The sequence below is a fragment of the Thermoleptolyngbya sichuanensis A183 genome, from assembly GCF_013177315.1.
In the GTDB taxonomy this organism is placed as follows: domain Bacteria; phylum Cyanobacteriota; class Cyanobacteriia; order Elainellales; family Elainellaceae; genus Thermoleptolyngbya; species Thermoleptolyngbya sichuanensis.
In genome coordinates this window covers 3,855,833-3,970,155 of record NZ_CP053661.1, presented here as the reverse complement: position 1 = coordinate 3,970,155, position 114,323 = coordinate 3,855,833, and the positions used below count along the sequence as shown (strand labels likewise).

The following is a 114,323-nucleotide window of genomic DNA, read 5'->3' as shown; positions in this document are numbered from 1 at the left end:
AGGCGATCGCCCCGTCGGTTAAACACCTCCAGCCAGGTTTCAAGGTGAGTATTGCCTCTCAAAATCTGCGACACCAGCACCAGATGCCGCCCGTCCAGCGCCGCCACATACAGCAATTGCCGACGATGATCGGCGGGGACTGGCAGCGGGATGGGGTTTGGCGCAGTCCACAGGGAGGTTGGGTGCTGCCCCAACGCGGCCCCATCAGGCAGCGATCGCAGCGTTAGGGAACCCGCTGCACCATCCCCCGACGGAGCGGCGATCGCCAGCCATCGCCCCGCCGCCTCGATCGCCACCAGACAATCCTGCTCCGTTTGGGCAATGGTCTGACAGCGCCAGGGCTGATTTGCATCGCTAGGCGGCACATCTAGCAAATAGATAGCCTGAGCGGCGATCGCAAAACAGCCCTGCGGCCGCACCTGCAATGCCCGAATAGGCTGCGGCAATTGCACAGCAGCCGGTGGGTCAACGTCTGCCAGGGGGCTGGGCCAGACCTCGGTGAGGTGGGTCTGGAACGAGACGCGATCGCCACTGGCTCGGTAGGTTTCTACCCTTTCTGGAAAAGGCTGGAACAGTGGCGTTCCCCGGCTGGGAGCGATCGCCAGCGCGGTGGTCGGCTGCTCTAGGGTCATAACGGAGCGCGATCGCCACGGCAGGAGCTTTAGGGGCTGGACAGGAGAAACAGTGGGCAGCGCCGGGGAAATCGTCATCGAGCGCGATTCGCAAAGCGATCCCTGCGGGCAGCGCCCATCCCAGTTGAGATTACCCAACCCATAGTCGGTGGCAGATTGCACGAGCGATCGCCACATCTCGCCCGCATTAGAAAATCGCCTCGCCGCCAGCTTTTGCAGCGCTTTCGACAGCAGCGGATGAAAGACAGCCGGAATCGAGTCCGGCAGCACCAGCGGCCGATTCAGATGAGCCGACATTAGCTCCGTTGGCGTGCCCGAAAACGGACGATAACCCGCCAGCAGTTCAAACAGCAAAATGCCGACGGAATAGAGATCCGCCGCAGGGGAATATTGTCCGTAAAACCGCTCCGGGGCCATATAGGCGGGAGAACCTGTATTTCCACCCCCCGACGGCGACTCCGCCAATTCCTGCCGCAGCCGCGCAATGCCAAAGTCTGAAATGCGGGCCGTCCAGCCCCACCGCTCCACGCTGAGGAGGATATTTTCTGGCTTGATATCGCAATGCACAATGCCCTGGCTGTGGGCATGTTCTAGCCCCGCTAGCATATCCGCTACCAGCTTCAGGCTTTGGGCAGGGTGCAGCCGATGGTCTTCGTTCAACAAGCTGCGAAGCGTCCCCCCTTCGCAATAGTCCATCACCAGATAGCGACCCGTGGCAGTATGCTCTAGCGCCTGACAGGTGACGATGTTTTCGTGCTGGAGCGTCAGCAAAAAGCGCAGTTCGCGCAGAAACTTGTGGGTCGGGAAGCGCTGTCGCTCCAGGTTTTTGAGGGCGACCAGTTGCCCCGTTTGCCGATGCACCGCGCAAAACACCCGACCGAATTGCCCCTGCCCAATCAGCCCCAACTGGCGATATCTAGAGCGCTGCCGCTCTTTTTTGGAAAAGCTGGCCACGGGTCACGCGAAAAAGAAGGGTTGAAACACAACAGGAACCCGAAGATGATTCAGGTTCCCTGAAGACTGGGATCGGTTGCAGCAGCATTGGCTCTCAAATCAGTCACAGATAAAGCGCTGGAGAACATTACAGGACGTTACGCTAGGCTTTGCAAAGCTGCTGCATAATTGCCTCGTGGTCGAGATTGGTGACCATCGTTTCGGCTGGCTCTAGCCGTTTGGGTAGCCCCAATACGAAACGATTGCAGTCTGCGCCCATCGACTCGCAGGTTGTTTGCACGCAATGCAACTCTCGCCCCGTAATCTGGCTAAAGAAAGAGGCCAGAACACCCGCTTCCAGATGACACACAGGCTGGTCTTTGCGGGGAGCCAGTCGCGCAAAGGGCGAGTTCCAGATCTTCACCACCAAAAAGCCGCGATGCTGATAGGTTTGATCCAGATCAATCTTGCCCCAGCCGTGGGTAATCCAGCACTGCTGGAGGCTCTGTAAAAACTCCACCATCGGCATATTCGACAGCGGCGTGCCGTAATAGTCGGTCAGCTCTTCCGAAAAGCGGCTGTAGAAGGTCTTGCCCCACCAGCGCCCGCAGTTGTATAGCACCAGCCGCGAGGCTTGGCCAGTTTCTTTGTCTAGCCCGCTGTAGATTGCCTGGATCAGCGTTTCGGGGAGGGCAATCAGGCGATCGCCCTGACGGTTTTCCAGCAGCCCCATTTCCAGATCGCTGCGGACGTAGGCATCGGTCGCAAAGTAGCTGCCGGGAATGCGGTTATTAACCAGTAAATCAGCGACGGAGATCATAGGTTTGTAGGGGTCAGGGATTGGGGATTAAGGAGCGGGAACTGGGGGTTGGACGGTCAGAAGTCCGCAGGGCAGGACGCAGGATTTTTGAAGTGGGGCAGTCCTTTGGCTAAATACTGAACACTAGATCCTGAACACTAAATCTGAACACTATCTGATTGCTGCCCCCCTTGACCTGTGCTGCCTAAAACAGGGCGGCTGCGGTGAGCGGTGCTTCGCCCGAAAGGTGCAGATCGCTCTGGGCGATCGCCAGCATCGGCAGCAGGAACTTGACCTGCTGGGGCGCGAGGTGATGGCTGAGGGATTGGCTTAGCAGGCGAAACAGCGCCGAGTCGATGCGCTGGCTGTCGTAGGCCTGAATCATTTGGGCCATGGGTTGCAGGCGGTCTTTGAGGAAGGCCTCATCGTTCATCAGCATGGCAGTAGCGCAGTGACGCAGCACCAGCAGCGCGTTTTTGACGCTGCGCTCCAGGGTTTCGGTCGATTCGCCGGGCAGTTCTGCCACCAGCCGATCGGCGGCTTGCTGCATGATAGTGATTTCGCGATCGCGCAGGCTGCAATAGGCATCCAGGCGGGCGGGAAGCGACTCGACATACTGGCTCAGCACGGCCAGTTCTTCGGGCTTGAGGTAGCGGTTTTCGGCTTCGTCGAAGAGTGCGTCGATTTGTGGGTGCATGGTGAGGGAAGAGGGAAGAACGAAGAGAGAAGAACGAAGAGAGAAGAACGAGGAGGGAAGAAGTTTGGATTTTTGTTTTTCGTTCTTCGTTTTTCGTTCTTCGTTTAAAACGTGGGGGAAAAGAGGGTTTAACTAGATATGGCGGGTTTAGAAGAGGTCGGAGAAGTCGTCGAGGGTGAAGGCATTGGCGGCGGGCTGGGGTGGCTCGCTGGAGAGGGGCAGATCGACTTCGGGGGCGATCGCCCTGCTGCTAGATGCACCATCCCAGTTCACTGAGGTAAAGAACTGGCGCACTGTCAGCATCAGGCTTAGCGGGCCGTCGCTGCTGGTCGCATCTAGGCGCACCTGCTCCACTTCGGGCGGGTTGTCGTCCCAGTTGATGCTGCTAAAAAAGCTGTGGGTGGTTTGGTGCAGCCAGGACGGGGGTTTGGGTTCGGCACTGGCGGGCTTGCTAAATCCGTTGCGTTCCATCAGGGCAGTGGGGTTCATTTCAGCCGATCTCCTGAGCGCAGCCGTTTTTCAATGTCTCGCGCCGTCGCGCCCTCGTTCATCCAGAAGGTGGCGGCATCGATGCGATCCTGTCCGCCCAGCAGAAACTTGCAGTAGGTTTCGCCCATCGAGTAGCACTGGATTTCGATGCAGCTCAGTTGCTTTTTCACCAGTTCAGTAAAGAAGCCTGCAAACAGGCCAGCGTAGAGATAGCAAACGGGTTTGCCCACGTCGCCCAGCGTCCGCGCCACGGCCGAGTCGAAGATATTGATGAACATGAAGCCCTGCTTGCGATCGCCCATGTCCACTTCCCAGCGTCCCCAGCCCTGCGAGGTGAAGGGCCACCACCAGGTTTCCAGCAAGAACAGCAAATTGGTCTGGCGAATGTTGCGGTCGAATTCTTTTTCAAACCACTTTTCAAAGAAGAAAGCGTCTTTTTGTCCCCATTCGCACCCAATCGTGTACATTGTGGCGGCGGAAGCATCGCCCACTTCTTCCTCCAGCCCTTCCACCAGACCAATGATGAAATCTTCGGTGGTGAGCAGGTTTTGACTGCCGTTCCAGTCCACAATCGTGCCCTTGTCGGGGTCAAACTGGAAAAAGTCGCGGAAGCCGTAGTGGTTGTGCTTCTTCGGGTTCCGCTGTTTGGTTGGGTTCTGAATGGCGTTCACCATAGTGGATTGCGGGGAGTAAGGGGGAACAGGAATCAGATCCGGCACATTTAGTAAAGGTTATACAGCGTCCGAATTTGATTTTTGAATTGTAATGTTGTGTGTTGTTTGCAACGGGGCTAAATCAGGACATACTGACCCACTGCCGACTGGGTTGCAGCACGACTGACTCCAGCGCTGAGTTGCTTTGAGCTTAATGTTCCCACCAAAGGCTAGAACTAACGAGGGCGATCGCCCTCTGATTGTAGAGATTTGTGAAGGGCGACGTTGCGACTGGCTCTGGGCAAATGGGTTGGGCGATCGCCCTTCTGCCTGATTTGGTGCAGATCAGAAGGAAGGCTCAGCACTGCTGCGAGTACCGTCCTCCCGCGCTCCAGGCTCGTCACCAGGCTTGTCACCAGACTCTTTAACAAGTTCGTCAACAGGCTCATCAAAAAGATGGTTGGGCAACTTCTCATGGGCGTGGAGGCTGCGGAATAGCTGCTGTGGCATTCCAATGTCGATGCCGTGTTTCTCGAAGGCGATTCGCACCCGCAGGCGAAACTCGCGCCCCACCGCGAACTGCTGCATCGGCTGCGTATCTAGCCACACGCGAATTGAAATCCCTTCATGGGACAGCGTTTCTACGCCCAACACTTGCGGCGGGTTATAAAACTTATCGCGCCACTGCGGGTCGTTGTACAGGCCCTGCGCCACGTCGCGAATGACCGACAGCACATGCTCGATATTGCTGTCGTAGGCGACCGTGATGATCAAATCCACCCGCGACCACAGGCGCGTTTGGTTCTCAACCCGATCGACCATGCTGTTGGGAATCGTGATCAGCCGCCCATCGCTGTTGCGGAGTTGCGTCACGCGCAGGTTCATGTTTTCCACTAGTCCGGTGGAGTTGCCAATGGTGACGACATCGCCAATGGCGTACTGATCTTCGGAAATAATCAAAAACCCGTTGACCAAATCGCGAATCAGGTTTTGCGAGGCCAGCGACGCTGCGAAGGCCAGCACTGCACCAAAGGTCAGCACCGACCCCACAGGCAGCCCCAGCACGCTAAGTGCCCAGCCCAACCCCATGAGATACGCCAAAAAGGTCTTCAGCCCCTTCATAGCAGTGACGATGGTGGAAATGCGGAGCGATCGCCGCTGGGCTTCTTCCGGGGTGAACAGGTCATTTTCTTGCCAGGCGTTGGAGAGTCCGTTGATCAGCGCGTCGCCCAGCCGATTGAGCAGACCCACCAAAAACCAGATCAGCAGCAGGCTGAGGGGCTTGAGCCAGATGGATTCCGTCAGAGTGTACGTGCCGGGAAAGCGCGACACGATTAGCACGATGCCACCCAGCCAGATCAGGATTTGTCCCCAAAAGGCAAGCCATTGCAGAAAGGAAACGGCACTGAGTCGCCGATCGAGGGTGAAGATGCGGCGGAGGGCATCGAGCCAGGAGGGAGAGTATGGGGGAGCAGCAGGGGGGGTGGGGGTGTTCAGGGCTTGGGGCGATTCCTGCCGGGATTGTTTTGTGAATCGCGCTGGGGGACTGCTGTCGGTTAGGGCACTGCCAACGGAGCTAGATGAGCTTCCGCTGTCTACCTGGCTGTCTAACGTGGTGTAGCGCGGGGACAGGAGTTCTGCGTCGGCAGTGGGCAGTGTGGAGTTGGGTGCAGCCAGCGGATCATCCTTGAGATTGACCGCCGCTGCGTAGGTGACATCGGCCCGCATGGCGGTTCTGGCGGCTTTGCGGCGGGCTTGCAGGCGATCGCGGCGACGTTTCAGCCAGCGCTGTACCAGCCACAGCAGAAAACTGGTGCCGATCATGACCAGGGCGATTGCTTGGGCAATCAGGGTTTGGCGCTGAATCGCCGCAGGCTGGCGAATTTCAATGGCCTGGGTCAGTTCCCGCTGCAAAATCTGCTGCCATTCTTCCGCCAGTTGCGGCACGCTGCGGCGGTGAAACTGGGCATCGAGCGGCGTGACGGTCAGCAGCGGCTGGGGCAGAGAGTTGGCATCGCGCACCGTCAGCACGGTTCCGTCGCGCAGGGAATCTGCCTCGACTCGCAGCGTATTGGGGTCGAGGGTTGGGGTTTGAAAGAGCCATGCCATGCCTGCGCCGCCCCGTTCGGTCGGATTGCTGGCCAGCACCCATCTCAGGTTGGACTGAATCGTGGCAATGCGGTCTTCGACGGGCACCCGGTCGCCCGGATTGCGGCGATCGCGCACTGTCAGCCCCGTGACTGCAAACAAAGGCTTGCCTTCAAACCGCACCATGCCCCATTCCAAATTTCCCACGCGCTCTATTGCATCCGGCGGGCGAGTGGGGTCAGCAGCCGTAGAAGTGGTGGGAAGGGGAACCTGGGCCATGGCGGGCGCAAAACTGCTGGGGGCGATCGCCAGCATCAGGCTAAGCCAACCCACCACACAGCACAAAGCTGGCCGCCGCAAGCTGCGCCGAGCGAACCAAAATTGGCGATCGCGCTGGGTCAGATATCGCCGCATGGATTGCCACACGAATTGCTGCATGGGCCAGAGTCGCCGACAAATCAGCGCAACCTCAGCCGCCGATCCGCAGCAGTTCTACATCAAAGACCAGCGTGGCATTGGGGGGAATCACGCCGCCCGCGCCCCGTGCGCCATAGCCCAGTTCCGGCGGAATAATCAGTTGGCGACGGCCGCCGACGCGCATCGTGCTTAGCCCTTCGTCCCAACCGCGAATCACCTGACCCATCCCCAGCCGGAACGAAAAGGGCTGGTTGCGATCGCGCGAACTGTCGAACTTGGTGCCGTCTTCCAGCGTGCCTGTATAGTGGACGATGACGGTTTGTCCAGCCTGGGGCTGTGCGCCCATCCCCTCGACCAGATCCACATACTTCAAGCCCGATTCGGTCGTCACCACCGCCGCATCGTCTCCCAAAGGTGCGCTCACAGAACCTTCTCCTGGGTTGATAAGATCAGCCGCCCCCGCTTCAGCCAGCAGCACGGTGTCCGACTTCACAATGCCAGACCTTGCTGCGGCAGGGGCAGACGGCTGGGCAGAGTCGGCGATCGCCGCTTGCCGCGACCCGGTGAACTGCGCCACCAGCAGCACCACACAGCACAGCACCATTACCCCAAAGCTAATCAAAATCTCTCGCATAGAACCCTCCCGCAGCAGGATTACCAAGTCAGCCACTCCCCAGTGTATACCGATTGCGGATCGGGCGACTGCGGATATGGCGATCGCGGCGGGGTGATTGCGCTAGGAGGTTGGAATCGGGCTTCCAAGATTCAGAGCGAGGTCAGAACGCCGATATTGCCAAAACTTCACTATCGCCAGAGCTTGTTTTCCAGGTCGCGCACCTGCCGCTCCAGCCGATCCAGCCGTCCGCGCAGCTCGTCCATTTCGTTTTGTCGGGGCACACCGAGATCCTGCAAGACCTGCCGCATCTGCCGCTGCATCTGTGCTTCAAAATTTCCCTGCTCCGACTTCAGCTGCTGCATCAGGTCGTTCATCAGCCCGTTGACCTGATCAGGGTTAAGACGACCTTCGCGTACCCACTCGTCGCCGACTTCCTTCAGCTTCTCGGCAACCAGAGAGGTAGTGCCAATGCCGAGCATGAGCAATTGTTGGATCAGGTTGTTATTGTCCATAGTTTTTAAGGGTTACAACGCAGAGACTTCGTAGAGATTTCGCAGAGATTTCAAAACCAGCAGCAAACCCAGACGCGCAACAGAACTCTATGCAACGGCAGAAAGCTGGCGACGGCAAAAAAGCTGGCCAATCATCCTGCTCTATTCTGTCAAACTTGCTCTGGCGTTCGGGTGAGGTTAGCCTCCCCAATCTTGCAGGAATACCGTCCGTGGCGCAGGCTTCATAACAGGACTTTATGATAAACACCCTGTAGACACTCTGCGGACATCTTGCAGACCCCCGAAGCTTATCCTGGCACGCCTTTGCCTTAAATCTGCCTTAAACCTGCCTTAAGAGCTAATTTATGAAGCAAATCTTAAGAAGCCTGAAACTCTTGGCATGTGTGGCTTTGAGGTCATGTTTGCCCAGGAAAAGCGGTTTCTCGGAAATCCTTGATTAACAAGGCTTTCAGGCTCCTTTACAAATTAGCTCTAAATTGGTTCACAACAGCCTCAAAGTAACGATTCACCTCAAACAAACGCACCCCTTCAAAATTCATTCATTCAGAATTCATTCATTCAGAAGAGTCTCTAGACCCATAATTTCGCTAGGTTAGTTGCAGGCAAAAGCAGCTTAACTGGGTCTGTCTGGAACTAGGCCATCCAGACAATATCCCCGGTCAATCAAAAATGATGAAATTTGAAGGTGACAGCGTGGTTATTGAATGGTTGCGGTTTGATGTGTCGCCTGAAGCGCGGGAGCGGTTTGTACAGCAGGATGCCGAAATTTGGACAACGGCATTATCGGAATATGGCGGCTTTTTGGGAAAGGAGGTCTGGATCAGCCCTGAGAATCCGCGGGAAGTGATTACGGTGGTTCACTGGGAAAGCTTTGATCAGTGGTATTCCATTCCCGAAGCTCGGCTGGCAGCGGTAGAAGCTCGTTTTAGCGAAGCGATGGGCCAGGGCACCTATCAATTGCTAGAGTCAAAGGCATACCAAGTGCGAAAGTTTGCCCGCGTACCCGCATGTTAAAGCGTCTGCTGACCCTAATACCTGCTTGCTAAGCTGCCATGCCAGAGTGTCCCAAATGCCGCCAGCCTGTCGAGACGACGGCGATCGCCTGTCCCCATTGCCGCACGACGCTGAAGGCGTTTGGGCATCCGGGGGTGCCGCTCTATCGGGCGGAGGGCGAGGCAGCGCTGTGCGACACCTGCGTGTACCACCACGACGATTCCTGCAACTATCCCCAGCGGCCCCATGCGCGGGAGTGTACGCTTTATACAAACCAACTGCGGCCGCTGACCAGCTCTGTCTATCGTCCCAGCGCCAGCAGTTTGGTAAAAAGCTGGCTTCAGCAACATTTGGCGTGGGTCATCCTGGGAGCGATTTTGCTGATCAGCGTGCTGCTGGCGCTGCGCGGCTAATCAAGCGGTTTATGGGGCTAATCGAGCGGTTTATGCGGCTAATCAAGCGATATTACAGCGATTTTATGTGGATCAGGGCGTAATCACAATCTCGCCTACCATGCCCGCTTCGGCGTGTCCTGCAATCACACAGCGCAGGTCATAAGTGCCCGGTCGCTGCGGCACAAACACCCACTCTGCAACGGCTCCGGGCTTTAGCTCTAGCTCGTGAATTGCGCCTTTGATTTCGACATTCCCGGCCTCCACCTTCTGCGTCCACACGCTGTCGGCAAAGTCTTTGGCGGTGAAATAGTGCTTCTGGGAACTGGGATTATCGAGAACGAGCTTGTATTTTCGTCCGGCGGTAAATTCCAGATGATCGGGCACAAACTTTAGCGCCTCTGATGCATCGCCCAGTTGAACCTGCACTTCGCTGACCAGACCCACATTCGCCGGACTGGCGATCGCCCTCGCTTGCGGCGTTAGCACCCCCAGCCACAGCACCCCGCCCAACAGCACACTCAGCAGCCCGCTCAGCAACCCACTCAGCGCGATTCGCAAAGCGCTCTCTGCAGGAATTGCCCCCACCCCCTGCCAGACTGACCTTTTGCCCCAGTTTTGTTCTCCAAACGATTTGCCAGCCATTCCAAAACTCTCCTTCACAGCGCGATACTCCCTACTTTATTCACAGCCGGCCCCATTTCTCAAATCTCATTTCTCAAGCAAATCTGCATTTGCTGCGGAATCGTATCGCAAGCGGGTAAGATATTTGGGCTTCTATTCATTCTCCTGCGGGGCGCTATCTCCTGCGGGGCGCTATCTCCTGCGGGGCGCTATCTCCTGCGGGGCGCTATCTCCTGCGGGGCGCTATACGTGGAAGATCCGCACACCCCGCAAACACCAGACTGGCAATCCAAAATCCAAACTCCAAAATCCAAAACCACCAAGCATGGCCCGTCTGGCGCTGGCTCTAATAATTCAAATTTTCACTATGGCAGCAAAAATCCCCGTCACAATCATCACCGGATTTCTCGGCAGCGGCAAGACCACGCTGATTCGCCACCTGCTGCAAAATAACCAGGGGCGGCGCATTGCCGTGCTGGTAAACGAGTTTGGCGAATTGGGCATCGACGGCGACTTGCTGCGCGACTGCCAAGTGTGCGATGAGGAGCCAGGGCAGGTCGCAGACGAGTCCAGCGCAAATATCGTCGAGCTAACCAACGGCTGCCTCTGCTGCACCGTGCAGGAAGAGTTTTTGCCGACGATGCAGGAGTTGCTAAAGCGGCGCGATCGCCTCGACCACATTTTGATTGAAACCTCAGGACTGGCGCTGCCCAAGCTGCTGGTGCAGGCGTTTCGCTGGCCCGAAATTCGCAATGCGGCGACGGTGGACGGCGTGGTGACGGTGGTGGACTGCGAAGCCGTTTTGACCGGGGCGCTGGCCCATGACCCAGAAGCCGTCGCAGCCCAGCGGCAAGCAGACCCCAGCTTGGATCATGAAACGCCGCTGGAGGAACTGTTTGAAGACCAACTTGCCTGCGCCGATCTGGTGGTGCTGAATAAGACCGATCTGGTAACGGCAGACGCAGTGAACCAGGTGGTTGACCGGGTGCAGACGGAGCTACCCCGCGCCGTGAAGCTGGTGCAGAGCGATCGCGGTCAGTTGCCTGCCGACCTGCTGCTGGGCTTCAACGCAGCGGTGGAAGACAACCTGGAAGCCCGTCCCAGCCACCACGACCACGAAGAAGACCACGACCATGACGACGAAATCGACTCCACCCACGTCATTTTGAACCGCGAGTTTGACCCAGACACATTGCGGCGATCGCTCGAAGCGCTAGTGCAGTCCCAAGAAATCTACCGCATTAAGGGCTTTGTGGCCGTGCCCCAAAAGCCGATGCGGATGGTGGTACAGGGCGTGGGCAGTCGCTTCGAGCAGTTCTACGATCGCTCTTGGCGACCAGACGAAGCGCGGCAAACGCGGCTGGTGTTTATCGGACGGGCAGTGGATGCGGGGGCGATCGCCCAGCAGCTTGCAGCGATTTAGGGGATTTTGGATTAGCGACTTTTGGATTGTGGATTGACGATTTTGGGATTTTGGATTGCTCAGTTCAGCGCTTTGCGAGGCTGCGGCGCTTGGTGTGTGCGCTATGACCCAAGCAGGTTGGTCGTTAGACAAAATCGCTCAGGCTGAGGTTTCGCACATCTACGCCCGTCAGCACTGCCAGCACGTCGGGGCCATAGCGAATCACCGCGTCTGCCCCCCGCTGACGCAGCCTCAGGCTTTCTATTGCCACATCGCCCAGCACGGTTAGCGCATCGCTGCCGCTGCGATAGTCGGTAATTGTGGCAAACCCTCTGCCCACTGCGAGCGCAAACAGGTCTGAGCCTCTGCCGCCCGTCAGCAGTGACCTGCCTAGCCCGCCAAACAGCACGTCGTTGCCTGCGCCGCCCAGCAGGATGTCGTTGCCATTGCCGCCCAGCAAGATGTCTGCGCCGCCCAGCCCCAGCAGGCGATCGCCCCCGCCAAGTCCGCTCAGAATATTGCTGGCGATGCTGCCCCGGAGCAGATCCGCTGCGCGATCGCCCAAGTCTAGCTGAGCAAGCCCGGTCGAAAAGTCGTCGAACACATCGCTGGCGATCGCCCGCACGCGCTTTGCCAGTTCGCCCCAGTCACTCGTGTCAATAGAGTCGTTAAACAAATCTTCTAAGTCTACTGAGCCAAGGAGTTGATCCAAATCTTTGACCAGCCGATTCAGGCTGATGTCTCCTAGCACGTCCTTCAGCAGCGCATCAAAGTTAACGTCGGACAAGTCCACGCCGCCAAACAAATCGTCGATATTCCCAACCAGTTTGGTAAAGTTGAAATCTTTGGAAAAGGTGTCGAGCGCGCTTTCTATGCCACTCCGCAGATCGTCTGTCCAATCTTCGAGCGAGATATTGCCAAACACGTCGCCCAGATTAATGTCAGACAAGTCCAGATCCTGAAGAAAATCAGCAACGCTTTTTGCCAGGTCACTTTCCAGCAATCGGTTGACGAGTTGATTGGCAGCGCGGTTTAGTCGAATAGCCATAGCCTGTCTAAGGGGAAAAAGTAGCTTTGGATTTCAGATGTCAAATATTCAGACCAGAGTGAATTACGTGGATTGCATGAATCGTGGATTGCATGAATCGCAACGCATTCAGCGCCGCCCGATGTCTAACCAAAGTCCTTGAACAGGGAAACCTGACGGATTCAGTCAGAAAAGGTTTCAGTTAGATTCGGTCGGATCTGCCAAACAAGTCTGAGAGGGTGTTTGAAAAGGTATCGCCTGTAATGTTAAGCACTCAGAGATCCCCCCTAGCCCCCCTTAAAAAGGGGGGAAACCGCCTTAAAGTCCCCCTTTTTAAGGGGGATTTAGGGGGATCTTGCACGCTTTGCTACAAACAGTAGGACTTTTCAAACATCCTCTGAGCAATCTCTAGTCAAAGTTCAACCCAAAAGTGCATCCGTTGGCGTGCATAACATAACACAAAAATCGTGCCCGACCCAATTCGTCAGACGCGATTTCACTTAAATCTAACCTTAGACAGATTCTAGACAAATTGAACGCAAACGTGCGATTGCCAGAAATCCATTCGCCGTGATTTATCGGTGAACAAACTCCGATCGGTTTAGTTCTCGATCGCGGAGTAACACCGGGTCTTTCCCTCAATCCAGCGCAGCGCTTCTATTTCTGAGAAGAAACTTTCTGTGCGTCCAATCATGGGATCATAGACGTGCCAAACCTGTTCGCCATTGCGTAGCTGCTGAATGGAAACTTTGATTTCGTCTTGTACCAGTAGAGTGCGGGCGATCGCCCAAAACGTGTTGCTAAATAACGCGGCAAAGCCGTAATTTCTGCGTATCGAGAGAGTGGCTTGGAGGGATTCTGAAGAGAGAGTTTTAGCGTTCATTGACTTGCTCCAAATGCTATGCGAATTACTTGCGGAATCACGATGCATAACCTAAGTACAGATGCAGATCGTTGCGTGTGGCAAAAGCCCAAAAATGGCTAGCTAATTGCTTTATCTCGTTGCTCTGTCTCGTTGTTCTATCTTGTTGCTCTATTTCGCTGGTTGCTTTATGGAACCTAGAATAGGCGATCGCCCAAGGGCTGTCGTTACAGAAAAGTTCAGGAGTTTAGCCCACCCACGTCTGAAAAGTTAAGGAAATCTTCCAAATAGCCGAAGCACAGCCAAAATGCAGGACACAACAAAACGGCAGTCAAGTTTTAATCAAGTGTTAATCACCTTGGCAATGGGCTAAATCCCCGACTCACAAGGCATTTGAAACATAGCCCGTAATAGCCCGTTCGAAAAATTTTTAGAAAAATTTGCTGGCTGCAAAACCCGACAAAACGCAGCCCAGGATTCAGAGCAGAAGCGATGTGGCCTGCAATACTAAGCCCTGTTTGTATACTCTTCTTGACACAAAAACAGTTTGATTTTGATACAGATTTTGTCTATCCAAGCTGCTAGAACTGGCTGGTAAACCCTATGACAAACGTTAAAGAATCTGCCCCTGCCGCGAAGTCTGCCGTTAACCTGAACGACCCGCAATACTACATCAACCGTGAGCTAAGCTGGCTGGAGTTTAATCGGCGGGTGCTGCACGAGGCGCTAGACGAGCGCACGCCGCTGCTGGAGCGCCTGAAGTTTCTGGCAATTTTTAGCTCCAACCTGGACGAGTTTTTTATGGTGCGGGTGGCAATCGTGAAAGACCAGCTTGAGGCAGGGATCACGACGCTAACGCCAGACGGGCGCACCCCCCAACAGCAGCTTGAGGAAATTAGCCAAACCCTGCGGCCTATGGTGGAAGAGCAGCATCGCTATTTCGAGAAGGTTTTGCGCCCCGCACTGAAAGAGCATGGCGTATTTCTCTTGGATCACATTGACTTGAGCCAGGAGCAGCGGAACTACGTGCGAGATCATTTTGAAAAGCGGATTTTTCCGGTCCTGACCCCGCTGGCGGTTGATCCGGGGCATCCGTTTCCACGCATGTCGAACCTCAGCCTCAGCTTGGCAGTGATAGTCAAGGATCAGCAGACGGGCGAAGAGCATTTTGCGCGGGTCAAGGTGCCCAGCAGCCTGCCCCGCTTTCTAAAGCTGCCTGCAGAACCTGGCCAAGAGGGCAGCAAAAAGGCAGTCTGGGTTGGCATTCCAGTAGAGCAGGTCATCGCGCATAACCTGGAAATGCTGTTTCCCGGCATGGCGATTCAGGAGTATTCTCTCTTCCGGCTGACCCGCGATACAGAAGTGGAACTGCGCGAAGAAGTGGCGGAGGATCTGCTGCAAGCGATTCAAGACATGGTGAAAAAGCGGCGAATGGCAGAAGCGCCTGTGCGACTAGAGATTCAGTCTAATGCGTCGCAGTTGGTGAAAGATACGTTGATAGATGAGCTAGAGCTACAACCCCACGAAGTGTACGAGATCGACGGGCTGCTCAACCTGAAGGATTTGTTTGCGCTGACGGGGGTGCCGCTGCCTGCGCTCAAGGATGCGCCTTTTTCGCCGATGCCGCCGCGTCAATTGCGGTTTACGGGGGATCTGCTGCCTGCCAATGCTGAGCGAGAAGACATTTTCTCCATTATTCGCCGTCACGATGTGCTGGTGCATCATCCCTACGAGTCTTTCAGCGGATCGGTGGAGCAATTTATTGCCCAGGCGGCCCGCGACCCCCAGGTTCAGGCGATCAAGATGACGCTGTATCGCACATCGGGCGATTCGCCGATTGTGAAGTCGCTGATCGAGGCGGCGGAAAACGGCAAGCAGGTCGCAGCGCTGGTAGAGCTAAAGGCGCGGTTTGACGAAGAGAATAATATCAACTGGGCGATGCAGCTTGAGCAGTCGGGCATCCATGTGGTCTATGGTCTGGTGGGGCTAAAGACTCATACCAAGGTGGTGCTGGTGGTGCGTCAGGAAGGGGACGAGCTTCGCCGCTATGTCCACATTGGCACGGGCAACTACAATTCCAAGACGGCCAAGCTCTACACCGACCTGGGCCTGCTGAGCTGCCGCGAGGAACTGGGTGCGGATTTGAGCGATTTGTTTAATTACCTGACGGGCTATTCACGGCAGCACTCCTACCGCAAGATTTTGGTGTCGCCTGTGAATATGCGCGATCGCATGACGGCGCTGATCCAGCGCGAAATTGAACACGCCAAGGCCGGCAAGCCCGCAAAGATCATTGCCAAGATGAACTCTCTGGTCGATCCGGGCATGATTGCCAAACTGTACGAAGCGTCGCAAGCTGGGGTGGAAATCGACCTGATTGTGCGGGGGATTTGCTGCCTGAAGCCGGGAATTCCCAACGTCAGCGAAAGCATTCGGGTGATTAGCGTCATTGGGCGCTATCTAGAACACTCGCGCATTTTCAACTTCCACAACGACGGCAACGAAGAATACTACATCGGCAGCGCCGACTGGATGCCGCGTAACCTTGATCGCCGCGTGGAAGCTGTCGCCCCCGTCGAAGACCCTGCGCTGAAAAAACTGCTGCGGGAGATTCTCGACACGACGCTGAGTGATAACCGTCAGGCATGGGAGCTTCAGCCAGACGGCAACTATACACAGCGCCGGCCGAAGGAAGGTGAACCCGTGCGTAGCTCTCAGGAGATCTTTATGCAGCGGGCAATCGAGCAGAGCAAGCCCTAGAAGTGCCTTTTCAGCCCCCTTGAACCCTTAGCTCAATGCTGCAACAGACACGCGGGCTGCCATTTGCTGGGCGATCGCCCTCAGTGCCCCGGCCGAAGCCGAGTCGGGGTATTCCACCACAATCGGAATGCCGCGATCGCCCCCCTGCCGCAGCGAAATCTCCAGCGGCACACGGCCCAACAGCGGCAGTTCCAGTTCTTTTGCTGTTTTTTCGCCGCCGCCAGAACCAAAAATATCGTACTGGCGATCGGGCAGGTCGGGCGGGATGAAGTAGCTCATATTTTCCACGATGCCCAGCACGGGAACTTGAAGCTGCTGAAACATCCGCAGGCCGCGCCGCGCATCTTGCAGCGCCACCGTTTGCGGCGTAGTTACAATCACCGCGCCCGCCATCGGCACGGCTTGGGCCAGCGTCAGTTGCGCGTCGCCCGTGCCGGGGGGCATGTCTACCAGCAGATAGTCCAACTCGCCCCACTGCACCTGATAGAGGAATTGGCGGATGATGCCGTTTAGCATTGGCCCGCGCCAGATCACAGGCTGATCCGGGTCGATCAAAAAGCCCATCGACACCAGCTTTACGCCGTAGTTAAATACAGGTTCCAGGATTTCGCCCTGGGGCCCCGGCTGCACCTTCACCTCTGCCTGTGTCAGTCCCAGCATCGTCGGCGTGTTGGGCCCATAGATATCGGCATCCAGCAGCCCCACCTTTGCGCCCGCCTGGGCCAGCGCCACGGCCGCATTCACGGTGACGGTGCTTTTGCCGACACCGCCTTTGCCGCTGGAAACGGCAATGATATTTTTGACACCGTCGATACCGGTTCGGTCTGGCAGGGCCTTTTGCTGGGGCGTTTCGGCCGTCACGTCCACCATCACCGACTGAACACCGGGCAGCGTTTTCACGGCTCGCTCACAGTCTTCCACAATGAACTGGCGCAGCGGGCAGGCGGGCGTTGTTAGCACCAGCGTAAACCGCACCTCACCCTCTGCCACAGTGACGTTGCGGATCATGTTTAGCTCCACCAGGCTTTTGCGTAGCTCTGGGTCTTGGACAGGGCGCAATACCTCCAGAACGGCATTGGCATCGAGGGTATTTAGCATTCGAGATACAGTTTAGGAATCCTTAATGAGATCTTACCGTTAGCCGCACCCCAGGCTCATGGGCGATCGCCCTCGGTATCCTTGAGAAACCGTAGGGAAATCATCAGATCTATCGCAAGGTCTATCGCATCCAGTCACGCTGACCGGAGGGGCGATCGCCCTTCTCGCGTTTCAGAAATCGCCCCTCTGACATTTCAGAAATTGAGGGAGACAAGCGCCGAAAAATGGGCGAAAAAGTTTTCCGAAATGGCGATCGCCCACCAAACTGGGCACTCTGAAGCTAAAGCGGCAAGCTGACTGTAAACGCTCACTGAGTCGATCTCGCCCCCGATCTCGCCCCTGATCCCTCCCCCGATCCCTCCCCCGATCTCGCCCCCGAATCTCGCTGCCCGATTTTCCGCTGAGTCTCGCTGTGAACCTCCGGTCAACCTCTACCTGCGCTGTTGCTCATGTCTTTGGGAATTGCTAGCACTATTCTGCTCGGCGGGCTTGCCTTTTGGTGGGGCATTCGGTTTGGGCGGCTGCTGTTGCGAAAGGGAGCAACCGCAAACGACCTGTTTAAGGGAAAAACCTCCGTATCGCTGGCTTTCTTAGGAATTTACATTGCTCTACTGCTGCTGGCGCTGTATATTCCTCAGTGGCAATGGCTGCCGCTGGCGTGGCGCGTATCGGGAATGCAGGTGTCTTGGGCGGCGATGCGGATTATCCTGCTGGGTATCTGCGGTGTGGCGTTTGTGGTGAGCTGGCACACGCGCCGTTTGCAGGTGATTGCGGTCGTGCTGATTGGGCTGATTGGGCTGGGAAGCTTTACAGCGGCCGAGGCCTATCTGCTGGCTCCGATCTATTCCACGCTGGATGATAACTTGCGCCCCAATGGCGTGTTTCAGCAAACCTCCACCAGCAGTTGTGCGCCTGCTGCGATGGCCACGGTGCTGCGCCGCTGGGGGCTAGAGGAAACCGAATCGAGCGTGGCAAAGCTGGCAGGCACCAGCCGCCTGGGAACCTCCATGCCGCAGTTGATTACCGCCGCGCACCAGCTCAAGATGGACGGGCTGGAGATCACGGGCGCAACCTGGGAGCAGATGCAGCGCGTCAATCGTCCGGGCGTGCTGGCAAGCTGGCTTTTTAATCGGGGTGGTCGGCGATCGCCCCACGCGATTGCGCTGCTGTCCCTCAGCGATGACACTGCTACCATTGCTGACCCTGCTTGGGGGCGGATCTATCGCCTCAATCGCCAGCAGTTTCAGCGGATCTGGCGACGAGAATACGTCCCGTTCTTTCGCCCAGAGGAGGTGGTGCTGTCTGCGGCGCAAGTGCGGGACTACCTGACGCGCCTAGGCTACCTGAACCCTAGCAGCGCGATCGCTAACGATACCATCGACCATGCCACCAACCATGCCACCATTAACGCGGCGCTTCGCCGATTTCAGCAGTCCGCTGGCCTCAGCGTCACTGGAACCCTAGATGCCAAAACGGCGCTGATGTTAAGCGGGCCGTTTTTGACAGAAGGGCCAAGTTTGAAGGATGAGATTCAAGGGTGAGATTCAAGAGTGAGCAGGGTGCTTGCTTTCAGGCCCCCTTGCTTCCGCTGCCTTACCCTCGATAGATCGCATACATCCCACCAACATAGAGCAGCAAAATCGCCACACCGTCCCAGGTCAGGTGAAGGCGCGATCGCTGACTGGCTCGATAGATCAGCCCCACCAAGGCGATCGCCGTCATCATGATGGCAATGACGGTGGCGAAAGCATGAATCAGATGGTTGATTTCGCTAAACAAACTGCCGCGTAAATAAGCCACGGCGTAAATGCCTAGAATCGCCAAATTGAACAGGTTAGAGCCAAAAATATTGGACACCGCTAGGTCAGCGGCATTCAGGCGAATCGCCGTCAGCGACGACACGACTTCGGGCAAGGAGGTGGCCGCCGCCAGCAGCAGCGCCCCAACAAAGCTTTCCCCTAGCCCCGTAACCACAGCCACGCGATCGCCCAGGGCGGCCAGCCAGATGCCCAGCACCACAATGGCGATCGCCAGCAGCCCAAAAGTGCTATACGCTCGCCGCTGCGAAATATGACCATACTGCAAGGCTCCGGCTTCCTCCTCTAGCAGTTGGGTGCGGCGGCGCAGTTCAAACTGAGCAATCAACCGGGCACTCACGGCATATAGCAGCAGCAGCAACACACTCGGCAGCGCAACCCACCCCAGCGTCAGATCCACGCCCCGCTCCGCCAGCAAAATACCCGCCGCTGCCATGCCCAGCATGACGCAGCCCAGCCCCGCCGATAGCCCATGACTCACCTGCACCTGTCGCAGCAGCGGTTCTGGCCCCGTAAAAATGTCCACAATCACCAAAATCAGCAGGTTAAACAGGCAGCTTCCCAGCACGCCGCCCACCGCCAGATCGGGGACTTGAAACAGCGCCACTGCGCTGATGCCGCTGGCCAGTTCTGGCAGCGAGGTCGCCCCTGCCAACAAGATTGCGCCGACCCAACTGCGCCCTAGCCCGGTCTCTTCTGCCAGCACATCGGCACTCTGCGACAGCCGCGCCCCCACCCACACCACCAAGCTAACGCAGAGAATGACCTGGAGAAAGAGCAGCATAGCAAGTCGGGCAAAACGAACAAAAAAGGCGCTCTTTTCGGCGCTTACGCCCAACTGTAGCAAGGATTCGCCCCTGTGCCTTTAGAAAACTAGAAGCGAAAATTTGCAGCCAGAACTTAGAAGTGGAACTGGAAGCTAGAACTAGAAGCGGGTAATGTCCTGAAAGGCGGATGGGGCTGTGGCTGTGCTAGAGACAAAGAACTCAATATCCAAGGTGCCCAGCCGCACAATGTCGCCATCTTGGAGCGGGATGCGCTGCATTGGGAGGACGCGACGACGGTTAACCCAGGTGCCGTTGCTGCTGTTGAGGTCGGAAATGTAAAGCCCTTCGTCGGGGTGATAGCCAATCACCGCATGGCAGCGAGAGACGGACGGGTTATCGAGGGCGATCGCACAGGTGGAACTGCGACCCAGCGACCAGACCGTACCTGACTCGGTAGACCTCGACGGGGTATGCAGCAGGTTTGTCATCAAAATCGTCTTGCGACCATTTTGAAGCGCCTGTATGAAAAATTGGCTAACCTGGCATCTCGATTGGGTGGATTCCAGCATCGCTTCAACAGAACAGGTGTCCTCGAAACTGGTTCCATAGTCTGCCAACAGCGAATCTTTAAGATGAGGACTAGATTCTCCGACAGGTGGCAGGGGGTCTGCTGTGGTGTCGTGAAGTTTTAGATCTAGCATGACTTCCAGGTTTGTGTCGGGTGGGCAACTGAGCGAACGCAAGCGTAAAAAAGGGCTTGATATACCGAAGAGACTGGTTAAATTTCTTGAGTCAGGCTGTAGCAAGTACCTCTCGCCACAACTAAACACAGACGAATCAAATACAGACAAGCTAAGCGCTGCCGGAAGGTTAATACTGGGCTGCAAAATTCTACCGGGTCAACCTTCCAGATACCTTGACTAAATACCTTGACTAGAGACACTTCGGACTCGTAAAACCTGTTGTTGAGCCTAACGCTCTGGTTAATCCTTTGACTCCTCAACCGACCTCACACTATGAACTTAGTATGAAGCAGCGGCTAATACTGTAGCCAGTTTGCCGAACCTTTGACCGCCCGCCCAAAAAGCTTGCGATCAAGCGCTGCACACTAAGATACTGCATTGGGGGGACAAGTTGAGAAGGGGTTTCATCAAGGTTGACGAACAGGGTTGAATCTTGCCGTTCACCGCTGATGGGGGGGAAACTGTGAACTCAGATGCAAACTCAGAATTTACACGCAAGTATGACTCGGCAGATAGCTAAAAAATCTCTTGCGAAAAATTTCTGAAATTCCCTCAAACGCAACATTCAAAAATATAGTGAAAGGCTCGTAAAAACTGCACGCCTAAGGCCAGCACCCCGGCTGATGACTTCGACTCCAAGTGCGATCGCCCTGAACAAAACCAGAGTTGGTTCTGAAAGGCAGCGAGATGTGTCGATGTCGAGAAGACCAGTGAAGCAATCAAACAGAGTGAGTAGGCTCTATTGCTTAGACATTAAATGGTCATAAGAGAGCATTCGACAACAGGCTGATGAATGAAGTTCATAGAAGATTCATCTAGTTATGTATCAAGAACATCTATTTGAAAATTTGGTGAAGATTCAGCGCCCGATAGAGTGTAAATTGACACGCTACATCCGTAGAAGCCGCTGACCCCTTTGTGAAGCAGATGGTGAAGCGCGGGCTATAAGAAATCTTTCGACTACACGTTCGACCACATAAGTCCCAAAGGAATCGGGAAAGAATAGGGCTAAAATTAGGCACGATACTTACTACGCCCGTTTCTAAACCCTTTGATGCGCCATGTACCTTGATCTCAGGTCAGTGAGATGTGCAAGAGAGACGTTCTCCGCATGTGGCAGCACCAAACTGGGCGATGCCCGCAGGGATCGCTTCGCGAATCGCTATCCCGCTCAGGGCGCGTCGTTTGTCGTTTTAGGGGAGGTTTGGGTCAGGTGTAGGCGGGTCGCAAAGTCCTCTCGCAGCGCGATCGCCCGCCATGATGAGAAGGACGAATATTTTGGGCTGAATGGGAGTATGGTTTTCAATCGCAAGGAATCATGAGGTCTTATCTAGCGGCAGCAGTGCAAATGAATAGCGTGCCAGATCTGGATAAAAATCTGGCTCAGGCAGAAGATTTAATCGATTTGGCGGTGCGTCAGGGTGCGGAACTGATTGGGCTGCCAGAGAATTTTTCATTTTTGGGCGATGAAGACGCGAAGCTAGCCCAGGCAGAGGCGATCGCCCAGGGCAGCGAAAAATTTCTAAAAACCATGGCCCAGCGCTATCAGGTGACGCTGTTGGGGGGTGGCTTCCCGGTTCCCACGGGCACAGGCAAAGTCTACAACACCGCCCTGCTGGTAGACCCCAGCGGCAGCGAACTGGCCCGCTATGAAAAGGTACATCTGTTTGACGTGAACCTGCCAGACGGCAACACCTACCAGGAATCGAGCATTGTCCTAGCCGGAACGCAACTGCCCCCGATCTACCCCTCCAAAGACTTCGGCAATCTGGGGCTATCGGTCTGCTATGACGTGCGCTTTCCTGAACTCTATCGTCACCTGGCGCAGATGGGGGCGGAGGTGCTGTTTGTGCCCGCGGCCTTTACCGCTTATACGGGCAAAGATCACTGGCAGGTTTTGCTCCAGGCGCGGGCGATCGAAAACACCTGCTACGTGATTGCGCCCGCTCAAACGGGCAAACACAATGCGCGGCGACAGTCCCACGGACACGCGGCGATTATCGACCCATGGGGTCTGATTTTGGCAGAAGTAGAAGAGAAACCTGGCGTGGCGATCGCCTCCATTGAACCCTCTCGGCTAGCGCAAGTGCGGCGGCAGATGCCGTCTTTGCAGCACCGGGTGTTTATCTAAGGTAGAAAGCGATTTGCGGCTAATGTGCCAGGCCACTTCTAGCGCCACTGCTATCGAACTTCTTTATGTTTGTTGATGGAAAAATCCAGGGTTTAGTTCTACTAATTGCCCGTTTCTACAACTTTTATCGAAGCCTAGGATGCTTGTGTTTTCAGTAATTGTCTGGAGATCTTGAAGAATATCCAGGGGCGATCGCTGTTTTACGCAGGAATACTCACGGTAAAGTAAACAGGACGAGTCTTGTCAAGTGAATGCTGAGTCCGGCTACTTTGTTTCATCCATTCGGTTTAGACATTTCTGCCCTGTGGTTTAACCCCGCTTCCCAAAATGCCTTCTCGGTGGTCGCCGAGTCTGCTTCTCCGGAGGAAGCAACCTTTGTTCTCGGTAGCGTATTAGTCAGCCTGATTGTGGTCTATCTGGCGGCCAAGGCAGGCGGCGAACTCTGCGTCCGCGTGGGGCTACCCCCCGTGCTAGGAGAGCTAATTGGCGGCGTGGTGGTCGGGGTATCGGCCCTCCATCTGCTAGTGTTTCCCGAAAGCGGGTTCCAGGAATCTGGCTCCCTGATTATGCGGCTGATTGAGGCGACAAGCGGCGTTGGCACTGAGGCGGCAGGCAGCGTTTTTCAGGCAGAGAGCGAAGTCATCTCTGTGCTAGCCGAAATTGGGGTCATCATCCTGCTGTTTGAAATTGGGCTAGAGTCCGATTTGAAGGAACTCATCCGCGTCGGCCCCCAGGCGGCGGTCGTCGCCGTGATTGGGGTCGTGGTTCCCTTTGCCGCAGGTACAGCCGGACTCATGCTGCTGTTTGGGGTGCCGACGGTGCCCGCCATTTTTGCCGGAGCCGCGCTGACAGCGACCAGCATTGGCATCACTGCCAAAGTGCTGGCAGAAATCCAGAAGCTAAGTTCGCCCGAAGGTCAGATTATTATCGGCGCGGCGGTGTTGGACGATGTGCTGGGCATTATCGTGCTGGCAGTGGTCGCTAGTCTGGCCAAGACGGGCGAAGTCCAGATCGGCAACGTAATTTACCTGGTGGTCAGCGCGGCCGTGTTTCTCATCGGCTCCATCTTTTTGGGACGATTGCTCAGCCCCTTCTTTGTGGCGCTGGTGGATCGACTGAAAACGCGGGGGCAATTGCTGATTGCCTCGCTGATTTTTGCTTTCGGACTTGCCTATATCGGTGCAGCCATTCAGCTAGAAGGAATCTTGGGTGCGTTTGCGGCGGGGCTGGTTCTGGCAGAAACCGAAAAGCGGGAAGAGCTAGAAGAGCAAATTATCCCGATCGCCGATATGCTCGTGCCCATTTTCTTTGTGGTGGTGGGAGCGCGTACCGATGTCAGCGTGCTGAACCCATTTAACCCGGAGAACCGTGAAGGGCTGATTATTGCAATTTTCCTGCTGGCAGTTGCGTTTTTGGGCAAGCTGGTAACGGGGTTGGGCGTGTTTGGCAAGCCGGGGATTAACCGATTGGCGATCGGCGTGGGCATGGTGCCCCGGGGCGAGGTCGGTCTGGTGTTTGTGGGTGTGGGTTCCGCGACGGGTGTGCTGTCGAAGTCGCTGGAGGCTGCCATTATCGTGATGGTGATCGGCACGACCTTCATTGCGCCTGCCCTGCTGCGGATCGTCTTTAAGGAGCCAGATTCGCCCTCGGCTGGAACGGCGATCGCCCCCGAAGCCGCCGATGCCAGCGCTGTGTCTGCTGAGTAGCTACAAACCCTACGGTTTCTCGCAGGCCCCGGTTTTTCTCGTTGTAGGGAACCGGGGCTTTGCTTGATGCGTCTATGCGAGTTTAATAACTATTACTGGAGTCTGGAGACTGGGGAACCTGTAATGAAACAACGACTGACCGCAGCGCTAATGTCCTTCCTGCTGGCAGGCTGTGGGCTGGCGGTCGAGGTTGGAACTAATCCTGAAACGCCGCCGATGGCTCCTGCGCCCCGTGTGGGCGAGTTTTCCCTTGCAGAAAACAACCTCTACGGCTGTGGGATGGCGCTCTGGAAGGCAGACCGCACATCCCGCGAGCAATACGTCTTTTTCAACGGCATCGAAGACGGGTCGATGCGGATGCTGATTGACGGCAACTTGGTGGCGTTTAGCCGAGTCGATGGCAGCGGACAAGATTTCTATGGACAAAAAACGACCCAGATGTTTCGCAGCACTGACGGAACCATCACCGCAACCGTCACCGTGACGCTAGGCGCAGAAGGCGAAATCGAAAGCGTGGCGATCGCCGATGGCACAATTCAGGTCGAGCGGAACGGCGCAATGGTGGAGGTTCCAGTCGTGGGCGATGCGGGCTGTTAAGGCTGGTTTTGGATTTTGAGACTTCGGATTTTGGATTTTGGATTGACAGTTTGGATTGTCCAGAGCAACAAGAAAGCGAGTCATAGGCGATCGCCCGTTTCCGCGTCAAACCAGTGCAGATGCTCCGGCGGCAGTGCTAGCGCCATCTCGTCTGAGTTCCACACCGCATCCATCGGCAGCAGCGCCCGCAGCGTGCGATCGTTCGCGCCGGGAATGCGAATGCTGACAAGATTGTTCATGCCCAGATGTTCGGTCAGAAACACGCTGCCGTTGATCAGCGTGCGATCGCCCGTTCGAGCGAGCCGAACCTGTTCTGGGCGAATGCCGAGGGTAACGGCAGAAAGGGACTTGAGGCGATCGGGCAAGGGAATTTTGGCATTGTTAAGCAGGGCAAACCCGTTTTCGCAGGTCAGGTCAAACAGGTTCATTTGGGGACTGCCGACGAAGCCTGCCACAAAGCGATTAGCCGGGTGGCGATAGATCTCCGCAGGCGGCGCGAGCTGCTGGAGTTCGCCGTTGTTCAGCACGGCAACCTTCGTCGAAAGGGTCATGGCTTCGGTCTGATCGTGGGTAACGTAGACGACGGGGGCTTGCTGTTCTGCAAAAAGCTGCTTCAGGTCTGCCCGCACCTGTTCGCGCAGCAGGGCATCCAGGTTGCTGAGCGGCTCATCCAGCAAAAACACCTCTGGCTGCCGAACGAGGGCTCGACCCAGTGCTACCCGCTGACGCTGCCCCCCCGAAAGCTGACCAGGCTTACGATCTAGCAAATTCCCTAGCCCCAGCGCCTCGGACGCAGAGGCGACCCGCTGCCGAATTTCCTCTGGGGGAACCCGCCGCAGCTTTAGTCCCGACGCAATGTTGTCGAATACCGACAGGTGCGGGTAGAGTGCGTAGCTCTGAAAGACCATCGCAATGTTGCGATCGCCCGGTGGGATGTGGGTGACGGGGCGATCGCCAATCACCACCTCGCCCCGCGTCGGCTGCTCCAACCCCGCAATCATCCGCAAAATCGTAGATTTGCCGCACCCCGACGGCCCCAGCAGCGTCAAAAACTCGCCGTCTCCCACCGCCAGGCTCAAGTCTTTCACGGGCACGACGCTGGCGCTGTAGGTTTTATTGAGGTGTTGCAATTCGAGTTTAGACATGGGAGTTAGGGGTGCAGAGAGCCAAAATCAAAGTTCATCGCTGGATTAGCCCTTCACCGCGCCGGAGGTGAGGCCCTGGACGATGCGGCGCTGGAACAGGAGGACGAGCACGACCAGCGGCAGCGTGCCGATGACGGTGGCGGCGGCGAGCGGGCCGTAGGGCACCTCAAAGATGCTGGTGCCGCCGATTTGGGCAGCGGCAACGGGGACGGTTTTCATCGACTCGCGGGTGATGAAGGTGAGCGCAAAGATGAACTCGTTCCAGGCGAAGATGAACGCCAGAATGCCCGTGGTGACGAGGGCAGGGGCGGTGAGCGGCAGCAGGATTTGCGTCAGCATTTGCCCCGTATTGTAGCCATCGACCTTGGCGGAGTCTTCTAGGTCGCGGGGAAGCTGCTGAAAGAAACTCCGCATCACCAAAATCGTCAGGGGCAGGTTGATCGCAGTGTAGGGAATGATCAGCGCCAGGTAGTTGTTGCCTAAGCCCGCAGCCCGCACCAGTTCCAGCAGACCTAGAAACAGCAGGATGTAAGGAAACAGCGTGACGATCAGGATCAGCGAGAGCAGTAGGTTTTCGCCGGGGAGTCTTAATCGCGCTAGGGCGTAGGCGGCGGGCGTGCCGATCGCCAAACAGAGCACCGTGGAAATCACCGCAATCAAGAGGCTGTTCAGCATGTAGGTGAGGAACGGGCGGCGGCTGAACAGTTCCGCATAGTGCTGGAGCGTGAAGCGGGTGGGGAAATAGACATTGGGCACGGCGGAAATGTCGGCGTTTGTTTTCACCGAGGTCAACACCTGCCACAGGATGGGCGCGAGGCTGAGGATGACGACGAGGGCGATCGCCCCCATCATTCCTACCTGTCGCCAAGAAATTCGGCTGCGCGGCGTGTCGGTCGAAATCGGCTGAGTCGTCATCCTGTTTCTCCTGAGGCACTGCGGGCTTTGGCCAGGAGCAGCGTGGCGATCGCCACCACCGCCACCAGCAGCAAAAATGTGACCACCACCAGCGCCGCGCCATAGCCAAAGTCGAGATAGCGCATCACCGTGGCATAGATATAGACGGACACGGTTTCCGTTGCGCCTGCCGGGCCGCCACCCGTCATCACCTGCACCAGATCAAAAATGCCAAACGCCTGAGCAAAGCGAAACAGCGACGCAATCACAATCTGCGGCATTAGCAGCGGCAGCGTAATTTGGCGGAAGCTTTGCCAGCGGGTGGCTCCGTCCATCGCGTGCGCTTCATACAGGTCTTGCGGGATGGACTGCAACCCCGCCAGCAGCAAAATTGCCACAAAGGAGGTCGTCTTCCACACATCCGCCGCGATCAGCGCCAGCATAGCCAGCGTCGGGTCGCCTAGCCAGTTCACGCCCGATTGCAAAATGCCCAGCCGCATCAGGATGTCATTCCACACGCCGTATTGGTCGTTGAAAATCCACACCCAGCCCAGCGCAATCAGCGCGGTCGGCAGCGCCCAGGGCAAAATGGCGATCGTCCGCACCCAGCCGCGCCCGCGAAACGCCTGATTTAGCACCAGCGCCATGCCCATGCCCAAAATCAGCTCCAGCGTCAGCGACGCCAGTGTGAACACCGTCGTATTCCCCAGACTCTGCCAGAAGCGCCCATCCGCCGCCATCCGCCCCAGATTCTCGAAGCCCGAAAACACTGGCTGTAGCTCCGTCCCCAAATTCTGGGTAAACAGCCCCAGCCAAAACGCCCGCAGAATCGGATAGGCATACACCACCGCCAGCAGCAGCAGCGCCGGAGCCACTAGCAGCCAGCCCGTGCGGCGATTCCCATAGGGATCGCTTCGCGAATCGCGTTGTTGGAGAGTCGGTTGGGGCATGGGGATTTTGGATTTTGGGTTTTGGATTTTGGGTGTGCGAACGAAGGATGGTGGCTTACGTCCTAATATCTATGCCTTTCTGGGCTTCTGGGTTTTCTAAGCTACGTTCCTAACAGTCGTCGGGTTTCCGCTGCGGCTGCCTGCATTGCGTCTGCGGGCGAACTGCGGCCGGTGATGGCGGCGCTGAGGTAGCGCTGGAGGATGTCGGAGGCTTGGGCGTATTGACCGATGGGGGGACGCAGGACGGTGGCGTCGAGGACGGGCAGCAGGGCGGGATAGTGGCTGAATTTTTCGACGATGGCGGGGTCGGTGAAGAGCGATCGCCTCGTGGGGACGTAGCTGCTTTCTAGGATGAACTGCCGCTGGGCTGCGGTGCTAGTGAAAAACTCGATGACGCGCCACGCTTCGTCGGGATGGCGGCTGCTCTTGGAAATGCCAAAGCCCCAGCCACCCTGGCATGCGCCGCTGCTGTAGCCGGGGGCGTGAACCATCGGCTTGATACCAAACTTGCCTTTGATGATGGAATCTTCTGTATTGCTGAGCGCCCAGGCGTAGGGCCAGCTTCGCATAAAGACGGTGTTGCCGCTTTGGAACAGGCGCAGGGCTTCGTTTTCCTGATAGGTCGTCACGCCGGGTGGCGAGATGCCCTCATCGATGGTGCGCTTGAGGAATTCCGCAGCGGCGATCGCCCCTGGAGCGTCCAGCCCCACCTCCCGCGTCTCCGGATTCACCCAAAACGCGCCAAAGCCCTCCAGAATTTCTACAAACATCGCCGCCAGCCCCTCATACTGTCGCCCCTGCCACACATAGCCCCAGTCCGCCAATCCGGCCTGCTTGGCAGCGCGGGAAATCTCCAGCAGTTCGTCAAACGTGTCGGGCGGGGTTGCCCCAAGCTGTTCCAGAATGTCGGTGCGGTAGTAGAGCATTCCGGCATCGGAGCGGAGGGGAATGCGGTATAGTCCGTCGCGGTAGCGGCCGCCGTCGATGTCGGTGGTCAGAAAATCTGAGAAGTCGCTCTGGGCCGCGCGATCGCTCAAGTCCATTAACCAGCCCGCCGCCGCAAACTTGGGCACCCAGACGATATCCATGTACACCAAGTCGTAGGGCGAGTCGCCCAGCAAAAACGACGAGGTGTAGAGGTCTTCGACCAGATTGGTGGCATTGGGGCCCTCGATCACGTCTAGCTTGATGTCGGGATTTTGCGCCTCAAATTCCTGAATGAGCGAGGCCCATTGCGTGCCCTCTAAGGCCTGAATCAGCACTGAAACATGGGTCGGCTGCTGCGCTAGCCCCATTCGTCCAACTGCCAGAAGACTGATACAGAGAGCGATCGCCAGCCCGACCCAGCGCCAGTTCAGCCGTCTTCTGCCAGACTCCAGGGGCGATCGCCAAAACCCATCCATCCTGCTGCCTACCCATCACAACATTGCCACCCTGCGAGAAAAATCAGGGCTGTGTTTGTTCCCTTTCAAGAAACCACAGGAAGAGGGCGATCGCCCGCCAAAGGCTCAGATTTGCAACGAAACTTAAAGCGACCGCCAGCAAGGGTTCAAAGCGCGATCGCCACTTTTACTAATTTCGATAAAAATATTAGTCCCAAATATTAGTCCCAAATATTAGCCCCACTCAGAGCTAATTTATGAAGCAAATCTTAAGAAGCCTGAAACTCTTGGCATGTGTGGCTTTGAGGTCATGCTTGCCCAGGAAAAGCGGTTTCTCGGAAATCCTTGATTAACAAGGCTTTCAGGCTCCTTTACAAATTAGCTCTCAGTCTAGATAGGTCGCATTTTTAGAATCATTCAGTTGGACTTTTCTGTCCCCAACTTCAGTTGTACATCGCGCCCTGATCATACTTCTAAGCTTTGGTCAAAAAGGGAGACTCGTATATCCTATCAATCTCGAAATCCATACTGGTAACTCCGTTTTCCCAAACAAGCTTGTGAATTTTAATGTCTGCATGAGCAAACCAACCCTCATCCACTAAAGGAATGGGAACATCTATTGGAACAATTCTATATCCCTCTTTTTGGGCAGAATATCTCTTTCCCTTCTCAAGTTGATAAGGATAGCCTTGAGAAGGCTTTAACTTTAAGATGCTATTGACTTCACAGGGCATTCCCATAATCTTTCTTCTTCAAGCTATTATTTCAGGACTTACGCACCTGCGATAAATCTTCTGGGTTTTGAAGGATTTCTCGCGAACACAGCCAGCGAGAAATCCTCCAGATGCGTAAGTCCTATGATTACAGAAAGACTTTGTATTGACCCAGAAGTGTTGAACGCAATGTTAGCAGGGCAAGTTCATAGCTGAATCCAGTACAAAAGATCTATAATTCTGCCTGTAATGACCTACTTATTGCTTCCATTCTCAATAATCCGCCTCTTGAGAGTGCTTTTTGTAAAGTTTTACCATCAAGATTCAACACTTCTGGTATTGACCAAGATGCCAGCTAACGGTCGCGTGCAGACTGCTTAAAGACCCTTCGATAATTATCAGGACGCTTCTGGTCGGAGACGGCGTTGAACCGAGACGGGATGCTGGAGGCGGGGGCCAGCGTGTTTCTATCCAAGCCCTATGCCCTAAACGACTTGCCGCAATGCGCCTATGACATGCCCGATCCCTGAATAAGCCTTAAGAGGTGGGCGATCGCCTTGAAAATTAGGGATAATTAGGTTAACCATAGGTTAAGAACTTGTTAAGCCCTCAAGGAGGCATTCATGGCTGATTACTCTGATTTCTTCGCGCCGCGCAGCCGCTACTACGGCCCGGTCAAACCCGAAAACCTGGTGTTCAACGCCAACCTGCAAGAGTTTTCCCACCGAGTCAGCCTGCTGTGCGGTCTGGAAACCAACGGCAAACTCTCGCCTGAAGAAACCTACCAAGAGATTAAATCGCTCTGGAAGCAGCTCAAACAGTCTAAGAAAGCGCTGGGCATCGGGCAGGCTCCGAGTGCTGCCGACGACGATCACTGACTGGGCATTCCAGTCTTTCAAGCGTCCCAAACAACAGTTCAAATGGGGAGTTCAGACCGCTGGACTCCCTTTCTGTTTTCTAGTCTGGAGGCGAGGATGCGGAACCAATCAATTTTGGATTTTGGATTGGGATCTTGGGTTGAGATCTTGGCTTGGGATCTTGGGTTAGTGCTTTCGGATGGCGATTTTGGATGGCCTGTCCAAGGCTCTGTAGGGCTTCCAAAACCCCAAGCCCAAAACCCAACCTCTAAACCGCAGCGCCACTCAATCGCCTCCAGCGCAGCAGCCCTGAAATCCAAAATCCAAAATCCAGCCTCTACCCCTCAACCCCCAAATACTCGTTCACATCCTCCAGCAGGCGCGTCAGTTCGGCTTCGGTCGTCAGCCGGATGCGGTCGTCGCGCACTGTCACCAGCACCTTCGCCGCAAAGGGACTGGGCCAGATGTTGGGGTTGCAGAAAATTTCTAAAAACACCTCGCCCGTATGCTGATATTCCATAGATGGCTTGGGGCTGGGGCGACCGCCGGTGCTGCTAGCGGAGACTGCCTTCAGGTGTTCCAGCAGCGTGGCGATCGCCCCCTTTAGCTCCTGCGCGGCTGCTGGCGAAAAGTTAAACGACACCGACCCTTCCACCAAATTTAATCTCAGTTGCGTCATCAAAAGCCCCACTTGCGTTTCACGCCCACGTCAAGATGCAGAATATGCCGTCGGTTGCCCGCATAAATGCCCAAGCCACCCGGCCACCAGCCCACCAGCATCTTCGCCAGATCTGCCCCCATATAGCCCTGCACGACGATATCTACCGCCCCCCCGGCGAGATGCTGGCTGCGCCGCGCTCCGCCAGCTTTGGAGTTGAATGGCTCTGGGCGATACCAAGAGGTAATCCGGAAGGGCTTGCCGATTTGCTGGCGGGCTTTTTCAAGCTGCGTCGCCAGTTTCACCATGTTCTCCACATGCTCAGCCGTTTGGGGCAGGCGCGTGCAGTTGTGGGTCGCCTCGCCCCATGTAAAAGAGCCGTTGGGGATAATCGGCTGGTCAGAATAGACGGTGCCCCGATTTCCAGCAAGCTTGATTTCCTTGCCAGAAAAGGTTTTGGGTGCCGCCGCCGGAGATGCCGCCGCCATTGCCGCTGCCGGAGCCGCCGCTGGAATCGGATACACCACCCTATCGTCAAATTTTACCTGGGCCTGCTGATCCGACACATGCCACAGGCTGATGCCACGAATATATTGCTCTGGATTGTTGATGGCAAAGCGAATATGCCCTTGCAAGCTACCGCTGGCATCGGCGTAGGCGTAGGAATGTAGGTCAAAGGTCATGCCCTTGGAAACTTTGAAGATTTCTTCTTCAGTGAGTTCTTCTACGGGCACGGGGCGGCGCTTGATGACCGTATCTTGGGTGATTTCTAAAATCTGCGCGGCGGTTTGCTCTTCGATGGGATACACCACTTCGCCATCCGACAACACTTCGGCAAAGCGATTGTAGATATACCACGTGTTGAATCCGCCGAGGTTGCCTTCCTTGAGCGCAAACTTGATGTGTTCGTCAAAATCTCCCGCTGAGTCGGCATAGGCGTAGGACTGAATTTCATACTCAGTGCCCGCGTCTACTTTATATTGCTCGTTTTGCGGCAGATGACCGACATAGGCGGGACGACGCTTTAAGACAGCACGACTGTCGGTGATCTTGATGATTTGCTTCGTCATTGGAAGATCCTTGGATAGATGCGAGGGGGCTAGATGCAACGGGCTAGGTACGACTGACCAGGCGCAGATGGTGAGGTGCGAACAGTAAAACCTGTGCTGGCAGGGATTTACCCTGTACGGAGAGGCTAGTAACCCGATTTAGAAGACTGATAGCAACTGATAGCAAGACAAGAATCGTTGCTCCGTTGAGGGTTGGAGGGCAACTCAGCGCAAAGCCTGACAACCAGAGAGCTTGGGTTTGTAGTCAGAGTTTTCATCTGGTTACAAGATTGACCTCATAATAACAATCAGCAGGTGGTCAGCGGGCGATCGCCCCTTGCCAGAGCGTTACGTTTCTCGAAGCGCCTCAACGTCCAAAGTACGCCAAAGCGCGTTAGTATCTCTGCGTAATTTCTGCCTAATTCCTGCCTACTGTACCGCCTATGACTCGCCAAGACCATCGCGCCACCGTGCGCCGCGTCCTGCTGATCACGCTGGGACTGAATCTGCTGGTGATGGTGCTAAAGGCGACCGTGGGATTTTTGACGGGTTCCCTCAGCCTGCTGGCCGATGCGCTCCACAGCGTCACCGACTCCGCCAACAACATCCTGGGGCTGGTCGCCAGTCGATTCTCGTCTCCCTATCCCGACCGCAGTCATCCCTACGGCCATCAAAAGTTTGAAGCGGTGGGGGCCTTGGGGATCAGCGCATTTTTGGGAATTGCCTGTTTTGAAATTTTGCAGGGGGCCATCACTCGCATCTTGGGCGGTGGCGAACCGCTGATCTTGGAAGGCTGGGAGTTGTTGCTCTTGCTGCTGGTGCTAGGCATCAATATTTTTGTCACATTTTATGAACGGCGCGTGGGAAAGCGCATTGGCAGCCCTATCCTGCTGGCTGATGCCCGCCACACCATGAGCGATGTCTGGGTGACGATTACGGTGATGGCTGGACTGTTGGGTGTGTGGGTGTTGGGGGTGCAGTGGCTAGATGTGGCGCTGGCGTTTCCGGTGGCGCTGCTGGTCTTTTGGAGTGGTTGGCAGGTCTTGAAGGAAAACTTGCCCTGGCTGGTGGATGAAATGGCGATCGCCCCCGAAAAGATTCATGCCATTGTCACCCAAGTTCCGGGCGTGGTGAACTGCCACAGCATCGCCTCGCGGGGGGTCGTAGGGCGGCAGGTGTTTATCGAAATGCATCTAGTGGTGAATGCCGAGGATGTAGACACGGCCCACGACATTACCGAAGCCGTCGAAGCAGCACTGGAAGATGCGTTTAGCCCAGTGCGAACGACAATTCACGTCGAACCGCAGCGGTATGTCTCCGACCAACTGACCTACGATACGACCCCTGAAAAATAGGGCGATCGCCCTTTCAAACATGCATCCCCAACTCAACCGTTCATTCACTAACCCGCTTCATGGGTGATCAGCTTCATCGGCTGCATGGATTCAAACCTACAGAAAACCTATAAAAAACTCAACCAGTCCAAGCGGTCTGAAAATTTGAGTGCTAGGGGACAGATTGAACCACAAACAGATTTACCAACGAACCGCAAACAGATTTACCAACAATTTAATGAGCAGTTAATCAGCAGGGGTACGTTCGCCACTAAACTTGCATTCTGGTAGCCCTATCTCTAGGATCAACCCTAGTGAGGTGAGTGCCCTGGTCTCCAGGGAAAATCGATAGCAGCCGATCCACGCTCCAATGCTGGCGATCGCTCGCACTGCCCCAACATAAATCTATGGACAAACGCTATGACTGCAACTGGCGCAACCTTCCCCATCGACCTCGGCGCATATCAAAAACTAACGCTTGATCCCACCGTGCCTACCCTGACGGCGGATCAGAAAGCGGCCCTCCAGGCTAATATCCAGCTTTGTCGAGATGCGATCGTCTTCTTCACGGCCACAGGCGCGGCCCACGGCGTGGGCGGCCACACAGGCGGCCCCTACGACACTGTGCCCGAAGTCATGATTTTGGACGCGCTGTTTCGCGGCAAGCCAGAGTCTTTTGTCCCCATTTTCTTCGACGAAGCAGGGCATCGCGTGGGCACGCAATACCTGATGGCAACGCTGAATGGCGACCTGCCCGCCGAGCAGTTGATGAGCTATCGCCTGGCCCATTCCAAACTGCCCGGCCACCCAGAACTGGGGCTAACGCCTGGGGTCAAGTTTAGCTCCGGTCGCCTGGGGCATATGTGGCCCTATGTGAATGGCGTGGCCTTTGCCAATCCGGGCAAGACGGTCTTTTGCCTTGGTTCCGATGGCTCCCAGCAGGAAGGCAACGATGCGGAAGCGGCCCGTCTCGCAGTTGCCCAACACCTCAACGTCAAGCTAATTATTGATGACAACGACGTGACGATTGCCGGTCATCCGTCTAAATATCTGCCCGGCTACAGCGTCAAGCGCACCCTGGAAGGACACGGACTCAAAGTGCTGGAAGTCAACGGCGAAGACATCGACGCGCTCTATGCCGCCATCTGCGAAGCAGTGAACACCCCCGGCCCGATCGCCGTCATCTGCAAGCGCCCCATGTGCCCCGGCATCGAGGGGCTAGAAGGCTCGAACCACGGACACGACGTGATCTCCGTGAAGCTGGCGCTGCAATATCTGGAAAGCCGCGGCCACAGCGCCGCCGTCGCCCACCTCAACGGCATCCAAAAGCCCAAGCAGGACTACACCTTCCTGGGCATCAGCGATAAATGGGATTCCAACCGCAACGTGTTTGGCGACGCGGTGAATGGAATGCTGGCCAAAATGAGCGAAACCGAGCGCAAAGAAAAGGTGCTGGTGGTCGATAGCGATCTGGAAGGCTCCTGTGGGCTGAAGAAAATCCACGATGCCTACCCAGAAGTGTTCATTCCCTCCGGCATCATGGAGCGGGGCAACCTATCGGCGGCAGCGGGCTTTGGTATGGAACAGGGCAAGCAGGGCATCTTCGCCACCTTCGCCGCTTTTCTGGAAATGTGCATTTCCGAAATCACGATGGCGCGGCTGAACTATTCCAACCTGCTGTGCCACTTCTCGCACTCCGGCATCGACGACATGGCAGACAACACCTGCCACTTTGGTATCAACAACTTCTTTGCCGACAACGGGCTGGACGACGGCTATGATACCAAGCTCTACTTCCCTGCCGATGCCAACCAGATGAAGGCCTGCGTCGAGGCGATTTTCTTCGATCCGGGGCTGCGGTTCATCTTCTCGACCCGCTCCAAGACACCGATTTTGCTCGACAGCAGCGGCAATGAGCTTTACGGCGGCAACTACACGTTTGTCCCTGGCAAAGACGAGGTGGTGCGCGAGGGCACGGCGGGCTATATCGTCGCGGTGGGCGATGCGGTCTATCGCGCCCTGGATGCGGTGGAGCGACTGAAGCAAGAAGGGCTGGATGTGGGGCTGATTAATAAATCTACGCTGAACGTGATAGACGAAGACGCGATGGCGAAGATCGGCAAGTCGCCGTTTGTGATGGTGGTGGAGGCGTTTAACCGCCGGACAGGGCTGGGCAGCCGCTTTGGGTCCTGGCTGCTGGAGCGGGGCTACACGCCGAAGTTTGCCTACTACGGCACGCACGAAGAGGGCTGTGGTGGGCTATGGGAACAGTTCCCCCACCAGGGCATCGACCCCGTGGGCATCATCGACAAAGTGAAAAAGCTGGTGTAGAAGAGATCCCCCCAACCCCCCTTACTAAGGGGGGCTTTGCTAGGCATTCCTCATTTGCTAAGGGGGCTTTGCTGAACATTCCCCCCTTTTTAAGGGGGGTGAAGGGGGGATCGCTTCTGGCTCAGCTTTTTTGAAAAGCCTTTTGTTAGGAATTATTGGCTGATGCCCCATCGCCCGATTTATCTCGACAATCATGCGACTACGCCCGCTGATCCGCGAGTAGTGGAGGCGATGCTGCCCTATTTCACGGAGCATTTTGGCAATGCGTCTAGCACGACGCACCAGTACGGCTGGGAGGCAGAGGCGGCGGTGGGGCGATCGCGCTCCATCCTTTCCGCCGCGATCAACGCGACCCCTGAAGAACTGATCTTCACTAGCGGCGCAACGGAAGCCAACAACCTGGCAATCAAGGGCGTGGCGGAAGCCTATGTTTCTCAGGGACGACATATCATCACCCTGACAACGGAACACAGCGCCGTCCTCGATCCCTGTACGTATCTGGAATCCCTGGGCTTTGAAATTACGCGGCTGGGCGTGCAGCCCGACGGCTTGGTGGATTTAGCCGCCCTAGAAGAGGCAATCCGGCCTGATACGATCCTGGTGTCGGTGATGGCGGCGAATAACGAAATCGGCGTGCTGCAACCGCTGGAAGAGATTGGCGCGATTTGTCATCAACGCAACGTGCTGTTCCACACGGATGCCGCGCAGGCGATCGCCAAAATTCCGCTAGACGTGCAGGCGATGCAGGTTGATTTGATGTCCCTGACGGCCCACAAGGTCTACGGGCCAAAGGGCATTGGGGCGCTGTATGTGCGACGGCGCGACCCACGGGTGCAGCTTGCGGCGCAGCTTCACGGCGGCGGGCATGAGCGGGGGATGCGGTCGGGGACGCTGTATGTGCCACAGATTGTGGGCTTTGCCAAGGCGGTGGAACTGGCGCTGGAGAGTCGGGAAGCGGAGTCGGCCAGAGTGACGGAAATGCGCGATCGCCTCTTTTCCATAATCCAACCCCTGGGCGGCGTGTATCTCAACGGCCACCCCACCCGGCGGCTTCCGGGCAACCTGAATCTAAGCATTGAAGGCGTAGACGGACAGGCGCTGCTGCTGGCGTTGCAGTCGCAAATCGCAGTTTCTTCCGGTGCGGCCTGTAGTTCCACAAAAATCGCGCCCTCCCATGTGCTGACGGCGATTGGGCGATCGCCCGACTTAGCATTCGCCTCGCTGCGGTTTGGCATTGGGCGCTTTAATACCGACGCAGAGATCGAGCAGGCCGGCGCGGCGGTGGTGCAGACAGTGCAGGCGTTGCGATCGCAGCGTTCTACTTTCCCAGCACTTGCCTAAGGCAGCATGACGCATGGCAAGAGTCCTGACCCATTCTCTGAGCAAATTGATCCCCAGGACTCGAAGCTCCAGCCATAGCGCTCTACGCCCCTTAAGACGTTGTTGTTGGGGCAGAAGCGCCACCTTACAACAACATTTGTGTCCTAATGTGTCCCAATGTAAAGTGACTATAGCCATAAAAAGTATTACTTTACACAGTCTTATTGGCTCCTGTGTTTAGGAATACACGGGCCCGCGAAAAGACCGATGTTATTTTCTAGCTAAGTATTTCCTCAGAAATATGACGACTGAATCAGGGTGACGATCTGCTGATCAGACCGTGCATCCGATTTCAGATTGTCCCAGTTGCTCTCATTTATAGGATTGCTTTTGCAGTCCTCGGATTTTGGCGTGCGCTTGAGACAGCTTTGCAGAAACGGCCATCTCTAAGCTCAGTAAATTTGCGTAGATCTTTCAACCGTAGTTCTAATTTTTACGAAGATTATGACAATTACACTCTCAACCCTTGGAACCTATCAAGGTGCAGGTTCAGAAATCTCGGCCTACGACGTAACCACACGGCGCCTCTACGTGGTGGCAGGCACCAGCGCGTTAGAGGTGCTGGATGTCAGCAACCCTGCCGCACCGACGTTGGTAAAAACTATCGACACGTCTGCCTTCGGAATTGCCAACAGCATTGCTGTCAAGAATGGCATCATTGCTGTTGCTATCGAAAACGGAGACAGCAAGCAGGCTCCGGGCTTCGTCGCGTTTTACGACCTAGATGGCAACCTGCTGAACTCCGTCACCGTTGGCGCACTGCCTGATATGCTCACCTTTACCCCCGACGGCAAAAAGATCGTCGTCGCCAACGAAGGCGAGCCAAGTAGCTATAACCAGCCCGACTCTGTAGATCCAGAAGGCTCGATTAGCATTATCGACCTGTCAAAGGGTGTGCTGCGGATCGATCAGAGCAGTGTCAAAACGGCTGACTTTTCTGCCTTTAATGCAGCGAAGGATGCGCTAGTGGCTGCTGGAGTGCGGATCTTTGGGCCCAATGCGACTGTTGCCCAAGACCTGGAGCCAGAATACATCACCGTGTCGCCCGATTCCAAAACGGCTTGGGTGACGCTGCAAGAAAATAACGCCCTGGCAATTGTTGACCTGGAAACGGCAACGGTGAAAGAAATCAAGCCTCTGGGTTTCAAAGACCACAGCTTGCCAGGGAATGGACTGGATGCGAGCGATCGCGATGGGGGCATCAACATCCAAAACTGGCCTGTGTTCGGCATGTATCAACCCGATGCGATCGCCAGCTTTACCATTAACGGGCAGACCTACCTAATCACCGCCAACGAAGGCGATGCCCGCGATTACCCAGGCTTTGCTGAAGAAGTGCGCGTCGGGGCCAACAGCTATCGCCTCGACCCGACCGCTTTCCCCAGTGCCACCATCCTCAAATCTGCTGCCAATCTGGGACGACTGACGGTCACCAATGCTTTGGGCAATCCGGACGGAGACAACGACTTTGACCAGATCTATGTGTTTGGCGCACGCTCCTTCTCGATTTGGAACGCCAGCGGCGATTTGGTCTACGACAGTGGCGACCAGTTGGAACAGATTACCGCTGTCCAAGTCCCAGATTTGTTTAACTCCAACGGCACCGCAAACACCTTCGACACCCGCAGCGACAACAAAGGCCCCGAACCCGAAGGCGTAGTAACGGGCATCATCGACGGACAAACCTACGCTTTCATCGGGCTAGAGCGCACAGGTGGAGTGATGGTTTACAACGTCACCAACCCCAATAGCCCCGCCTTTGTGCAGTACATCAATACCCCCGGCGATGTATCCCCTGAAGGACTGGCGTTTGTTGCCGCCGAAGACAGTCCCACCGGGAAACCGCTGCTGGTTGTGACTAACGAAGTCAGCAATACTACCACCACTTACGAAATTACCACTGCCAGCGGGAGGGGCACTGTGCCTGTGATTCGGGGCACTAGCAGCAGCGATCGCCTGAATGGAACTAGCGCTACTGAAATCTTTTACGGTCTTGACGGCAACGACACCATTTTTGCGGGCGATGGCAATAACCGCGTTTATGCGGGCAATGGCGATGATACGGTCTACGCAGGCAACGGCGACGACGTGCTGAACGGTGGCGCAGGCAACGACAGCCTGTACGCTGGCGAGGGCAACAACCGACTCTACGGCGGCGACGGCAACGATAACCTGTATGCAGGCAGGGGCAACGACACGATCTACGGCAATGCCGGGAATGACAAAATCTATGCCGGAGAAGGCAACAACCTGATTCTGGCGGGCGATGGCAATGATTTGGTCTATGCAGGCGCGGGCAACGACGAAATCCTCGGCGGCGCAGGCAACGACAGCCTTTATGCAGGCGAAGGCGCTAACCTGATCGACGGCGGCGAGGGCAATGACCTGATTTTTGCGGGTGCAGGCAACGACACAATTTACGGGGGCACGGGCAACAACACCATCAACGCGGGCGAAGGCAATAACGTGATCGTCAGCATTGGTAACGACGTGATCAATACGGGCAGCGGCAGCGATCGCTTCGTATTAGGGGCAGGCAGCGGCGTGGCCACCCTCAATCGCTTTGGGCGAAACGACCGCATCCAGTTGACGGGTGGTCTGACCTTTGCCGATCTCACGGTGACGGGGAATAACCGCGAAGCCACGATCAGCGCAGGCAGTGATGTGATTGCCATTCTGAAAAACTTCAGCGTTGCCCAAGTGAACGCAGGGCTGTTTGTCTAGTCCATCTCCGGGTTTGGAGCAGGTGAGCAATACTATGGATTTGCGATTTTGGATTGCCCATTAGGTGCTAGCAGGGCTTCCGGCAGTCCAATTCGCAGCGCTCTTTAGGAGGATTGGTATTACGCTGCTCTCAATACCCCCAAGCCTATGAATGCACCTCAGAACTACAAGACTGGGGTGCATTTTTCTGTCGCAAGATACGACATCCTAGAATCCGCATCGATTACACTGTGATGCAAGCATTCTGGACAAACGGCCAGGCTTGACTCCCACACGACTGAACTTGCTATGAAAGACGAGGCTTTTGGCATTGTGCCTATTTTGCGCCAGGAGGACGGCGACAAGTTTTTGCTGATTCAGCACCACGCTGGGCATTGGGGCTTTCCCAAAGGACACGCCGACCCCGGCGAAACGGCGATCGCCGCTGCCTGCCGCGAGTTTGAAGAAGAGACGGGCATCACCGCCTACGACCTGCTTAGCGAAGACGCTTTTATGGAACACTATCGCTTCATGCGTGACAAAAAGCCCATCGACAAAACCGTGACCTACTTCCCTGCGCTGGTGAAGTCGGAAATCGTCACCTGTCAGCCCCAGGAAATCAAAGACTACGCCTGGCTGCCCTACGATGATGCTGTCAAAAAAATCACGTTTAACCCGGCGCGGCAAGTGCTGTCGCAGGTTTATTCTTATCTGAAAAATTCTGGAGCGTTGCTGTAGGCCGTCCATCTTGCTCAAGTGCCCCGATTGGGTGGCGTATGGCAACGCAAGAACGCGCTAGGATGGCGGCCGTTCTCTTGCAATCCGGGCGATCGCCCCCACTCCCATGGCCCAGCAATACGACTCTCTCACGCCCAAACTTCAGGACTTTATTGCCCAGCAGCAAATCTTCTTCGTTGCCAGCGCCCCGCTTAGCGCCGAAGGGCATATTAACCTGTCCCCCAAAGGACTCGACAGCTTTCGCATTTTGTCGCCCCATCGGGTCGCCTATCTGGATCTCACAGGCAGCGGCAATGAAACCTCTGCCCATGTCCAGGAAAATGGTCGTATTACCCTGATGTTCTGCGCCTTTCAGGGGCCGCCGCTGATTCTGCGGATTTACGGCCAGGGCACGACGATTTTGCCGCGATCTCCCGAATGGGACACGCTTTACCCACTGTTCCCGCCGCTGTCCGGCGCTCGACAAATCCTCCACGTTGAGGTTGCCCAAGTTCAGACCTCCTGCGGTATGGGGGTTCCCCGCTTTGGCTACGAAGGGCAGCGCAATGAACTCATAGACTGGGCCAGCCAGAAAGGCGAAGACGGACTGAACATCTATCGCCAGACGAAAAATCGTGTCAGCCTGGATGGACTGACTACGCCACTCGGCGCAGTAGATAGGTAGTGATAGGTAGTGGATAAGACAAGTAGTAGATAGAACATAGGGGAATCCCCCATTACTCTATGAGGCCGACCCCGACCCACGGAGTTTGGGCCAAATCGGCAAAGGTGGTGTTGCGCTGCTCCTGTTCCAGCACCTTGATGCGCTGATCTTCCAGATAAAGCTGCTGCTGATAGTATTGCCCCAATTCCGGTGACGTGGTGATGTCCGTTTTCTTCCACAGATCGAGAAAGTGCCGCCGCCGCTTTTCGCACATTACCATCTCCATGCAGGCCGTAGCGGTGCGAATCACTAGGGTGGCTCGCGCCAGGTCACGTCGCGTTTTTTCGTCAAGCTGAAAGAGAGAATAAACGGCTTCGTGCTGACCAGGGAGTTCGGCGAGGTGGTCTTGCAGGCGGGTGAGGAGAGAGACGGGGCTGGGCGGCTGAGCGCTGGTAGGCCACTCTGCCCCGCTCTCCGGCTCCGCGCTATCCTGCGCTGCGGCAGAGTCCTCAATCGCCAAAATCTGCTGCCACAGCAGGCGATGGTGGGCGATGCTGAATTCCAGATCTCGGGACTCCAGCGCTGCTCGGATTTCGGCGCGGTGTTCCGGCTGGTGGAGATAGAGGCGCAGCAGTTGGGCTTCGGCTTCTTCTAGCAGCGTGCGATCGCCCGGTGTTTGCCATTTTTGCGATCGCCCGTGCCAGCGCTGCCCCCGCACCTGGGTTCGCAGGTCTTGCTCAAGCTGCACGGCCAGGCGGGCGTTGCCCCGGCTCAGCAGTTCGGCGCAGCGGTGGATATAGTGGGTGCGGAGGGTGGCGTTGGGCAGGCTGCCCAGGAGTTGGGCGATCGCCTGGGTGCTGGCATGAAACTGGTCGGGCTGGCTCAGGTCTTTGTTGGCCAGGAGTTTTTGAATCTGCCAGTCGAGCCACAGCGGCGCGTCTTGCAGCAAGTCCTGATAAGCAGACGGGGAGTGGGCCTTGAGAAACTCATCGGGGTCTTTGCCCTCCGGCAGGTTCAGAATCCGCACCTGCACCTCGCCGCGATAGGCCAGATCTGCCAATTCGCCAATGGCCCGGTCAGCGGCTTTTTGCCCGGCCTTGTCGTCGTCAAAGTTAAAGATAATCCGCTTGGATTCGGTGTAGCGCAGCAGTTGCTTAATCTGCCCTTGGGTCAGCGCAGTGCCCATCGACGCGACGACGTTGGTGATGCCTGCGGCGTGCAGGGCAATGACATCAAAGTATCCCTCCACCACGATCGCCTCGTCTCGCTTGGCGATCGCCCCTTTGGCTAGATCCAGCCCATACAGCGTCTTGCCTTTGTCGAACAGGTCGCCCTCTGGCGAGTTGAGATACTTGGGCTGTTCGTCGCCCAGGGCCCGCCCGCCAAAGCCAATGACGCGCCCCTGCACGTCGCAGATGGGAATCATCAGGCGATCGCGGAATCGGTCGTAATATCCACTGCCGCCCTGCCGGGGCACCAGCAAGCCTGCCTGCTCCACCTGCTCCACGGGATAGCGCTTTTGCTCCACCAGATAGCCGTAGAGCGTCTGCCATCCGCCGGGGGCATAGCCCAGTTGAAACTGCTGGACGATTTCGGGCGACAGCTTGCGCTTGGTTCGCAGATAGTCGAGGGCGATCGCCCCCTGGCTCTGGTGCAGCGCATGTTCAAAAAACTTGGCCGTCACCGCCAGAATTTCGTAAAGCTGGTCTCGCTGCGACAACTGCCGCTGAAATTCCTGCCGTTGCTCCGGTTCCAGCGTCTTCACAGGCACCTGATAGCGCCGCGCCAGATCCAGCACCACCTCCCCAAAAGACTGCTTGCCAATCTCCATCAAAAACTTGATGGCGTTGCCCCCGGCTCCGCAGCTAAAGCAGTAGTAAAACTGCTTGCTGGGGCTGACGGAAAAGCTGGGCGATTTGTCATCGTGGAACGGACACAGGCCGGTGAAATCTTTGCCCTGCTTTTTTAGCACCACATGCTCGGACACGATATCGACGATATCGACCCGCTGCTTCACGTCTTCGATGGTGTCAGGGTGGAGGCGCGGCGTAACCATGCGGCTGGAGGGGGCAAGGGCGTATCCTTTATTCTGACGCTTTTCTACAAACTTGCACGGGTGGGACAGATTACGAATTTCTGATTGATTTCTAATATTTCTAACGCCGAATGGCCGGGGGGCATTGCGGTCAATAAACCTGCGCCAAGGGTGCGGAATTTAGCTAGTCTTACGGGTAGCGCGATCGCCCCGTCTCCCGGTTCTAGAGTGCAAGGGGCGATCGCTGCCAAATTAGAAACGGGCACGCAAACGAGGATCAGCAGTCGATGGGACGGATTTTTATCTCTGCGGGGCATGGCGGCACAGAAGGCGCGGGCATCGACCCCGGCATTGTGGTAGCAGGCACAACGGAGGCGCGGGAGATGATCCTGACCCGCGACCTGATTGTGGCCGAACTGCGGGCGCGGGGGCTGGAGGTGCTGTCCGTGCCGGACGACCTGAGCATGGCCCAGACCCTCGCGTGGATCAACGCGCGGGCGCAAAACCTGGATGTGGCGCTGGAAATCCACGCCGATGCCTCCCCCAACCCCTCCGTGCGCGGCGCAACCGTGTTCTACATCCCCACCAACAGCCAGCGCAAAGCCCACGCGGAACTGCTGCTGCTGGCGCTGCTGCGGCGCGTTCCCCAACTGCCCAATCGCGGCGCAAAGCCCGACACCGATTCAGGGACAGGCAGCCTTGCCTTCTGCCGTCAGTTGATCGTTCCCTCGCTGCTGATGAATGTCGGCTTTCTCACGAGTCCAGAAGACCGCAGCATTTTGCAAAACCAGCGGCGCAACCTGGCACTGGGCATTGCCGACGGACTCTCGTCCTGGAGCCGGGCCGTGGCGGGTCTGCCCCCCGACCCCGGCGGCGAAACCTACCCCAGCATCAGTATCAATATCAACGGCGGACTATATGACGAGCGCGGCATTATCGTCAACGGCAATGCCTTTATTCCCGCCGATCTGGTCGATCGCCTGGGCATTGATATCAGCCAGTCGCCCGACATCCGGCGTGTCACCTATCGCAATATTGTCTACGTGCGGGCGGTGGAACTGCGACCCTTTAATGTGTCTGTCACCTGGGACGCGGCCACGCGCACCGTGATCTTGCAAAACTCTGGCATCTGTCCGGGGCAAATCGACCGGATTATGGGCCTTGGGCAGACCTCAGAACTGCAACTGCGGATGTTTTTGAAGAATAATAACGAGGCCGGGCTGAACCAGTTTCCCGACCTGCCGCGCCTCTACCGCGAAGAGGGCAGCGTGGAGGGCGTGAACTATGACCTCGCCTTTTGCCAGATGTGCGTTGAGACGAGCTTTTTGCAATTTGGCAGCACGATCCAGCCAGGACAAAACAACTTTGGTGGGTTGGGCGACGCGGCGGGCAGCCCCAGCGGTGCGTCTTTTCCCAGCGCTCGTATTGGCGTGCGGGCCCACATTCAGCACCTCAAGGCCTACGGCAGCACGGCTCCGCTGGTGCAGGGGCTAGTCGATCCGCGCTTTCGATTTGTGGCGCGGGGGGTTGCGCCGCTGGTAGGGCAGCTCAGCGGGCGCTGGTCCGCCGACCCGCAGTATGGCGACAAGATTATGGCGCTGGTGCGGCGGCTGTATGAGTCGGCGGGAATTTTGTAGGGATTTTGTTGAAAGACTGTCCCAGGGCGTTTTGCAAAAAGTTGCAAAGAGGCAGAGGGAAGCGCGATCGCCCCCTCCTCATGCACCAACACACCTTGGAACGACAAAAGAGACGCAGCTTCGAACCGCGCCTCTTCTCAGAACTACAAATCAGAATTACAAAGACTCAGAATCGCTGAAACTTAGATCTGTTGAGAGCTACAAGCGCTCAAAACCAAAAGACCCAAACCCTTGAACCTGAAACTTTGGCTGCGAGTTTCCGCTAGACTAGCCCAGCCCAGGCAGATTCAGCCCGCCTGTTAATTCTTCCATCCGCTCACGCATGGTGGCGGTGGACTTGTTGTAGGCATCTTTGGCCGCCGCCAGCACCAGATCGGCCAGCACCTCTGGGCCCTCGCCCATTGCGTCTTTCGTAATCTCGACTCGGCGAGGCTCTTGGTTGCCGCTCAGCACCACCTTCACCAGCCCGCCGCCTGCTTCACCTTCAATTTCCATGACTTCTAGCTCCTCTTGCAGGCGCTTTGCACCCTCCTGCACCTGCTGAGCTTTTTTGAACGCTTCGGTCAGCTCTTTCATTTTGCCGAGTCCAAAGCCGCCGAATCCCTGTCCTTTGGTCATAATAGTTGCGCTTTGTGGAATTACACACACTCGAATGCTAAAACCTTAGCACTTTTAGATCGCGATATCGTCAGGAACTGTGGACTTCGCAATAATCGCGCAATTCGCCCAGACCTGGCAGGAAAGCCTCCGGGTGGCGATCGCCCACGCCAGAATAAATTTCTAGCCCCCTTTGCTCGTGATCTGCCTGTCATTCGCCCATGATCGCCCGTGATCTGAATTCACCTTGCTCTCGCCTCACTCTGCGTCTCAGGCATCGAGCCATGATCAGGCCGCGTCTGACCTAATCTGCCTCGCATCCCCAGCCCCCTCTTGCTTTAACAGGTTGCCTTCACAATTTGCCTTCACAATTTGCCTTCACAATTTGCCTTCACAATTTGCCTTCACAATTTGCCCCTTAGGGTACGCGCTTTGCCTTGCCTGCCCGCCTCTCCAGGCTGCGGGACGAATTTCCCCAAATCCACGCAGGCGTTATCCGGCAAGGCGGGTCAGAATTTTACTAGGGCTTTAAGTAGATGAAGCTTGGGTATAGCCCCTATCCAGAATGAGAGAATGCGGTTTAAAACCAGAATCATCCCAAGGTTGGAAATCTATTGGAAATATGATGGGAGCATTAGGAATGCCAAGCCTATCTGGAGATGGGCAAATCCCTTGAAAATCCACAGAATTTCCTAAATTGGTTTATGCTACTGGGTAGGTTGTGAAGGGCAGCAAACGCTGCTCCAGACAGTTGGAAAGTCCGCTCGTGCGTTTCGTTGGCGCAGGTATCAGAACCGTCTGGCTCGGACTCAGGGATTTTTCGGATCAGCGCTGGCTTCTTTAATTTTGACTTTACATCTCAAACTTAATGATGGCGTCCTCCACCACCCCCCTAAATGCAGCCCGATCCTCCCGGCAACTGCTAACTCAGCCCGGCCAGCTTTGCCAAAATAGCCAACTGTTTCGCGATCGCTATCAGGTGCTGAAGGCCCTCGGACGCGGCGGTTTTGGCATCACCTTCTTGGCACGAGACGTGTCGCTGCCCGGCAGCCCCCTCTGCGTTATCAAGCAGCTTTGCCCCAAGATGGACAACCCCGCCGTGCTAAAGCGGGCCTCTGAACGGTTCGAGCGGGAAGCCAAGACCCTCAGCCAGTTGGGCAGCCACGCGAGTATTCCCCGCCTGCTGGATTACTTTCAGGTAGAAGGTGAGTTTTATCTGGTTCAGGAATACGTGCGGGGATATACCCTAGCGAAGCAGGTCAAGCAAAACGGCCCCTTTTCGGAACTGGCCGTCAAGCACTTTTTGCGAGAATTGCTGCCGATTCTGGGCTACGTCCACCAGCAGCAGGTGATCCATCGCGACATCAAGCCGCCCAACCTGATTCGCTGCGAAGACGACGGGCGGCTGGTGCTGATTGATTTTGGCGCAGTAAAAGAGCGGATTGTGGAAGCTGGCGAAACCACCCACAAAACTGCAACGACGCAGTTTGTGGGCACAGTGGGTTTTGCGCCGCCAGAGCAGCTTGCCCTGCGCCCCACCTACGCCAGCGACCTATACGCGGTCGGTGTGACCTGCCTGTATATGCTGACGGGCAAGCCGCCAATGGAGTTTGAGTATGACGCTTACACAGGCGAAATGCTCTGGGAAGACTACGTTCACGTCAGCGACCACTTTGGCAAAATTCTGGCTAAGCTGCTGCGGGTGTCGCTGCGCGATCGCTATACGTCGGTCGAGCAGGTGCAGCGAGCGCTTGACCTGGAGCCATACCTAGACAACCTGGCCGACTGCATGAACGTCAACCGCCGCCTGTCGGCTTCGGGGGCTGCGGAAGCGGTCGTTGAGCCTGCGCCCCGGTTTTCGCCCTTTGCCCAGACCGCCCAGCAGATTCGCCAGTGGCGATCGCGCCTCCAGCAGCGCCAGCAGGGACAAACCTGGAACAATGGCGAACTGGTTAGCTCCGGTTTTTGGGGCTGAGGGGCAGGTTCGCGCAATGGGCTAGCTCATCACTAGCTCACCGAAAATGACTCCACAATCGTCCGAAACGTCTTCTCGGCCTGGGCCCAGCGCCGCCCTGTGGTGGATAGGTTGAAAGTATACAGTTTGCCTCGCTTTACAGCGACACTCGCTAGGTTGTGACGCTGGAGATCGGGCGCATCCACGGCAAATTCCAGCAAATAATAGGTTTGCCCGTTGACTTCATGGGATTCGGCGCTGATTAGCTCCGCCCGTCGCCCGGCCGGGTTGGGTTGCAGCGCGTTTTTCCACAGCTTATAGCCCACCTCGCTGGGGCTGCCCAGGTCTTCCAGCGTTTTGTCGTCGGGCACGGGGCTGATGATCACGCTGACATTTTCGGTGCTTTCGATCAGGTCATGCAGCACGAGCTGGGGGCCGTCCTTCACCGTGACGGGCACCCAACTGTTGAGATAGAGAAACTCATAGCCCTCGGTGCTGTCTACATAGCGATCGAGCGCCGCCGTGACGGACGTGCAGCCCTGCATCGTCAGACCAATCGCGATCAGCACCGTGACAATCCATCGCTTTAGCATGGAGGCTTCCAAACGCAGCGGTTCTATTGTCCCACGGTGGCTTTCCCACAAGCTTGTCAGGCGCAAAAAAAACCTCCGGCCGCGAAACCGGAGGTTATTGAATCAGGGTGCATCTACCAATGACTTTTACGGAAATGACGACACGCATCAGGACGGATTTGGGGACAAACCTGGAATGAATTTGGAAAATGAATCTGGAATCCATTCGGAATCCGTTCGGAAGCAAACTCGAATCCTCGATCTGGAACCATCAACTGTGGTCGATCAGGAATTCGCGGGAACTGTCTGGAAGCCAATTCGGATTGATGGTGCGGATTGCATTAAGATCCAAGTCTAGGATCCAAGTTTAGGGTGGGCGATCGCCCCCTTCCCCGTTCAGAAATCTTCGGCCCCCCTTGCGGAACTCGCCCTTTCGGAACCCGTCCCTATGCCTCTACCTGACGACACGCCCGCCTGGGAAATTCGTCCCAACGATGCCTTGGTGCCGCTGCACTACGACGACGAACTGGTGGGCTTTCTGAAGCCCGATATCGCGATCCGCGTTGCCAATATCTTGAACGAAGAATATCGTGCTCGCAGGGCGCTGCGGCTGGCGTGCTATGACCTGGTGAGTCGTGCGGGCGGCGGCAATAGCGAGATTGAGGAACTGATGAACAAGTATCTAGCAAGGGCGACGCAGCCCCGATCGGGCGTGGGGGCGATCGCCCGCTGGCTAAAGCAGCGCCAAGACGAGCTAGGCGTAACCGATGCCGAATTTGAACGGTTTTGCGATTCCTATCGACTGCCCAAAGAAAAGCTGGAAGCGCTGTCGATGGGCGACATAGACGGCTCGATGCTGGTGCCCTTGGCGCGGGTGCTGGGCTGCTCCATTCAGGACGTAATGGAAGTTTTGGAAGGGAGTCGAAGATAGCCGTTTGAGGCTTTGCTAGAAATCCCAAGCCAATCTGAGCCAGCGGATTGACAACGGGCAGAGCAGCGGCTCCGCTCTGCCCAAACAACGAGCAGCAGAACAGAAAGCCGACTTGATAGGAGATGACAGAATTCCTGATACGCTCCCGCCGCTTGGATGATGCGATTTGGCGTACAGTTGGCTTATTGTTAATTTTGTTAATTCTCGTAGGACTTACGCATCTAGACAATTTCTCGCAGGCTGTGCCCGCAAGAAATCGTCCAAAACCCAGCAAACTTATCGCAAGTGCGTAGGTTCTGTCTCGATTTCGGGTGTGCGATTTTGGATGACCAGTTCAGCGTCTGCTGAGCGTCTAGCAACTCCATTCGTCCTGCCACCCAGGAGAGTGGATACTACCGCGTGCTGAGCCACTTGGGTTAATTAGGCTGTATCGATTTAGGTGAATTGCGAATTAATGGCAGATTGCATTTATTTAACCGGGCTGCGGGCCTTTGGCTATTCAGGCTATCTGGAAGCAGAGCAGGTCTTGGGGCAATGGTTTCAGGTGGACTTGACCCTGTGGGTTGATCTGTCCAAAGCAGCAGAGAGCGATCGCCTCGAAGACACCTACGACTACCGCAACAATGTGGCCACCGTTCTCCAACTCATTCGCACCGAACGGTTTCGCCTGATCGAGCGACTGGCCGGGGCGATCGCCCAAATCATGCTCTCCAGCGGCCAGGTCGAACAAGTCACCGTGCGCCTGACCAAGGTCAACCCACCGATTCCCGACTTTACAGGACAGGTCGCGGTAGAAATCACGCGGAGTAGAAACTAGCACAATTTTGCGTAAAGCAATTTTACAAAGCCCAAAACCCAAGACCCATGACCCAAAATGCTACCAAGCCTCCTCTGGACTCTCCTCATCGGCTTCTTTGCTGGACAACTGGCACGACGGCTGAAACTGCCCGCCCTCGTCGGTATGGTGCTGGCAGGCATCGTGCTGGGGCCCCAGGCGACGCAGACCCTTGCGCCAGAGCTACTGGAGTCAGCAGGTGTGTTGCGGACGATCGCCGTCATGGTCATCCTGATGAAGGCCGGGCTGGGGCTAGATCGAGAAAAACTGGCACAACAGGGGGCTGTGGCGCTGCGGCTAGGCTTTTTGCCTGCAACCTGCGAGGCGGTGGCGATCGCCCTTGCCTCCATTTGGCTGCTGGGGTTTGACTTTGCCACGGGGCTGCTCCTGGGCTGTATCATCGGCGCAGAGTCGCCCGCCGTCATCGTACCCGGAATGCTGCGGCTAAAAAGTCTCGGCTGGGGCGTACAAAAGGGCATTCCCGATGCAATTTTGACGGGGAGTGCCCTGTCGGATGTGCTGCTGCTGCTGGTGTTTAGCCTGCTGCTGGCATTTCTCTCCCAGGGCGCGGCGGCGGGGTTGACCCTCCCCGGCGGTCTCACGCTCACCCCCCTGCAACTGCTGCCGCTGCAACTGATCTTGCAAATTGCGCTGGGGGTGCTGCTGGGCTGGCTGACGGCGCAGTTACTGGTCTTTCTGCTGGCGAAGCAAAACTGGACGCAAAACGCTGTACAAGATGCGCTGGTGGCGGCAGGGTTTGCGCTGCTGCTGGTGGTGCTGGCAGAGGAATATCCCCTGTTTTCGGGCTATCTGGCGGTGATGTCGCTGGGGTTTTTCCTGATCGAACTGGATGCTCCCCTGGCGCGGCGGCTGCGAGGTGGGTTTGATGCGCTGTGGGGCGTGGCGGAGATTTTTCTGTTTGTGCTGCTGGGGGCTAGCATTCAGCTTAATGTGTTGGGCAACACGCTGGGCGTGGGGCTGGCGATTCTGGCGATCGGCACGCTGATTGGGCGAATGGTGGGCTGGTATCTGTCTACGCTGGGCAGTAATTGGAACTGGAAGGAACGGCTGTTTCTGCTGCCTGCGAACTCGGCCAAGGCGACGGTGCAGGCGGCGATCGGCGCAATTCCGCTGTCTCAGAGCATCGCAGGTGGAGAGGCAATTCTGGCGATCGCCGCGCTTTCTATCCTGGTCACAGCACCCCTGGGAGCCTGGGCCATCCCCACGTTTGCACCCCGACTGCTGGAAAAGGGCGACGTAGACCCGACCAAAGTGGCGATCGCCCGTCCTATTACCCTCCTGGCCGCCGTCGATACCTCGCCCCTCGCCCCCGCCGTCCTCCGCAAAGCCGCCGAACTGGCCCGCCGCGCTGATGCTAGCGTCATTGTGCTGCACGTTGTTCAGGTCAACGACCCCGCCAGCATCCAGCGCCTGCAAGCCCAAACCGAAACGCTCCTCGCCGATATCCGCCACCGCTTTGTCACCACGATCGGCCCCGCCCCAGAGGAAATCGTGCGCGTCGCTCAGGAGTTTCGAGTAGATGAGATTGTTATGGGCAAACGGAGCGATCGCGTTAGCGTTGCGGAGCAAGATCGCGCTTGGCAGGCTGGCTTCGTCGGCTCCGTATCCCAATCCGTCCTGGAAACCGCCGCGATTCCCATCGTGATTGTGGATGGCGAAACTGTGTAACCCTGGCCTGCACCAGCAATCCTACGGAACAGATTTCCAGTCTATTAAGCTAGATTGATATCTAAGTCAAAGACTCGCTACTCCACGCAAAGCGCTATGCAAGCCGCCGACACGTCCGACAATTTTCAAAAAGCAGTGCTAGAGCGCCTAGATAACCTCAAGGTCGAAGTAGACGGACTAAGGCAAGAGCTAGGACAAACCAATGTGCGCGTGGATGCGTATCAAAAAGCTTCTAATCAAGTTGTGAACCTGGCCTTTGGGCTGATCGCGACTGCGACGCTGACGATTATTGCAAGTACGGTTCTGCGATAGAACCCGCCAATAAACCGATAAAAACTTACCTTTTTGGCACTACGCATGAGATTGCTGGAAGCCCCACAGACGCTTGACTGACAATCCAAAATCGCAAATCCAAAATCGAGGATCGATATTAGGGTGTTGCGCTGCCGACTAAATCCGGCTGAAAAGGCTGCATGAGGATTCCCAGAATTTGCCCGATCTGGCTGATGTAATACTCTAGTGAATCAATCCAGACGGTCGTTCCTTCTAGCATTAGGAAGCGCCAGTTGGTGCCGCTGGTGACGGCTCCATAGATGCGAGGAATCGGCTGCTCTCTTTCCGCATTGAAAATCTGGGCGGCGACCATTGTGGCGATGCACTGCCCCAGCCCGCCGATAATATCCTCCCGCTTTGCCTCAACGACGGTCATCACCGGAGCCTCGATGTAGAGCTGCTCCCTGGAAGCAGAAAGAATGAAATCACAAAAGCCTTGCAGGCCTCTGGCGGCATCCACATTAAACTCAACGCCAGAAAAGAGGGCGATGCGGTAGTGCATCTGGCGGCGGACTTCGGCCAGGATGGGCGCGATCAGAAATTCGGAGCGGGCTTTTTCGGTGCCGATGCTGGTGGCGAGGGTGGTGAATTCGGTGAGGGTTTGGGACAGGGCGGGGGACGGCGGGACGGCGGGAATGCTGGCGAACAGGCTGCCGCTTTCCTGGGTGGTCAGCCCAAAGGCGGATTTGACTTTGGCTAGGGTAAAGTCGCTGTAGGCCATTAAGAGTCTCGCCTGAGTTGTTTTACTTCAATCTTATCGCTCCTCCGAACGGGAGACTTGGGCCAGAGATGTTGACGAAATTGTCGGAGAAAGCGGATTTCTAGCTGAAAAGGTGAATTATAACGGTGCGTGGGTGGGTTCAGTGGGAATACTGAGACGACACTTTTATTTTGCTCATCACCCTCTATCCCGGTAGGAGGTCTCGGTATGAGAAAAACGACCTATAGCAAAGATGTCGATGCGCTGCTGATCGAGCTTTCGGACGAAGCGATCGCCCACGCAGAAGACGAGGGACAGGTGATTTTGCATTACTCTGAAGCGTCGGCTCCCTGACGTGCAAGCGCGAAGATTTGCAGCGGGGTGTGGAGCCAGACAGGGCCTACTATCTTCAAAACGAGCCGCTGATTCGGCAAAATGCCCAAGTTCAACTGCCCGACGATCCGCCGCCCGATTTAGTGGTGGAGATTGAGTATTCCAGCGCGGCGCTCAACAAGCTGCCCATTTATGCGGCGCTGGGTGTGCTGGAGGTGTGGCGCTATGATGGGCGATCGCTCTTCGTCTACGCACTGACAGCCAGCGCCTACGAAGAAACCGACCTCAGCCCAGCGTTTGCGCCAATTCCTGTAAAAGATATTCCCAACTTTTTGCAACGGGCATCTACGCTCGGAGAAATCGAAATGGTCAGACAATTTCGCGCATGGGTGCGACAACAGGTCGATATGGCGTGAGGAAATCCCTACCCCAACGCGGCATCCCGTCTAGTGTGTGCGCTCGAAGGACAAGAAACCAGCCGGGCGATCGCCCATTTGGCAACACCATCCTTTCGGCTGCCCTGCGTTTGGAATGTGAATCCTGCCCGGTGGCAAACCGCGCCTTTATCCCGCTTCCAAAACTAGCCCTTTCAAATATTGCCCTTCCGGGTGGTAGAGGCTGGTGGGGTGGTCGGCGGGCTGGCTGAGGTGGCCGAGCAGTCGCACGGGGCGGCCTGCATCGATTGCCCCGGCGGTGACGGCTCCTTTGAAATTGTCGAGTGAGACGACCTGGGAGCAAGAAAAGGTAAAGATCAGACCGCCGGGGCGAATTTTGAGGAGGGCGAGATAGTTGAGGCGGCGGTAGGCCAGGGTGGCCTGGTGGCGGGCGGAGAGGGATTTGGCGAAGGCGGGCGGGTCGAGGATGATCACGTCGTAGTCATCGTCGCAGTCTTTCAAAAAGTTGAACACATCGGCTGTGTAGGACTGGTGAGTGCCTGGGGTTGCCGGATTCAACGAGACATTTTGCTCTGTCCAGGCGATCGCCTTTGCGGAACTATCCACCGAATGCGCCACCGCCGCACCTGCTTGCAGGGCATAGACTGAAAAGCCGCCGGAATAGCAAAACGTATTCAGCACCTTCTTTCCGGCGACGTGCTGCGACAGCAGTTGGCGATTGTCGCGCTGATCCAGAAAAAACCCCGTTTTCTGCCCTTCTTCCCAGTCCACCGCAAAGCGATGCCCATTTTCCAGCACCTCGCCTAGCCGCTTTTCGCCCAGGTTTGCTTCGCCAAACAGGTATTGATTGGTGGGCTGAGACTTGCCCCCGTGCAGCACGGCCGCGCTTTTGTCATACACTGCCCGCAGGTCAGAACCGTAGAGCGTTTTCAGGCACTCCACAATGCGATCGCGCTGCTGGGCCATGCCCAAAGAATAGGTCAGCACCACTGCCACGCCGTGATACCAGTCCACAATCAGCCCCGGCAGCCCATCGCCTTCGGAATTGATCAGACGGTAGCAGTTGGTGGGATTGGGGTTGGCATTGGGGTTGGCATGGGAGGTAGCATCGGGGTTGGCATCGGGGCGATTCACAAAGCGATCCCTACGGGAACCGCCCGCCGCCAGTCCTAACTGTTTTCGCAGCGCATAGGCCTGCTGAAATCGTTGCAGAAACAGCACGTCTAGCGACTCAACGGGCTGAAACGAAACGACTTTGACCGCAATGCTGCCTGCGCCGAAAAAGCCCGCCGCCAAAAACTCGCCGCGATCGCTGTACACCTCGACCCAATCTCCCTCTTGAGCCTCCGGCTCGATGCGCTTAATTGCCCCCGAAAAGATCCAGGGATGGAAGCGCCGCACGGCATCGGCTTTATGATCTCGAAGAATAATGCGAGGAAGCGATACCATGACGTTGAGCAGGGTGTGATAAGGAGCCAGTCGGTCGATGGGGCGATTCGGAGCGACTCGGGGCAATTCGAGGCAATTGACCAAAGCGCATCTTCCACTATACAGCGCCTGATTTTTCTTGGTTTTGGGTACTCCACCCCGCAGTTTTGAAATTTTATTTTTCTGTAGCGTTATAACTGCGACAAATGTGCCCAAACTAAAAGCACAGTTACAGCATTCTCGAAGCGAGTGAGGAACGGGGGCCCAGAAGCCCCTGTCTCTTCGGGGGCAGTGCTTACCTGACCCCGCCAGAAAATGTTGTATCCAACAGCCAAACGTTATCCAGTCACATTGCTGAATCACGAGAACAGCAGGCGAGCGGTTCCTGGCGATTCTTTTTATCAAAGGGGTGTGTTGTAGATCTGTTGTAAACGTGTAAATGCCTATTGAACGCCGACTCAGCCTCGCCACTGCTCAGAAGCAGCATTTTTCAATCCACTACCCAGCAACACAGCCAGTCAAACAGCAGCCAAGGATGGTTATGGACATTGCACTGCCGGAATTAGAACACATTAGTCGCCAGTTGGCCAGCTTGGAGCGGCCCAAGAAGCCCAAAATGCTGGTGGTCGATGATGAGCCAGATAATTTGGATTTGCTCTATCGCACGTTCCGGCGCGACTTTAACGTGCTGCGTGCAGAAAGCGGCGTGATGGCGCTGGAGGTGCTGGCTGCTGAGGGCGAAGTCGCGGTCATCATTTCCGACCAGCGGATGCCCGAAATGAAGGGCACTGAGTTCCTCAGCAAGACCGTCCCCCAGTTTCCCGACACAATGCGGATTATCCTGACCGGGTTTACCGATGTGGAAGACCTGGTGGACGCGATCAACTCTGGGCAGGTTTATAAATACATCACCAAGCCCTGGGACCCCAATGAGCTAAAAGCCGTGGTGCAGCGGGCGGTGGAAACCTATGACGTGCAAAAACATCGCACGGAAGAACTGCGCCGCGCCCAGTCGCAGACAATCCTGCTGGGAACGCTGGTCAAGGTGACTCAGGAGGCGACCGGGCTGGAGCAAGCGCTGGAGGCGATCGCCAAGACCTTTGGGGAAACCTATGAGGCTGATGGCTGCACGCTACAGTTGGTGGAAGCGGGCAAACCCGGCACGCTGCAAGGCAACTATGGCACTGCGCTGCCGTCCCTGGGCGATGACCCGGTAGTGCAAGAGGCGATCGCCACCCAGAAGCCCCAGGTGAAGGTCAATGAAAGCGCTGAAGAGGGCGTATTGGCTCATCTGGTGCTGCCCGTGCTGTTCCAAAGTGCCAGCATTGCCGTGCTGTCTCTCCGCTGGGGCAAGCCCTTCTCGCTGCAAGAAGACGAACTGCTGCGTTTGTACCTAGCGGCTCAGCAAATTGCGCTGGCGCTCACCTGTGTGCGGTTTGGGCAAGACTGGCGGGTGGCCGCGTGAGAGGAGGCTGGAGGAAGTGGAGTGATGGGGAAGAGGGAAGAGGGGAGCTTTTTCTCTCTTTTCTTACCCCACTGCACTCGCTGGGCCCACTAGTGATACGTACGGCTCTATAAAGTAGCGCTGGGCAGCAGCCTGGGCCTGGTCTGGCGTAATCTGGGCGATCGCCGCTTGAAACTGGGTGTCAAAGTCAATGCCCAGCCCCAGCGTTTCGTACCAGCCATAGATTTGGGCGATTTGGGCGTTGGTCTGTTTGCCGAGGGCGTATTGGCCCAGCAGCTTGTTTTTGGCAGATTGCAGTTCGTCTTCGCTGAGGGGTTCGGCGGCGAGGCGATGCACTTCGCGGTGCAGTCCATCGAGGGCGATCGCCACGTTGCTCGGAGCCGTGCCCATGTAGGCGATGAACTGGGACGTATCCAGCCGGGTGGGATAGTAGGCTGACACTTCGTAGGCGAGGCCCTGCTTTTCGCGCAGTTCCACAAACAGGCGGCTCGACAGCCCGTTGCCCAAATAGGTGCTGATCAGTTTCAGCGCCATATAGTCTTCTACATGAACTGCCGGGGCCAGGTAGCCCAGCATGACGATTGCCTGCTGTGTCTCTTGCACCGTCGCCACGCGGTGCGGGTTGGATAGGACGGACGGCGTGGGTGGATACAGCAGCGGCAGGGGTGCGCCAGTGTCATCCGTCGGTGGCTGCCAGTCGCCAAAGGCTTCGGACACCAGGGCGATCGCCTCATCAGGGGTAATTCGTCCCGTAATGCTGATGACAAGATTATCGGGGCGAAAGTGGGTTTGGTGATAGCGCAGCAGATCGGCGCGGCTGAGTTTCGACACGGTTTCCTCTGTGCCCAGCCCCGGTAGCGCGTAGGGATGGTCGCCATACATTGCCTGCCGGAGTTGCTTTTGCGCCACCGCAAAGGGCTGTTCCTGCATGGAGCGGATGCCCTGGAGGGTCAGCCGTTGCTCTAGCTCCACTTCGGATTCGGGAAAAGAGGGCGATCGCAGCAATTCTGCCGCCAGTATCAGCATGTCGGCAAAATCCCGCGACACCGTTTTCAGGCTCAGCAGGCAATAATCTGGCGATGAATCCGTGCCCAGGCTTGCACCCACCGACTCGATTTGTTCCGCAATCTGCATCGAAGACTTGTGCGTGGTGCCCTTCGTCAGAACCGAAGTCAGCAGGTGCGAAATGCCCGACTGCTCTGGCACTTCGTAGCGGCTGCCCACCCGCACAAACAGCCGCGCCGCCACAATATCAGCCGCCGAATTCTCCGTCGTCAGCACGACCAGACCGTTACTGAGAACCGTCCGGTGGAGGGGGAGCGCTGCGGGTTGGAGGGTGGAGTTGGACATAGGGGTGCAGGAGTGATGAAGGGTTGAGGGATGGCTGAGAAGAGAGGGAGAGCGTGTAGAAGCAAGAATGGAGGCTCGGACAGATGCTCAGACAGATGCTCAGACGGTTCCGTCACGCTACTCCTCTGCAACTCCATGATCTTGCCACTCGGCCCCGACCGCTGACTCAACCTCTGCCCTAACCTCTGGCCCGACCGCTGAATCAAGCCTCAATGGGCCGCAGCGTCGTCACGGCATAGTGGCAGGGCGAGAGATGCTGACTGGCAAGACGGTGCAGGTCTTCGACCTGGAGACTCTGGATGCGATCGGGATAGGTGACGGATAGCTCGGCCTGGGCGATGGTGTTGTAGTAGCCGTAGAGGCCGGCAAGCTGGCTGGAGGTTTCGGTGGAAAAAGCGTAATCGTTGCACAAGAGCCGCTTCACTCGGTTTAGCTCTGCGTCGGGAATGGGCGCAGCGCTGAGGGCCGAGAGGCGATCGCCCACAATCGCTTCCACCACGTCCAAATACTCTGGCTCCAACCAGGCCGTGATCGTAAACAGGCTGGAATCTCGCTGGAGCGAAAAGCTGCTGCCAATGTCATGAACCAACTGCCGCTCTTCCCGCAGTTCTCGCACCAGACGCGACGTGCGCCCACCCGCCAGCAGCACCGACAGCACATCCAGCCCATAGGCACTTTGGAGTTGATCCACCCCAGGGCCCACCCAGGCCATCATCAGCCGCGCCGTTTCCAGCCGGGGCAGCCGCAGGTGTTGCCGTCGGATACCTGCCAGCGGCGGCTCTGCCTCGATCGGAATGGTGGGAAACTCCACCGCTGGGGCAAAGTCTGAAAAAGCCTGACGCGCCAGATCAATGGCATAGGCCGCATCGATATTGCCCACAATGACCACGGTCATTCGCTCTGGCTGGTAGTGGGCGCGATGAAACGACCGCATTTCCTCTGGGCGTAGCGCCATCAGCCGTTCCACATCGCCCAGCACCGATCGCCCGTAGGGATGGGTCTGGTAGACCGTTTCCGACAGCGCTTGAAACCCCAGCCAGTCCGGATCGTCTTCCGACTGACGCAGTTCCTCCAGCACCACATCCCGCTCCCGCTCAAACTCTTCATCGGGAATCGCCGCCCGCAGCAGCAGTTCTGCCAGACAGGGCAGCGTGTCGGGCAGGGATTCGGCTGTGGTGTTGATGAAGAAGTGGGCGTAGTCGTGGCTTGTTGCCGCGTTGGTCACGCCGCCATAGTTTTCGATCACGTAATCGAAGTATCCCGGCGGCAGTTGCTCGGTTCCCTTGAAGATCATGTGTTCCAGGAAATGGGCCACGCCAGCCCAAGGCTCTGGTTCGGCGATCGCCCCCGCCCGCACCCACACGTCTACCGTGACAACGGGCGTGGGAACCTGTTGATGAATAATCGTTAGCCCATTTTCCAGGGTGTAGCGCTGGGCAAGAAACTGGGCTGTCTGGGTCGAAAGAAGTGTAGTCAAGCGTTTGATGATCCTTGACGGAAATCTGGGATTAAGAAACGGTTAATTTGGAAACAGCTAATTTTACCTATGGTAGCGCTTTCTGTTCGCTTTGCCGAATTCCTACCTAGGGGCGGAGATCGGGGCAAGGGACGAGTCGCGGGCGATCGCCCTCAGTCATCTGCGATCGCCCTCAGTCATCTGCGATTGCCCTCAGTTCAGATGCGGTGATTACTTGCAGCGATTACTTGCAGCGATTACTTGCAGCGATTGCTTTTAGATTGCTTTTAGATTGCCCATCGGTTTGCTTCGTGTCGTAGCGAATCACACTGCACAAACGCCCGGCTGTACCAGTACAATTCAAGCTACAGCGTTTTTGAAGCCAGTGAGGTACGCAGGAGGCTGTCAGCCTTGAGTTTTTAGCGCAGGGCGTGCCTTATTCCGCAGGAAAGTGCTGTATTGCAGTCTATGAATCTTGATTTTGATTAGGACGTTTCCCAATGACGCAGTATCACACGGACGCAATTACCAACGGCAACGGTCATGTTGGCTCAGAGCCGGTGATCCTGGCTGAAAATGTGGAGAAATGGTACGACAACAATTTCCATGTGCTGCGCGGCGTTAGCCTGACGGTGCAAAAAGGCGAAGTGGTGGTGGTGATGGGGCCTTCCGGTTCGGGCAAGTCCACCTTTATCCGCACGTTCAACGCGCTGGAAAGCTATCAAAAGGGCAAGATTGTCATCGATGGGATTCACCTGTCCCACGACCTAAAGAATATCGATGCCATTCGCCGCGAGGTGGGAATGGTGTTTCAGCAGTTTAATCTGTTCCCCCATCTGTCGGTGCTGCAAAACGTGATGCTGGCTCCCATTTGGGTGCGCCGCTGGCCCAAGGCTCGTGCGGAAGAAAAGGCGCTGCAACTGCTAGAGCGGGTGGGCATTTTGGAGCAGGCGAAGAAGTTTCCGGGGCAGCTTTCGGGGGGGCAGCAGCAGCGGGTGGCGATCGCCCGCGCTCTGGCGATGGAGCCAAAAATCATGCTGTTTGACGAACCCACTAGCGCCCTCGACCCAGAAATGGTGCGCGAAGTGCTGGACGTGATGCGGACGCTGGCCCGGTCGGGAATGACGATGGTCTGCGTGACCCACGAAGTCGGCTTTGCCCGCGAGGTGGCCGATCGCGTGGTGCTGATGGCGGACGGGCTGCTAGTGGAAGAAGGCACACCCGAAACCTTTTTCAACAATCCCAAGGAAGAACGGACGCAAAAGTTCCTGTCGCAGATCTTGTGAGGGAAGGGTTTGCGGCTGGGAGTGAAGGCTGGAAGCTGGCCGCTGATGTGTCATCTGGCTGACTGTCATCTGGCTGACTGACAGTTCTAGCGACTTGAAGCCTGGCCCTGATCCCTGTCCCCCAGCGCCGTGTTATTGTGGAGAAGACCTGGACCCACGCGACTACAACGCCCAAACCTTGTCAGGACCGGAAGGTAGCAGCAATACGGGATGCTTGTAGTAGGCGTGGTCTCCGGGTCTTTTTGTGCATTTATTTTGTGTATTTTTGTGTATTTGTTCGGGATATTGAGCAGACGGTGGAACGGCTTCAGGCAGAGCGGATCGAGTCGATTAAGGCTGGGGGACTGAGTGCCCTGGTTTGCGGGACGGTGGTGCTGGTAGGGGCGATCGCCAACACGGTGCTTGCCACTCGCTGGAACGCGCTGACGGTCTTTTCGCTCAACTGGTCGATTGGTTTGCACCTGGCCCATGCAATGCTGGCGGGCTTGCTGTTTGGCGTGACCTATCGCTACGTGGTGCGCCAGGGCGAAAATCCTCACCTCAGCGCGGGCGCGGTGCTGGCCTTTGCGCTGGTGCGGGGGTTGGCGCAGCTTGAGACGGGCTGGACGCTGCATGGCAACCCGACGCTGCTGCTGCTGCTGGGTGGCGAGAGTGCGCTGATGCTGGCGATCGCCGCTGGGGTTCTCAATGTTGCGCTGTCTCGCAAAGCCATTCAGCCCTTCGTGTCATTCTGACAGCGGGTTCTGCTGAGCGAACCTCGGCCGATACACTGCTGATATACGCCGATATACTAAGAATCGTAGCGAACCCGATGGCGCGTGGGACCCAACAGAACTTCCGCACACCCTCGGCAGAGGAGGCATCGTGAAAATTGCAGTGACCGGGGCGACCGGATTTGTAGGAACGCGGCTAGTTGAACGGTTGCTCGAAGAGGGGCATCGCGTCATCGCGCTGACCCGCAGCAAAGCACACGGCGATCGCGTCTTTCCCCAGGCGGCGTTCCCCAATGTGGACGTGGTGGAATACACGCCGCTGGAGTCGGGCGAGTGGCAGCAGGTGCTTTCCGGCTGCGATGGCGTGGTGAACTTGGCGGGCGCGGGTATTGCCGACGAGCGCTGGACCCCGGAGCGCAAGCAGGAAATTCTCGATAGCCGCAAGGTAGGAACAGAGAAGATTGTAGAGGCGATCGCCCAGGCAAGCCCCAAGCCCAGCGTCTTGGTTAACGCCTCTGCCATCGGCTACTACGGCACCAGCGAAACCGCCACCTTCGACGAAAGCAGCGCCTCTGGCGATGACTTTTTGGCGCAGGTGTGTCAGGCGTGGGAGGCCGCTGCGGAATCGGCCCAGACCAGCGGTACGCGAGTCGTGATCCTGAGAACGGGAATTGTCCTGGGCATGGGCGGCGCACTGGGTAAAATGCTCACGCCCTTTCGTCTGTTTGCGGGTGGGCCGCTGGGCACGGGCCGTCAGTGGTTTTCCTGGATTCACCGGGAAGATCTGGTGAACCTGATCCTGAAGGCTCTGACCGATTCCAGCCTGTCGGGAGTGTATAACGCCACGGCCCCCAACCCGGTGCGGATGGCGGAATTTTGCCAAACGCTTGGCCAGGTGATGGGTCGCCCCTCCTGGCTGCCTGTGCCTGCCTTTGCGCTAGAAGCCCTGCTGGGAGACGCGGCCCAAGTCGTGCTGGAGGGTCAGCAGGTTCTCCCCAAGCGCACGCAGGAGGCTGGTTTTGCGTATCAGTATTCAGATGTGAAGGCGGCGATCGCCAACATTTTGCAGCAGGGCTAGCTAGCGGCGAGCTTGAATGCGACCCAGGCTTCCCACCCGTTGGCTGATCCCGCTAGTTAATCCTGCTGGTTAATTCAGCAACGCACTCCAGAAAACTACTCCACCCGTTGCACCGGAATCGAGATACTCGCCTGCAACTGGCGCTGCATCTCCTGGCGGGCAATAAAGCGGCATCCAGCACAGTCGCAACCGCGCAGGGCGATCGCCATGTCGCCCTCTGCGTCTGAGCCAGTCAGCACCGCCAGCCCATCGCCTAATCCCGTACAGCCGCAGTCCAAGTCGTCCGGCGGAACCATCTCACCCGTCTGTGTGCTGGAGAAAATCAGTTCTCGAATGGGCACCGTTTGTGCCAGCAGCGGCTTTGGCAAGACCAGCCCCAGCGCCACTGCACCAGAGCAGCCCAGCCAAGTTAAAAAGCGTTTTTGAGTTGGGTTCATAAGCAAGAATGGGATGAACTCGCAGCTTGTCTACAGTTTGCCTACAGGTTGCCTTAGTACGACAGTTTATACCTTGGTGTGACAGTCTTTGCCTTGGTACGACAGTTTACCGCAAAAGCAGTGGGCGATCGCAAACCCGGTTATGCACCACTCGATCACGAGCGACCCAGGATTTGCTGAGTGAGTTCCCACTTTAGTTTGGACTAACTGGCATCACAATAATGCTCAACAGGATGCCATAAAGAATCTGCTCAACCGTTCATAACAGTTGAACTTAAGGAATTGGATACAATCCTGCTCGCAGTTAAGCTGCTGTTGCAACCGGACTGTTCAGGGATTGTTCGGATGTCTTGCGTTTCGAGGCTCGTTTTTTGACCATCGGATAGCAGGGACGAGGAGTTGGCTTGTGCCCCTTGCCTCGTCCTGGCGATTTACCACGAGGTTTAGGCGCAGGAGCAGGGGTGCCAATCGCTGCCAAAATGCCTGCAAACGCTTGTGCGACCCGACCCGGAGTCAACGTTTCTTGCGGTGCCTGCCAGGGCAAGGGGTGGTCAGTACAGTCCTTTCGCGCTAACCACAACTGCCAACTGAGCAACGGCATCAGGCTGCTCCACTGTTCGGTTGCCGATACAGAACTGAACTGGGGATGTGTCCAATATAGCCTCTGCTTGGCAAAGCGATACCAGTGTTCAATGGCAAAGCGACGGAGGTAGTGCAACCACAGGGTTTCTAACGGAGGCATCTGCTCACCCAGCCAAACTAACCACAAAGGAGCCAAGCGTCGCGTGCTGCTCTGTGTCTCCAGCACCTCCACGCGCAACACTTCCATTGCCCGTTTGGGGGATTTGCGGAAATGGTATGCACTCCAACGACTGACCCGCACTCGTCCCCAGTTGGGATCATCGACTTCAACGGTTTCGACCGGGACACTCCAAGTGTCAGGGTCATTGAGTTTCATCTTATGTCCATGCTTGGCAGGTGCGCCTCGCCCTCGATACGCTGGGGGCGCGCCATAGACACATCGATTGGATGTAACCCGCAGCAGCAAGTCTGCCTCAATCCCTGCCGTTTGGTTGACAAAACTGGCATTGCCGTACCCTCGGTCGTAGATCGCCAACGGACGCACCGCTAACTGCCGAGTCACTTGTTTGAGTTGGAATGCCGCTTTACTGGCGGGTGTTTCAAAGCTGGTGATGCGCTCATGCCGCAATGGTAATGCCCAACTGCCCCTGTCTTCAGCAATCCAGGCTAAGGTACTGTAGTTTTGTCCGGCTATCGGGGCATGTCCTGTTCTGCCTGATAAGGTGCGGTCTTTCAAACGCCTGGCAGCAGGACGGTTCCACCGACTCGCATCACCTGCCAACAACGGTTGCTGCTGAGTCGGTATCTGCTGCACCAACAGCTTCAGCACCTTTGATCGGGGTAGGCGGCTATCGCGCAACGCTTCATAGGTGCTCGACCACTGGCGACGAAAGACAGGACTCTGCGATAGCCTCACAAACGACACGATGCACGCACTCACTAACACGGCATCCATCAGATCAAACAGGGCATCTCTGGCGTTTCCCAAGCTGGCATACAACGTTTGGCGAAATTGCTGAAGTTCGTTGAAAATCATGGGGTCAATGTTGGTTGTACTTCATTGACCTTACGGCAGTCGGTGCTTCTCATTGACTGCCTTCCTCTTCACCATTAGTCCAAACTAAAGTTGAAAACGACGAAGCGGTGTACTACCAAAATCGCGATCGCTTTAATCACCTGATTGCCAGTGGGCTGGACTGGACGCTAGAGTCTGCCCTGCTGCTCTATTACCTGAATCGCACCGGGTTCAACGGGCTAGTGCGGTTTTCCAAATCTGGCGTCTACAACGTGCCCTACGGGCATTACCGAAAGATCAACTACCGTGAGGACTTTTCACCGTGGCGATCGCCCATGCAGGGCTGGGTGTTTACCAGTGCGGATTTTGCCGCTGTGCAGCTTGTACCGACGGATTTTGTCTATGCTGATCCGCCGTACGACTCGGTAGCGGACGACAGCGTTGAGCAGTTGTCGCTGTTGGGAGTTGAGCATCAGGGGCAAGCGGGCGACGGATTTGTGGGCTACAGCGGCGCGTTTGGCTGGGGCGATCAGGTGCGGCTGGCGCGACATCTTGCCCAGCACCCCGGCCCGGTGCTCGTAAGCAATGCCGCAACCCATCGGATTGTGCAGCTCTACCGAGATCTGGGGTTTGAGGTGATGGAGTTGGGGGTGCGGCGCAGCATCTCGTGTAAGGGCGATCGCCCAATGGCTTCAGAGATTTTTGCGTTCAAGGAGGGTAAGGATAGGGATGCGTCTGTGTCACGCGATTATCCAGCAGTTCTATGGGCAGCGTCTTTTGACGCAGCGTCCCGACGACTGCTGGTCGTACACGCTGTCTGTTCTGTTGATCACGTACATCGGGATTTTGCTCACGGCGCACGATTCTGTCGAAATGCTCATTAGAGGGGCGATCGTCACATCTGGGCTGGCGATCGGCACGGCGGTGTGGTGTTCGGGACTGGAGGAGAATTGATGGGCAGTAGTAGCGGCATTACGGCGATTGATGGTTTCTGTGGAGCTGGCGGCTCCACCACTGGGTTGTTAGCGGCAGGCGTTGAGGTAAAGTACGCTGCTAACCATTGGGAAAGGGCGATCCAAACTCACGGAACCAATCACCCGCAGGTAGACAGCAGGCATGTTGATCTACACATTGAACACCCTTCCAGATTTCCGCGCACAACTATCGCTTGGTTTTCACCCGAGTGCACCACCCACTCGCCAAGCGGTTGACGAAAACGCAAGCATCCTGGGCAACTCGACTTACTGGAGCAAAATAAGCCAGACCCAGCGGTAGAGCGCAGCCGCATGACCGCGTGGCAGGTGGTTCAATTCACGGAATACCCAGATCTGATCTCCAACGTCAGAACCTATAACGCTCCTGGCATCGGTCAGAAGTTTAGCGATCGCTTCAATGCTCTTGAGCGTACCCCGCAGGTTGACCACTTCATTGATGATGCCGATGTGGTGTCGGCAGGTGGCGAAAGCTTTCTCAAGGGACAAGTTCATGGATACTCTACCGCTTCGATGTTCAGCCCGGTTTCCTCTCACCTAAACCTGCTGGCACCGGATCGGCGGCGCGCTGGGGCGAGAGTACCGATGCAAAGCCTGTTGATCTGTCCTATGAGCAACTAAATTCCCCCTCCTATAGCGCTCGCAACATATCGCGAGAATTGGAGAATATGTTCCGCAGCAAAGGGGCGGATCTTTTCCATGACCTCGGTTCTGACCGGGCGATTGAGTCTGCGATAATGCAGTATGCCAATACGGCGAAATGAAGGCGGAGCGCATTGACCGAGATCGGTCAGACTCGGAGCTTGCTGCCCTTCCTAAGGAGATCTCCCCTGCGATCGTAAAGCAATCGTCTGGACTGAGATCTCCAGCTTCAACGACAGGCGCAAACACAGGAGTAAGTTGGGGCTACCGCGTCAATGTCGAGATATTCCTTGGTGGCAAATGGCGCAGAGGCACAGTCCGGTATTTTGAGCCTGAGCCGGTTGTCAAAGTTGGCAGTCGTTACTTGACGGTTTGCAATCCGCAAAACTTACGCCATCCGCAGATCAAGGATCAGCGTAAAGCTGCGATCGATCCGTGCGGGCAAACCGACTTGTTTTCACTACTCAATGGTGAGGCTTGAAGTTTTAAATCCTCTGCTGCGGCGCAACAGCACGCTAGATCGAGCTTCTGGGTACGATAATCTTAAAACAAGGCCCCAGCGGGTTGATCTAGCTCTGCGCTGTTGCCCATGCCTCCCAAGCCACGGGCACTGAACCAATTGCAAGACCGGTTCTGTGCCGAATACGTTGAAGACTTTGACAACATTGAAGCGGCCCGGCGTGCGGGCTATCGCCACAACAGCGACGCAGACCTGGTGAGGATTGCGGGTGGACTGTTAGGAAATGTTAATGTTCAGCAACGAATCGCCGAACTCGTGCTGGAGCGATCGCCCCTCACGGAGCAACAGAAATGGGTTGCCCGCCATTATCTTCAGGGCGGTTGCACCCAGACAGATGCTTACCGTAAGGCTGGCTACCGGGGGGATGCTGACTCATTGGCGGCAGCGGCTAGCCGGTTGTTTGCGCGTCCGGTTTTCAAGCGATACCTGCGGGATCTCCAGCGATCGCTCATGCTGCGCTATCAGGTCGATCACGACTGGGTTCTGGAACGTGCGAAAGAATGGGTCGAGTCCAGCAACGTAGACATTACTGAAGTAGCGGACGTCCAGTCAGACGGGACGCTGACGCTGAAAGATCTGAAGAAATTGCCACGCTACAAAGTCTTGGGCATTAAAGAGATCTCCTGCAACACCTCCTACAGCGAAGAGGGTGAAGCACGGGTCAGCCTCAAGATCAAGCTGCACGAGCGCAACAACACCGCACTCTCGCTGATCGCCCGCCACATCGGCTTCACTAGCGACTACAACGCCGCGCTCAACACGCTGCACAAATATGGCTACGACGTGCAGGAGAACGAAGACGGCTCAATCTATGCGCGTCCGTTTGACCTGGAGGAGCCGGAAAAAGCAGACGCCGAGCCAGACGACGAGGTAGAAGCGGAAGACTAATGTTTCTCGCGCCCCCAAAACCCACTCGCCAACGCAAGCGACGCCAGATTGAGAACACCGCCCAGCGACGACGCGGACAGTTTTCGCTGGATCAATCCGCCCTGCGGGTCAAGGGCATTGAGGACTGGTACGATCGCGGCGGCATCCTGTTTGCCGAATGGGCACGCGACCAATATCGCCGCAGCAACGGTGAACCGCTCCATTGGATTGAACCGACCCAGGAAGAGTTTTATTTGCTCATGGGTAACCCGTGGGTAGAGTTCCTTGTGGTAGAAAAGCCCTCACAGGTCGGCTTTACCGAATCACTGATCGCAATGCTGGCGTTTGTGATGGCGGAGGTCAAGATCCCGTGTGGCGTTGGGTTTGAGGCTGAGCGGAAGCTGCGGGAACTGGTGCCCCGTATCCAGAGCACCTTTGACTTTATTGACTCGATCCAGAAGGTGCGGCGATCGCGTATTTTGGCGACCGGCCGCAAAGACACCGACCACAAAGAGCGTAAGATGACGGTCGGGGGTGTGGAGTGCACCTTCTGGTATGCCAGCACCGCCGCAAAAAACAAGCAGGAACGGCAGGCCAGCTCCACGCTGTCGAGCTTTCCCGCCTGGTGGCAGGGGGCGGACGAGATTGAGCTGTATCCCGAAGGGGTTCTGGACGTTGCGAAAAAACGGATGTCCGCCAGTACGCTCCGCACGAAGCCGTTTCGAGCGGGCAGCACGCCGGGTCATGAGGGCGGCATCGTCGATAGCCTCGTGCGGGCCAGCGCCTACTTCTTTCAGTGGCGGGTACGGTGTCCCCATTGCGATCGCACTCAGTTTCTTGATGCGTTTGGCAACCTGCTGCGCCCTGTCGTGCAGGAGACAGAGGACGGCGCAACTGATGAACGCTATGTTGACATTACGGGGCGGCCGCTGGACTGGTTCTGTCGAGACGACAGCAGCCGTAGACGACGGATCGAAACTGCCTACATTGGCTGTCAGCACTGCGGAGGTGAGTTGCCCGATTGGGCGATCGCCGCAATTTCTCGCACAGACTCAATCGTTCCGACAGACCTCCGGGAACCCAGGGGCACGGGCGAATTTGTCTGCGTCAACACCGGCACCAAACTGCGGGATCTCTGCACTGAGCTGATTGAAAAAGAGCGTCCGCTGTTTGACCCGGTGGCGCTGCGGCTGCCCCGACTTGCCTCCAAGCTATTCAACCCGGCCGAGACGATGCGCGACTTGGCGACGACGCGCAACCCGGCTGATGCTATCCAGCAAGGCCTAGGCAAGGCAATTACGATCGGGGTTGGCAAGATTTCGCTACCACGGCTCCAGCGGGCCTGCGGGCTACCGCTACCGGACTGGTGCCAGGGGCGATCGCCCGATTTGGTCGTGCTGGGGGGAGACCAGGGCCGCGCCTCCCACTACTGTGTCCGCACCGCCTGGTATCTGCCGCCCGACGAACCCGACCCCGAAACCCGCTGGCTGAATGCCCATATAGTGTTGGAATGGTGGGGGCATCTGCATGGCTTTGATGGCGTGGAAGATCACGTCGATCGCCATGATGTCGATCTTGTGGGGTTTGATGGTGAACCGGAGATCCAGCTCGCCGCCGCCTACGCTCGCAAACGCCCAAGCCAGTCGGTCTGGCACGATCGCTCTGCTGCGGCATCGGTACGACAATCCACGCTCCTGACGCACTACCGAACCGAGGGACGCAAGGGCGCGATGTTCCTGTTTGACCAAGTGCAGCTCAAGGGGGAAGATTTCCGCAGAGCTGAGCGCACCATCCAGGATCAGCAAGTGCCGGTCTTCGCGATGCACCGTACCTTTGGACTAGATGCCGTGCGCGATCGCCTCTACCGGGGTCAACTCCATCTGCCCGAGGGGCTGCAATACGATTCCCGCGACGAAGATAACTTGCTGCTCCACTTGCTGGCGAGCGATCGCCGCACCGATGGCATTTGGGCCCAGACGCCAGGGATGCCGGATCACTTTCACCATGCCCTCTGCTTCGCAGAAGTCGCGGTGCTGGCGGCGTTCTATGAGCCGCGACCCAAGCGGCTGGCGTTCGGGTCGTTTAAGCGGAACTAATCTTCACTGATACCGCTGAAATAGTGTCCGTTCTGACATCTATATCGCTGATGCCCATCCTGCCTGCCGTTCTTCACGCTCCCGCTACTGCAAATTGGACACAGTGGGTTTTTCCCTCGCGGTCTACCGGGCGATCGCCCGCTTTCTAAGACAAATGCCTTGCCGCAATCTCGACAGCGGTAAAGCTGTCGCCCCTGTCGGTCGTGCCCGTTCTTAACTGCATCGCTATGAAGACAGGTCATCATTTTGTCTCCTGACGTACTCACGAGCCTGCTCTGCTAAGCGATCGCACAAAGCATCGTGCTCTCCCTGCCCTTCGGGGCTGAGGCACCCAACCCAATAGCGCAGATGCGCCGCGATATCCTCGTCAGGGTGGAAGGCAAATACTTCGGACTGTGGCGGTTCACCTAATAGCGTGAAGCGCCAAGAGATCAGACGGCGATCGCCCGCCAGGCTTTCGGGATGCAGCAAGCTAGCGGAAACCTGCTCGGCAGTAGCCCGTCCCCAAGGGGTTTGAATATCAAGAATCATGGTGCTATCCTCACGATAGTGAAGGAGGGAAGAAGGCTCCCCTCCATGCGTCAGCAGGTACTTATCGGAATCTCACAAACAGATAAGTACCTGCCCCTTCAAGCCATCCGTTTCTACCGAATGTTCCTGAATGATGTATTTCCAGACCTCGTAATCAAATTGAGCTATTTGCATCACCTCCTTTTGCTCAAATGAGTATCAACTATTGTGGAACCAAGTCACGGGTGATGGCGATCGCCATATTCTGGATTCGATCGCGCTGCGTCATCCTGATGTTTTTGTTGATTGGATCAACCAAGCGACGAGCCTATGGCAAAATGCCCAAGCGTAGGTGGCTCAGTCGTAAGTTTCCAGGCGTTCAGTTTTGCCGCACCAGTAAATCTCGACCGGAACGCTGAGCCGTTTGGATGTGGCGCGGATGTGGCGGGCTGCACCAATGCATAAATTTTCTGCCGCCACTCGGTCGGGAGCCACTAGGATGAGCCTGTCCCACCGGGGCACGACACGCCAACCACGCGGAAGGTAGATCGGCAGCTCATATAAACGATCGAGTGAACGCATTGGCGATCGCCTCCACATAGCTTTTCCCTTCCAGCCCTGGCTCCACCAATACCCTGGGACGATCGATCCAGATCCGCAGGGTGGCGATCGCCTCTCCGTTGACCCCTAGGAACCGAAAGACCGCACAGGGCGGCACCCAGCCTTGCCCTACCACCATGTCGTTCAGCATGAGCGGCGCAAATCGTGCCACCTGAGACTCAAGCGTGATGCTGCACCAAGGGCGATCGCGCAGCGCTGTTTCGACGGCTTCCCACTGGTGCACCACCACGCGGGCGTCGCCGTCCTCTAGCGCCCCTGCATGCCGATTGAGGAAGTTGCGGATTAGAGAAATCCGTTCGGGGTAATGGGCGATCGCGCTCATACTACTTCTGAAGCTCGTTAGTAAAAATATTACTAACGATAGCCCAAAATTACAACCCGTGGGAAAATGGATTAGTTTCGATTCGATCGCAAATGATCCGAGAGCTAAGAGTGAACTATATCTACGCGGATAATCCCACCTGGGAAAAAATACGTCTGGCGTGTGATGAGCTGGGCTGGAACCAGTCCACTATCGTCAAGCAATGCCTGCACGGCTTCTTTCGTCGAGACGGGCGATTCTATGCGGAGGCTGGGCAGATCGACGCAGCGGCGCGCGGCATGACAGAAGAGGATTATTTTGTATGCTTGCGTGATCGCACCGAGGAAGACCTGCTGCCTTACCAAAACGGACGCCCAGCGTTTGGCGCTGCACCAATTGATACGATCGCGGCGATCGCCCCCGATCCTGCGTTTCGCCGCACCTATCACACAATTGGGCTTTCAGCCTATAACTACGTGCTGCTAAAGGTGGCGCGAATCGTTGATGGCGGCTCAATGGTGCAGGTGATCAGCCGGATGCTGATCAAGCACTTCAGAGATAACTGGGACGCCAGTTATCTGCCGCAGATTGAGCGCGATCGCGCTTGCCGATTTCTGTAGTTTCGTATCCAGAGGAGTAGAATCATGAGCCTAGAGGTAACGGCTGAAAAAGCCCAGCAGATTGTGACAATCATCCTAAATCTGCTGGGCAATCCAGCTAATGATATTCAGCTCAGAGCACTGGAAGCGTTTCGCGCCGGAGATTCTGAGCGTATCAAGTTTCTGTCAACGACGCACCCGGAGGATCATTTCTGCCGTGCCCTCAATTACCTAATCAGTGTGCCGAAGCTGACGCCCAACACTTTCACGATAGCGGCTGAAGCGCTACGGGCGGCGGGTGACCATGTCCGCAGCGAGGCGCTGCGAGAGGGTGGCAAAGCGTTGGAACTTATTTTTAGCGATGAGAGCCTTTGACGTACTGCGGGCGTGGCGGTTTTGGCTCTTGATTTTGCTGCTCTGCGGACTGCTCAACCTGCTGCTTCCGTCAGAACAGATCATGCGATCGCCCTCTGCTCAACAAGTCGGTCTATCCAGATATAAGAGTCATGCACTTCTCTGGGCGTCCAGTCGCCTTGAAGTTGAGGCTGAATTAAAGCGCAGCTCTTGGCGAGGTCGGCAGAACTAAAGATGCCGACAAGTTTCCCATGAACGCCAGGGTGGTTCTTGTATAGCGCCCAAACATGTGTAATTTTCGGTTCAGTCATGTGATCGCCCCATTCGCCAGATTCCGTACGAAAGCTTCCTCCAGCCGCAGGTGCAGCACCAGCCGCAGGATATCGGCTTCCGTTGGGTCTTCGCCATCCCGCAGCGCCTGGAGCCGTTCGATTGGCATGGGGGTGCGGCACAGCAAGTTCCAGTTTCTGAGGATCAGCATCGACAGCGAGGTGTACTGCGCGTAGTATTGTGCGCCGTACTGGACTTTTGCCAACACTTCCAGCTCCTCGGCTGCCCAGGCGGCTCCGTCGGGCCTATAGCAGGTGGGCGCGATCGCCGCTAGTTCCTCACTGGAGGGCGGCAGACCCTCATGATCCAGAATTTCCCGCAGCCGGGGCAGCTCTATACCGCTGATCTGCGCTAAGTTCGCCAGATTCCAGCCGCGCACCAACAGCGACTGTTCGATCACGTCCTGTATGGTCTGGATCGGCATATCCTGCGCCAGGATAGCGTTGCGGAGCAGTACCACGATTTCGTCTAGCAGTAGCACCAGATCCTGGATAGATGCCTGCTGCTGACACCACTGAATTGCGCTCTGTAGACTCGTCATTGATTCTCACGATAGAGTGATCGCCGGGGCAGCAGGTGGAGCGCGTCCAGCAGGCAGTAGCGCTGATGAATCTGGAACAGCATGGCGGGCAGGTAGTTGGGGAACTGCTGCTTTTCGCCTTCCCAACGCCAATTACCAATAATTGATTCTCGCGTCACGACCCCGTTGAGATTGATCATGAGTTCCGTCAGGCAAGCCTGACGGTAGTTCGGCTCGTCTGGAAACACATTATAGATTTTCTTGATCCACCGGTCAAAGAACTCGGTCGGGTGGATCGCGGTTTTGCCTGCCAGAAGATGACGCTCCAGCAGTTGAACTAACTGCGGGAACGAAATCCGTGGGGCAAGGGATCGTTGCGGTGGGGCAATGGATCGCAAGGCAGTGCTTCCAAAACTTTAACTTTCCCCAATTATGGCGTAAAAAAAGCGGGTTCATAAAATTATTAACTCATCATTTCCAGCTATGGAACGCTCATGGAACAGTGATGGAAGTCCATGAATGTTCCGCCAGCGTTCCATGAAGGTTATCCATCAGCAAGAAATCAATGAGGCGATCGCCAGCTGCGGTTTAGATGCCGCGCCCGTGGATCTGGAGCTGGGGCGGCAAGAGGTCAAGCAAATGTTGGCTAGGGTTCGCGCCGCTGCCAACCCTCGATATCGTCGTCGCCTCAGCCTCCAAAACCCCATCACCCGCAACGTCTGGGTGCGGTGGTGTGATGTTGAGGGCGTTGACTCCGAGCTGCCCTTCTACCAGCCAGAAGATGTCCGCAAGTTGGTGCGGGTCTGCATCTGGCTTGCCCGTGGCGGAACGCAAGCCCAGTTGGAAGCAGTAATTATTCAAGAGGAAGAGGAAGAGGCACATGCCTACGAGAACGCAGCTTAAGCAAAAGTGGGATTTGAAATCCGCCGCCAAGGTGGATGAAATTGCGATCGCCCTATTTGAGGCAAAGTCTCCCAACTACACAGAGGGACAGGAAGCCCAGATGTATCAGGTGCTTCAGGTCATGCAGGCGAAAAGCAAGACCGCAGCCCAAGTGGTCGCGGAGTTCCGCCAGCAAGAAGAGTCCTCCGCCCCAGTCGAAGACACGGACAATGCAGCCTACGCCGGGGCCCAAGAAGGGATTGGCGGGATGCAGGGCGACGTGGTTAGTGCGGTGCTGCCCGCAGCGGTAGAGGCCGCCGTTCAGTCCAACGTAGCGTTTTACCAACTAACAGGGGCGCTGATCGGCGCACCACAAATTCGCCAGAGCGATCGCGTCCAAGCCGCCCGAAATAACCTGACAGCCGCTTTTTTGTCCCCTTGGACGGGCGGCAATCTAGCGCAGCAGGCGCATCAGTTGCTCCAGTTGCGCCCCGACGCATTGGCCCAGATGACCAGTGGGGACACGATATCCGCACTGCCAGCGCTGTTGCCGCAGCGCGCTGCGCTGCCTTCTATCGGATCGGACGAATAATCGCCGCAAGAGAGCAACGGGAGGAAGCCGCCATGATGTTGGCGATCGCAGAACGGATGGTGTACGGAGGTTGGGGCATGGCGGCGATCGCCAGCGGCATCGTCGTGGTGGCGGGCGCTGCGCTCACGGGCGGCGTGGTCGTCACGGGCTTCGCCTTCGGGGCCGCCTTGGGGCTGATTGCCCCGCGTCAGTGATGAAAATACGCCGGAGTGATAGGTAAAAGGTATGGATGCAGGGATGAATTTCTACGGGGGCGATGCCTACATTGACCCCGACGAATATCTAACAGATGAACCACCCACGTCAGGCTACTGGCAGGGGCTGCAAGACATTGCGCCTGGTTTCGGGCAAGCCGCGCCCCCTCGCGAGGTTCCGGCGCGTCCCGTGCCGCGAGATCAGATTGCCCATCGGGAACGACCCAGCCTCCCGAGTCCGAACTTTGGTGCGGTCTTCATGGGGCTGACCAATGGTTTCATGCGCCACTACCCCAAACTTTTCTTTATCGTGATCGTGCCAGCCAGCATGGTGGCGCTGGGGACTCTGGTGCTGTCGGGCAACCAGATCCAGGAGGCAGCGATCACTACGCCGCTGGCGGCGCAGTCGAAGCAGGTTGTTTACGACGCTGCGGTGGGAATTGTGCTGGATCAGCCGATCCAGACTACTGAGGGCGTGCGCCCCGCCACTGCCGCCGAAATCCTGGACGCGGGTCGCCGGGTCATGGGCGAGATGGAATCTCAGCTTTTGCAGCGCAAAGTCAATGAGTGGTTTATCGGCATCACGCTGGGGATGGCGACACCAGGACATCCCTGCTACCAGCTCACTCAAGAGCAGTGCGTCGCGTGGCAGCAACGCACCCTAGATGAGCGCTGGCAAGCCGCCACCCAAGTGGGCAATACCGACGAGCTGTTACTGATCAGCAGCCTGAATCGGGCACTAGATCGGATTCGAGAAAACCGCACTGAGCCGCACCAGTGGCAACCAGACTTGTGGCGGTTCGCCCGCGTCAAATATCTAAATGCGACCCAGCAGTTGGATGCCCAAACGCCCAACGGCGTCGCCAACACCTTTATGAAGATGAAGCAACCCGCCCAACAGCAGGCGGGGATGCAGTACAACCCACAGACCAGGCAGCTAGAACCACTAGAGCTACAGCCATGAAACCTTTGCTCTACGCCACATCCACTGTCTGCTTGCTCCTGTCGGTGGCAATCGCCGCCAAGGGACGCAGCACGCAGTTGGTTTTGTCTGACAACGCCACAACTGCGTTGCAGCAAACCGGCGTGCTGCCCGTGCAGGTGCAAGAGCGCAATTTCAGCATGGCTCCGGCGCTGGCGCTGGCGACCGTTGGGCTGGGGCTGGCGGCGGCGAGCGCGGTGGACTGGCGATCGCTCCAACCACAACAACAGCAACCCCGCACCCTTAGGGACGAGCTGGCGGAACTGCTGGAGCGGGCAGAGCGGGGCGCACTCTTTGACCCCAACATGCAGCAGGCGCTGCAACGAGAGTTTGGTAACAAGTGGCGCGATCGCCTTGGGTTGCCGATCGAGATAGAAGATCTGACGGTAGAACTGCCGCCCGACCTCCAGCCGATCGGTTCTGGAACTCCTGAAAAAGTGGAGAAACCAGCACCAGAGCCAAAGCCGGAACCAAAGCCAGAACCACCGCCCAAAGTCGTGGATCACAGCCGCGACCCGCGATATGCCGGACTCTTCCAATTGCTAGATGCGCCCTGCATCCGCATCTTTGGCCCGCAGGGCAGTGGCAAATCTAGCAAGCTGGCGTGGTTTGGCATGGAGCAAGCCAAGCGGGGCGATCGCGTTATGGTGATTAACCCGCTGGCGCGGGCCAGCGATTTTAAGGGTCTGAAAGTTTACGGCAGAGGCGTGGACTATCAGTCCGCAGAGCAGGGGCTGCGGGAGTTCGTCATTGAAGCAAAACGCCGTCTCACAGATCGCGGCACCATTGAGGACTATGACCCCCTAGTGGACGAGGATCACTGGACGCTGCTGTGTGACGAGATGAGTGACTGGGGCGATCGGATCTCAATTGAGGTGATGACGGAACTTGTGGGACTTTAGTTTGGACTAATGGTGAAGAGGAAGGCAGTCAATGAGAAGCACCGACTGCCGTAAGGTCAATGAAGTACAACCAACATTGACCCCATGATTTTCAACGAACTTCAGCAATTTCGCCAAACGTTGTATGCCAGCTTGGGAAACGCCAGAGATGCCCTGTTTGATCTGATGGATGCCGTGTTAGTGAGTGCGTGCATCGTGTCGTTTGTGAGGCTATCGCAGAGTCCTGTCTTTCGTCGCCAGTGGTCGAGCACCTATGAAGCGTTGCGCGATAGCCGCCTACCCCGATCAAAGGTGCTGAAGCTGTTGGTGCAGCAGATACCGACTCAGCAGCAACCGTTGTTGGCAGGTGATGCGAGTCGGTGGAACCGTCCTGCTGCCAGGCGTTTGAAAGACCGCACCTTATCAGGCAGAACAGGACATGCCCCGATAGCCGGACAAAACTACAGTACCTTAGCCTGGATTGCTGAAGACAGGGGCAGTTGGGCATTACCATTGCGGCATGAGCGCATCACCAGCTTTGAAACACCCGCCAGTAAAGCGGCATTCCAACTCAAACAAGTGACTCGGCAGTTAGCGGTGCGTCCGTTGGCGATCTACGACCGAGGGTACGGCAATGCCAGTTTTGTCAACCAAACGGCAGGGATTGAGGCAGACTTGCTGCTGCGGGTTACATCCAATCGATGTGTCTATGGCGCGCCCCCAGCGTATCGAGGGCGAGGCGCACCTGCCAAGCATGGACATAAGATGAAACTCAATGACCCTGACACTTGGAGTGTCCCGGTCGAAACCGTTGAAGTCGATGATCCCAACTGGGGACGAGTGCGGGTCAGTCGTTGGAGTGCATACCATTTCCGCAAATCCCCCAAACGGGCAATGGAAGTGTTGCGCGTGGAGGTGCTGGAGACACAGAGCAGCACGCGACGCTTGGCTCCTTTGTGGTTAGTTTGGCTGGGTGAGCAGATGCCTCCGTTAGAAACCCTGTGGTTGCACTACCTCCGTCGCTTTGCCATTGAACACTGGTATCGCTTTGCCAAGCAGAGGCTATATTGGACACATCCCCAGTTCAGTTCTGTATCGGCAACCGAACAGTGGAGCAGCCTGATGCCGTTGCTCAGTTGGCAGTTGTGGTTAGCGCGAAAGGACTGTACTGACCACCCCTTGCCCTGGCAGGCACCGCAAGAAACGTTGACTCCGGGTCGGGTCGCACAAGCGTTTGCAGGCATTTTGGCAGCGATTGGCACCCCTGCTCCTGCGCCTAAACCTCGTGGTAAATCGCCAGGACGAGGCAAGGGGCACAAGCCAACTCCTCGTCCCTGCTATCCGATGGTCAAAAAACGAGCCTCGAAACGCAAGACATCCGAACAATCCCTGAACAGTCCGGTTGCAACAGCAGCTTAACTGCGAGCAGGATTGTATCCAATTCCTTAAGTTCAACTGTTATGAACGGTTGAGCAGATTCTTTATGGCATCCTGTTGAGCATTATTGTGATGCCAGTTAGTCCAAACTAAAGGGGGAAAGTGCCGCTGCAAAACTTGTTCTAAGGCGCTGGCTTTGTCCTGAGCAGCAGGCTTGATATGGCACTGCACGGTGCTGTAGGTAAAGCCCCAGCCCGCGTCCTGGCAGCGATCGCCCATCGTTTGCAAATCCGCTGCCGACAAGCCCCGCACATCAAACGTCCAGTCCGTCAGCCGGAAGCGGTTGTCGGGGGCTTCCTGGATTTTGGGAAACGTGTTTTGAAGGTCGTGAAAGAGATCGGCCAGCGATCGCCGATGATCGGCCAGATCAGGCACATGAACCAGGAACTCCGGCTCGGTGTCTCCGGGAAGAAACACGCCGCCATTTTCGGCGATCGCCCCCGCTACGGGCAGATACGACACCACGCCCTGCACCCAGCCCGCCGATCGCCCCGTCACTATCACCACTGGAATGCCTGCCGATTGCAGGACTTCCAGCGCTTGCAGCAGCAGCGGCGTAAACTTGCCCCGGCGGGTCAGCGTCCCATCCATGTCGGTGGCAATCAGGCGAATTGAATTTGGCAAGTCTAGGAGCATGGTTTAACGCAAAAAAAATCGAGGGCCGTCCCGCAGGAAACACCCTCGATGAGTCTAAACGAAGCCGTGTGGCTTACACTAGCATTTCATTGCCCTGTCACCCATCACGCCTTACTTAAGCAATCGAGATTTGAGCATGGGTCAGAGACGCGCCAGCGTTGAGTTGAGCAATCTTCACCTGCTGACCCGCGCCGCTGCCGTCGAGGTCAAAGAACAGCGCTCCGGTCTTTTGGTTATAGACAAACCGCTCGGTTTCGGTCGCTGCCTTGCTGCCCAGGCGGAACTGCTCGGCGCTGATACCTTTGCCAATGGGCAGCTCTGCAAACTCTCGACCCAGCGTGATTTCGATGCGGTCTTCTGCGGCCTTGAAGTCGCGGATACGGTTGCTGCCCTTCTTGTTGGCGGCAAGCTGGAAGGTGTCGCGACCTCTGCCGCCGATCAGCGTGTCTTTGCCGCTGCGCCCAATCAGCACGTCATCGCCCGCGCCGCCGATCAGGGTGTCGTCGTCCTGCCCGCCGTTCAGCGTGTCGTTGCCGTTGCCGCCGTGCAGCCAGTCGTTGCCCGAGTCGCCGGCCACCATGTCGTCGCCGCCCAGTGCCCGGATGCGATCGCCCTTCTTCAGACCCACCAAAATTTCGCTCTGGTTGGTGCCCTTGAGGAAGTCGATTTCGTTGGTGCCTGGAAGGGTCGCTCGGTTTTTCATGGCTTCGCGGCGCTTCAGCCCGGCCAGCAGCCCATCGCCGGTATTGGCATCTAGCACCTGATCGATGGTCTTCGTACCCAGGATCGCAGCCGCCAGATCCTTCGAGGTGTTGTTGACCAGGAAGCCCTGGAGTTCGCTAACTTCCCGCAGCAGCGCCGCCGCATTGCCCGGTTTTGCCAGCACCGCCTGGAGCCGCTGCACACCTTCCGCCATGATGGTGGCGACCTGATCGGCGATCGCCGTCACCTTGGCTAGCTCCGGGGCAGGGCTGACCATTTCCAGTGCGCCAACGGTCGTCTTCAGGATATTCGCCACCACCGAGCTATTGCTCAAATCCAGCGGCTGACCCGGTTCAATCGCATCGGCGATCGCCCCCGTCACCAGCATCGCCAGCATCTCGCCCGATAGCCCCGTCGCCCCCCGCAGCAGCGTTGCCGCCTGATCCATCAGCGTGTAGATGGACACATGGGCTGCCATCACCTTGGCCCCGTTCGGGTCGCCGTCGCGCATGGCAATGATCGGGTCAAAGGTTCCCAGATCCAGCGTCTCAGGCAGCCCCAGCGCCGCCTTCACCTGAGCGGCGACCGTCGCCACATCCACATCGCCCATCCGCACCAGCGCGTTAATCATAGTGGTGACTGGCGTGATCATGCTATAGCCCACCGGAGCCGACAGCGGCACATCCATCTTCTCGTTGGTGAAGGTGTCGTAGCCGCCCACCGCCAGGATCTGTCCTTCGTCGGGGTCAATCACGCCGTTTTCATTCTTGTCAAACAGTTCGGTAGCAAACTTCAGCTCGTAGGAGCCGTCGAAGCTGCTGATGGTGTAAGGCTCGTTCTCGTCCAGCACCCCATTGTTGTTGGCATCCAGGAAGATCGTGGCCCCCGAAATATATTTCTGGCTGATCCGTCCTACAGAAGCGCCGCCCCCCACGCTGAACTCCATAATCTTAAACGTCGCCAGGTTCTTCCGCCACTCTTTGCCAATCAGCTTGCCAAAAACCCGCACCCCAACCCGCGCATAGGCATCCAGGAACACATTCACCACGCCCTGAATCTGGAACAGGCTCAGCGGATTGCTCAGGCGAGACGTAATCTCAGTGGTGCGGATGCGGCCGTCGCTGAGGTTAACAAACTCGCGAATACCCCGCGAATTGAGCGTTGCAATCGTTTGTGCGCCAACGAGTGGACGGAGGAAAGAGATATGGCCAATCTGCCGATTGATCTCGTTCCAGACTCGGCTATACTCCGAATCCCAAACTGGATTTCGAGCATTTTCGCCCACGTCGATCAGGTCGATGCCTGCCCTGCCTCGCAGACCCCCGTCAATACGTCCTGCGGCCACACCCACGTTCACCCCAAAGCCTGCGCCAATCGTCGCATCGACGGTAATTTCGTCGCCGGGGAAGTCGGTGACATAGAAGCCATCAATCAGCCTGGAGGCAGCAGAACTGGAGTAGCCTGCTCGCTGCCACTCTTGGAAGCCAAAGGTGTCATAGCCAAAGTCGAGATTGCTTCGCACGCGGAGATCGCCGAACAACCTGCCTTCGAGTGGCCAAATCACGGGGAACTTCTGCTCCAGGCGGAGGTTGAAGTCCAGGTCGGGCATGTCGTAGCGGAACAGCGTCGCCGTGCGCCCCAGCAGCAGGTTAATCGCCTGGTTGGGATCAGACAGAATGGGGAAGCCCAGCCCTTCGACTCGGTTTAGCGCATTGATAAAGTTCCGCACACGCGAGTTGCTCGAAGCCTGGGTCAGGGAGTTTGTGCTTTGCCCTCTAGTGGTGCGGGGGCTGCTCTGGGACAGGCTGCTAGGTGCCGCATTGGTGTCTACAGTGCCAATGCTGTAGGAGCCAAAGTTGATGGCCAAGTTGCCGTCGCTGGCGGTGAGCTGGTTGAGGGCAGTGATGGCGGCATCTAGAGCGCTAATGGCATCGATAAACCGAGTGTCGATACCACGCCCAAAGCGCCAGCGGCTGAGGGTGCTGACGACTTCTACGACCGTCGCCCGGCCGTCGCGGTTCTGGTCGAAGGGGCCGGTCAAACCCAGACTGCTGAGAATCCGAGTGTCAGCATTCAGGAAGTTGATGACCGGCCGGAAGGGTCTAATGGTGTTATCGATGCGAGTGAGGACGGGTCGGGCAAAGCCAGAGATGAAGGAACCTAGATCTAGCGTGACGTTGTTGAACTCAAGCTGGGGGCTGCCCGATGAGCTGCGGCCGTCGCGGTAGGTAAAGGCGTTCCACTTGAGCGCCAGATCAAAGTTAATGGAGGGCATTCCCTCAAAGTTGGCGATGCCTGTTCGGGCTTTCATGCCCAGGTTTGGCGTGATGGCAAATTCGGTGCTAAATAGTTCACGGAAGCTGGAATTGGCGTTGCGTCGCCGCAGCTCGGTGAGGGTGAGGCGATCGCCATCGTTGGGCGCACCCGGAATATTGTCGATGTCCTTCAGAAGCGCCTTAAAGCCGCCCGTCACCCGCGTAGGATTGGACAGATCATTGGTCAAGCTTGCCTGCAAGAAGCCCAGCGTCGCCTGGGCGCTGAAGTTATTCGACAGCGCAGCCGTCAGTTCTGCCCCAAAGAAAGTCTTACTGGGGTTCGTGTTGAAATAGAAGCCGAAGTCATCATGGAAGCCGAAAGTCAGCCTCATGCCGCCGAGGACGCTGGCATTGGCAGAACCCGTGGTTCTCATGCTCAGCATTGGCAGGCCCATGTTGCTATTCAGCCCGACGGAACCTAGGTTATAGGTCTGGGTCATGTCTAGCGTCACTTCAAACTGCTTCGCATGACTGAAGTCGGTCAGCACTCGAATACCCGGCAGATTCCGACTGATGCGGTTTTGGAACTCGCCGACCGTGAGTTGCTCCTCATTAGCCATGCCGCTGACCAAGGTGCTGGTCAGGTTCCTCAGGAACGCAGGAACGTAGCGATCGCTCAGCGTTCCCAGAATCGGCAGAGAACTCCGCGCCAGGTCGTTGTCCAGCACCACAGCGAGCTGGGTCAGCGCCCCCGTCACGCCAGAGCGGAACTTCTCCACATCAATTTCTGGCACATCCTGCACGTTGATCGTGAAGCTCTGGGTGCGGCTGAGGCTGGGCGACCCGTTGTCAAAGGCCGTGATGCTGAGATTGACCTGCTTTTCCTGTTCAAAATCGATGCTCTGTCCAAACTTCAGCTTCAGTTGCCCATTCACTACTTCAAAGCGCTGATCGCTAACCGTAAAGCTATGAGTTTGGTTGCGATCTTGATCGGCAACCGTCAGGCGGCCAATCACCACGCCAGCATCGTTTTCTCGCACAGCGTTGTTGCTGAGGGTGATGCTGGTGGGCGCTTCGTTCAGGTCGTTGACGGTAATACTAAACTGCCGCTCAAAGAACTGCCCGCCCTGATCTGTCGTGCGGACGCGAATCGTGTAGTTCGGCTTGGTTTCAAAATCGGGTGCGTTGCGGATGCGGAGCTGGTTGCCAACGATGGTGAAGGCAGCATTGTCAGCCGAGCCAGCGCCTGATACCAGCGTGTAGGTGTGGGTATTGCCTGCATCGGGATCGGTGGTGGTGAACGTGCCGATCACACTATTCGCGGGCACGTTCTCATTCACGTTCGTAGCGCTGAACTCCAGTTGAGTCGGCACTTCGTTGACGTTGTTGATGCCGATATTGACCGTGCGTTCGGTGAACAATCCACCCTGGTCGGTTGAACGAAGACGAATGCTGTAGCTATTCTTGGTCTCAAAGTCAGGTGAAGTATTGATCCGAAGCTGGTTACCTACAATGCTAAATGCAGCATTGTCAGTGTCACCTTCGCCGCTCACTAGCGTATAGGCATGCGTGTTTCCTGCATCGGAATCGACTGTGCTGAGAATTGCAACAGCGCTGTTCGCAGGAAGGTTCTCATTGATGTTCGTCGTGCTGAGGTTGATGGCGGTCGGGGTTTCGTTCACGTTGTTAACCGTGATCACCATCTGCCGCTCAAAAATGCCACCACTCTGGTCGCGCGATCGCACGCGGATGTTGTATCTGGGCTTCGCCTCAAAGTCGGGCGATACGTTAATTCGGAGCTGATTGCCGACAATTGTAAACGCGGCGTTATCCGTCGAGCCGACCCCATTTACCAGACTGTAGGTATGCACGTCGCCAGGGTTGGGATCGACCGTCGAAAACGTGCCCACGACGGTATTGGCAGGAACGTTTTCATCAAGGCTGGCGGTGCTGAGGCTAATGCTGGTCGGCGGCGCATTGCCCGACTCATCCACATCCGTGATGTTGATCTGAACAGCTTTTTCATAGAACAGCCCATCGCGATCGACGGCGCGAATCCGAACTCGATACACCGACTTGGCTTCAAAGTCTGGCATCTCGTTGATTCGCAGCTCGTTGCCCTCCAGAGCAAAGGCGGCGTTGTCGTTGTCGCCTGCACCTGCCACCAGCAGATAGGTGTGCTCGTCCTCTGCATCTGGGTCTACGGCGCTGAGCGCGGCCACTACCGTATCTGGCACCACGTTTTCTTCAACACTGGTGCTGCTCAGGATGATATCTGTCGGAGCCTCGTTCGCATTGTTGATATAAACCGTCAAAACGCGGTCAAAGAACAGCCCGGTCTGGTCGGTCGTGCGAACCCGGATGCTGTAGCTGTTCTTGGTTTCAAAGTCGGGCGAGGCATTGATCCGCAGCTCATTGCCGACAATCGTGAACGCGGCATTGTCTTCATCGCCTGTGCCGCTGACCAAGTCGTAGGTATGGGTGTCTCCAACGTCGGGATCAATCGTACTCAGTGTGCCGACGACAGTATCGGCAGGGACGTTTTCCAACAGGTCATTGCTGCTGAGTTGCAGATTGGTCGGCGCTTCTTCCAGGTTGTTGATGTTGACCGTGAACACGCGCTCGGTGAATAATCCGCCCTGATCCGTCGTGCGAACCCGAATGCTATAGCTGCTCTTGGTTTCAAAGTCGGGGGAGGCATTGATCCGCAGTTCGTTGCCGACGATCGTGAAGGCAGCGTTATCGGTATCTCCCGCACCCGCCACCAAGCTGTAGGTGTGGGTATTGCCTGTGTCGGGGTCAACGGTACCGAAGTTGCCAATTAGAGAATTGGCAGGAATGTTTTCATCTCGTGTGGTGTTGCTTAGCGTCAGGTTGGTCGGCGTTTCGTTCACGTCGTTCACGTTGATAGTGAAGACGCGCTCAAAGAACAGCCCACCTTGATCGGTCGTGCGAACTCGGATGCTGTAGCTGCTCTTGGTTTCAAAGTCGGGTGGGGTGTTGATCCGAAGCTGGTTGCCGACAATGCTGAAAGTAGCGTTATCGGTGTCTCCCGCACCTGCTACGAGGCTGTAGGTGTGAGTATTACCTGCGTCGGGGTCAACGGTACTCAGTCCACCCACTGTGAAGCCAGCGGCGACATTTTCATTAACACTGGTGCTGCTGAGGTTAACGTTTGTGGGCAGGTTGTTAACCACGCCAGTTGCGCCCATAACGTTGAGGTAGCCTGTCGTACCAACTTTCTCAACGGTGACGCTTTGCAGCGTTTTGCCCGTGTTAGGAAGGAAGCGTGCTCCAAAGACGGCTGGATTGTTGGCATCCTCAAAGAGTGTGCCTGCGGTATTGTGGGCCCGATCCATGCCGTTGATCATGTAGTACAGCGAGGCAGATTCAGTAATTTCGTCGAACCAGTCGGGAATCGTGATGCTGCCAGTGGTTTGCGTGGTGCCATCGCTGTAGTGAAAGGTCAGCCGCATGGAGGATGCCCCTTCTGTGGACAAGACGGCGATGTGAACTTCGCTATATTGACCAGGTGGAACTGCAAAGTTCATGCTCTGCCCATTGGCCGTAGCAAACCAAACGTTGTTGCCGTTGTTGGTGTTGCTATAAGCGAGCTGCATATTGGGGCGAAAGGCATTGGCTGCGAAGAAGCCGTTGTCGGGTAAGCCCTGACCATTTGCCCCGCCAATGGCAGTGGCAACGGACTGGGTTATCATGACGTTGGTTTGGTTGTCTATTGAGTCTTGAATGCTGTCCCCCGTATTGGCAATGACATCGCGGTTCAGCACGCCGGAAAGGTTGAACTGGACAGGGGAGAGAATGCCAGAAAATCGGGCGATCGCCCCTTCAGAAAACACAGGCTGATAGGAACCGGGGCCAACCTGCATCTCCAGTTCCCAGTTGCCGCCCAGGGATAGGCTTCCCGTGTCGGTGGTGGAGGCGATGATTGTGGCTCCAGTCAGTTGGTGCAGCTTTTGCAGAAACTCTGCCCCGGTTTCGCCTGCTGCCACGCGACAGCCGTAGAGGATTAGCCTCGGCGCGTTTGCAGCAGAAAACCAGGACTGTAGTTCCCAGGCGTAGCGGTCGAGGGTTTCCAGAGAGAGGGGGCGATCGCCTAGTTGCAGACAGCCCTCGCTGCCGTGAGTCACGAGATGAACTTGGTCAATCTGTGGATACTGGGTCAGAACTGCCGTAATTTGCGCGATCGCATCTTGCTGAGCGTCCAGCACCAGCACGCCCGCAGCGTCCGACACACCCGCCACCAGCGTTCCCAGATCCGCAATGCCTCGGTCAAACACGACGAGTGTGCAGGCGCTTTTGGGAACCGACAGGACTTGTTGAGTTGAATGGGTTAAAGCAGACGAGGACAATCTAGAAACCGGGGAGGGAAGACAAACTGCGGACATGGCTATGAGCGCTCCTAAGCAAGGATGAAACAGCAGGTGAATGAATAGCCCAAATCGACAGAACTGTACCTGAAAGCAGGCCAAACCTGAGGCAGCACGATCTGCCGCTCTGCAACCGCAGAGACGCAAGGTTACACAGATGCAAACTGTGTAAAAATCAGTGCTAAGAACAAGCGACAGGAAAGAGGGCGGTAGAATGCACCAAACGTCTCGACAATGCACCCGCTTGATCGAGGAATCAGGAGGAGGCGGGGATGCAGGCGAGCGTATTTTGATCGGAAAACGGCTTGGCTTGCTCGCTTCGACGCGATGGGAGCTGCTCTAAGAGGGTGTTTGGAAAGGTATCGCCTGTAATGTTAAGCACTCAGAGCTCCCCCCTAGCCCCCCTTAAAAAGGGGGAAACCGCCTTAAAGTCCCCCTTTTTAAGGGGGATTTAGGGGGATCTTGCACGCTTTGCTACAAACAGTAGGACTTTTCAAACATCCTCTGAGCAATCTTTAGAGGGTGTTTGAAAAGGTATCGCCTGTAATGTTAAGCACTCAGAGATCCCCCCTAGCCCTCCTTAAAAAGGGGGGAAACCGCCTTAAAGTCCCCCTTTTTAAGGGGGATTTAGGGGGATCTTGCACGCTTTGCTACAAACAGTAGGACTTTTCAAACATCCTCTAAGGAAGCGAACCAGATGAACTTACGGCAAGGCTAGCGGCTAGCAAATTCACAATTATTTAGTCACTCAGTCTCAAAGAGATCGCGATAAACGATAGAAAGCACTTGCCGTGATAGAACACTTCGAGAAACAGACAGGACAATTTTGTATAAACTGCTCCTAAACTCATATTCTGACTATCTATCTTTCAGTAGAGGCCTAGCGTCCTGAGACTCACGGTTAATTATGTGCTTCATAGAAAAATTACAGTGAGAATCAGCGTGTAATTACTGAAGACGCAAGGAATAGAGTCTGACGGTTGCCTGCTATGGTTAGCAAAGGATGCTCTAAATACCATCCCTAAATACCGTCTCTAAGTACCAATAAAGAGTGAAAATCACTGCATAGGACGGCTACATAGAACGGCTACACAGCAATTTGCCAAACGATTTAAGGTTTAAGATTGCCTGTGATTTATGATCCGGTCAAGGGTGATCCAGATTTAGGCATCGGATGCAGGCAAGCCGTTTGAGGCAATTCTCGATGGACAAAAGCGTTCCGTTGTGGAGCCAAAAGTATGCTGTTTATGCCCCATTTTGTGACCTATGAAGAGGCGATCGCCGCCTAGTTCTGCCCCTCCCAGCACGTCCAGCCTTGCACCTGTCGTCGAATGGTTTCAGCGGCAGGGCTGGGAGCCATTGCCGTTTCAGCAGAAAACCTGGGAGGCGTTTCTGGCGGGGCGCAGCGGGCTGGTGCAGGTGCCCACCGGGTCTGGCAAAACCTATGCGGCGGTCATGGGGGCGATCGCCGCTATGCTGCACGACCCCAAACCAGGGCTGCAACTGCTATACCTGACCCCGCTGCGATCGCTCTCCCGCGACATCGAGCAATCCATCCGCCGCCCCATCGAAGACATGGGCTGGGATCTGCGGGTCGAGTCGCGCACGGGCGACACCAGCGCCAGCCGCAAAGCCCGCCAGCTCAAAAAGATGCCGCAGATCCTGATCACCACGCCAGAATCGCTTGCTCTGATGCTGTCCTATGCCGGTGCGGAGACGCTTTTTGGCAATCTGCGGGCGGTGATTTTGGACGAGTGGCATGAGTTGCTTAGTTCCAAACGAGGCACCCAAACCGAACTCTGCCTTTCGGCACTGCGTCAATTGCGCCCGTCGCTGCAAACCTGGGCCCTGTCGGCCACGCTAGGCAATATTCAGGAAGCTGCCCAAGTCGCCGTGGGGCTGGATATCGAACCCGTGGTGATTCAAACCAACCTCCAGCGGCAAACGATCATTCGCAGTATCTTGCCCGACTCGGTAGACACCTTTCCCTGGGCGGGGCATTTGGGCCTGCGAATGTTTCAGGAACTCGTAGACGCACTAGATATCGAAACCTCCACGCTGATTTTCACCAACACCCGCGCCCAGGCAGAAAAGTGGTATCAGGCGCTCACGTTTGCCCTGCCCGAAGAGGGCGATCGCATTGCGCTGCACCACGGCTCCATCGACGTGCAAGAACGAGAGGCGATCGAAGCAGCCGTGAAAACCGGGGCCATCAAGTGGGTCGTCTGCACCTCGTCCTTGGATTTGGGCGTAGACTTTCAGCCCGTAGAGCGAGTCGTGCAAATTGGCAGCGCCAAAAACCTGGCTCGGCTATTGCAACGGGCCGGGCGATCGGCCCACGTCCCCGCAGGCACGTCCGAGATTTTCTTCCTGCCGACCAACTCGCTGGAGCTATTGGAAATTTCTGCTTTTCGCAATGGACTGGCCCAGGGCGATATCGAAGTGCGCCGCCCGCTCCACAAGCCCTACGACGTGCTAATTCAGCACTTAGTCACCCTGGCCTGTGGAGATGGTTTTACGCCTGCCGACACGCTCTCCACCATTCGCAAAACATTATCCTACGAACGCTTAACGGATGCCGAATTTACTTGGATACTCGACTTTTTGGAAAAGGGTGGGAAGTCACTCAGCGCCTATCCAAGGTACAGAAAAATCACGCTGGAGGATGACCGCTATCGTGTCACCGACCTGCAAATTTCCCGGATGCACCGCATGGGTATCGGAACAATTATCTCGAACCAGTCGGTACAGATTCAGTACACCAATCGCCGCAAGATTGGCACGATTGAGGAAAACTTTGCATCCAAGCTGCAAAAGGGCGACGTGTTCTTTTTTGCAGGGCGACAGCTTGAGTTTTTTCAGATGAAAGATATGGTGGTGTATGTCAAAAGCACAAGCAAGAAATCTACCGTAACACCCACCTGGGGTGGCGGAAATCTCGCAATATCTGACACGCTGAGTATGCACCTGAGACGTGAAATTGAACGGAGTCAGGATGCAAGCACGAATCTGGAACTGATCTGCTTGAAACCAATTCTGTCTGCCCAGCAGCGCATATCCCATTTGCCCGCCGCAACCGAGTTGCTGATTGAAACCTGCAAGACCCGCGAAGGACAGCATCTTTATGTTTATCCCTTTGAAGGGCGCTTTGTGCATGAGGGGCTGGGCTTTTTGTGGGGCTATCGGTTTGCGCGACAAAAGCAGGCGACGTTTACGATTTCCGTGAATGATTACGGGTTTGAAATCCTCGCGCCTAAGGACTATCCGTTTCAAGACCTGTTTTCCGAAGACTTCTTTAGCCTGGAAAATCTGGAAGCCGACATCCGCGCCAGCCTCAACCTGTCGGAACTCACTGCCCGCAAGTTTCGCGGCATTGCCCAGATTGCTGGGCTGGTGTTCAAGGGCTATCCCTCTGCCAAAAAGACGGCAGGGCAACTCCAGGTCAGTTCGTCGCTGATTTACGAAGTGTTTTCCAAATATGAACCGGACAACTTGCTGCTGAAGCAGGCAGAGCAAGAAGTCCTCACTGATCAGCTGGAGGTGCATCGGCTGGCCAAAACGCTGGATAGAGTGCGATCGCTCTCTCTGGTGTGGCAAACCACCAAGCGCCCGTCGCCCTTTGCCTTTCCGCTGCTGGTGGAGCGGCTCAACTCGCGCCTGTCGAACGAGAGCCTGCTAGAGCGCATCGAGCGGATGAAGCAGCAGTGGGACGGCAAAGCGTGAACCCCAGGCAGAAAAAGCATTTCAGCCAGCGTTCTATAAAATTGGGGACAAAAAGCTTGATGCGATCGCCCAAGGCTGCTATATTAGTAGACTGTTCAGGACGCATAGCTCAGTTGGTTAGAGCACCACGTTGACATCGTGGGGGTCACTGGTTCGAGTCCAGTTGTGTCCATTGAGTCTGCGTTTATTGGCTGGAGTTGGCCTTCTTGCATCTGGTTTGTAGCCAGTTTTTTAGGCAATTTCTGACCGATTTCTAGCCAGTTGGGAAACGGGTCGAGTCTTTGTCTGGAATTCTACGGCCAGAGCGTGAAGTATCTGGCAAGACGGCACAACACGCTCTGGACACCGTTTCACACCATTTCACCACTTCAAAGTGCCGTTTCACAGGTTCGAGTTTGCGATTCAGGATTGACCAGGCAGCTTGTTTGACCAGGCAGATTGCTGTTGGCTGTAGGATTTTCCAGATTGACTTGACCGCTTAAACACAAGATTGCCGTGTGAAGACGGATTTCATAGCGGGTCGTTGTGCTGCGGACGTGAGTTTGGGCATTCTAAACTAAGTCATTCAGCACGCATCTGCTAATCAAAACGCGCTGCCGCGATCGCTCGTTCAGTTTTGCCCCAGTCAGCGCGATCGCACGCTGTGTTGTCATCACTTCAGAATCAGGGAAATCGCCATGACTAATGCTTCGGTTAATAATGCGACCAATTCCGCGCCCAGTAGCGCTGCCAGTCCTGCGCCTACGCTTGATAGCGCAAAACTTAGGACATATCGAGATTACGGAATTAGTCGCTTTGAGCAGCTTCTGCTGCAATTGCCACCCCAGCCCCACGATGCCGATCGGTTCCTAGATCGGGCGATTCGTCAGCTCACGGGGTTGCCGCCTGCGCCTGCCAGTGCCCATCCCTATCACGGCATCTATGGCACAACGTTCACTATGGCCCATTATCGAGATGGGGGGAGCGATCGCCTGCGAGATCTGCTGATGAAACAGCCAGAGCTACACGCGCTGGATGAAGAAATCGACTCGTTTATCCGACTGCTCTCCGATTTGCCTGCCCGTCCTGCCGGAACCTTACCCTACGTGCGGCTATTTATCTTACCTCAGGACGCACCGCCCCAGCCCCCGCCGCCCAATACCCAGGCCAACTATCCCCCCGCAAAACGGCAATTCGTTACGACAGATCAGATTTTGCAGATCATCGGCTCTAGCCAATTGCGCGATCGCGTAACTGCCATGACCCCCGGCATCAACGCCACCTTCGAGCGGTTTGAAATCAACACTCCCCTGCGAATGGCCCATTTCTTTGGTCAGGTGTTGCACGAAAGCGGGGGATTCCGCTATCTGCGCGAAATCTGGGGCCCGACAGATGCCCAGCGCCGCTACGAGCCGCCGTCGAGCCTAGCGCGAAATCTCGGCAACACGCAACCGGGCGATGGCGCACGCTATATGGGGCGCGGCGTAATTCAGCTAACGGGTCGCTCCAACTATGCTCAGTTTTCCAGGGCAATGGGGGTCGATTTTGTAGCAAACCCCGATTTGGTTGCGTCGCCGCAGTATGCCGTCACTGCCGCCGGGTGGTTCTGGCAAACCCGCAACATCAACCAACATGCTGACCGCGATGACCTGATTGCTGTAACCCGCGTGGTAAACGGCGGGCGCAACGGTCTGGCCGATCGCCAAAGATACCTGAACCGGGCAAAGCAGGTGCTAGGCGTTCGCTGATCGACGGGGGATTAGAGGGGGATCAGGCCCGTTCAAAATAGCGGGCCCGCTCCCAACTCGTCACCACTTCATCGAATTTGCGCTGCTCAGTTTTGAAGAAGTGCAGATAGTGGTCAATCGTGGCTTCGCCAAAGGTGTCCCGCGCCCACTGGCTCTTTTCCAGTTCGTGAATGGACTCATTCAGGCTGTGGGGCACCTGCGGCAAATCCCGTGCCTCGTACACATCGCCCTCAAACATCGGCGGCGGCTCGATCTGGTTTTTGATGCCGTCGAGTCCAGCAGCGAGGGTAGCAGCAAAGGCAAGATAAGGATTGGCATCGGCTCCCGGTGCGCGACACTCTAGCCGCAGCGAGGGGCCATGTCCCAAAATGCGAAAGCCCGCTGTGCGGTTGTCATAGGACCAGGCAATGCCCGTTGGCGCAAAGGAACCCGCTACGTAGCGCTTGTAGGATGTGGGATAGGGCGCGTAGAACGGGAAGATTTCGCGGATATGCGCCATCCAGCCGCCGAGGAACCAGCGAAACAGCGGCGAACTATGCACCGGGCCGAAGGCTTCCTTACCGGGGAACAGCGCTATCTTACCTTCCTGATCCCACAAGCTGGCGTGTAGGTGCATACTCGACCCGGCGTAGCGCTCGTCCCACTTGGACATGAACGTAACGGCGACGTTGCTTTGCCAGGCAATTTCCTTGGCGGCGTGCTTGTAGAGAATGTGGCGATCGCACATTTCCAAAAAATCTGCGTAGCGTAAGTTAATCTCCTGCTGCCCCGGCCCCCATTCGCCCTTCGAGAACTCGACAGGAATTCCCGATCGCTCCAAATGCTTGCGGATTGAGCCAATGAGAAACTCTTCCTTGGTGCCCTGGAAAATATGATAATCCTCAATGTAGCTGCCGATGGGCTGAAGGTCATGATAGTTCTTTTGCCGTGCGGTTTCGTAGGAATCGGCAAAGACGTATAGCTCCAGTTCCGAAGCCCCTTTAGCAACATAGCCCAGCGACTTGGCCCGTTCTACCTGCGTCTTCAGCAGGCTGCGCGGCGCAATCTCAACCCGCGCATCCTCTTCTTCGTTGTAAACATCGCACAGCACGATCGCCGTTTTCTTTAGCCAAGACGCAACTCGTAGCGTACTCAGATCAGGAATCATGCGAAAGTCGCCATAGCCACTGGCCCAACTGGTGAAGCTGTATCCCGGAACCGGGTCCATTTCCATGTCGCAGGCCAGCAAATAATCGCAGGCGTGAACGCCATCTTGCAGCACGTCGTTCACGAAAAAATCGCCCGTGATCCGCTTGCCGATCAGCCGTCCATAGAGGTCTGGAAACACGGTGAGGATGGTTTCAATCTGCTCATCCTGAACAAGCTGCGTCAGCATTTCGACGGTCAATCGTCCACGAGAAGAAGAATACATAAAGGAATACAAAATAGAAGGATTAAAGAATGGGGAGTGTTGGGCTAGAGAAGTGACAAAGAGACGGACGCTCCATCACTCTGCAATGAAGATACTCTTCCACTCACTGTAATGATCTAACACGGCGAGTCCCAGTTCGCGACCGATGCCGCTGTGCTTCACGCCACCGAAGGGGGCTTCCAGGTGGACGCTGTGGCCCGTGTTGATGGAGAGAACGCCCGTTTCGATGGCGCGGGCAATGCGGAGGGCGCGGCCAATGTCGCGGGTCCAGATAGAGCCAGAGAGTCCGTAGAGACTGGTGTTGGCGATCGCCACGGCTTCTTCCTCGGTGTCAAACGGGATAGCACAGAGAACTGGGCCAAAGATTTCTTCCTGGGCAATTCGCATATTGGGCGTGGCGTGGGCAAAGAGGGCAGGCGTGAGGTACGCGCCCCGGTCGAGCGGGGATTCGGTGGGCACTGTGCCGCCGCAGAGCAAGGTTGCGCCTTCCTGCTGCCCCAGCGTGATATAATCCAACACGCGATCGCGCTGCTGGGTAGAAATCAGCGTACCAATTTCCGTCGATTCGTCGAGCGGTGGGCCAATTCGGAGCGCCTGGAATTGCTGCGTCAGGCGATGCAAAAACTCGTCGTAAACCGGGCGCTGAATCAACAGGCGCGATCGCGCACAGCAGTCCTGCCCGGCATTGCCCAGCACGCTCCACATTACCTTGGGAACCGCCAAATCCAGATCCGCATCGGCAAACACCAGATTCGCCGACTTGCCGCCCAGTTCCAGCGTCACGCGCTTGAGATCGTCTGCCGCAGTCCGCATGACGTGCATTCCAATTTCAGTCGAGCCAGTGAAGGAGATCTTTCGCACTAGCGGATGCCGCAGCAGCGCCTCGCCTGCCACCGATCCCGCACCAGGAACCACGTTAAACACACCGGGCGGAATGCCTGCTTCTAGGGCCAGTTCGCCCAACCGCAGCGCTGTGAGCGGCGTTTGGGTTGCAGGCTTTAGCACCACTGGATTGCCCATTGCTAGGGCAGGCGCGACCTTCCAGGCGGTGATGGCGATGGGAAAGTTCCACGGCGCAATCAGCCCACACACGCCGATGGGTTCTCGAAAGGTTAGATGGGTGCCCGCCGCAGCCACAGGAGTTGTCTGTCCGCCGATCTTATTCACTACCCCGGCGTAATACTCGAAGCAGTCTGCGGCCAGGTTCACCTCGTCGCGGGCATCGCGGATGGGCTTGCCGACGTTGCGGCTTTCCAGTTGGGCCAGCGGTTCCAAATTTTCGCGGATGAGGGTCGCCAGCTTCAGCAACAGTTGGGTGCGATCGCGGCTATTGACTCTGCGCCAGGGCGATCGCACTTGGTCGGCAACCTGCACGGCCCGATCGACATCATCGGCTGCGGCAGCGGCGACTTTGATCCAGGCATCACCTGTGGCGGGGTCGATGAGTTCGGTATATTGCCCTGAGTCAGCGGGTAGGCGATCGCCTCCAATCAATAAATCTTGCGTCACAAAACCTTGCGTCACACTATCACCATCTGTATCAAGTCTGTATCAAGTCCACGGTCGGGACATTTTCAACACATTGTTCAAGCGGATCGCAACAGTGCAAATCAAGCACCAATCAACGGTCTAAGCCAATAACGCAGCCATGCCAATGTGAACCATGCAAGCTATGTAGATTGAATGTTCTGAGTGGACATGGATGCAAAAGCAAAAAGGCAGCGTCCACCCAAAGGTCTGAATCTATTCCATTCAACCTCAGAGCTAAAAGTATGCGGTTATTCCGTATGCTTCCGTAGCTAGCGCTACAAAGTTTGGATTCTGGTGATCCAACCTAAGATACACCTTAAAAAGATACACCTTAAAACGTGATAGCGATGTGTGGCGATCGCCAAAAGTATTGAAATGGCTCGGTAAGCAACGAAGCCCACTACAAAGCCCACTTCTAGGCCGATGGCTCGTGTTCAAGACTTGCCCTAGTCTGCTCAAGACATCAAATGCAAACGTCAAATGCAAAAGTTTCCAGGCGTAGAAGTGGCTCTAGAAATATCTCAAAATACCTCAAACCAACTTTCATAGCAGAGCATTCAAGTAGCTGTTAGTAGCCAAAATATGCTCCTGAATCTTGATGCGAGCGAGGTCGGGTCGTCCCAGGCAGATTGCATCCACGATCAGCTGATGCTGATCATTGGCATGGAGACATTGGGATTTGCTATGGGGCGCGGCTGTCAGCAAATCGGGTGTATCCCACTTTTGTAACCCTCACCCTAAATTCCTCTCCCAAAGCGGGAGAAGGACTTCCAATCCGGCTCCCCTTCTCCTAAAAAGGGAGAAGGGGCTGGGGGATGAGGGCAAACTTGCACAACCCAGCTATATCAGGAAGAATCTATGATTCCCAATCAGAAGAAACTACGATTCCACAGGGTGCATCCCAGTTATGCAATGAGTAGAAGTGCTTAGTGCAGATTAAGGGCAGACGCCGTAGGCTCAGAGCAGTTGCTCTAAGGATAGTTGAAGCGATGGATGCCACCAAGGAAGCCCAAATCAAAGCCCATGCACTGGCGTTAGCGGAGTTGCTTTACGACGAGACAGACCCTGAACAAGTCAAAACATTGGCCGGGATCGAAGTCGCCGTTCGTGACCACCTACTGGAGTATGTGGGGCCTGAGATCGGAAATTTTTTATCTGCACAAGCAGCGGCACAAGCTCTGGGCGAAAGCGGCACATCCAGAGTATCGTCGGACGCTTAAGTCTGAGTCAGCGCCAGAGCCAGCGGCTTAAGGTCAAGGCCCGCACCCAGTGGAGTCCTCAGGTTGAGACGTGCTGCTTGCTGCTGAGTGCCAACGAAGCCTATGCGCGAGCTGCCGACGATATCGCTGTGCTCACCGGGGTGTGCGTGTCAGGGAGTACCCAGCAACGGCTGGTGCATCGTCAAGACCTAGAGCCACCAGCGGTGGACAGCGGGGTTAAGGAAATGAGCTTAGACGGGGGCAAAGTCCGTCTGCGGACTCCTCAGGGGCAGCCCTGCCAGTGGCGCGATTACAAGGGGGTAAACCTGCATCAGTGCAGCATTAGCGCCTTCTACAAAGACAACGACAGCTTGGTCAACTGGCTCAACCAGCAGCCCTTAGCGCATCCCCTCGTTTGTCTTGGGGATGGTCACGACGGCATCTGGAACCTGTTTTCACAGATCGGGCATCGCAGCGAGCGCCTTGAGATCTTGGACTGGTACCACCTGATGGAGAATTTGGGTAACGTGGGTGGGTCTCAACAGCGTCTTGATGCCGTCGAAGCCTGCTTGTGGCAAGGGGATGTGGATGGGGCGGTTAGGCTATTCGACGACTGGTCCCATGAGCGGGTAGACCAGTTTATCGGCTATCTGGCTAAGCATCGGCTCCGTATCGTTAACTACAGCTACTACCAAGCTGAGGGGATTTCAATTGGCTCGGGTGCCGTGGAGTCGACTATCAAGCAAATTGGTAGGCGGGTGAAAATTTCAGGCGCTCAGTGGAAGGAAGACAACGTTCCACAAGTCCTTCGCCATCGCTGCGCTTATCTCAATGGTCAATTCTCATCCTGAGTCTTGTAAGACTGGGATGCACCCAGCAAATCCGACAGTTCAGCATGAATCTCTGCAACAACCGACGACAGTCGATTGGTCTGGGTTGCGGCGGCAATCAGCAGATGAAACCGCGTATCTAGCTTGCGATATTCTGCATGGTTGTCTGCTTGCTCCATTGCATTAACCAGTGCTTGCAATTCCCACTTTTGCTCGTCGGTCGCCCGTTGAGCAGCTAGCTCTACCACGCCCGACTCCACCACCAGTCGATGATCCAAAATGCCTGTAATCGAAGTTCCCCTTGCGCTAAGGCGGGTTCGCAGATTTTGTAATGTTTCGGGCACCGGGTGCTTGGAGACAAAGGTGCCCCCTGTGCGTCCCCGACGCGCTACCAAAATGCCCTGCTCGGTCATCAGGCGAATTGCTTCTCGGACGGTAGCCCGACTCACGCCCATAATATCGGCAAGTTCCCGTTCGCTCGGCAGTTGGTCGCCAGGTTCATACAGCCCCATCTTCACCGCTGAGCTGAGCCGCTCTAGCGTGACTTCAAAGGCATTGACTGTTGGCTTTGGACCTCGCAGGAGTGCATCAGCTGATTGTCGTGATGTGTTGAAGCTGAGCAGTTCGGCGCTCTGGGGCGTAATTGAAACGGAGGGGTTTGTTTGCTGTTGGGACGTTTCGTTTTGGTGCAGGATAGTCATTAAGCAGGAGCGTTTACTATAGCAATTTCTAGCCTAGTGAGGCGTATTTTGATATAATCTATTCAGTGAATTTACTTTACCCTTAACTCAAATGCGACCCTACTCACTAGATCTTAGACAAAAAATTATTGATGTCTACATTGAAGGGAATACGTCGCAACGTCAAATCGCTCAACAATTTCGAGTTGCTTACAGTTTCGTGCGAAAGCTGATCAAACAATATCGGGAAACAGGTGAGATTGCCCCCAAACGCCGCACTGAGCAAACGCCAACCAAATTAAGTAATGAGCAACTAGAGATCCTAAAAACGATTGCTGAATCAAATCATGACGCGACATTGGCAGAGTTGTGTGACTTGCTGGAACAAAGGGTCGGTGTTCGGATTGGCGTTTCGACGATGTTTCGTATGTTAGAGAAACTGAACTTAACCCTTAAAAAAAACGCTGTATCCCGACAAAAAGGAAACTGAACGGGTGCAAATCGAACGAGTCAAATTTTGGCAACTGGTTCGAGGATTCCTGGCTCAAGACTTAATCTTTATTGACGAATCAGGAGTGAACCTGGCTTTGACTCGACTCCGGGCACGTGCCCCGAAAGGAAAACGAGCCCATGGTAAGCGTCCCAGCAAACGAGGGAAACGGGTCTCGATTCTTGGTGCAATTAGCCTTAAAAAGGTAATTACCTATTCCAATCTCATCGGTTCAGTCGATGGACTTACCTTTGAAGCCTTCATTTCCCAGAGACTCGTTCCTAAGTTGTGGAAAGGGGCATGTGTCATCATGGATAACTGCTCGATTCATCTTGGTGAAGAAGTTAGGAGGTTGATTGAGGATGCAGGTGCTAAACTGATGTTTCTACCGCCGTACTCGCCGGACTTTTCACCCATCGAGAATTGCTTTTCAAAGATTAAGAGTATTCTGCGCTCCCTTGGGGCACGGAGCTATCTTGATCTAGACAAAGCCATTGAGGAGTCCTTCTCCCAAGTGTCATTGAATGACCTACAGAATTGGTTCTCCCATTGCTGTTACTATGCCTCGCCAGAATGAAAAACGCTATATCACGTCAAAAATAGGAGCGAACTCAAAAATTTACGGGGTGATCTTACGGGGCGATCGCCCTGATAGATTTCACAATATTTTTCATAACATCACATACCTGTCCAAACATCCACCCAATAGATAGGACAGTTAAGACCGTTTAGGAAATGGTTTCTGTGCCGTGAGTTTGAAATACCCTAACACAACCTTGAGAAAACTCAGAAGATCAGGGAGAAAACTCAGAAGATCAGGTCAAAAATCAATTCTTGTTGAGAATGGCAATGAGATTTCACTGGTTTAAGTGCCGAAAAATTTGCAATAAGGCAATTAATCGAGGTGCCCTGATGACTATTTTATGTTTGTGGCAAACTCCAATTTGTATAGGTTGTTCAACTCTCTATGCGACCTCCTCCCCAAGCCTGGGCTTGTATTTTCTAAAGGTTCCTGGTTGATGGATGAGGAGATTGAGTTTGTAAACTCAGAATTTTGCACTTTCAGTTCGGCCTAATGGCAGATACGATTGGTGAAATTGGGGCGATCGCCCAACCCTCATCCCCACACCACAAGATCCCTCATCTTAAATGAGTCATTGTAAAGAAAAAAGTCATTTTTTTCGCGCAATCCAGCAGAGATTGGCCGGCGTGCGCTGGCGATCGCCCAACAGCTTATCTGCCAATAGACTAGATAAGTTAAGGACGGTAATCACTGGAGACAGCAACAGCGCCATATTTGCATTAAACTGCTGGGAAACGCCGGGTTTACGCTGGCTGAGCAGCAGATCCATCACAATCATCAGCGCAGCCGCTCTAAAGACTCCCCCATTCCCTTCAATGTGGATGTCGCAATAACCTTGCTGCTGAAGCAGTTGCTTTATACCCAGCGCAGTGTAGCGGCGATAGTCGTGTGGTTCTAAATGAACTAGACCGACATGGGGAACGCTGCCAATGAAGTAGCCACCCGGCTTGAGGATTCGAGCCATCTCACGCATCGCTTGGCTTGGATCAAGAACATGCTCAAGCACTTGATTGCACAGAACGATATCAACTTCACTATCGCCCAAAGGAATATCCTCTGCCGTTCCGACTTTAGTTTGGACTAACTGGCATCACAATAATGCTCAACAGGATGCCATAAAGAATCTGCTCAACCGTTCATAACAGTTGAACTTAAGGAATTGGATACAATCCTGCTCGCAGTTAAGCTGCTGTTGCAACCGGACTGTTCAGGGATTGTTCGGATGTCTTGCGTTTCGAGGCTCGTTTTTTGACCATCGGATAGCAGGGACGAGGAGTTGGCTTGTGCCCCTTGCCTCGTCCTGGCGATTTACCACGAGGTTTAGGCGCAGGAGCAGGGGTGCCAATCGCTGCCAAAATGCCTGCAAACGCTTGTGCGACCCGACCCGGAGTCAACGTTTCTTGCGGTGCCTGCCAGGGCAAGGGGTGGTCAGTACAGTCCTTTCGCGCTAACCACAACTGCCAACTGAGCAACGGCATCAGGCTGCTCCACTGTTCGGTTGCCGATACAGAACTGAACTGGGGATGTGTCCAATATAGCCTCTGCTTGGCAAAGCGATACCAGTGTTCAATGGCAAAGCGACGGAGGTAGTGCAACCACAGGGTTTCTAACGGAGGCATCTGCTCACCCAGCCAAACTAACCACAAAGGAGCCAAGCGTCGCGTGCTGCTCTGTGTCTCCAGCACCTCCACGCGCAACACTTCCATTGCCCGTTTGGGGGATTTGCGGAAATGGTATGCACTCCAACGACTGACCCGCACTCGTCCCCAGTTGGGATCATCGACTTCAACGGTTTCGACCGGGACACTCCAAGTGTCAGGGTCATTGAGTTTCATCTTATGTCCATGCTTGGCAGGTGCGCCTCGCCCTCGATACGCTGGGGGCGCGCCATAGACACATCGATTGGATGTAACCCGCAGCAGCAAGTCTGCCTCAATCCCTGCCGTTTGGTTGACAAAACTGGCATTGCCGTACCCTCGGTCGTAGATCGCCAACGGACGCACCGCTAACTGCCGAGTCACTTGTTTGAGTTGGAATGCCGCTTTACTGGCGGGTGTTTCAAAGCTGGTGATGCGCTCATGCCGCAATGGTAATGCCCAACTGCCCCTGTCTTCAGCAATCCAGGCTAAGGTACTGTAGTTTTGTCCGGCTATCGGGGCATGTCCTGTTCTGCCTGATAAGGTGCGGTCTTTCAAACGCCTGGCAGCAGGACGGTTCCACCGACTCGCATCACCTGCCAACAACGGTTGCTGCTGAGTCGGTATCTGCTGCACCAACAGCTTCAGCACCTTTGATCGGGGTAGGCGGCTATCGCGCAACGCTTCATAGGTGCTCGACCACTGGCGACGAAAGACAGGACTCTGCGATAGCCTCACAAACGACACGATGCACGCACTCACTAACACGGCATCCATCAGATCAAACAGGGCATCTCTGGCGTTTCCCAAGCTAGCATACAACGTTTGGCGAAATTGCTGAAGTTCGTTGAAAATCATGGGGTCAATGTTGGTTGTACTTCATTGACCTTACGGCAGTCGGTGCTTCTCATTGACTGCCTTCCTCTTCACCATTAGTCCAAACTAAAGTGGAAAACCCGCCCGCCTGTATGCAGCCCGTGGCCGTGTCCGCAGGCAGCGCCATTCTGTTTACTGAAGCGCTGACCCACGGCACGCTGCCTTGGCGCGGCCAGGGAGAGCGGCGCACCCTGTTTTATAAATACTCGCCGCGGTCGAATGCCTGGGCGCGATCGCTCTACAATCCCGACGAGTTCCCCAGCCTCACCGAAGCTCAACGGCGGCTGCTCCTCTCGCCGGGAGTTTACCCGTATTAAGGGCTTTCTTTTCAGAAACAGGGACTCGCTGGGCTTCTGTGCCCCTCAAGATCCCGTCATACCGACCGCTTCAAGACTTGCCCACTGGTCAGCCCAAAGGCTCGAAATCGGCGTGCCTGGAGTTCGATGCGGCTGGCGAGGCGATCGCACACCAGATTACACAGTTCAAACGTCAGGTCATCCTGCACGCTGTAGTATGCAGAGGTGCCCTCGGTGCGGCGCGAGAGGATGCCTGCTTGCAGCATCACTTTCAGGTGCTTGGAGACGTTGGCCTGGCTGGTGGCGGTCGCTTCGACCAGATCTTGCACACACCGTTCGCCGTTGCGGAGGACGCTGAGAATGCGGAGGCGGGTCGGCTCACTGAGGACGCTGAAATACTCCGCCACCTGCTGCATAATCTCAACTGAGACCGGATCTACCGTTTTCATGCGGGTCGTTTCAAAAAGGCTTAATCCCAAAATATTAACAATCTATTCAGAATTGAAAATAGAGTAGTAGATTACACATCAGAACTTTAAAATTTACAAGGCCGGCCTCTCCGAAATTGCCCCCACGCCCAAAAGCAGGAACGCCCAAAAGCAAGAATGATTGACCCTGGATAGCCACGCGATGAGGTTGCCCCATGCAAATTTCCGAGCGGGTGCAGTGGATACAGCAGCAGACCCAGTTTGGGGAGCTATCGGAGGCGGCGGTGAGGGCGATCGCCCAGCAGGTTCGCGAGATCCGTCTTCCCGAAAACCATCGGCTGGCGCTGGAAGACACCGAACCCAAAGCGCTTTACATTCTGAAATCGGGGCGGCTGGAGCGCTATCGCACCCGACCCGACAGCATGGCAGACACCGTTAGCCTGCTGCCCGGTTCGGTGCTGTATTTGAAAGAACTGCTGCTCGAAACGCCTGCGGAACATACCGTCATCACCCTCAGCGATTGCGAAATTTGGACAGTGCCCCGCGGGGCATTCCGCGACCTAGTGGCGCAGTTTCCGGAGCTAAACCGCACCGTGTCGCGGCAGTTGGCAGACGAGGTGACGGAACTCAGTTCCCAGCTTGTCTTTGAGCAAGAGCGACAGGCGGCCCTGCGTCCCTACCTGGTGCCCAAGGTGCGGCGGGGCATTGTGGGCGCGAGTCGCTATGCGGTGCGGCTGCGGCAGGAGATCAAAAAAGCAGCGGGCGATCGCCGTCCGGTTCTCATCTTTGGCGAGCCGGGGCTAGGCAAGGACAACGCGGCCGCGCTGATCCACTTTGGCAGTGGCGATCGCAAGCAGCCCATGATCAAGCTCAACGGCGATATGCTGCAACCCAGCGGCGCAGACCTGTTTGGCCGGGTGAATGGCAAGCCCGGTTTACTGAGCTGGTTGGGCAACGGCACGCTGCTAATCAACAACGTGCAGGACGTGCCCAAGGCGCTCCAGCCCAGGCTGGCGGAACTGCTGGAAACGGGAACCTACCGTCCCGTCGCCCGCGAAGGTGATCCAGAACCAGAACCGCGTCAGTCGGGTGCGCGAATTATCTTCACCTCAGAGCGATCGCTCCCCGAACTCGATCGCCACGTTGGCCACGCCATCAAAGTGCCGCCCCTGCGCGTGCGAAAGGCCGACCTCGAAACCCAGGTGAATTACTACATCAGCCTCTACTGTTCCTCGCGCGGCCTGGCCCGTCCCACCCTTGCCCCAGAGGCGCTGCGGCGGCTCCAGGGCTACGACTTTCCCGGCAACCTGACGGAGCTAGAGGGCATGGTCGGCCGCGCCATCATCCAGTCCAGCGGTGCGCCTGTGCTAACGGAAGAGGTGTTTTGGGCAACGGGCAGCAAGACCCGCCGCTTTCGGGTCAACCTGCTCAACGCCTATCCCAAACTGCGCCAGTTTCTTCGCAGCCCGTGGTGGCCCGACCGGATAAACTACGGCTTCACGGTCTGGTTTTTTCCGCTGGTGATTGCAGTTCTCTGGCTGGGCCCGCAGACCCGCGACCAAAACTTTGCGCTGAATTTCTTTTGGGCCTGGTGGTGGCCGCTGGTGCTGGTTGGCTTCCCGTTTGTGGGGCGGCTGTGGTGCGCGGTGTGCCCGTTTATGATCTACGGCGAAATTTCGCAAAAACTCTCGACCCGCGTGCTGGGGCGCAAGCTGCTGCCCTGGTCGCGCCCAGAGGCAGAAAAATGGGGCGGCTGGTTTCTGTTTGGGCTATTTGCGCTGATTTTGCTCTGGGAAGAACTGTGGCATTTGGGAAACACGGCGTACCTCTCGGCCTGCCTGCTGCTGCTGATTACCGCCGGAGCCGTGATTTTCTCGTTCCTGTTTGAGCGGCGCTTCTGGTGTCGCTATCTCTGCCCCATCGGCGGCATGAACGGCCTGTTTGCCAAGCTGTCGATGATTGAACTGCGGGCGCAGCAGGGGATCTGTTCCGCCAACTGCACGACCTACCAGTGCTATAAGGGCGGGCCGCAAAAGGGCGAAGGACAGGAAACCGGCGGCTGTCCAATTTATTCGCACCCGGCGCAGCTCCAGGACAACCGCGACTGCGTGCTGTGTATGACCTGCCTGAAGGCCTGTCCGCACCGCTCGGTAGAACTCAACCTGCGGCCCCCCGGCATTGAACTTTGGACCACCCACAAGCCCACGCGACCGGAGGTGTGCCTGCTGTTTTTGCTGGCGGGGGCGGTGGTGCTGCATCGGCTGCCGACAATTTTGACGCTGCTGGGGTTTGGCGACAGCGATCTGCTGGCCACGCTGCTGCAATACGACGCGGCTCCGCTCGGCCCCTTTGCGCTTCATGCCGGACTGGCGGCGATCGCGCTGGTGTTGCCAGGGGCGATCGCCCTCCTTTGCCACAGCCTGATCGAGCGCATCACCCCCAAACCCAAGCCCTTCATCGAACTGGCCTACGGCTATCTGCCCCTGGTGCTGGGCTGCAACCTGGCGCACTATCTGCATCTGGGACTGACCGAAGCCGGCCGCATCGTGCCCGTCACCCTCGCCACCTTTGGACTGAGCGGCGCAGGGATGCCCGTCGTCGTCGCCCATCCCGCCGTGATTGCGTTTCTACAGGGCGTGACGCTGCTCAGCACCCTCGCCCTCAGCATTTTCCTAACGCAAAAAATTGCCCGCCAGCCCTTGCAAAATCTGCTGCCGCAGCACGTCGGTCTAGGGGCGATTGCCCTCCTCGTCTGGTGGAGCGTGGTCAGTCAACACTGAACCAAGAATGGCGCTGAGGGTCGAGCCAAGGGTCGAGCTAGGGGCCGAGCTAGGGGTCAGATATTGGAACCTGAGGCGCAAAGCATGAGTCGCAAAGCATAAGCCGCAAGGTATGAGCCGTAGTGAATCAGCCGCAGTGAATCAGCCGCAGTGAATCAGTCGCAAGACAAGAATTCGAGGTGCTGTCACACGCTTGACACATCTCCGTCAGATCGAAAATTCGCAATGTTGGCTACAATTTGCCGTTGTTGGGAGTGGAGAGAGCCAAGATTGGGAATGTTGGTCCGGATCGCTTTCGATCCTCCAAGGTCGATTCTCGATTTTGGATTTTGGACTTGCGATTTTGGATTGCTCGCCAAGCGTTTTCATGGACTCCAGCAATTGCATTCGTAGCACCACTCAGGAAGTCACTCAGGAATTAGATCTCCCTAAACCTCAGAATTTCTCAAACCCTGCTTGTTCCCTTTCGCCAACACGACCTAACCCTTCATCCTGCCTGCCCCTCATGATTACCGTCGAACACCTCAGCAAAGTCTATGGTTCCACCCCTGCGATTACCGATGTGACGTTTTCGGTGGAGCCGGGAGAAATTTTGGGCTTTTTGGGGCCAAATGGGGCAGGCAAGACAACGACGATGCGGATTTTGACCGGGTACTTGCCCGCCACCAGCGGCACCGCTACCGTAGCCGGGTTCGACGTGCATGAGGACTCGATGGCCGTGCGGCAGCGGATTGGCTATTTGCCAGAAACGCCGCCCCTCTATCCCGACATGACGGTGGAAGGGTTTCTGCATTTTGTGGCGCGGCTGAAGGGCGTGGCAGCGGGCGATCGCCCCCAGCGGGTCCAGTCTTCCCTAGAACGCTGCAACCTAGTGGAACGGCGAGACACCCTGATTCGCAAGCTGTCTAAGGGCTTTCGGCAGCGGGTCGGCATTGCCCAGGCGATCGTCCACGACCCGCCCGTCATCGTGCTGGACGAACCGACCGTCGGCCTCGACCCGCGCCAAATCATCGACGTGCGGAACCTGATTAAAAGTCTGGCCGGCGACCACACCATCATTCTTTCGACCCACATTCTGCCGGAAGTCAGCATGACCTGTAGCCGCGTCGCTATCATCAACCGCGGCCGCGTCGTCGCCACCAACACGCCCGATCGCCTGATGGAAGACCTGTCGGGCGGTGCGGGCTATGAGCTAGAAGTGGAGGGCGAACTGCTGGTGGCTCAGGAGCGGCTGCAATACCTCGCAGGCGTAAAGTCCGTCACCGCACTAACCGTCGAAGGGCTGCCGCCCCACCGCTACAAACTGCGCGTCATCTCCAATCCAGGAACCGACCCCGGCCGCGACATTGCCGCCACGGTCATCGGTGCAGGGCTAGGGCTGTATGAAATGCGGCGGGTGCAGGCCGACCTAGAGCAGGTGTTTCTGGAACTCACCATGGCCGACGCGCCCGCCGACCCCGACCCCAGTCTTTCCAATGAACCCCAAAACCAGTCCCCATCCCAGGAGGAAGCAGCCTAGATGCGCGTCATTTTGAGCAACATTCTGGCAATTTATCGGCGAGAACTCCAGAGCTACTTTGCCTCCCCCTTTGCCTATGCGATCGCCGCCGTGTTTTGGCTGCTGAGCGGCTTCTTCTTCGTGGTCATTCTGTTTGGCCCAGAGGGATTGTTCGCCGCCGTTGCCCAGCGCGACCAAGCCGGCATCACCGACCCACCGGTGGACGTGCCCTACCAGTTCCTGAACGTGTTTCTAGGGCTGCTGGGTTCCCTGGCGCTGTTCTTGCTGCCGATGCTGTCGATGGGACTCTATTCCGAAGAGCGCAAGCGCGGCACGCTGGAACTGCTGGCCACCTCGCCCATTACCAACTGGGCCGTCGCCGTCGGCAAACTGCTGGGCGTGCTGACTTTCTTCATCACCATGCTGCTGCCTATCCTGCTGTATGAAAGCACCCTGTTTGCCGCATCGAACCCCGCCGCCAACCTGAACGTGCTGCTGATGGGGCATCTGGGACTGATTCTGATGGCCGCCGCCGTACTGTCCCTGGGCATGTTCATCTCCTCCCTCACCGACAGCACCATCCTCGCCGCTGTGCTGACCTTTGGGCTGATGCTGCTGCTCTGGGTCACCGACCTAATCGCCAACGGGGTCGGCGGCCCCACCGGAGAGGCGATCGCCCACCTCTCGCTAATCAAACACTACAACGACCTCAGCCGAGGCATCTTCAACACCAGCAGCCTCGTCCTCTACCTCAGCTACATCCTGCTGGGCATCTTCCTCACCGCCCAATCCATCGAAGCCCTCCGATTCCAGCGTTCCTAACCCGCGTTCCTATAAAACACCCCTCTTCGCTCTTCGTTCTTCCCTTTTTCCTCTTCGTTCTTTTCTCTTCCCCCTTCCCTCTTCCCCATGAAACCCCTCCGTTCCTACCTCAAACTCAAACACCTAATCTGGCCCGGCCTGTTCCTGATTCTCATGGGGCTAACGGCAGGTTTGGTGGCAGGAACCTGGGGCCCCATACCTGCTGGGCTGCTGAGCGCGGGCATTGGGCTATTGGTGGTGTGGCTGGGGTCGCAGGCCAGCGGATTTCAGGGACTATGGGGCAAACGCTCGACCCAGGCGGGCACGAATGCGGTGCTGGCAACGCTGGCGGTGCTGGCTATTTTCCTGCTCACAAACTTTTTGGCGACGCGCTACAACACGCGCCTAGACCTGACGGAGAATCGCCTGTTCACCCTTGCGCCCCAGTCGCAGGAGGTGGTGAAGTCGCTGGAAGATCCCGTCAAAGTGTGGATCTTTGACCTGGCACCGAATCCTGCCGATCGCGATCTGCTGGAAAACTATCGCCGCCAAAATCCTGACGGGTTCGCCTATGAATATGTCGATCCGCAGGTGCAGCCCGGACTTGCCGAGCGCTTTGGCGTGCAGAACTTTGGCGAAGTGTATGTAGAGAAGGGCGATTCGCGAAGCGATTCCTCTGGGAATCGCCGCCAGTTGGTGCAGACCATCAGCCCCTCCCAGCGCCTCTCGGAGCGACGGCTGACCACTGCGCTGGTGAAGATCACGAGCGATCGCCAGACCAAAGTCTACTTCCTGCAAGGGCACGGCGAACGAGAACTGAACCCCGGTCAAGGCGGGCTGGCCCAGGCCCTCACTAGCCTAACGGACGAAACCTTTCAGGCAGAACCGCTGAACCTGGCAAACACTGCCGAAATTCCCGCCGACGCTGCGGTAATTGTGGTGGCTGGCCCCCAGCGGCCGCTTTTGGCAGAAGAAATCACTCGCCTCAAAGACTTTCAGACCCGCAAGGGCGGACTGTTGCTGCTGGTCGATCCTCAGGCGAATCCTGAACTGGACGATTTGCTAGAAGGCTGGGGCGTTGCCTTTAGCGATCGCATCCTGGTAGACCCCGTCGCCGGCCGCGATGGCGCAGTCACCATCATCACGGAATATGGCCCGCACCCCATCACCGACGGACTCAACAACGGCATCACCTTCTTTCCCCTGGCGCGGCCGCTCGAACTAGGCGAAGTCGAGGGCGTAGAGATGACTCCGCTGCTGTTTACCAATGCCCGCACCCAGGCCCAGCAAATCGGCGAAGACGGCCAGCTCCAGCTTGACCCCGAAGCGCCGGAGGGCAATCTCGTTCTGGGCGCTGCCTTCAGCCGTCGCCTGTCAAACGCGCCCACCCCCAGCCCCTCGCCCGACGCAGAGGAGCCGCCTGTTCAGGACGAAGCGCGAATGGTGGCGATCGGCAACTCCACGTTTGCCACCAACGGACTGATTGACCAGCAGTTGAACCGCGACCTCTTCCTCAACGCCATTGGCTGGCTCAGTCAAGAAGCCGACCCCACCTTCTCCGTCCGCGCTGCCGAACCCACCAATCGCCGCGTACTGTTCTCGCCCTCCCAGCAAATTGCGCTGATTCTTGCCTCGCTGGTCTTTTTGCCGCTGGCGGGGCTGGCGCTGGCGGTGGGCGTGTGGTGGCGACGACGCTAATCAGGGTTCGGCGGATACCTGAGAAACTTGCATCAGACCCTTGCACCAGAAACTTGCATCAGACCTTTGCACCGGAAACTTGCACCAGAAACTTGCACTAGACTTTGCACCAATTTCCCCACCCTCTAGCCCCCCAATCCCTCGCTATCGTTACTCTGCGCTATGAAACTCAAGCCCGCTACTTTCTGGCTCCTCTTTGCCGCGCTGATCTTGGGCAGCGTCAGCCTGTGGTCGTTGCAGCAGCCTCCACGCACCGAAGAGGCAGGACAAACCACTCCGCAAAAGCTGTTTGCAATAGAGGAAAGCCAGATCCAGTCGCTGACCGTGAAAAAGCCCAATGAAACGCTGCTCTTTGAAAAAGACGAAAATGGCGTGTGGCAAATGAAACAGCCCCAGCAAGGCGTAGCCAACGATGCCGCCGTTGCGTTTTTGGCAAACTTACTTGCGACCGGGATGAGCGATCGCACTTTTTCCATTCCCCCGACTGACCTCGCCACCTACGGACTCGACCAGCCCTCCACCACCATCGAATTCACTGCCAACGGCAAACCCCACACCCTCGCCCTCGGCAACAAAAACTTTAACCAGAGCGCTATCTACGCCCTGATCGATGCCCCAGAAAATCCGCAGAACCTCACCGTTTCCCTCGTCTCGCTCGACTTTGAAACCGCCGTGGGGCGATCGCCCCATGCATGGCTCCAGCCAACTCCTGCTGCTTCACCCAGCCCGTCGCCAGCAGAGTGAGGGGGAGAGGGAAGAGGGAAGAACGAAGAGGGAAGAGGGAAGAACGAAAAAAGGAAGAGGGAAGAGGGTTTAGGACAGGTTTGAGAGATGCTTAAGAATTTTCGTTTTTCGTTCTTCGTTCTTCTTTTTTCCATTTGTCACTTTTCCTCCGTCGGCACCGGATCATAGCCGCCTTCGCTCCAGGGGTGGCAGCGGGCGATGCGCTTTGCCGTTAGCCAGCTGCCTTTGATGGAGCCGTAGCGGGCGATCGCCTCCAGTCCATATTGCGAGCAGGTGGGCTGAAAGCGGCAGCTTGGCGGAAACAGCGGCGAGATCAGGATGCGGTAGGAGTGGATGAGTCCGAGGAGGAGGACTTTCATGGTGATGGAACTGCTATCCAGTCAAGAGAAGACCAGTCAGGAGAAGGGGAGTCGTCCTCTGCTCCGAAAAGCTGAGGGTATACACTAAGCATAAATAAAGGTATTCACAAGCGGCTGGGCGCATCTCAATTATGCAAGTATGCAAGTTTGCCCTCATCCCCCAGCCCCTTCTCCCAAAAAGGGAGAAGGGGAGCCGGATTGGAAGTCCCTCTCCCGCTTTGGGAGAGGCATTTAGGGTGAGGGTTACAAAAGTGGGATACACCCCAAGCGGCTTCAAGGTTTGGGACTTTGGATACAGGACTTTGAATCCAAGACGTTGGATGACCCAATCGATTCGGTGGACTTTGCAATGACTATCTCTGCCTCGCCCCAATCCGCCATTCCTCCAGAAGACTTGGCAGCCCTGGCAGAAGAGCTAGATATCAGCCTGCCCCCCACCGATTTATGGAGCGACGAACCCCCTTTGGAATCTGACTTTCATCGCGACCAGATTGACCTGCTGATTCGCCTGCTGAAGCGCTATTGGGCCGACCGCACCGATTTCTACGTCACGGGCAACCTGACTATCTACTACAGCGAGGACAAGATCATCACCCGCAACTTTCGAGGGCCCGACTTTTTTGTGGTGCTGGACACGGAGCTAAAAGAGCGCAAAAGCTGGGTGGTGTGGGCGGAGGACGGCAAATACCCCAACGTGATTGTAGAAATCCTCTCCAAAAGCACCGCCGCCGTCGATAAGGGCGCAAAAAAGGAGCTTTACCAAAACACATTCCGCACGCCCGAATACTTTTGGCTCGACCCCAACACGCTTGAACTGTCCGGCTTTCGGCTGATCGGCGGAACCTACCAGCCCATCGAACCTACAGACGGCAAGCTCTGGAGTGAGCAACTGGGGCTATACCTGGGCATTGCTCACCAGCGGCTGCGCTTTTTCACGCCCGACGGAGCGCTGATCCTGTCGGCAGAAGAGGCAGAGGAGCAGGAACGCCAGCGGGCAGAGCGTCTGGCAGCAAAGCTGTGGGAATTGGGGATTGACCCGTCGCAGGTTTAGGGCGGCGGAAAAGAAATGCTCGAATCTCCGAAACTTTTGGGTTAGAACGGAGTTAGCGCATTCAGTCTGGATAGAAAAAATGGTTGACCCGGCAACACTGACAGCCAGTGCGATCGCCTCTCTTGCTTTCCAAAAGTTTATGGAAACGAGTGCGGGAAAACTGGCGGAGAAGTTTTCCGAAATGGCGATCGCCCGCATGGATGATCTGTTAAAGCGCATTTGGGCCAAACTGCGCGGACGACCCCGCGTGGAGGAGATCAAAGCCGCCGTTGAAAAGACCCGCAACATCACAGCGGAGCAGGTGAATCAAATTGCGGCCTATCTTCAGGTGGCGATGGACGACGACCCGCAGTTTGCCAACGAGATTCGGCTTTTGGCCCAGGAAATCAACGCCGGCAAGCTGCTTGACCAGAGCCACATGACCCAAAACATCATCGGCGACCATGCCAAGGGCTGGCAAACCAAAGTCGAAGGCGGCACGGCCTACATCGGCGACATCACCATTCACCAAAGCCAACCGCCCGCAAACTCCTGACTCAACCCCGACTCAACCAAGTCTCTATGAGCGACCAGCACATTCACGACCAGGGCAAGGGCTTTCAAGTCGAGGTCAAGGGCGGCACGGTCTACATTGGTGATATCGAAATCTATCCACCGCTGCCACCGCCCTCGCCGACTGGAATTCCCAGCAACCTGCCGCAGCATCCCAGCCAAAGCTTTCGGGGCCGGGAAGACGACTGGGCCAGGCTGCACGCCGCCTTGCAGCAGACAGAGCGAGTCGCCATCACCGCGCTGCACGGCATGGGCGGCGTTGGCAAGACGGAGCTAGCGCTGCAATATGCCACGGCGAAGCTGCGGGAGGGCGCGTATCCGGGCGGCGTGTGCTGGCTGGGGGCGCGAGAGCAGGAGCTTGGCATTCAGATTACGCAATACTTTCAGGCACAACTGGGGCTGAGTCTGCCTGACGGTCTAGACGACCTGGCCGCACAGGTGGGCTATTGCTGGCGGCACTGGCGCGAGGGCGAGGTGCTGGTGGTGGTGGATGATGTGGCCTATCAGCGGGTGGAGGACTACGAGGCCAAAACCCTACCTGCCCACCGACCCACGCTTTCGGGTGCTGGTGACGACGCGCCAAAACCTGGGAGCCAGCTTTTGCACCGTGCCGCTGGGGGTGTTGGCGGCAGCGGCGGCGCTGGAGGTGTTGCGCGACTTGGCGGGAGCCAGCCGCATCGACAGCCAGATCGCAGACGCAAAACTGCTCTGTGAATGGCTGGGCTATTTGCCCCTGGGGCTGGAACTGGTGGGGCGATATTTGGCCAGCAAGCCAGACCTAACGCTGGCGGAACTGTTGCGGCGGCTGGAGCAGCAGAAGCTGGCGGCGCGAGCGCTGTCTCGCCAAGAGGCGATGACTGCCACCCACGAGAGCGTGGCCGCCGCCTTTGAACTAAGCTGGAACGACCTAACGGAAACACAGCGGCAACTGGGAGAACGACTGAGCCTGTTTGCGCTGGCCCCGATTCCTTGGGCACTGGTGAAAGCCGGGCAGCCCGAAGCGGATGCTGAAGACCTGGAAGACGACCGCGATACGCTGATAAACCGCAACCTGCTGAACCGCGTGGGCGACGGCAGCTATCAACTGCACAGCCTAATCCGCGAGTTTTTTGCGGCAAAGCGAGAGCAGGCGACCGATGCCGACGACCTGACCCGTGCCCACTGCGCGGTGCTGGTGCAAGTTGCTCAGCAGATTCCCTGGATGGACTCACAGGCAACCTATTTGGGCTTTGCGCCAGTAATACCGCATCTGGTGGAAGTGGTGCATCACCAGATGGCGGCAGTCAGCGATGAGGCGGTGCTTTTCCCTGCCAACGGGTTGGCAGCGTTCTACTACGGACAGGGCTTGTATTCTGAAGGCGTTCGCTGGGCGGAGCGATGTAAGAAACAGGTGGAAGAGCGCCTGGGCGCAGACCATCCCTCCACGGCGACGAGTTTGAACAATTTGGCGGCGTTGTATGAATCAATGGGACGCTACAGTGAGGCGGAACCGTTGTATGGGCGATCGCTCGAAATCCGAGAAGCGCAGCTCGGCGCAGACCATCCCGACACGGCGACGAGTTTGAACAATTTGGCGGGGTTGTATCGTGCAATGGGACGCTACAGTGAGGCGGAACCGTTGTATGGGCGATCGCTCGAAATCCGAGAAGCGCAGCTCGGCGCAGACCATCCCGACACGGCGACGAGTTTGAACAATTTGGCGGGGTTGTATCGTGCAATGGGACGCTACAGTGAGGCGGAACCGTTGTATGGGCGATCGCTCGAAATCCGAGAAGCGCAGCTCGGCGCAGACCATCCCGACACGGCGACGAGTTTGAACAATTTGGCGGCGTTGTATGAATCAATGGGACGCTACAGTGAGGCGGAACCGTTGTATGGGCGATCGCTCGCCATCCGAGAAGCGCAGTTGGGCAAAGACCATCCCGCCACCGCCACCAGCTTGAACAATTTGGCGGCGTTGTATGAATCAATGGGACGCTACAGCGAGGCAGAACCCTTGTATTTGAGGGCGCTGTTGATTTTGGTCAGCCAGTTGGGGCAAGAGCATCCCAGATCGCAAACGGTTTGGCAAAATTTTGTAGGGTTTTTGCTCGCGGCAGTGCAGGCGGGGCGGGCGGGCGAGTTGTCCGATCATCCCCTCACCCAGGCGCTACTGACTCAGGTGCAAGCTGAGCGTAACGCGGGCTGACCCGGCTGCTTGGGCCGACTCAAGGGACTTGGGCGGATACCGTAGAATCAAAACACGCATAGCGAGGGTTTTATGCAGTCCACCACCCATTCCGTCCGCTGGACAACGGCTGATCTGGCACTCTTTGAGGGCGATCGGGCCAATCGCTACGAAATCATTGATGGGGAGTTGTTTGTGACCCAAGCGCCCGATTGGAAACATCAAGCGGTTTGTGTCAACATTGGGACGGTACTAAAGCTCTGGTCGGATCAGAGCGGGCTGGGGCAAGCCGCAATTAACCCTGGGATTGTGTTTTCGGAATCGGACGCGGTGATTCCCGATGTGGTATGGGCGAGCCATGAGCGGCTGGCGCAATTGCTGGATGAGGCAGGGCATCTGACGGCGGCTCCCGAACTGGTGGTGGAGGTGCTGTCGCCGGGGAAGACGAATGAACAGCGTGACCGGGAAGCCAAGCTGAAGTTGTATTCAGTGCGGGGGGTGCTGGAATACTGGATTGTGAATGTTCAGACCCAACGGGTCGAAGTGTATCGCCGGGAGAATGCGGTGCTGAAGCTGGTGGCAACGCTGTATCCGCAGGATGAATTGACCAGCCCGGTCTTGCCCGGTTTTCGCTGTCTGGTGAGTCAGCTTTTCTAGCCCAGCAGGAATGGGGTTTCGCTCCGCAAGCCAAAATCCAAACTCGCCAAGCCAAAATCCAAACTCGGCTAGCGCCGTAGCCACTTGGTCAACACGCTCATCCACTGGCGCGTGGCGGGTTCCACTTGCAGCTTGCTCCACTCGCCCGCTGGCGCGAACCCCAGCCGATGCAGCGTGTGGATGATCAGCAGCACCGCCCAGCGCGAACCCACCACCATAATCTTCACGGGTTCCCGCTCAGGATTCTCCGGCGGCGCGGCGGGAACCTGGGACTCAGCGCTATTGGAGAAACATTCTTTTGCCATATTTTTTGCCAAATGTGGTCTACAGAGACAACATCAAATTTATCAGATGTAGTCTATAGAGACAACATTTACGGCTCACCCATCCTCTGACAGGATTGGGGCATGGGACGGGCAAACCAAGCACTCAAGGAAGTTTTAGAAACCTATCGCATCAGCCAAAATCGGCTTGCTGTGATGCTGGAAATCGATCGCTCTGCGGTGTTTAAGTGGGTGCGTGACCAGCGAGAACCTAGCTCCGAGACGATTGTTGAAATTACCAAAGCGCTGAAGCAGTTGAACCCAGACGCGGCGCGGGCTTTTGTGCAGCTTTATCTGGGCGATATTTTGGAAGACGAGGCGGGGGGAGAGGGATAGGGGAAGAGGGAAGAGGGAAGAACGAAGAACGAAGAGGGAAGAGGGAAGAACGAAGAGGGAGGAGGGAAGAGGGAAGAACGAAGAGGGAGGAGGGAGAAGCGTCAATGGGGCTGGGTGGGTTGGGTAGGTGTCTGAGCAAGCAGTGCGATCGCCCCTAATGAGGCTCCGGGTTCAGCGATTTTTGACCCAAATTTGACCCAAAATAGTTGGCGGATGCGCTGGAGCAACTCTACGACGTGGCGGAATATCAAGGAAATGATTTGATTCAATCGCCTCCCTTTCCAGAGCTTCGC

General features: G+C 56.5%; 105 protein-coding genes, 1 tRNA gene, 1 other RNA gene and 1 pseudogene (1 of these 108 cut by a window edge). 62 read left to right on the top strand and 46 right to left on the bottom strand.

Going from position 1 to position 114,323, the window contains the following annotated elements:
• The 8 genes from HPC62_RS16490 to HPC62_RS16455 all read right to left on the bottom strand — a co-directional run.
• Window positions 1–1,586: the 5' portion of a serine/threonine-protein kinase gene (locus HPC62_RS16490; RefSeq protein WP_172357462.1), read on the bottom strand. The gene continues 382 nt to the left of window position 1, outside the view; 1,586 of the gene's 1,968 nt are visible here — the first part of the coding sequence; the start codon lies at window positions 1,584–1,586; its stop codon lies off the left edge, out of view.
• Between the two features lie 142 nt (window positions 1,587–1,728).
• Entirely contained in the window at window positions 1,729–2,385 is a 657-nt protein-coding gene (locus HPC62_RS16485; RefSeq protein WP_172357460.1) for a V4R domain-containing protein, read from the bottom strand.
• Window positions 2,386–2,569: 184 nt separating this feature from the next.
• On the bottom strand, window positions 2,570–3,061 hold the full coding sequence (locus HPC62_RS16480) for a globin family protein (RefSeq protein WP_172357458.1): 492 nt from the start codon (window positions 3,059–3,061) through the stop codon (window positions 2,570–2,572).
• A gap of 147 nt (window positions 3,062–3,208) precedes the next feature.
• A complete protein-coding gene (locus tag HPC62_RS16475) occupies window positions 3,209–3,550 on the bottom strand; it encodes a hypothetical protein (RefSeq protein ID WP_172357456.1) in 342 nt (113 codons plus the stop codon).
• Window positions 3,547–4,224 carry a V4R domain-containing protein gene (locus HPC62_RS16470; RefSeq protein ID WP_068509716.1) on the bottom strand — a complete coding sequence of 226 codons (678 nt, stop codon included), beginning with the start codon at window positions 4,222–4,224 and terminating at the stop codon, window positions 3,547–3,549. Before HPC62_RS16470 ends, HPC62_RS16475 begins: the two co-directional genes overlap by 4 nt.
• A 324-nt stretch (window positions 4,225–4,548) precedes the next feature.
• The gene (locus HPC62_RS16465) at window positions 4,549–6,729 is read right to left on the bottom strand and encodes a mechanosensitive ion channel family protein (protein ID WP_172357454.1); all 2,181 of its coding nucleotides are present in this window, start codon (window positions 6,727–6,729) and stop codon (window positions 4,549–4,551) included.
• Between the two features lie 31 nt (window positions 6,730–6,760).
• Window positions 6,761–7,342: an FKBP-type peptidyl-prolyl cis-trans isomerase gene (locus HPC62_RS16460; protein ID WP_172357452.1), complete on the bottom strand. Its 582-nt coding sequence runs from the start codon at window positions 7,340–7,342 to the stop codon at window positions 6,761–6,763.
• A gap of 170 nt (window positions 7,343–7,512) precedes the next feature.
• Window positions 7,513–7,836, bottom strand: coding sequence for a phasin family protein (locus tag HPC62_RS16455; protein WP_172357450.1), 324 nt, complete (start codon window positions 7,834–7,836; stop codon window positions 7,513–7,515).
• A 693-nt stretch (window positions 7,837–8,529) separates the two neighbouring features.
• On the opposite strand from HPC62_RS16455, the gene HPC62_RS16450 reads away from it, so the two are divergent.
• The gene (locus HPC62_RS16450) at window positions 8,530–8,850 is read left to right on the top strand and encodes a TIGR03792 family protein (protein WP_172357448.1); all 321 of its coding nucleotides are present in this window, start codon (window positions 8,530–8,532) and stop codon (window positions 8,848–8,850) included.
• Window positions 8,851–8,888: 38 nt separating this feature from the next.
• Window positions 8,889–9,242, top strand: coding sequence for a zinc ribbon domain-containing protein (locus HPC62_RS16445; RefSeq protein ID WP_172357446.1), 354 nt, complete (start codon window positions 8,889–8,891; stop codon window positions 9,240–9,242).
• 72 nt (window positions 9,243–9,314) lie between these two features.
• On the opposite strand, the gene HPC62_RS16440 is transcribed toward HPC62_RS16445, so the two are convergent.
• Entirely contained in the window at window positions 9,315–9,866 is a 552-nt protein-coding gene (locus HPC62_RS16440) for a cupredoxin domain-containing protein (protein ID WP_225906676.1), read from the bottom strand.
• 346 nt (window positions 9,867–10,212) lie between these two features.
• On the opposite strand from HPC62_RS16440, the gene cobW reads away from it, so the two are divergent.
• Complete coding sequence (gene cobW / locus HPC62_RS16435) at window positions 10,213–11,268, top strand: cobalamin biosynthesis protein CobW (protein ID WP_172357444.1); 1,056 nt, start codon at window positions 10,213–10,215, stop codon at window positions 11,266–11,268.
• Window positions 11,269–11,392: 124 nt separating this feature from the next.
• On the opposite strand, the gene HPC62_RS16430 is transcribed toward cobW, so the two are convergent.
• Together HPC62_RS16430 and HPC62_RS16425 are read right to left on the bottom strand one after the other, a co-directional pair.
• Window positions 11,393–12,295 (bottom strand): calcium-binding protein, encoded by a 903-nt coding sequence (locus HPC62_RS16430; protein WP_172357442.1) that lies wholly within the window; start codon window positions 12,293–12,295, stop codon window positions 11,393–11,395.
• Between the two features lie 580 nt (window positions 12,296–12,875).
• A complete protein-coding gene (locus HPC62_RS16425) occupies window positions 12,876–13,157 on the bottom strand; it encodes a hypothetical protein (RefSeq protein ID WP_172357440.1) in 282 nt (93 codons plus the stop codon).
• 582 nt (window positions 13,158–13,739) lie between these two features.
• Here HPC62_RS16425 and ppk1 point away from each other — a divergent pair.
• Window positions 13,740–15,896, top strand: a complete 2,157-nt coding sequence (ppk1, locus tag HPC62_RS16420; RefSeq protein WP_172357438.1) for a polyphosphate kinase 1 — start codon at window positions 13,740–13,742, stop codon at window positions 15,894–15,896.
• 27 nt (window positions 15,897–15,923) lie between these two features.
• On the opposite strand, the gene HPC62_RS16415 is transcribed toward ppk1, so the two are convergent.
• Window positions 15,924–16,994, bottom strand: coding sequence for an Mrp/NBP35 family ATP-binding protein (locus tag HPC62_RS16415; protein ID WP_172357436.1), 1,071 nt, complete (start codon window positions 16,992–16,994; stop codon window positions 15,924–15,926).
• 449 nt (window positions 16,995–17,443) lie between these two features.
• Between HPC62_RS16415 and HPC62_RS16410 the strand changes: the two genes are divergently transcribed.
• Window positions 17,444–18,535 carry a cysteine peptidase family C39 domain-containing protein gene (locus tag HPC62_RS16410; RefSeq protein ID WP_205370005.1) on the top strand — a complete coding sequence of 364 codons (1,092 nt, stop codon included), beginning with the start codon at window positions 17,444–17,446 and terminating at the stop codon, window positions 18,533–18,535.
• A gap of 52 nt (window positions 18,536–18,587) precedes the next feature.
• Here HPC62_RS16410 and HPC62_RS16405 read toward each other — a convergent pair whose 3' ends face one another.
• A complete protein-coding gene (locus tag HPC62_RS16405; RefSeq protein WP_172357434.1) occupies window positions 18,588–19,595 on the bottom strand; it encodes a sodium:calcium antiporter in 1,008 nt (335 codons plus the stop codon).
• A 141-nt stretch (window positions 19,596–19,736) separates the two neighbouring features.
• A complete protein-coding gene (locus HPC62_RS16400; RefSeq protein WP_172357432.1) occupies window positions 19,737–20,066 on the bottom strand; it encodes an FHA domain-containing protein in 330 nt (109 codons plus the stop codon).
• A 1,573-nt stretch (window positions 20,067–21,639) separates the two neighbouring features.
• Between HPC62_RS16400 and HPC62_RS16395 the strand changes: the two genes are divergently transcribed.
• The 3 genes from HPC62_RS16395 to HPC62_RS16385 all read left to right on the top strand — a co-directional run bounded on the left by HPC62_RS16395 (window position 21,640) and on the right by HPC62_RS16385 (window position 24,755).
• Entirely contained in the window at window positions 21,640–22,452 is an 813-nt protein-coding gene (locus HPC62_RS16395; RefSeq protein WP_172357430.1) for a carbon-nitrogen hydrolase family protein, read from the top strand.
• A gap of 338 nt (window positions 22,453–22,790) precedes the next feature.
• Window positions 22,791–24,158 (top strand): cation:proton antiporter, encoded by a 1,368-nt coding sequence (locus HPC62_RS16390; protein WP_225906882.1) that lies wholly within the window; start codon window positions 22,791–22,793, stop codon window positions 24,156–24,158.
• Between the two features lie 123 nt (window positions 24,159–24,281).
• Window positions 24,282–24,755 (top strand): hypothetical protein, encoded by a 474-nt coding sequence (locus HPC62_RS16385; protein ID WP_172357426.1) that lies wholly within the window; start codon window positions 24,282–24,284, stop codon window positions 24,753–24,755.
• Window positions 24,756–24,835: 80 nt separating this feature from the next.
• Here the strand turns inward: HPC62_RS16385 and HPC62_RS16380 are convergent, their stop codons facing one another.
• The 5 genes from HPC62_RS16380 to HPC62_RS16360 all read right to left on the bottom strand — a co-directional run bounded on the left by HPC62_RS16380 (window position 24,836) and on the right by HPC62_RS16360 (window position 29,866).
• Entirely contained in the window at window positions 24,836–25,900 is a 1,065-nt protein-coding gene (locus tag HPC62_RS16380) for an ABC transporter ATP-binding protein (RefSeq protein ID WP_172357424.1), read from the bottom strand.
• A gap of 45 nt (window positions 25,901–25,945) precedes the next feature.
• Window positions 25,946–26,752 (bottom strand): carbohydrate ABC transporter permease, encoded by an 807-nt coding sequence (locus HPC62_RS16375; RefSeq protein WP_390820376.1) that lies wholly within the window; start codon window positions 26,750–26,752, stop codon window positions 25,946–25,948.
• Between the two features lie 59 nt (window positions 26,753–26,811).
• A complete protein-coding gene (locus HPC62_RS16370; protein ID WP_172357420.1) occupies window positions 26,812–27,744 on the bottom strand; it encodes a carbohydrate ABC transporter permease in 933 nt (310 codons plus the stop codon).
• A 101-nt stretch (window positions 27,745–27,845) separates the two neighbouring features.
• Window positions 27,846–29,147, bottom strand: a complete 1,302-nt coding sequence (locus HPC62_RS16365; RefSeq protein ID WP_172357418.1) for an ABC transporter substrate-binding protein — start codon at window positions 29,145–29,147, stop codon at window positions 27,846–27,848.
• A 452-nt stretch (window positions 29,148–29,599) separates the two neighbouring features.
• Complete coding sequence (locus HPC62_RS16360) at window positions 29,600–29,866, bottom strand: DUF2584 family protein (RefSeq protein ID WP_172357416.1); 267 nt, start codon at window positions 29,864–29,866, stop codon at window positions 29,600–29,602.
• A 596-nt stretch (window positions 29,867–30,462) separates the two neighbouring features.
• Between HPC62_RS16360 and HPC62_RS16355 the strand changes: the two genes are divergently transcribed.
• Window positions 30,463–30,717, top strand: a complete 255-nt coding sequence (locus tag HPC62_RS16355) for a DUF7219 family protein (RefSeq protein ID WP_172357414.1) — start codon at window positions 30,463–30,465, stop codon at window positions 30,715–30,717.
• 316 nt (window positions 30,718–31,033) lie between these two features.
• Here the strand turns inward: HPC62_RS16355 and HPC62_RS16350 are convergent, their stop codons facing one another.
• Together HPC62_RS16350 and HPC62_RS16345 are read right to left on the bottom strand one after the other, a co-directional pair.
• The gene (locus tag HPC62_RS16350; RefSeq protein ID WP_172357412.1) at window positions 31,034–31,375 is read right to left on the bottom strand and encodes a hypothetical protein; all 342 of its coding nucleotides are present in this window, start codon (window positions 31,373–31,375) and stop codon (window positions 31,034–31,036) included.
• A complete protein-coding gene (locus HPC62_RS16345; RefSeq protein WP_172357410.1) occupies window positions 31,375–32,424 on the bottom strand; it encodes a D-Ala-D-Ala carboxypeptidase family metallohydrolase in 1,050 nt (349 codons plus the stop codon). The genes HPC62_RS16350 and HPC62_RS16345 overlap by 1 nt, the downstream gene beginning before the upstream one ends.
• A 422-nt stretch (window positions 32,425–32,846) precedes the next feature.
• Between HPC62_RS16345 and HPC62_RS16340 the strand changes: the two genes are divergently transcribed.
• The 6 genes from HPC62_RS16340 (at window position 32,847) to HPC62_RS16315 (ending at window position 41,553) form a co-directional block, all read left to right on the top strand.
• On the top strand, window positions 32,847–33,758 hold the full coding sequence (locus HPC62_RS16340) for a cation diffusion facilitator family transporter (RefSeq protein ID WP_172357408.1): 912 nt from the start codon (window positions 32,847–32,849) through the stop codon (window positions 33,756–33,758).
• A gap of 399 nt (window positions 33,759–34,157) precedes the next feature.
• Window positions 34,158–36,068, top strand: coding sequence for a transketolase C-terminal domain-containing protein (locus HPC62_RS16335; RefSeq protein WP_172357406.1), 1,911 nt, complete (start codon window positions 34,158–34,160; stop codon window positions 36,066–36,068).
• A 162-nt stretch (window positions 36,069–36,230) separates the two neighbouring features.
• On the top strand, window positions 36,231–37,409 hold the full coding sequence (locus tag HPC62_RS16330) for a cysteine desulfurase family protein (RefSeq protein ID WP_172357404.1): 1,179 nt from the start codon (window positions 36,231–36,233) through the stop codon (window positions 37,407–37,409).
• Between the two features lie 483 nt (window positions 37,410–37,892).
• Entirely contained in the window at window positions 37,893–40,172 is a 2,280-nt protein-coding gene (locus HPC62_RS16325; protein WP_172357402.1) for a choice-of-anchor I family protein, read from the top strand.
• A 288-nt stretch (window positions 40,173–40,460) separates the two neighbouring features.
• Window positions 40,461–40,889 carry a bis(5'-nucleosyl)-tetraphosphatase gene (locus tag HPC62_RS16320; protein WP_172357400.1) on the top strand — a complete coding sequence of 143 codons (429 nt, stop codon included), beginning with the start codon at window positions 40,461–40,463 and terminating at the stop codon, window positions 40,887–40,889.
• Between the two features lie 106 nt (window positions 40,890–40,995).
• Window positions 40,996–41,553 (top strand): pyridoxamine 5'-phosphate oxidase family protein, encoded by a 558-nt coding sequence (locus tag HPC62_RS16315; protein ID WP_172357398.1) that lies wholly within the window; start codon window positions 40,996–40,998, stop codon window positions 41,551–41,553.
• 52 nt (window positions 41,554–41,605) lie between these two features.
• On the opposite strand, the gene dnaG is transcribed toward HPC62_RS16315, so the two are convergent.
• Complete coding sequence (dnaG, locus tag HPC62_RS16310; RefSeq protein ID WP_172357396.1) at window positions 41,606–43,588, bottom strand: DNA primase; 1,983 nt, start codon at window positions 43,586–43,588, stop codon at window positions 41,606–41,608.
• An 84-nt stretch (window positions 43,589–43,672) separates the two neighbouring features.
• Between dnaG and HPC62_RS16305 the strand changes: the two genes are divergently transcribed.
• Window positions 43,673–43,927 (top strand): hypothetical protein, encoded by a 255-nt coding sequence (locus tag HPC62_RS16305; RefSeq protein WP_172357394.1) that lies wholly within the window; start codon window positions 43,673–43,675, stop codon window positions 43,925–43,927.
• Window positions 43,855–45,204: a hormogonium tapered terminus morphoprotein TftA gene (tftA, locus tag HPC62_RS16300; RefSeq protein WP_172357392.1), complete on the top strand. Its 1,350-nt coding sequence runs from the start codon at window positions 43,855–43,857 to the stop codon at window positions 45,202–45,204. The genes HPC62_RS16305 and tftA overlap by 73 nt, the downstream gene beginning before the upstream one ends.
• Before the next feature lie 267 nt (window positions 45,205–45,471).
• On the opposite strand, the gene HPC62_RS16295 is transcribed toward tftA, so the two are convergent.
• On the bottom strand, window positions 45,472–45,822 hold the full coding sequence (locus HPC62_RS16295) for a YbaB/EbfC family nucleoid-associated protein (RefSeq protein WP_172357390.1): 351 nt from the start codon (window positions 45,820–45,822) through the stop codon (window positions 45,472–45,474).
• An 847-nt stretch (window positions 45,823–46,669) separates the two neighbouring features.
• Here HPC62_RS16295 and HPC62_RS16290 point away from each other — a divergent pair.
• Window positions 46,670–47,776 carry a serine/threonine-protein kinase gene (locus HPC62_RS16290; RefSeq protein ID WP_228721637.1) on the top strand — a complete coding sequence of 369 codons (1,107 nt, stop codon included), beginning with the start codon at window positions 46,670–46,672 and terminating at the stop codon, window positions 47,774–47,776.
• A gap of 32 nt (window positions 47,777–47,808) precedes the next feature.
• Here HPC62_RS16290 and psbP read toward each other — a convergent pair whose 3' ends face one another.
• Window positions 47,809–48,348, bottom strand: coding sequence for a photosystem II reaction center PsbP (psbP, locus tag HPC62_RS16285; protein ID WP_172357388.1), 540 nt, complete (start codon window positions 48,346–48,348; stop codon window positions 47,809–47,811).
• A 427-nt stretch (window positions 48,349–48,775) separates the two neighbouring features.
• On the opposite strand from psbP, the gene HPC62_RS16280 reads away from it, so the two are divergent.
• The 4 genes from HPC62_RS16280 (at window position 48,776) to HPC62_RS16265 (ending at window position 52,094) form a co-directional block, all read left to right on the top strand.
• Window positions 48,776–49,258, top strand: a complete 483-nt coding sequence (locus tag HPC62_RS16280) for a hypothetical protein (RefSeq protein ID WP_172357386.1) — start codon at window positions 48,776–48,778, stop codon at window positions 49,256–49,258.
• A gap of 454 nt (window positions 49,259–49,712) precedes the next feature.
• Window positions 49,713–50,075 (top strand): dihydroneopterin aldolase, encoded by a 363-nt coding sequence (folB, locus tag HPC62_RS16275; RefSeq protein ID WP_172357384.1) that lies wholly within the window; start codon window positions 49,713–49,715, stop codon window positions 50,073–50,075.
• Window positions 50,076–50,132: 57 nt separating this feature from the next.
• Window positions 50,133–51,782, top strand: coding sequence for a cation:proton antiporter (locus tag HPC62_RS16270; RefSeq protein ID WP_172357382.1), 1,650 nt, complete (start codon window positions 50,133–50,135; stop codon window positions 51,780–51,782).
• 96 nt (window positions 51,783–51,878) lie between these two features.
• On the top strand, window positions 51,879–52,094 hold the full coding sequence (locus HPC62_RS16265) for a hypothetical protein (RefSeq protein ID WP_172357380.1): 216 nt from the start codon (window positions 51,879–51,881) through the stop codon (window positions 52,092–52,094).
• A 118-nt stretch (window positions 52,095–52,212) separates the two neighbouring features.
• Here the strand turns inward: HPC62_RS16265 and HPC62_RS16260 are convergent, their stop codons facing one another.
• Entirely contained in the window at window positions 52,213–52,836 is a 624-nt protein-coding gene (locus HPC62_RS16260; protein WP_172357378.1) for a hypothetical protein, read from the bottom strand.
• A 207-nt stretch (window positions 52,837–53,043) separates the two neighbouring features.
• On the opposite strand from HPC62_RS16260, the pseudogene HPC62_RS16255 reads away from it, so the two are divergent.
• From HPC62_RS16255 to HPC62_RS23985, 3 genes and pseudogenes are all read left to right on the top strand, one after another.
• Window positions 53,044–53,154, top strand: a pseudogene (locus HPC62_RS16255) (DUF2283 domain-containing protein); the annotation flags it as partial.
• A 32-nt stretch (window positions 53,155–53,186) separates the two neighbouring features.
• Window positions 53,187–53,564 (top strand): Uma2 family endonuclease, encoded by a 378-nt coding sequence (locus HPC62_RS16250; RefSeq protein ID WP_172357374.1) that lies wholly within the window; start codon window positions 53,187–53,189, stop codon window positions 53,562–53,564.
• A gap of 33 nt (window positions 53,565–53,597) precedes the next feature.
• Complete coding sequence (locus HPC62_RS23985; RefSeq protein WP_255548809.1) at window positions 53,598–53,732, top strand: hypothetical protein; 135 nt, start codon at window positions 53,598–53,600, stop codon at window positions 53,730–53,732.
• Here the strand turns inward: HPC62_RS23985 and HPC62_RS16245 are convergent.
• Window positions 53,712–54,992 (bottom strand): class I SAM-dependent rRNA methyltransferase, encoded by a 1,281-nt coding sequence (locus tag HPC62_RS16245; protein WP_172358997.1) that lies wholly within the window; start codon window positions 54,990–54,992, stop codon window positions 53,712–53,714. The two genes, HPC62_RS23985 and HPC62_RS16245, sit on opposite strands and share 21 nt — an antisense overlap.
• A gap of 520 nt (window positions 54,993–55,512) precedes the next feature.
• Here HPC62_RS16245 and HPC62_RS16240 point away from each other — a divergent pair.
• Window positions 55,513–56,436: a response regulator gene (locus HPC62_RS16240; protein ID WP_172357372.1), complete on the top strand. Its 924-nt coding sequence runs from the start codon at window positions 55,513–55,515 to the stop codon at window positions 56,434–56,436.
• A gap of 63 nt (window positions 56,437–56,499) precedes the next feature.
• Here the strand turns inward: HPC62_RS16240 and HPC62_RS16235 are convergent, their stop codons facing one another.
• Both HPC62_RS16235 and HPC62_RS16230 read right to left on the bottom strand, forming a co-directional pair.
• The gene (locus tag HPC62_RS16235; RefSeq protein WP_172357370.1) at window positions 56,500–57,786 is read right to left on the bottom strand and encodes a M16 family metallopeptidase; all 1,287 of its coding nucleotides are present in this window, start codon (window positions 57,784–57,786) and stop codon (window positions 56,500–56,502) included.
• Window positions 57,787–57,988: 202 nt separating this feature from the next.
• Window positions 57,989–59,263, bottom strand: coding sequence for a M16 family metallopeptidase (locus HPC62_RS16230; protein ID WP_172357368.1), 1,275 nt, complete (start codon window positions 59,261–59,263; stop codon window positions 57,989–57,991).
• A 69-nt stretch (window positions 59,264–59,332) separates the two neighbouring features.
• On the opposite strand from HPC62_RS16230, the gene HPC62_RS16225 reads away from it, so the two are divergent.
• The 5 genes from HPC62_RS16225 to thyD all read left to right on the top strand — a co-directional run bounded on the left by HPC62_RS16225 (window position 59,333) and on the right by thyD (window position 62,319).
• Window positions 59,333–59,473, top strand: coding sequence for a hypothetical protein (locus HPC62_RS16225; RefSeq protein ID WP_172357366.1), 141 nt, complete (start codon window positions 59,333–59,335; stop codon window positions 59,471–59,473).
• 269 nt (window positions 59,474–59,742) lie between these two features.
• A complete protein-coding gene (locus HPC62_RS16220) occupies window positions 59,743–60,528 on the top strand; it encodes an amino acid ABC transporter ATP-binding protein (RefSeq protein WP_068512250.1) in 786 nt (261 codons plus the stop codon).
• Between the two features lie 145 nt (window positions 60,529–60,673).
• An RNA gene (gene ffs / locus HPC62_RS16215) (signal recognition particle sRNA small type) lies at window positions 60,674–60,770 on the top strand.
• A 15-nt stretch (window positions 60,771–60,785) separates the two neighbouring features.
• Window positions 60,786–61,262 (top strand): hypothetical protein, encoded by a 477-nt coding sequence (locus tag HPC62_RS16210; protein ID WP_225910560.1) that lies wholly within the window; start codon window positions 60,786–60,788, stop codon window positions 61,260–61,262.
• 130 nt (window positions 61,263–61,392) lie between these two features.
• Window positions 61,393–62,319, top strand: coding sequence for a thylakoid membrane protein ThyD (gene thyD, locus HPC62_RS16205; protein ID WP_172357364.1), 927 nt, complete (start codon window positions 61,393–61,395; stop codon window positions 62,317–62,319).
• A gap of 95 nt (window positions 62,320–62,414) precedes the next feature.
• Here thyD and HPC62_RS16200 read toward each other — a convergent pair whose 3' ends face one another.
• Together HPC62_RS16200 and HPC62_RS16195 are read right to left on the bottom strand one after the other, a co-directional pair.
• Entirely contained in the window at window positions 62,415–62,756 is a 342-nt protein-coding gene (locus tag HPC62_RS16200) for a hypothetical protein (protein WP_172357362.1), read from the bottom strand.
• A 304-nt stretch (window positions 62,757–63,060) separates the two neighbouring features.
• Window positions 63,061–64,374 (bottom strand): NF041680 family putative transposase, encoded by a 1,314-nt coding sequence (locus tag HPC62_RS16195; RefSeq protein ID WP_172353244.1) that lies wholly within the window; start codon window positions 64,372–64,374, stop codon window positions 63,061–63,063.
• A 107-nt stretch (window positions 64,375–64,481) separates the two neighbouring features.
• Between HPC62_RS16195 and HPC62_RS16190 the strand changes: the two genes are divergently transcribed.
• The 5 genes from HPC62_RS16190 to HPC62_RS16170 all read left to right on the top strand — a co-directional run bounded on the left by HPC62_RS16190 (window position 64,482) and on the right by HPC62_RS16170 (window position 69,470).
• Window positions 64,482–65,237: a DNA adenine methylase gene (locus HPC62_RS16190; RefSeq protein ID WP_172357360.1), complete on the top strand. Its 756-nt coding sequence runs from the start codon at window positions 64,482–64,484 to the stop codon at window positions 65,235–65,237.
• Between the two features lie 69 nt (window positions 65,238–65,306).
• Window positions 65,307–65,564, top strand: coding sequence for a DNA cytosine methyltransferase (locus tag HPC62_RS24325; protein ID WP_172357358.1), 258 nt, complete (start codon window positions 65,307–65,309; stop codon window positions 65,562–65,564).
• 75 nt (window positions 65,565–65,639) lie between these two features.
• Window positions 65,640–65,966, top strand: a complete 327-nt coding sequence (locus HPC62_RS16180; RefSeq protein WP_172357356.1) for a hypothetical protein — start codon at window positions 65,640–65,642, stop codon at window positions 65,964–65,966.
• Between the two features lie 610 nt (window positions 65,967–66,576).
• Window positions 66,577–67,395, top strand: a complete 819-nt coding sequence (locus HPC62_RS16175; protein WP_172357354.1) for a terminase small subunit — start codon at window positions 66,577–66,579, stop codon at window positions 67,393–67,395.
• Window positions 67,395–69,470, top strand: coding sequence for a phage terminase large subunit family protein (locus tag HPC62_RS16170; protein ID WP_172357352.1), 2,076 nt, complete (start codon window positions 67,395–67,397; stop codon window positions 69,468–69,470). Before HPC62_RS16175 ends, HPC62_RS16170 begins: the two co-directional genes overlap by 1 nt.
• On the opposite strand, the gene HPC62_RS24360 is transcribed toward HPC62_RS16170, so the two are convergent.
• Window positions 69,467–69,712: an IS1/IS1595 family N-terminal zinc-binding domain-containing protein gene (locus HPC62_RS24360; RefSeq protein WP_449369348.1), complete on the bottom strand. Its 246-nt coding sequence runs from the start codon at window positions 69,710–69,712 to the stop codon at window positions 69,467–69,469. The genes HPC62_RS16170 and HPC62_RS24360 overlap by 4 nt on opposite strands.
• Entirely contained in the window at window positions 69,696–70,001 is a 306-nt protein-coding gene (locus HPC62_RS16165; RefSeq protein ID WP_172357350.1) for a hypothetical protein, read from the bottom strand. The genes HPC62_RS24360 and HPC62_RS16165 overlap by 17 nt, the downstream gene beginning before the upstream one ends.
• A gap of 205 nt (window positions 70,002–70,206) precedes the next feature.
• On the opposite strand from HPC62_RS16165, the gene HPC62_RS23980 reads away from it, so the two are divergent.
• On the top strand, window positions 70,207–70,332 hold the full coding sequence (locus tag HPC62_RS23980; protein WP_267313413.1) for a hypothetical protein: 126 nt from the start codon (window positions 70,207–70,209) through the stop codon (window positions 70,330–70,332).
• A 5-nt stretch (window positions 70,333–70,337) separates the two neighbouring features.
• On the opposite strand, the gene HPC62_RS23165 is transcribed toward HPC62_RS23980, so the two are convergent.
• Complete coding sequence (locus HPC62_RS23165) at window positions 70,338–70,502, bottom strand: hypothetical protein (protein WP_216655272.1); 165 nt, start codon at window positions 70,500–70,502, stop codon at window positions 70,338–70,340.
• Window positions 70,503–70,536: 34 nt separating this feature from the next.
• Window positions 70,537–70,923 carry a hypothetical protein gene (locus HPC62_RS16155; protein ID WP_172357346.1) on the bottom strand — a complete coding sequence of 129 codons (387 nt, stop codon included), beginning with the start codon at window positions 70,921–70,923 and terminating at the stop codon, window positions 70,537–70,539.
• Window positions 70,924–71,033: 110 nt separating this feature from the next.
• Here HPC62_RS16155 and HPC62_RS16150 point away from each other — a divergent pair, with 110 nt between their 5' ends.
• Window positions 71,034–71,522, top strand: a complete 489-nt coding sequence (locus HPC62_RS16150; RefSeq protein WP_172357344.1) for a hypothetical protein — start codon at window positions 71,034–71,036, stop codon at window positions 71,520–71,522.
• A gap of 24 nt (window positions 71,523–71,546) precedes the next feature.
• Window positions 71,547–71,876, top strand: coding sequence for a hypothetical protein (locus HPC62_RS16145; RefSeq protein ID WP_172357342.1), 330 nt, complete (start codon window positions 71,547–71,549; stop codon window positions 71,874–71,876).
• A 286-nt stretch (window positions 71,877–72,162) separates the two neighbouring features.
• On the opposite strand, the gene HPC62_RS16140 is transcribed toward HPC62_RS16145, so the two are convergent.
• Window positions 72,163–72,726, bottom strand: coding sequence for a hypothetical protein (locus HPC62_RS16140; protein ID WP_172357340.1), 564 nt, complete (start codon window positions 72,724–72,726; stop codon window positions 72,163–72,165).
• Complete coding sequence (locus HPC62_RS16135) at window positions 72,723–73,103, bottom strand: hypothetical protein (RefSeq protein ID WP_172357338.1); 381 nt, start codon at window positions 73,101–73,103, stop codon at window positions 72,723–72,725. The genes HPC62_RS16140 and HPC62_RS16135 overlap by 4 nt, the downstream gene beginning before the upstream one ends.
• 139 nt (window positions 73,104–73,242) lie before the next feature.
• Between HPC62_RS16135 and HPC62_RS16130 the strand changes: the two genes are divergently transcribed.
• From HPC62_RS16130 to HPC62_RS16105, 6 genes are all read left to right on the top strand, one after another.
• Window positions 73,243–73,608, top strand: coding sequence for a hypothetical protein (locus HPC62_RS16130; RefSeq protein WP_172357336.1), 366 nt, complete (start codon window positions 73,243–73,245; stop codon window positions 73,606–73,608).
• Window positions 73,586–74,179 (top strand): hypothetical protein, encoded by a 594-nt coding sequence (locus tag HPC62_RS16125; protein WP_172357334.1) that lies wholly within the window; start codon window positions 73,586–73,588, stop codon window positions 74,177–74,179. The genes HPC62_RS16130 and HPC62_RS16125 overlap by 23 nt, the downstream gene beginning before the upstream one ends.
• A 32-nt stretch (window positions 74,180–74,211) precedes the next feature.
• Window positions 74,212–74,373 (top strand): hypothetical protein, encoded by a 162-nt coding sequence (locus HPC62_RS16120; RefSeq protein WP_172357332.1) that lies wholly within the window; start codon window positions 74,212–74,214, stop codon window positions 74,371–74,373.
• Between the two features lie 43 nt (window positions 74,374–74,416).
• Complete coding sequence (locus tag HPC62_RS16115; protein ID WP_172357330.1) at window positions 74,417–75,337, top strand: hypothetical protein; 921 nt, start codon at window positions 74,417–74,419, stop codon at window positions 75,335–75,337.
• Complete coding sequence (locus HPC62_RS16110) at window positions 75,334–76,257, top strand: hypothetical protein (RefSeq protein ID WP_172357328.1); 924 nt, start codon at window positions 75,334–75,336, stop codon at window positions 76,255–76,257. Before HPC62_RS16115 ends, HPC62_RS16110 begins: the two co-directional genes overlap by 4 nt.
• An 84-nt stretch (window positions 76,258–76,341) precedes the next feature.
• Entirely contained in the window at window positions 76,342–77,655 is a 1,314-nt protein-coding gene (locus tag HPC62_RS16105) for an NF041680 family putative transposase (protein ID WP_172353244.1), read from the top strand.
• A 39-nt stretch (window positions 77,656–77,694) separates the two neighbouring features.
• Here HPC62_RS16105 and HPC62_RS16100 read toward each other — a convergent pair whose 3' ends face one another.
• The gene (locus tag HPC62_RS16100) at window positions 77,695–78,309 is read right to left on the bottom strand and encodes an HAD family hydrolase (protein WP_172357326.1); all 615 of its coding nucleotides are present in this window, start codon (window positions 78,307–78,309) and stop codon (window positions 77,695–77,697) included.
• Window positions 78,310–78,424: 115 nt separating this feature from the next.
• The gene (locus tag HPC62_RS16095) at window positions 78,425–85,636 is read right to left on the bottom strand and encodes a DUF4347 domain-containing protein (protein WP_172357324.1); all 7,212 of its coding nucleotides are present in this window, start codon (window positions 85,634–85,636) and stop codon (window positions 78,425–78,427) included.
• Between the two features lie 1,284 nt (window positions 85,637–86,920).
• On the opposite strand from HPC62_RS16095, the gene HPC62_RS16090 reads away from it, so the two are divergent.
• The 3 genes from HPC62_RS16090 (at window position 86,921) to HPC62_RS23160 (ending at window position 91,104) form a co-directional block, all read left to right on the top strand.
• The gene (locus HPC62_RS16090; protein WP_172357322.1) at window positions 86,921–89,377 is read left to right on the top strand and encodes a ligase-associated DNA damage response DEXH box helicase; all 2,457 of its coding nucleotides are present in this window, start codon (window positions 86,921–86,923) and stop codon (window positions 89,375–89,377) included.
• Window positions 89,378–89,475: 98 nt separating this feature from the next.
• Window positions 89,476–89,549, top strand: a tRNA-Val gene (locus HPC62_RS16085).
• A 505-nt stretch (window positions 89,550–90,054) separates the two neighbouring features.
• Window positions 90,055–91,104: a glycoside hydrolase family 19 protein gene (locus tag HPC62_RS23160; protein ID WP_205370020.1), complete on the top strand. Its 1,050-nt coding sequence runs from the start codon at window positions 90,055–90,057 to the stop codon at window positions 91,102–91,104.
• 22 nt (window positions 91,105–91,126) lie between these two features.
• Here the strand turns inward: HPC62_RS23160 and HPC62_RS16075 are convergent, their stop codons facing one another.
• On the bottom strand, window positions 91,127–92,515 hold the full coding sequence (locus tag HPC62_RS16075) for a glutamine synthetase family protein (RefSeq protein WP_172357320.1): 1,389 nt from the start codon (window positions 92,513–92,515) through the stop codon (window positions 91,127–91,129).
• Between the two features lie 75 nt (window positions 92,516–92,590).
• A complete protein-coding gene (locus HPC62_RS16070; RefSeq protein WP_216655271.1) occupies window positions 92,591–94,039 on the bottom strand; it encodes an aldehyde dehydrogenase family protein in 1,449 nt (482 codons plus the stop codon).
• Between the two features lie 995 nt (window positions 94,040–95,034).
• Between HPC62_RS16070 and HPC62_RS16065 the strand changes: the two genes are divergently transcribed.
• A protein-coding gene (locus HPC62_RS16065; protein WP_172353248.1) for an ISKra4 family transposase occupies window positions 95,035–96,095 on the top strand; the annotation gives its coding sequence in 2 pieces (ribosomal slippage) (window positions 95,035–95,191 and window positions 95,191–96,095; 1,062 coding nt in all).
• Here HPC62_RS16065 and HPC62_RS16060 read toward each other — a convergent pair.
• Window positions 96,080–96,775 carry a FadR/GntR family transcriptional regulator gene (locus tag HPC62_RS16060; RefSeq protein ID WP_172357297.1) on the bottom strand — a complete coding sequence of 232 codons (696 nt, stop codon included), beginning with the start codon at window positions 96,773–96,775 and terminating at the stop codon, window positions 96,080–96,082. The genes HPC62_RS16065 and HPC62_RS16060 overlap by 16 nt on opposite strands.
• Before the next feature lie 91 nt (window positions 96,776–96,866).
• Here HPC62_RS16060 and HPC62_RS16055 point away from each other — a divergent pair.
• A protein-coding gene (locus tag HPC62_RS16055; protein ID WP_205370770.1) for an IS630 family transposase occupies window positions 96,867–97,821 on the top strand; the annotation gives its coding sequence in 2 pieces (ribosomal slippage) (window positions 96,867–97,210 and window positions 97,209–97,821; 957 coding nt in all).
• Between the two features lie 595 nt (window positions 97,822–98,416).
• On the opposite strand, the gene HPC62_RS16050 is transcribed toward HPC62_RS16055, so the two are convergent.
• Together HPC62_RS16050 and HPC62_RS16045 are read right to left on the bottom strand one after the other, a co-directional pair.
• Entirely contained in the window at window positions 98,417–98,872 is a 456-nt protein-coding gene (locus HPC62_RS16050) for a class I SAM-dependent methyltransferase (RefSeq protein WP_205370030.1), read from the bottom strand.
• A 136-nt stretch (window positions 98,873–99,008) separates the two neighbouring features.
• Entirely contained in the window at window positions 99,009–100,322 is a 1,314-nt protein-coding gene (locus tag HPC62_RS16045) for an NF041680 family putative transposase (protein WP_172353244.1), read from the bottom strand.
• A gap of 89 nt (window positions 100,323–100,411) precedes the next feature.
• Here HPC62_RS16045 and HPC62_RS16040 point away from each other — a divergent pair, with 89 nt between their 5' ends.
• Window positions 100,412–100,657 carry a phytanoyl-CoA dioxygenase family protein gene (locus tag HPC62_RS16040; RefSeq protein WP_172357295.1) on the top strand — a complete coding sequence of 82 codons (246 nt, stop codon included), beginning with the start codon at window positions 100,412–100,414 and terminating at the stop codon, window positions 100,655–100,657.
• Between the two features lie 56 nt (window positions 100,658–100,713).
• Here the strand turns inward: HPC62_RS16040 and HPC62_RS16035 are convergent, their stop codons facing one another.
• Window positions 100,714–101,085, bottom strand: coding sequence for an ArsR/SmtB family transcription factor (locus tag HPC62_RS16035; RefSeq protein WP_172357293.1), 372 nt, complete (start codon window positions 101,083–101,085; stop codon window positions 100,714–100,716).
• A gap of 194 nt (window positions 101,086–101,279) precedes the next feature.
• On the opposite strand from HPC62_RS16035, the gene HPC62_RS16030 reads away from it, so the two are divergent.
• The 5 genes from HPC62_RS16030 to HPC62_RS16010 all read left to right on the top strand — a co-directional run bounded on the left by HPC62_RS16030 (window position 101,280) and on the right by HPC62_RS16010 (window position 108,585).
• Window positions 101,280–103,844, top strand: coding sequence for a sigma 54-interacting transcriptional regulator (locus HPC62_RS16030; protein ID WP_172357291.1), 2,565 nt, complete (start codon window positions 101,280–101,282; stop codon window positions 103,842–103,844).
• Between the two features lie 505 nt (window positions 103,845–104,349).
• Window positions 104,350–105,363 (top strand): ABC transporter ATP-binding protein, encoded by a 1,014-nt coding sequence (locus tag HPC62_RS16025; protein ID WP_172357289.1) that lies wholly within the window; start codon window positions 104,350–104,352, stop codon window positions 105,361–105,363.
• Window positions 105,364–106,164 carry an ABC transporter permease gene (locus tag HPC62_RS16020; protein WP_172357287.1) on the top strand — a complete coding sequence of 267 codons (801 nt, stop codon included), beginning with the start codon at window positions 105,364–105,366 and terminating at the stop codon, window positions 106,162–106,164.
• An 87-nt stretch (window positions 106,165–106,251) separates the two neighbouring features.
• Window positions 106,252–107,841, top strand: coding sequence for a GldG family protein (locus HPC62_RS16015; protein WP_172357285.1), 1,590 nt, complete (start codon window positions 106,252–106,254; stop codon window positions 107,839–107,841).
• Between the two features lie 162 nt (window positions 107,842–108,003).
• The gene (locus HPC62_RS16010; protein ID WP_172357283.1) at window positions 108,004–108,585 is read left to right on the top strand and encodes a DUF4340 domain-containing protein; all 582 of its coding nucleotides are present in this window, start codon (window positions 108,004–108,006) and stop codon (window positions 108,583–108,585) included.
• 137 nt (window positions 108,586–108,722) lie between these two features.
• On the opposite strand, the gene yidD is transcribed toward HPC62_RS16010, so the two are convergent.
• Window positions 108,723–108,944: a membrane protein insertion efficiency factor YidD gene (yidD, locus tag HPC62_RS16005; protein WP_172357281.1), complete on the bottom strand. Its 222-nt coding sequence runs from the start codon at window positions 108,942–108,944 to the stop codon at window positions 108,723–108,725.
• A gap of 349 nt (window positions 108,945–109,293) precedes the next feature.
• On the opposite strand from yidD, the gene HPC62_RS16000 reads away from it, so the two are divergent.
• The 5 genes from HPC62_RS16000 to HPC62_RS15980 all read left to right on the top strand — a co-directional run bounded on the left by HPC62_RS16000 (window position 109,294) and on the right by HPC62_RS15980 (window position 113,371).
• Window positions 109,294–109,995, top strand: a complete 702-nt coding sequence (locus HPC62_RS16000; protein WP_172357279.1) for a Uma2 family endonuclease — start codon at window positions 109,294–109,296, stop codon at window positions 109,993–109,995.
• Window positions 109,996–110,074: 79 nt separating this feature from the next.
• Window positions 110,075–110,530, top strand: coding sequence for a P-loop NTPase family protein (locus HPC62_RS15995; RefSeq protein WP_172357277.1), 456 nt, complete (start codon window positions 110,075–110,077; stop codon window positions 110,528–110,530).
• Window positions 110,531–110,556: 26 nt separating this feature from the next.
• Complete coding sequence (locus HPC62_RS15990) at window positions 110,557–111,261, top strand: NB-ARC domain-containing protein (RefSeq protein ID WP_172357275.1); 705 nt, start codon at window positions 110,557–110,559, stop codon at window positions 111,259–111,261.
• Window positions 111,155–112,735: a tetratricopeptide repeat protein gene (locus HPC62_RS15985; RefSeq protein WP_390820374.1), complete on the top strand. Its 1,581-nt coding sequence runs from the start codon at window positions 111,155–111,157 to the stop codon at window positions 112,733–112,735. The genes HPC62_RS15990 and HPC62_RS15985 overlap by 107 nt, the downstream gene beginning before the upstream one ends.
• A 72-nt stretch (window positions 112,736–112,807) precedes the next feature.
• A complete protein-coding gene (locus tag HPC62_RS15980; RefSeq protein WP_172357273.1) occupies window positions 112,808–113,371 on the top strand; it encodes a Uma2 family endonuclease in 564 nt (187 codons plus the stop codon).
• A 68-nt stretch (window positions 113,372–113,439) separates the two neighbouring features.
• Here the strand turns inward: HPC62_RS15980 and HPC62_RS15975 are convergent, their stop codons facing one another.
• Complete coding sequence (locus tag HPC62_RS15975) at window positions 113,440–113,676, bottom strand: hypothetical protein (RefSeq protein WP_172357271.1); 237 nt, start codon at window positions 113,674–113,676, stop codon at window positions 113,440–113,442.
• Between the two features lie 102 nt (window positions 113,677–113,778).
• Between HPC62_RS15975 and HPC62_RS15970 the strand changes: the two genes are divergently transcribed.
• The gene (locus HPC62_RS15970) at window positions 113,779–114,030 is read left to right on the top strand and encodes a helix-turn-helix domain-containing protein (RefSeq protein WP_172357269.1); all 252 of its coding nucleotides are present in this window, start codon (window positions 113,779–113,781) and stop codon (window positions 114,028–114,030) included.
• Window positions 114,031–114,323: the final 293 nt, after the last annotated feature.

Excerpts from the sequence above, each read along its gene's own strand:
- yidD (WP_172357281.1), bottom strand. The coding sequence starts at position 108,944 with ATGAAAGTCCTCCTCCTCGGACTCATCCACTCCTACCGCATCCTGATC.
- HPC62_RS16290 (WP_228721637.1), top strand. The coding sequence starts at position 46,670 with ATGATGGCGTCCTCCACCACCCCCCTAAATGCAGCCCGATCCTCCCGG.
- HPC62_RS16370 (WP_172357420.1), bottom strand. The coding sequence starts at position 27,744 with ATGCCCCAACCGACTCTCCAACAACGCGATTCGCGAAGCGATCCCTAT.
- HPC62_RS16405 (WP_172357434.1), bottom strand. The coding sequence starts at position 19,595 with ATGCTGCTCTTTCTCCAGGTCATTCTCTGCGTTAGCTTGGTGGTGTGG.
- HPC62_RS16335 (WP_172357406.1), top strand. The coding sequence starts at position 34,158 with ATGACTGCAACTGGCGCAACCTTCCCCATCGACCTCGGCGCATATCAA.
- HPC62_RS16155 (WP_172357346.1), bottom strand. The coding sequence starts at position 70,923 with ATGAGCGCGATCGCCCATTACCCCGAACGGATTTCTCTAATCCGCAAC.
- HPC62_RS16165 (WP_172357350.1), bottom strand. The coding sequence starts at position 70,001 with ATGATTCTTGATATTCAAACCCCTTGGGGACGGGCTACTGCCGAGCAG.
- HPC62_RS16465 (WP_172357454.1), bottom strand. The coding sequence starts at position 6,729 with ATGCAGCAATTCGTGTGGCAATCCATGCGGCGATATCTGACCCAGCGC.
- HPC62_RS16180 (WP_172357356.1), top strand. The coding sequence starts at position 65,640 with ATGACCGCGTGGCAGGTGGTTCAATTCACGGAATACCCAGATCTGATC.
- HPC62_RS16010 (WP_172357283.1), top strand. The coding sequence starts at position 108,004 with ATGAAACTCAAGCCCGCTACTTTCTGGCTCCTCTTTGCCGCGCTGATC.
- HPC62_RS16365 (WP_172357418.1), bottom strand. The coding sequence starts at position 29,147 with ATGGATGGGTTTTGGCGATCGCCCCTGGAGTCTGGCAGAAGACGGCTG.
- HPC62_RS16260 (WP_172357378.1), bottom strand. The coding sequence starts at position 52,836 with ATGGCCTACAGCGACTTTACCCTAGCCAAAGTCAAATCCGCCTTTGGG.
- HPC62_RS16060 (WP_172357297.1), bottom strand. The coding sequence starts at position 96,775 with ATGACTATCCTGCACCAAAACGAAACGTCCCAACAGCAAACAAACCCC.
- HPC62_RS16075 (WP_172357320.1), bottom strand. The coding sequence starts at position 92,515 with ATGTATTCTTCTTCTCGTGGACGATTGACCGTCGAAATGCTGACGCAG.
- HPC62_RS16270 (WP_172357382.1), top strand. The coding sequence starts at position 50,133 with ATGCTACCAAGCCTCCTCTGGACTCTCCTCATCGGCTTCTTTGCTGGA.
- HPC62_RS16350 (WP_172357412.1), bottom strand. The coding sequence starts at position 31,375 with ATGACGCAACTGAGATTAAATTTGGTGGAAGGGTCGGTGTCGTTTAAC.
- HPC62_RS16115 (WP_172357330.1), top strand. The coding sequence starts at position 74,417 with ATGAATTTCTACGGGGGCGATGCCTACATTGACCCCGACGAATATCTA.
- HPC62_RS16480 (WP_172357458.1), bottom strand. The coding sequence starts at position 3,061 with ATGCACCCACAAATCGACGCACTCTTCGACGAAGCCGAAAACCGCTAC.
- HPC62_RS16410 (WP_205370005.1), top strand. The coding sequence starts at position 17,444 with ATGTCTTTGGGAATTGCTAGCACTATTCTGCTCGGCGGGCTTGCCTTT.
- HPC62_RS16030 (WP_172357291.1), top strand. The coding sequence starts at position 101,280 with ATGCAAATTTCCGAGCGGGTGCAGTGGATACAGCAGCAGACCCAGTTT.
- ppk1 (WP_172357438.1), top strand. The coding sequence starts at position 13,740 with ATGACAAACGTTAAAGAATCTGCCCCTGCCGCGAAGTCTGCCGTTAAC.
- HPC62_RS16220 (WP_068512250.1), top strand. The coding sequence starts at position 59,743 with ATGACGCAGTATCACACGGACGCAATTACCAACGGCAACGGTCATGTT.
- HPC62_RS16430 (WP_172357442.1), bottom strand. The coding sequence starts at position 12,295 with ATGGCTATTCGACTAAACCGCGCTGCCAATCAACTCGTCAACCGATTG.
- HPC62_RS16385 (WP_172357426.1), top strand. The coding sequence starts at position 24,282 with ATGAAACAACGACTGACCGCAGCGCTAATGTCCTTCCTGCTGGCAGGC.
- HPC62_RS16195 (WP_172353244.1), bottom strand. The coding sequence starts at position 64,374 with ATGATTTTCAACGAACTTCAGCAATTTCGCCAAACGTTGTATGCCAGC.
- HPC62_RS15970 (WP_172357269.1), top strand. The coding sequence starts at position 113,779 with ATGGGACGGGCAAACCAAGCACTCAAGGAAGTTTTAGAAACCTATCGC.
- HPC62_RS16315 (WP_172357398.1), top strand. The coding sequence starts at position 40,996 with ATGGCCCAGCAATACGACTCTCTCACGCCCAAACTTCAGGACTTTATT.
- HPC62_RS16380 (WP_172357424.1), bottom strand. The coding sequence starts at position 25,900 with ATGTCTAAACTCGAATTGCAACACCTCAATAAAACCTACAGCGCCAGC.
- HPC62_RS16330 (WP_172357404.1), top strand. The coding sequence starts at position 36,231 with ATGCCCCATCGCCCGATTTATCTCGACAATCATGCGACTACGCCCGCT.
- HPC62_RS16000 (WP_172357279.1), top strand. The coding sequence starts at position 109,294 with ATGACTATCTCTGCCTCGCCCCAATCCGCCATTCCTCCAGAAGACTTG.
- HPC62_RS16280 (WP_172357386.1), top strand. The coding sequence starts at position 48,776 with ATGCCTCTACCTGACGACACGCCCGCCTGGGAAATTCGTCCCAACGAT.
- HPC62_RS16415 (WP_172357436.1), bottom strand. The coding sequence starts at position 16,994 with ATGCTAAATACCCTCGATGCCAATGCCGTTCTGGAGGTATTGCGCCCT.
- HPC62_RS15995 (WP_172357277.1), top strand. The coding sequence starts at position 110,075 with ATGGTTGACCCGGCAACACTGACAGCCAGTGCGATCGCCTCTCTTGCT.
- HPC62_RS15975 (WP_172357271.1), bottom strand. The coding sequence starts at position 113,676 with ATGGCAAAAGAATGTTTCTCCAATAGCGCTGAGTCCCAGGTTCCCGCC.
- HPC62_RS16345 (WP_172357410.1), bottom strand. The coding sequence starts at position 32,424 with ATGACGAAGCAAATCATCAAGATCACCGACAGTCGTGCTGTCTTAAAG.
- HPC62_RS15990 (WP_172357275.1), top strand. The coding sequence starts at position 110,557 with ATGAGCGACCAGCACATTCACGACCAGGGCAAGGGCTTTCAAGTCGAG.
- HPC62_RS16475 (WP_172357456.1), bottom strand. The coding sequence starts at position 3,550 with ATGAACCCCACTGCCCTGATGGAACGCAACGGATTTAGCAAGCCCGCC.
- HPC62_RS24360 (WP_449369348.1), bottom strand. The coding sequence starts at position 69,712 with ATGACCTGTCTTCATAGCGATGCAGTTAAGAACGGGCACGACCGACAG.
- HPC62_RS16120 (WP_172357332.1), top strand. The coding sequence starts at position 74,212 with ATGATGTTGGCGATCGCAGAACGGATGGTGTACGGAGGTTGGGGCATG.
- HPC62_RS16395 (WP_172357430.1), top strand. The coding sequence starts at position 21,640 with ATGAGGTCTTATCTAGCGGCAGCAGTGCAAATGAATAGCGTGCCAGAT.
- tftA (WP_172357392.1), top strand. The coding sequence starts at position 43,855 with ATGGGACGGATTTTTATCTCTGCGGGGCATGGCGGCACAGAAGGCGCG.
- HPC62_RS16130 (WP_172357336.1), top strand. The coding sequence starts at position 73,243 with ATGAAGGTTATCCATCAGCAAGAAATCAATGAGGCGATCGCCAGCTGC.
- HPC62_RS16340 (WP_172357408.1), top strand. The coding sequence starts at position 32,847 with ATGACTCGCCAAGACCATCGCGCCACCGTGCGCCGCGTCCTGCTGATC.
- HPC62_RS16470 (WP_068509716.1), bottom strand. The coding sequence starts at position 4,224 with ATGGTGAACGCCATTCAGAACCCAACCAAACAGCGGAACCCGAAGAAG.
- HPC62_RS16045 (WP_172353244.1), bottom strand. The coding sequence starts at position 100,322 with ATGATTTTCAACGAACTTCAGCAATTTCGCCAAACGTTGTATGCTAGC.
- HPC62_RS16445 (WP_172357446.1), top strand. The coding sequence starts at position 8,889 with ATGCCAGAGTGTCCCAAATGCCGCCAGCCTGTCGAGACGACGGCGATC.
- HPC62_RS16140 (WP_172357340.1), bottom strand. The coding sequence starts at position 72,726 with ATGACGAGTCTACAGAGCGCAATTCAGTGGTGTCAGCAGCAGGCATCT.
- HPC62_RS16235 (WP_172357370.1), bottom strand. The coding sequence starts at position 57,786 with ATGTCCAACTCCACCCTCCAACCCGCAGCGCTCCCCCTCCACCGGACG.
- HPC62_RS16025 (WP_172357289.1), top strand. The coding sequence starts at position 104,350 with ATGATTACCGTCGAACACCTCAGCAAAGTCTATGGTTCCACCCCTGCG.
- HPC62_RS16455 (WP_172357450.1), bottom strand. The coding sequence starts at position 7,836 with ATGGACAATAACAACCTGATCCAACAATTGCTCATGCTCGGCATTGGC.
- HPC62_RS16265 (WP_172357380.1), top strand. The coding sequence starts at position 51,879 with ATGCAAGCCGCCGACACGTCCGACAATTTTCAAAAAGCAGTGCTAGAG.
- HPC62_RS16325 (WP_172357402.1), top strand. The coding sequence starts at position 37,893 with ATGACAATTACACTCTCAACCCTTGGAACCTATCAAGGTGCAGGTTCA.
- HPC62_RS16240 (WP_172357372.1), top strand. The coding sequence starts at position 55,513 with ATGGACATTGCACTGCCGGAATTAGAACACATTAGTCGCCAGTTGGCC.
- HPC62_RS16145 (WP_172357342.1), top strand. The coding sequence starts at position 71,547 with ATGAGCCTAGAGGTAACGGCTGAAAAAGCCCAGCAGATTGTGACAATC.
- HPC62_RS24325 (WP_172357358.1), top strand. The coding sequence starts at position 65,307 with ATGGGCAGTAGTAGCGGCATTACGGCGATTGATGGTTTCTGTGGAGCT.
- HPC62_RS16425 (WP_172357440.1), bottom strand. The coding sequence starts at position 13,157 with ATGAACGCTAAAACTCTCTCTTCAGAATCCCTCCAAGCCACTCTCTCG.
- cobW (WP_172357444.1), top strand. The coding sequence starts at position 10,213 with ATGGCAGCAAAAATCCCCGTCACAATCATCACCGGATTTCTCGGCAGC.
- HPC62_RS16175 (WP_172357354.1), top strand. The coding sequence starts at position 66,577 with ATGCCTCCCAAGCCACGGGCACTGAACCAATTGCAAGACCGGTTCTGT.
- HPC62_RS16225 (WP_172357366.1), top strand. The coding sequence starts at position 59,333 with ATGGTAGCGCTTTCTGTTCGCTTTGCCGAATTCCTACCTAGGGGCGGA.
- HPC62_RS16100 (WP_172357326.1), bottom strand. The coding sequence starts at position 78,309 with ATGCTCCTAGACTTGCCAAATTCAATTCGCCTGATTGCCACCGACATG.
- HPC62_RS16020 (WP_172357287.1), top strand. The coding sequence starts at position 105,364 with ATGCGCGTCATTTTGAGCAACATTCTGGCAATTTATCGGCGAGAACTC.
- HPC62_RS16360 (WP_172357416.1), bottom strand. The coding sequence starts at position 29,866 with ATGGGAATGCCCTGTGAAGTCAATAGCATCTTAAAGTTAAAGCCTTCT.
- HPC62_RS16105 (WP_172353244.1), top strand. The coding sequence starts at position 76,342 with ATGATTTTCAACGAACTTCAGCAATTTCGCCAAACGTTGTATGCCAGC.
- HPC62_RS16200 (WP_172357362.1), bottom strand. The coding sequence starts at position 62,756 with ATGAACCCAACTCAAAAACGCTTTTTAACTTGGCTGGGCTGCTCTGGT.
- HPC62_RS16355 (WP_172357414.1), top strand. The coding sequence starts at position 30,463 with ATGGCTGATTACTCTGATTTCTTCGCGCCGCGCAGCCGCTACTACGGC.
- HPC62_RS16170 (WP_172357352.1), top strand. The coding sequence starts at position 67,395 with ATGTTTCTCGCGCCCCCAAAACCCACTCGCCAACGCAAGCGACGCCAG.
- HPC62_RS16400 (WP_172357432.1), bottom strand. The coding sequence starts at position 20,066 with ATGACAAACCTGCTGCATACCCCGTCGAGGTCTACCGAGTCAGGTACG.
- HPC62_RS16245 (WP_172358997.1), bottom strand. The coding sequence starts at position 54,992 with ATGGTATCGCTTCCTCGCATTATTCTTCGAGATCATAAAGCCGATGCC.
- HPC62_RS16320 (WP_172357400.1), top strand. The coding sequence starts at position 40,461 with ATGAAAGACGAGGCTTTTGGCATTGTGCCTATTTTGCGCCAGGAGGAC.
- HPC62_RS16295 (WP_172357390.1), bottom strand. The coding sequence starts at position 45,822 with ATGACCAAAGGACAGGGATTCGGCGGCTTTGGACTCGGCAAAATGAAA.
- HPC62_RS16090 (WP_172357322.1), top strand. The coding sequence starts at position 86,921 with ATGAAGAGGCGATCGCCGCCTAGTTCTGCCCCTCCCAGCACGTCCAGC.
- dnaG (WP_172357396.1), bottom strand. The coding sequence starts at position 43,588 with ATGGTTACGCCGCGCCTCCACCCTGACACCATCGAAGACGTGAAGCAG.
- HPC62_RS15980 (WP_172357273.1), top strand. The coding sequence starts at position 112,808 with ATGCAGTCCACCACCCATTCCGTCCGCTGGACAACGGCTGATCTGGCA.
- psbP (WP_172357388.1), bottom strand. The coding sequence starts at position 48,348 with ATGCTAAAGCGATGGATTGTCACGGTGCTGATCGCGATTGGTCTGACG.
- HPC62_RS16375 (WP_390820376.1), bottom strand. The coding sequence starts at position 26,752 with ATGATGGGGGCGATCGCCCTCGTCGTCATCCTCAGCCTCGCGCCCATC.
- HPC62_RS23160 (WP_205370020.1), top strand. The coding sequence starts at position 90,055 with ATGACTAATGCTTCGGTTAATAATGCGACCAATTCCGCGCCCAGTAGC.
- HPC62_RS16125 (WP_172357334.1), top strand. The coding sequence starts at position 73,586 with ATGCCTACGAGAACGCAGCTTAAGCAAAAGTGGGATTTGAAATCCGCC.
- HPC62_RS16015 (WP_172357285.1), top strand. The coding sequence starts at position 106,252 with ATGAAACCCCTCCGTTCCTACCTCAAACTCAAACACCTAATCTGGCCC.
- HPC62_RS16440 (WP_225906676.1), bottom strand. The coding sequence starts at position 9,866 with ATGGCTGGCAAATCGTTTGGAGAACAAAACTGGGGCAAAAGGTCAGTC.
- HPC62_RS16110 (WP_172357328.1), top strand. The coding sequence starts at position 75,334 with ATGAAACCTTTGCTCTACGCCACATCCACTGTCTGCTTGCTCCTGTCG.
- HPC62_RS16035 (WP_172357293.1), bottom strand. The coding sequence starts at position 101,085 with ATGAAAACGGTAGATCCGGTCTCAGTTGAGATTATGCAGCAGGTGGCG.
- HPC62_RS16485 (WP_172357460.1), bottom strand. The coding sequence starts at position 2,385 with ATGATCTCCGTCGCTGATTTACTGGTTAATAACCGCATTCCCGGCAGC.
- HPC62_RS16460 (WP_172357452.1), bottom strand. The coding sequence starts at position 7,342 with ATGCGAGAGATTTTGATTAGCTTTGGGGTAATGGTGCTGTGCTGTGTG.
- folB (WP_172357384.1), top strand. The coding sequence starts at position 49,713 with ATGGCAGATTGCATTTATTTAACCGGGCTGCGGGCCTTTGGCTATTCA.